Source organism: Acetobacter nitrogenifigens DSM 23921 = NBRC 105050, assembly GCF_000429165.1.
Classification (GTDB): Bacteria; Pseudomonadota; Alphaproteobacteria; order Acetobacterales; family Acetobacteraceae; genus Acetobacter; species Acetobacter nitrogenifigens.
The window spans coordinates 57,672-173,014 of the sequence record NZ_AUBI01000005.1; the positions used below are offsets into that span (position 1 = coordinate 57,672).

Annotated in this window: 97 protein-coding genes and 1 other RNA gene (2 of these 98 cut by a window edge); 51 read left to right on the forward strand and 47 right to left on the reverse strand. The window is 62.6% G+C overall.

Annotated elements, in window-relative coordinates:
• The 7 genes from G442_RS0108800 to G442_RS0108830 form a co-directional block, all read left to right on the forward strand.
• A protein-coding gene (locus G442_RS0108800) for a TonB-dependent receptor (protein WP_026397705.1) crosses the window boundary here: on the forward strand, positions 1–625 show its 3' end. 1,754 nt of this gene lie to the left of the window's left edge; only the last 625 of its 2,379 coding nucleotides appear in the window; its start codon lies off the left edge, out of view; the stop codon is at positions 623–625.
• A gap of 15 nt (positions 626–640) precedes the next feature.
• Positions 641–1,921, forward strand: coding sequence for an MFS transporter (locus G442_RS21515; protein ID WP_035376395.1), 1,281 nt, complete (start codon positions 641–643; stop codon positions 1,919–1,921).
• 79 nt (positions 1,922–2,000) lie between these two features.
• Entirely contained in the window at positions 2,001–3,539 is a 1,539-nt protein-coding gene (locus G442_RS0108810) for an aromatic amino acid lyase (RefSeq protein WP_026397706.1), read from the forward strand.
• Positions 3,532–4,896, forward strand: a complete 1,365-nt coding sequence (locus G442_RS0108815) for a dihydroorotase (RefSeq protein ID WP_026397707.1) — start codon at positions 3,532–3,534, stop codon at positions 4,894–4,896. The genes G442_RS0108810 and G442_RS0108815 overlap by 8 nt, the downstream gene beginning before the upstream one ends.
• Positions 4,893–6,146, forward strand: a complete 1,254-nt coding sequence (locus G442_RS0108820) for a Zn-dependent hydrolase (RefSeq protein ID WP_026397708.1) — start codon at positions 4,893–4,895, stop codon at positions 6,144–6,146. Before G442_RS0108815 ends, G442_RS0108820 begins: the two co-directional genes overlap by 4 nt.
• 26 nt (positions 6,147–6,172) lie before the next feature.
• Entirely contained in the window at positions 6,173–7,279 is a 1,107-nt protein-coding gene (locus tag G442_RS0108825; protein ID WP_026397709.1) for a DUF917 domain-containing protein, read from the forward strand.
• A gap of 3 nt (positions 7,280–7,282) precedes the next feature.
• On the forward strand, positions 7,283–8,929 hold the full coding sequence (locus G442_RS0108830; RefSeq protein ID WP_026397710.1) for a urocanate hydratase: 1,647 nt from the start codon (positions 7,283–7,285) through the stop codon (positions 8,927–8,929).
• 103 nt (positions 8,930–9,032) lie between these two features.
• Here G442_RS0108830 and G442_RS0108835 read toward each other — a convergent pair whose 3' ends face one another.
• The 3 genes from G442_RS0108835 to G442_RS0108845 all read right to left on the reverse strand — a co-directional run bounded on the left by G442_RS0108835 (position 9,033) and on the right by G442_RS0108845 (position 13,517).
• The gene (locus G442_RS0108835) at positions 9,033–10,505 is read right to left on the reverse strand and encodes a cytochrome-c peroxidase (protein ID WP_307188546.1); all 1,473 of its coding nucleotides are present in this window, start codon (positions 10,503–10,505) and stop codon (positions 9,033–9,035) included.
• Complete coding sequence (locus G442_RS21520) at positions 10,408–12,159, reverse strand: phospholipase C (protein WP_084440462.1); 1,752 nt, start codon at positions 12,157–12,159, stop codon at positions 10,408–10,410. The genes G442_RS0108835 and G442_RS21520 overlap by 98 nt, the downstream gene beginning before the upstream one ends.
• Before the next feature lie 944 nt (positions 12,160–13,103).
• Positions 13,104–13,517 carry a lytic transglycosylase domain-containing protein gene (locus tag G442_RS0108845; RefSeq protein ID WP_026397712.1) on the reverse strand — a complete coding sequence of 138 codons (414 nt, stop codon included), beginning with the start codon at positions 13,515–13,517 and terminating at the stop codon, positions 13,104–13,106.
• A gap of 146 nt (positions 13,518–13,663) precedes the next feature.
• On the opposite strand from G442_RS0108845, the gene gspG reads away from it, so the two are divergent.
• Positions 13,664–14,104, forward strand: a complete 441-nt coding sequence (gene gspG, locus G442_RS0108850) for a type II secretion system major pseudopilin GspG (RefSeq protein WP_026397713.1) — start codon at positions 13,664–13,666, stop codon at positions 14,102–14,104.
• A 7-nt stretch (positions 14,105–14,111) separates the two neighbouring features.
• Here gspG and G442_RS0108855 read toward each other — a convergent pair whose 3' ends face one another.
• The 5 genes from G442_RS0108855 to G442_RS25030 form a co-directional block, all read right to left on the reverse strand.
• Complete coding sequence (locus G442_RS0108855; protein ID WP_051292127.1) at positions 14,112–14,930, reverse strand: type II secretion system protein GspK; 819 nt, start codon at positions 14,928–14,930, stop codon at positions 14,112–14,114.
• On the reverse strand, positions 14,923–17,244 hold the full coding sequence (gene gspD, locus G442_RS0108860) for a type II secretion system secretin GspD (RefSeq protein WP_051292128.1): 2,322 nt from the start codon (positions 17,242–17,244) through the stop codon (positions 14,923–14,925). The genes G442_RS0108855 and gspD overlap by 8 nt, the downstream gene beginning before the upstream one ends.
• A 40-nt stretch (positions 17,245–17,284) precedes the next feature.
• Positions 17,285–17,920 carry a type II secretion system protein GspM gene (gspM, locus tag G442_RS21525; protein WP_051292129.1) on the reverse strand — a complete coding sequence of 212 codons (636 nt, stop codon included), beginning with the start codon at positions 17,918–17,920 and terminating at the stop codon, positions 17,285–17,287.
• 7 nt (positions 17,921–17,927) lie between these two features.
• Positions 17,928–18,899: a PilN domain-containing protein gene (locus G442_RS0108870; RefSeq protein WP_146882198.1), complete on the reverse strand. Its 972-nt coding sequence runs from the start codon at positions 18,897–18,899 to the stop codon at positions 17,928–17,930.
• A gap of 345 nt (positions 18,900–19,244) precedes the next feature.
• A complete protein-coding gene (locus G442_RS25030) occupies positions 19,245–20,024 on the reverse strand; it encodes a prepilin peptidase (RefSeq protein WP_035376396.1) in 780 nt (259 codons plus the stop codon).
• A gap of 53 nt (positions 20,025–20,077) precedes the next feature.
• Between G442_RS25030 and G442_RS21530 the strand changes: the two genes are divergently transcribed.
• The 5 genes from G442_RS21530 to G442_RS0108900 are packed head-to-tail and all read left to right on the forward strand — an operon-like array spanning position 20,078 to position 24,517.
• Positions 20,078–21,775 (forward strand): GspE/PulE family protein, encoded by a 1,698-nt coding sequence (locus G442_RS21530; RefSeq protein ID WP_035376397.1) that lies wholly within the window; start codon positions 20,078–20,080, stop codon positions 21,773–21,775.
• Positions 21,772–23,031, forward strand: coding sequence for a type II secretion system F family protein (locus tag G442_RS0108885; protein WP_051292130.1), 1,260 nt, complete (start codon positions 21,772–21,774; stop codon positions 23,029–23,031). The genes G442_RS21530 and G442_RS0108885 overlap by 4 nt, the downstream gene beginning before the upstream one ends.
• The gene (locus G442_RS23925; protein WP_051292131.1) at positions 23,015–23,494 is read left to right on the forward strand and encodes a prepilin-type N-terminal cleavage/methylation domain-containing protein; all 480 of its coding nucleotides are present in this window, start codon (positions 23,015–23,017) and stop codon (positions 23,492–23,494) included. Before G442_RS0108885 ends, G442_RS23925 begins: the two co-directional genes overlap by 17 nt.
• Positions 23,484–23,903 (forward strand): type IV pilus modification PilV family protein, encoded by a 420-nt coding sequence (locus tag G442_RS0108895; protein WP_026397719.1) that lies wholly within the window; start codon positions 23,484–23,486, stop codon positions 23,901–23,903. The genes G442_RS23925 and G442_RS0108895 overlap by 11 nt, the downstream gene beginning before the upstream one ends.
• A complete protein-coding gene (locus G442_RS0108900; protein ID WP_051292132.1) occupies positions 23,900–24,517 on the forward strand; it encodes a prepilin-type N-terminal cleavage/methylation domain-containing protein in 618 nt (205 codons plus the stop codon). Before G442_RS0108895 ends, G442_RS0108900 begins: the two co-directional genes overlap by 4 nt.
• Positions 24,518–24,606: 89 nt before the next feature.
• On the opposite strand, the gene G442_RS26665 is transcribed toward G442_RS0108900, so the two are convergent.
• The gene (locus tag G442_RS26665) at positions 24,607–24,741 is read right to left on the reverse strand and encodes a hypothetical protein (RefSeq protein WP_456303702.1); all 135 of its coding nucleotides are present in this window, start codon (positions 24,739–24,741) and stop codon (positions 24,607–24,609) included.
• 109 nt (positions 24,742–24,850) lie between these two features.
• Here G442_RS26665 and G442_RS0108915 point away from each other — a divergent pair, with 109 nt between their 5' ends.
• A complete protein-coding gene (locus tag G442_RS0108915; protein ID WP_146882204.1) occupies positions 24,851–25,588 on the forward strand; it encodes a hypothetical protein in 738 nt (245 codons plus the stop codon).
• A gap of 255 nt (positions 25,589–25,843) precedes the next feature.
• Positions 25,844–26,410 carry a GNAT family N-acetyltransferase gene (locus G442_RS0108920; protein WP_146882206.1) on the forward strand — a complete coding sequence of 189 codons (567 nt, stop codon included), beginning with the start codon at positions 25,844–25,846 and terminating at the stop codon, positions 26,408–26,410.
• Positions 26,411–26,571: 161 nt separating this feature from the next.
• Here the strand turns inward: G442_RS0108920 and G442_RS0108925 are convergent, their stop codons facing one another.
• The 11 genes from G442_RS0108925 to G442_RS0108975 all read right to left on the reverse strand — a co-directional run bounded on the left by G442_RS0108925 (position 26,572) and on the right by G442_RS0108975 (position 36,847).
• Positions 26,572–27,210, reverse strand: coding sequence for a nucleotidyltransferase family protein (locus G442_RS0108925; RefSeq protein WP_211229133.1), 639 nt, complete (start codon positions 27,208–27,210; stop codon positions 26,572–26,574).
• Between the two features lie 248 nt (positions 27,211–27,458).
• Positions 27,459–28,316 (reverse strand): class I SAM-dependent methyltransferase, encoded by an 858-nt coding sequence (locus G442_RS0108930; RefSeq protein WP_246789382.1) that lies wholly within the window; start codon positions 28,314–28,316, stop codon positions 27,459–27,461.
• Positions 28,317–28,371: 55 nt separating this feature from the next.
• Positions 28,372–29,409, reverse strand: a complete 1,038-nt coding sequence (locus tag G442_RS0108935; RefSeq protein ID WP_026397726.1) for a CorA family divalent cation transporter — start codon at positions 29,407–29,409, stop codon at positions 28,372–28,374.
• Positions 29,410–29,575: 166 nt separating this feature from the next.
• Positions 29,576–30,910 carry an ATP-binding protein gene (locus G442_RS0108940; RefSeq protein WP_026397727.1) on the reverse strand — a complete coding sequence of 445 codons (1,335 nt, stop codon included), beginning with the start codon at positions 30,908–30,910 and terminating at the stop codon, positions 29,576–29,578.
• Positions 30,911–30,941: 31 nt separating this feature from the next.
• Positions 30,942–31,724, reverse strand: a complete 783-nt coding sequence (locus tag G442_RS0108945) for a response regulator (RefSeq protein ID WP_026397728.1) — start codon at positions 31,722–31,724, stop codon at positions 30,942–30,944.
• Between the two features lie 358 nt (positions 31,725–32,082).
• The gene (locus G442_RS0108950) at positions 32,083–32,412 is read right to left on the reverse strand and encodes a DMT family transporter (protein ID WP_026397729.1); all 330 of its coding nucleotides are present in this window, start codon (positions 32,410–32,412) and stop codon (positions 32,083–32,085) included.
• A 53-nt stretch (positions 32,413–32,465) separates the two neighbouring features.
• A complete protein-coding gene (mnmA, locus tag G442_RS0108955) occupies positions 32,466–33,560 on the reverse strand; it encodes a tRNA 2-thiouridine(34) synthase MnmA (RefSeq protein ID WP_026397730.1) in 1,095 nt (364 codons plus the stop codon).
• Positions 33,561–33,664: 104 nt separating this feature from the next.
• Positions 33,665–33,979, reverse strand: a complete 315-nt coding sequence (locus tag G442_RS0108960; protein WP_026397731.1) for a ferredoxin family 2Fe-2S iron-sulfur cluster binding protein — start codon at positions 33,977–33,979, stop codon at positions 33,665–33,667.
• A gap of 13 nt (positions 33,980–33,992) precedes the next feature.
• Entirely contained in the window at positions 33,993–35,111 is a 1,119-nt protein-coding gene (locus G442_RS0108965; protein ID WP_246789394.1) for a cysteine desulfurase family protein, read from the reverse strand.
• A gap of 228 nt (positions 35,112–35,339) precedes the next feature.
• Positions 35,340–36,137, reverse strand: coding sequence for a class I SAM-dependent methyltransferase (locus G442_RS0108970; protein WP_026397733.1), 798 nt, complete (start codon positions 36,135–36,137; stop codon positions 35,340–35,342).
• 257 nt (positions 36,138–36,394) lie between these two features.
• The gene (locus G442_RS0108975) at positions 36,395–36,847 is read right to left on the reverse strand and encodes an Rrf2 family transcriptional regulator (protein WP_026397734.1); all 453 of its coding nucleotides are present in this window, start codon (positions 36,845–36,847) and stop codon (positions 36,395–36,397) included.
• Between the two features lie 83 nt (positions 36,848–36,930).
• On the opposite strand from G442_RS0108975, the gene hmpA reads away from it, so the two are divergent.
• On the forward strand, positions 36,931–38,130 hold the full coding sequence (gene hmpA, locus G442_RS0108980) for an NO-inducible flavohemoprotein (RefSeq protein ID WP_026397735.1): 1,200 nt from the start codon (positions 36,931–36,933) through the stop codon (positions 38,128–38,130).
• A gap of 16 nt (positions 38,131–38,146) precedes the next feature.
• Here hmpA and G442_RS0108985 read toward each other — a convergent pair whose 3' ends face one another.
• On the reverse strand, positions 38,147–39,238 hold the full coding sequence (locus tag G442_RS0108985; protein WP_246789383.1) for an alpha/beta hydrolase: 1,092 nt from the start codon (positions 39,236–39,238) through the stop codon (positions 38,147–38,149).
• Between the two features lie 98 nt (positions 39,239–39,336).
• Between G442_RS0108985 and rnpB the strand changes: the two genes are divergently transcribed.
• The 19 genes from rnpB (at position 39,337) to bamD (ending at position 63,268) form a co-directional block, all read left to right on the forward strand.
• An RNA gene (gene rnpB, locus G442_RS23940) (RNase P RNA component class A) lies at positions 39,337–39,736 on the forward strand.
• Positions 39,737–40,674: 938 nt separating this feature from the next.
• The gene (mraZ, locus tag G442_RS0108995) at positions 40,675–41,148 is read left to right on the forward strand and encodes a division/cell wall cluster transcriptional repressor MraZ (protein WP_026397738.1); all 474 of its coding nucleotides are present in this window, start codon (positions 40,675–40,677) and stop codon (positions 41,146–41,148) included.
• 5 nt (positions 41,149–41,153) lie between these two features.
• Entirely contained in the window at positions 41,154–42,221 is a 1,068-nt protein-coding gene (gene rsmH, locus G442_RS21540) for a 16S rRNA (cytosine(1402)-N(4))-methyltransferase RsmH (RefSeq protein ID WP_246789395.1), read from the forward strand.
• Positions 42,218–43,204, forward strand: coding sequence for a cell division protein FtsL (ftsL, locus tag G442_RS0109005; RefSeq protein ID WP_026397739.1), 987 nt, complete (start codon positions 42,218–42,220; stop codon positions 43,202–43,204). The genes rsmH and ftsL overlap by 4 nt, the downstream gene beginning before the upstream one ends.
• A 160-nt stretch (positions 43,205–43,364) precedes the next feature.
• The gene (locus G442_RS21545; RefSeq protein WP_371863395.1) at positions 43,365–45,527 is read left to right on the forward strand and encodes a peptidoglycan D,D-transpeptidase FtsI family protein; all 2,163 of its coding nucleotides are present in this window, start codon (positions 43,365–43,367) and stop codon (positions 45,525–45,527) included.
• Position 45,528: 1 nt separating this feature from the next.
• Positions 45,529–46,992: a UDP-N-acetylmuramoyl-L-alanyl-D-glutamate--2,6-diaminopimelate ligase gene (locus tag G442_RS0109015; RefSeq protein WP_026397740.1), complete on the forward strand. Its 1,464-nt coding sequence runs from the start codon at positions 45,529–45,531 to the stop codon at positions 46,990–46,992.
• Entirely contained in the window at positions 46,989–48,404 is a 1,416-nt protein-coding gene (locus G442_RS0109020; RefSeq protein WP_026397741.1) for a UDP-N-acetylmuramoyl-tripeptide--D-alanyl-D-alanine ligase, read from the forward strand. The genes G442_RS0109015 and G442_RS0109020 overlap by 4 nt, the downstream gene beginning before the upstream one ends.
• Complete coding sequence (gene mraY / locus G442_RS0109025) at positions 48,404–49,495, forward strand: phospho-N-acetylmuramoyl-pentapeptide-transferase (RefSeq protein ID WP_026397742.1); 1,092 nt, start codon at positions 48,404–48,406, stop codon at positions 49,493–49,495. Before G442_RS0109020 ends, mraY begins: the two co-directional genes overlap by 1 nt.
• A 13-nt stretch (positions 49,496–49,508) precedes the next feature.
• Positions 49,509–50,918, forward strand: coding sequence for a UDP-N-acetylmuramoyl-L-alanine--D-glutamate ligase (gene murD, locus G442_RS0109030; RefSeq protein ID WP_026397743.1), 1,410 nt, complete (start codon positions 49,509–49,511; stop codon positions 50,916–50,918).
• A complete protein-coding gene (locus G442_RS0109035) occupies positions 50,915–52,081 on the forward strand; it encodes an FtsW/RodA/SpoVE family cell cycle protein (RefSeq protein ID WP_026397744.1) in 1,167 nt (388 codons plus the stop codon). Before murD ends, G442_RS0109035 begins: the two co-directional genes overlap by 4 nt.
• Positions 52,078–53,334, forward strand: a complete 1,257-nt coding sequence (gene murG, locus G442_RS21550) for an undecaprenyldiphospho-muramoylpentapeptide beta-N-acetylglucosaminyltransferase (protein WP_146882210.1) — start codon at positions 52,078–52,080, stop codon at positions 53,332–53,334. Before G442_RS0109035 ends, murG begins: the two co-directional genes overlap by 4 nt.
• On the forward strand, positions 53,331–54,764 hold the full coding sequence (murC, locus tag G442_RS0109045; RefSeq protein ID WP_026397745.1) for a UDP-N-acetylmuramate--L-alanine ligase: 1,434 nt from the start codon (positions 53,331–53,333) through the stop codon (positions 54,762–54,764). Before murG ends, murC begins: the two co-directional genes overlap by 4 nt.
• Positions 54,765–54,847: 83 nt before the next feature.
• Positions 54,848–55,759 carry a UDP-N-acetylmuramate dehydrogenase gene (gene murB, locus G442_RS0109050; RefSeq protein ID WP_035376428.1) on the forward strand — a complete coding sequence of 304 codons (912 nt, stop codon included), beginning with the start codon at positions 54,848–54,850 and terminating at the stop codon, positions 55,757–55,759.
• Positions 55,756–56,736, forward strand: a complete 981-nt coding sequence (locus G442_RS0109055; protein WP_026397747.1) for a D-alanine--D-alanine ligase — start codon at positions 55,756–55,758, stop codon at positions 56,734–56,736. The genes murB and G442_RS0109055 overlap by 4 nt, the downstream gene beginning before the upstream one ends.
• Positions 56,733–57,749 (forward strand): cell division protein FtsQ/DivIB, encoded by a 1,017-nt coding sequence (locus G442_RS21555; protein WP_146882212.1) that lies wholly within the window; start codon positions 56,733–56,735, stop codon positions 57,747–57,749. Before G442_RS0109055 ends, G442_RS21555 begins: the two co-directional genes overlap by 4 nt.
• The gene (gene ftsA / locus G442_RS0109065; protein ID WP_026397748.1) at positions 57,746–59,134 is read left to right on the forward strand and encodes a cell division protein FtsA; all 1,389 of its coding nucleotides are present in this window, start codon (positions 57,746–57,748) and stop codon (positions 59,132–59,134) included. Before G442_RS21555 ends, ftsA begins: the two co-directional genes overlap by 4 nt.
• Before the next feature lie 97 nt (positions 59,135–59,231).
• A complete protein-coding gene (gene ftsZ, locus G442_RS21560) occupies positions 59,232–60,755 on the forward strand; it encodes a cell division protein FtsZ (RefSeq protein ID WP_035376400.1) in 1,524 nt (507 codons plus the stop codon).
• Positions 60,756–61,025: 270 nt separating this feature from the next.
• Positions 61,026–62,063, forward strand: coding sequence for a UDP-3-O-acyl-N-acetylglucosamine deacetylase (gene lpxC, locus G442_RS21565; protein ID WP_084440466.1), 1,038 nt, complete (start codon positions 61,026–61,028; stop codon positions 62,061–62,063).
• Between the two features lie 179 nt (positions 62,064–62,242).
• Positions 62,243–63,268, forward strand: coding sequence for an outer membrane protein assembly factor BamD (gene bamD, locus G442_RS21570; RefSeq protein WP_084440467.1), 1,026 nt, complete (start codon positions 62,243–62,245; stop codon positions 63,266–63,268).
• A 179-nt stretch (positions 63,269–63,447) separates the two neighbouring features.
• Here the strand turns inward: bamD and G442_RS0109095 are convergent, their stop codons facing one another.
• Positions 63,448–63,639, reverse strand: coding sequence for a hypothetical protein (locus tag G442_RS0109095; protein WP_026397750.1), 192 nt, complete (start codon positions 63,637–63,639; stop codon positions 63,448–63,450).
• Here G442_RS0109095 and recN point away from each other — a divergent pair.
• From recN to G442_RS0109115, 4 genes are all read left to right on the forward strand, one after another.
• Positions 63,638–65,368: a DNA repair protein RecN gene (gene recN, locus G442_RS0109100; protein WP_026397751.1), complete on the forward strand. Its 1,731-nt coding sequence runs from the start codon at positions 63,638–63,640 to the stop codon at positions 65,366–65,368. The two genes, G442_RS0109095 and recN, sit on opposite strands and share 2 nt — an antisense overlap.
• Before the next feature lie 37 nt (positions 65,369–65,405).
• Positions 65,406–67,496 (forward strand): NAD-dependent DNA ligase LigA, encoded by a 2,091-nt coding sequence (gene ligA / locus G442_RS0109105; RefSeq protein WP_035376401.1) that lies wholly within the window; start codon positions 65,406–65,408, stop codon positions 67,494–67,496.
• A gap of 231 nt (positions 67,497–67,727) precedes the next feature.
• On the forward strand, positions 67,728–70,403 hold the full coding sequence (gene ppdK, locus G442_RS0109110) for a pyruvate, phosphate dikinase (RefSeq protein WP_026397753.1): 2,676 nt from the start codon (positions 67,728–67,730) through the stop codon (positions 70,401–70,403).
• Positions 70,404–70,588: 185 nt separating this feature from the next.
• Complete coding sequence (locus G442_RS0109115) at positions 70,589–71,440, forward strand: pyruvate, water dikinase regulatory protein (RefSeq protein WP_026397754.1); 852 nt, start codon at positions 70,589–70,591, stop codon at positions 71,438–71,440.
• Between the two features lie 401 nt (positions 71,441–71,841).
• On the opposite strand, the gene G442_RS23930 is transcribed toward G442_RS0109115, so the two are convergent.
• The 15 genes from G442_RS23930 to G442_RS0109195 all read right to left on the reverse strand — a co-directional run bounded on the left by G442_RS23930 (position 71,842) and on the right by G442_RS0109195 (position 91,535).
• A complete protein-coding gene (locus tag G442_RS23930) occupies positions 71,842–72,303 on the reverse strand; it encodes a hypothetical protein (protein WP_051292135.1) in 462 nt (153 codons plus the stop codon).
• Positions 72,304–72,450: 147 nt separating this feature from the next.
• Positions 72,451–72,891, reverse strand: a complete 441-nt coding sequence (locus G442_RS0109125) for a hypothetical protein (RefSeq protein ID WP_026397755.1) — start codon at positions 72,889–72,891, stop codon at positions 72,451–72,453.
• A 394-nt stretch (positions 72,892–73,285) separates the two neighbouring features.
• Positions 73,286–74,614, reverse strand: coding sequence for a glutamate--tRNA ligase (gene gltX / locus G442_RS0109130; protein ID WP_026397756.1), 1,329 nt, complete (start codon positions 74,612–74,614; stop codon positions 73,286–73,288).
• 352 nt (positions 74,615–74,966) lie between these two features.
• The gene (locus tag G442_RS25745; protein WP_035376402.1) at positions 74,967–75,215 is read right to left on the reverse strand and encodes a hypothetical protein; all 249 of its coding nucleotides are present in this window, start codon (positions 75,213–75,215) and stop codon (positions 74,967–74,969) included.
• Between the two features lie 126 nt (positions 75,216–75,341).
• Positions 75,342–75,968, reverse strand: a complete 627-nt coding sequence (locus G442_RS0109145) for a LolA family protein (RefSeq protein ID WP_026397758.1) — start codon at positions 75,966–75,968, stop codon at positions 75,342–75,344.
• A gap of 4 nt (positions 75,969–75,972) precedes the next feature.
• Positions 75,973–77,151: a pyridoxal phosphate-dependent aminotransferase gene (locus G442_RS0109150; protein WP_161628346.1), complete on the reverse strand. Its 1,179-nt coding sequence runs from the start codon at positions 77,149–77,151 to the stop codon at positions 75,973–75,975.
• A 150-nt stretch (positions 77,152–77,301) separates the two neighbouring features.
• A complete protein-coding gene (mbfA, locus tag G442_RS0109155) occupies positions 77,302–78,261 on the reverse strand; it encodes an iron exporter MbfA (protein WP_026397760.1) in 960 nt (319 codons plus the stop codon).
• A gap of 612 nt (positions 78,262–78,873) precedes the next feature.
• Positions 78,874–80,292 carry an NAD(P)H-dependent flavin oxidoreductase gene (locus G442_RS0109160; protein ID WP_026397761.1) on the reverse strand — a complete coding sequence of 473 codons (1,419 nt, stop codon included), beginning with the start codon at positions 80,290–80,292 and terminating at the stop codon, positions 78,874–78,876.
• Positions 80,293–80,427: 135 nt separating this feature from the next.
• Positions 80,428–82,575, reverse strand: coding sequence for a polyribonucleotide nucleotidyltransferase (pnp, locus tag G442_RS0109165; protein ID WP_026397762.1), 2,148 nt, complete (start codon positions 82,573–82,575; stop codon positions 80,428–80,430).
• 364 nt (positions 82,576–82,939) lie between these two features.
• Positions 82,940–83,209, reverse strand: coding sequence for a 30S ribosomal protein S15 (gene rpsO, locus G442_RS0109170; RefSeq protein ID WP_026397763.1), 270 nt, complete (start codon positions 83,207–83,209; stop codon positions 82,940–82,942).
• Positions 83,210–83,229: 20 nt separating this feature from the next.
• Entirely contained in the window at positions 83,230–84,153 is a 924-nt protein-coding gene (gene truB, locus G442_RS0109175) for a tRNA pseudouridine(55) synthase TruB (RefSeq protein ID WP_026397764.1), read from the reverse strand.
• 133 nt (positions 84,154–84,286) lie between these two features.
• On the reverse strand, positions 84,287–85,474 hold the full coding sequence (locus G442_RS0109180; protein ID WP_246789384.1) for a lytic transglycosylase domain-containing protein: 1,188 nt from the start codon (positions 85,472–85,474) through the stop codon (positions 84,287–84,289).
• Between the two features lie 126 nt (positions 85,475–85,600).
• The gene (locus G442_RS0109185; RefSeq protein ID WP_026397766.1) at positions 85,601–87,184 is read right to left on the reverse strand and encodes an efflux transporter outer membrane subunit; all 1,584 of its coding nucleotides are present in this window, start codon (positions 87,182–87,184) and stop codon (positions 85,601–85,603) included.
• Positions 87,181–88,365 carry an efflux RND transporter periplasmic adaptor subunit gene (locus tag G442_RS0109190; protein WP_371863396.1) on the reverse strand — a complete coding sequence of 395 codons (1,185 nt, stop codon included), beginning with the start codon at positions 88,363–88,365 and terminating at the stop codon, positions 87,181–87,183. The genes G442_RS0109185 and G442_RS0109190 overlap by 4 nt, the downstream gene beginning before the upstream one ends.
• Positions 88,362–91,535, reverse strand: coding sequence for an efflux RND transporter permease subunit (locus G442_RS0109195; RefSeq protein ID WP_026397768.1), 3,174 nt, complete (start codon positions 91,533–91,535; stop codon positions 88,362–88,364). The genes G442_RS0109190 and G442_RS0109195 overlap by 4 nt, the downstream gene beginning before the upstream one ends.
• 328 nt (positions 91,536–91,863) lie before the next feature.
• On the opposite strand from G442_RS0109195, the gene G442_RS0109200 reads away from it, so the two are divergent.
• The 5 genes from G442_RS0109200 to G442_RS0109220 are packed head-to-tail and all read left to right on the forward strand — an operon-like array spanning position 91,864 to position 96,196.
• On the forward strand, positions 91,864–93,051 hold the full coding sequence (locus G442_RS0109200) for an ABC transporter permease (RefSeq protein ID WP_051292137.1): 1,188 nt from the start codon (positions 91,864–91,866) through the stop codon (positions 93,049–93,051).
• The gene (locus G442_RS21585; RefSeq protein WP_084440468.1) at positions 93,048–93,905 is read left to right on the forward strand and encodes an ABC transporter ATP-binding protein; all 858 of its coding nucleotides are present in this window, start codon (positions 93,048–93,050) and stop codon (positions 93,903–93,905) included. Before G442_RS0109200 ends, G442_RS21585 begins: the two co-directional genes overlap by 4 nt.
• On the forward strand, positions 93,898–94,884 hold the full coding sequence (locus G442_RS0109210) for an MlaD family protein (protein ID WP_035376404.1): 987 nt from the start codon (positions 93,898–93,900) through the stop codon (positions 94,882–94,884). The genes G442_RS21585 and G442_RS0109210 overlap by 8 nt, the downstream gene beginning before the upstream one ends.
• Positions 94,881–95,528 (forward strand): PqiC family protein, encoded by a 648-nt coding sequence (locus G442_RS0109215; RefSeq protein ID WP_051292138.1) that lies wholly within the window; start codon positions 94,881–94,883, stop codon positions 95,526–95,528. Before G442_RS0109210 ends, G442_RS0109215 begins: the two co-directional genes overlap by 4 nt.
• Positions 95,529–95,539: 11 nt before the next feature.
• A complete protein-coding gene (locus tag G442_RS0109220; RefSeq protein ID WP_026397772.1) occupies positions 95,540–96,196 on the forward strand; it encodes an SOS response-associated peptidase in 657 nt (218 codons plus the stop codon).
• 113 nt (positions 96,197–96,309) lie between these two features.
• On the opposite strand, the gene G442_RS0109225 is transcribed toward G442_RS0109220, so the two are convergent.
• Both G442_RS0109225 and G442_RS0109230 read right to left on the reverse strand, forming a co-directional pair.
• Complete coding sequence (locus G442_RS0109225) at positions 96,310–97,641, reverse strand: NAD(P)/FAD-dependent oxidoreductase (RefSeq protein WP_246789385.1); 1,332 nt, start codon at positions 97,639–97,641, stop codon at positions 96,310–96,312.
• Positions 97,642–97,726: 85 nt separating this feature from the next.
• Positions 97,727–99,160, reverse strand: a complete 1,434-nt coding sequence (locus G442_RS0109230) for an aldehyde dehydrogenase family protein (RefSeq protein WP_026397774.1) — start codon at positions 99,158–99,160, stop codon at positions 97,727–97,729.
• A 318-nt stretch (positions 99,161–99,478) separates the two neighbouring features.
• On the opposite strand from G442_RS0109230, the gene G442_RS25750 reads away from it, so the two are divergent.
• On the forward strand, positions 99,479–100,444 hold the full coding sequence (locus G442_RS25750) for a hypothetical protein (RefSeq protein WP_146882216.1): 966 nt from the start codon (positions 99,479–99,481) through the stop codon (positions 100,442–100,444).
• A gap of 275 nt (positions 100,445–100,719) precedes the next feature.
• Positions 100,720–101,001 (forward strand): hypothetical protein, encoded by a 282-nt coding sequence (locus G442_RS0109240; RefSeq protein WP_026397776.1) that lies wholly within the window; start codon positions 100,720–100,722, stop codon positions 100,999–101,001.
• A gap of 118 nt (positions 101,002–101,119) precedes the next feature.
• Here the strand turns inward: G442_RS0109240 and G442_RS0109245 are convergent, their stop codons facing one another.
• The 7 genes from G442_RS0109245 to G442_RS0109275 form a co-directional block, all read right to left on the reverse strand.
• Positions 101,120–102,811, reverse strand: coding sequence for an ArnT family glycosyltransferase (locus tag G442_RS0109245; RefSeq protein WP_051292139.1), 1,692 nt, complete (start codon positions 102,809–102,811; stop codon positions 101,120–101,122).
• The gene (locus G442_RS0109250) at positions 102,805–103,578 is read right to left on the reverse strand and encodes a glycosyltransferase family 2 protein (protein WP_051292140.1); all 774 of its coding nucleotides are present in this window, start codon (positions 103,576–103,578) and stop codon (positions 102,805–102,807) included. Before G442_RS0109250 ends, G442_RS0109245 begins: the two co-directional genes overlap by 7 nt.
• Positions 103,579–103,592: 14 nt before the next feature.
• On the reverse strand, positions 103,593–104,087 hold the full coding sequence (locus G442_RS0109255; protein ID WP_026397779.1) for a F0F1 ATP synthase subunit B family protein: 495 nt from the start codon (positions 104,085–104,087) through the stop codon (positions 103,593–103,595).
• A gap of 61 nt (positions 104,088–104,148) precedes the next feature.
• Positions 104,149–104,748: a F0F1 ATP synthase subunit B family protein gene (locus G442_RS0109260; protein ID WP_026397780.1), complete on the reverse strand. Its 600-nt coding sequence runs from the start codon at positions 104,746–104,748 to the stop codon at positions 104,149–104,151.
• A gap of 16 nt (positions 104,749–104,764) precedes the next feature.
• Positions 104,765–104,989, reverse strand: a complete 225-nt coding sequence (locus G442_RS0109265; RefSeq protein WP_026397781.1) for an ATP synthase subunit C family protein — start codon at positions 104,987–104,989, stop codon at positions 104,765–104,767.
• Between the two features lie 51 nt (positions 104,990–105,040).
• The gene (locus G442_RS0109270) at positions 105,041–105,790 is read right to left on the reverse strand and encodes a F0F1 ATP synthase subunit A (RefSeq protein ID WP_026397782.1); all 750 of its coding nucleotides are present in this window, start codon (positions 105,788–105,790) and stop codon (positions 105,041–105,043) included.
• Between the two features lie 28 nt (positions 105,791–105,818).
• A complete protein-coding gene (locus G442_RS0109275; RefSeq protein ID WP_026397783.1) occupies positions 105,819–106,118 on the reverse strand; it encodes an AtpZ/AtpI family protein in 300 nt (99 codons plus the stop codon).
• A gap of 320 nt (positions 106,119–106,438) precedes the next feature.
• Here G442_RS0109275 and G442_RS21590 point away from each other — a divergent pair, with 320 nt between their 5' ends.
• Positions 106,439–108,388, forward strand: coding sequence for a Hint domain-containing protein (locus tag G442_RS21590; protein ID WP_051292141.1), 1,950 nt, complete (start codon positions 106,439–106,441; stop codon positions 108,386–108,388).
• Positions 108,389–108,493: 105 nt separating this feature from the next.
• Complete coding sequence (locus G442_RS21595) at positions 108,494–110,449, forward strand: glycosyltransferase (protein ID WP_051292142.1); 1,956 nt, start codon at positions 108,494–108,496, stop codon at positions 110,447–110,449.
• 112 nt (positions 110,450–110,561) lie between these two features.
• Here G442_RS21595 and G442_RS0109290 read toward each other — a convergent pair whose 3' ends face one another.
• Positions 110,562–111,479, reverse strand: coding sequence for a LysR family transcriptional regulator (locus tag G442_RS0109290; protein WP_026397784.1), 918 nt, complete (start codon positions 111,477–111,479; stop codon positions 110,562–110,564).
• Between the two features lie 114 nt (positions 111,480–111,593).
• On the opposite strand from G442_RS0109290, the gene G442_RS0109295 reads away from it, so the two are divergent.
• The 3 genes in view from G442_RS0109295 to G442_RS21605 are tightly spaced (at most 21 nt apart) and all read left to right on the forward strand, a layout consistent with a single transcriptional unit that may run on beyond the window.
• On the forward strand, positions 111,594–112,904 hold the full coding sequence (locus tag G442_RS0109295) for an aspartate aminotransferase family protein (RefSeq protein WP_026397785.1): 1,311 nt from the start codon (positions 111,594–111,596) through the stop codon (positions 112,902–112,904).
• A 21-nt stretch (positions 112,905–112,925) separates the two neighbouring features.
• A complete protein-coding gene (locus G442_RS21600; RefSeq protein ID WP_146882218.1) occupies positions 112,926–114,131 on the forward strand; it encodes an MFS transporter in 1,206 nt (401 codons plus the stop codon).
• Positions 114,128–115,343, forward strand: the 5' portion of a protein-coding gene (locus tag G442_RS21605; protein ID WP_035376405.1) for a M20/M25/M40 family metallo-hydrolase. It continues 233 nt past the right edge of the window; the window shows 1,216 of its 1,449 coding nt (coding positions 1–1,216); it begins with the start codon at positions 114,128–114,130; its stop codon lies off the right edge, out of view. The genes G442_RS21600 and G442_RS21605 overlap by 4 nt, the downstream gene beginning before the upstream one ends.

Below are 115,343 nucleotides of genomic sequence, written 5' to 3' on the forward strand. Positions count from 1 at the left end.
AGGCGGTTACCGCTACACCTCCCCGATTGTCAGCGCTCTCGCCTCCCTCTATCGCATCAATTTTTCCAACCGGTTGCAGTTGATCACCAACAATTCGGGTATCAACCCGATCACCGCAGTGCAGAACGTCGGCGGCGTGACGACCAACGGCGCGGAAGCGAGCGTGACCGTCCGGCCTTTGGAAGGCCTTTCAATCTATAACTCCTTCTCCTATGCGCACTCGACGTATGACCAGAACGTCGCGACGTCCTCCGGCGTCGAGCCGACACGTGGCAAACTGGTCCCGAACTATCCGCAGTTCATGTATAAAGCGAACGTCACCTACCGCATCGGCGGTTTCGATACGCATGTCGACGGAATCTACATGTCGCATCGGCAACTGACCTATACCAACGACCTGCATGCTCCAGGATATTTCCTGATGAATTTCGGAGCGCGATACAATTTTGGAAATGCAGGGCCTCTGAAGGGCATTACGGCGGCGTTCAATATCTACAACCTGACGAACAAGACTTACATCGCGACGACGAACGAACTGGGAAACAACTTCACGAATACCGGCTACAATTATTTCCTGATGGGCGCGCCACGGCAGTTCTTCGGCACGATCAGCGCAAGTTTCTGACCGCGAGGCGTCGTCATGACAACGGTGCAGCCACGGGCGAAAAAAATGGCGATCGTGGCCGCCTGCGTCGGCAATCTTCTCGAATGGTATGACTTCTCGGTCTACGCGCTCTTTGCACCCTATATCGCGAAAGCGTTGCTGCCGCCGTCCGACCCACTGTCCCTTCTGGCCCAGAGCCTGCTGGTGTTCGGACTGGGCGCCGTCGCCCGCCCACTGGGGGCGTTGCTGCTCGGACATTATGCCGACGCGCGTGGGCGCGGTCCGACGTTGATGCTGACATGCGCGCTGATGGGCGTCGGCACAGCTTGCATCCTGTTCGACCCGCCTTACGCGATCGCCGGGCGCGCCTCGATCATCGTTCTGTGCGTCGGGCGTCTATTGCAAGGAATTTCAGCAGGCGGCGAAATCGGAGGAGCTGCGGCATTCCTTGTCGAAGGGGCCGCCGGTGGACGAGCAGGGTTCGCCGCCTCCTTCCTGCAGGCGACCATGGGGCTGTCGAATATGCTCGGCGCTCTCGTGGCCGCATGCGTCACGGCGTTTCTGAGCGACGCACAGATCGCCGCGTGGGGATGGCGCGCGCCATTTGCTATCGGTCTTGCAATTATCCCTCTTGGCGTCATCATGCGTCGCAACGCGTCCTCGCCGGTCCGACAAATGGCGGCACGCGAAACGCTCGCCATCGGCGTTTTGGCGAAGCGCCACAAGGGCTCGGTTTTCGCCGCGCTTGGGCTATCCCTGTTATGGGGCGCGGCGCCCTATGCCCTGATCATATACCTTCCTCTCTACGTTCAGCGTTTTTTTGGCGTCGCGCCCCACGCCAGCTACGTGGCCTACCTCTTTGGCAATATCGCGCTGGTGGCTGGTTCACTTACGGCGGGAAAGCTTGCTGACCGGTTCGGCGCACGGCGCGTCATGCTCGCGTCCGCTTTCCTGCTTTTGATCCTCCCCGCCCCCATCTTGTCCGTATTGAGCGTCAGCCACGGCGTCACCACCATGATCGCAGTCGCCGGTTTATTGTGTTTTCTGGTTTCCCAATTCGTCGGCGCAGCGCCTTTGGGAATCGCAGGACTGTTCCCGAAATCAGTGCGCGCAAGCGGCATCGCATTGTCGTATAATATTGCAGTTTCTCTATTCGGCGGCTTCGCCCCGGCGATTTTGACCGCTCTCGGAAATGTCTGGCGTGGCGTCCCCAGCGCCGCGCTCTATGTGTCGATCGCGGCGCTTCCGGCGTTGACCGCCCTGCTCTCGCCCGCGTTCTCACGACCGCCTTATGAACCGGACGGTCCGGAGGTATAGCACACGCACCAAAAAGCATAAGGGAGTAATCTCCTGATGATGAAACACTTCTATCCACGCCAGCGAAAGAAAGGCCGCCGTGACCGCGATCACCCTGACCGGAACAACATTGCCGCTGAGCGACCTGATCGCAGTCGCTGACGGCGCCTATGTAAAGCTCGGCGGAGATGGCGTAGCGCGTCTTCTCGCCGGCCAACGCTCGCTTGAACGCGCTCTCGACAGAGGCGACGGCATCTACGGCACGACCAGCATGGTCGGCGCCTTCAAGGACAGCCGGGTGTCGGGTGACGAGCGCCCCAAATATGCGCTGCGGCTTCTACGTTCCCACTTACTCGGCACCGGCCCGCATATGCCGCGCCGTGTGGTCAGGACGGCCATGACGGCCCGACTGAATGGCTTGCTGACCGGTCATACTGGCGCCAGCGTGCATCTCGCCCACGCGCTCGCGGCGCTTTTGAACGCAGGGATCACCCCGGTCGTGCCTGAATATGGCTCAATCGGTTGCGCCGACGTCGGGTTGATGAGCCATATCGGCGCCACCCTCCTTGGTGAAGGAGACGCCTACGGTCCCGACCATGAGCAGCCAGAATCTGCCGCCGCGCTGCTCACCCGGTTCAGTCTCGCGCCGATCGATCCGGGGCCAAAGGACGTGATGACGGTTCTTTCCAGCAATGCGCTGGGCGTGGCCGGAGTGGCGATCGCCGTCGCGGACCTCCGCGCGCGGCTGCCTCTGTTGCTGTCAGTTTTTACCCTTAGCGCCGCGGGGTTTGGCGCCTTCGGAGCGCCGTGGGAGACGGCGCGTCTCACCGGAACAGAAACGGAAACGCGCGTGGCGCGTTTTCTGCAAGACCTGTGCGGCGAAAGTGACTGGACGCCTCGCCGAAATCTTCAGGATCCGCTGAGTTTCCGTTGCATGCCACAAATCGGCGGCGGGCTGCTCTGCGCGCTGGACCGCGCCGAAGAAACGCTCGCGCATAACCTGTCGCACGCTGACGACAATCCGATACTTCTCGATGGCCGGGCCATGACGTCCGGGGCCTCGCTCCCGCTCGCGCTGGCCCTCGACGCGCAGTCGCTTGTCCTTGCGCTTTGCCATTACGTTCGGGGCGCGCTCGGGCGCATTCTCGCCCTCTGTCGCGAGGATCTGTCCGGCCTGCCGCGCAACCTGACCCTCGAACCCGGACGGCAGGTCGCGTTTGGAGCCGCAACCAAACTTGCCGCAGATCTGACGACCTCTATCCTGCGGGAATCCACGCCGACGTCGCTGTACCAGATTCCAGTAGCCAACGGGTTCGAGGACGAAGCCAGTTACCTGCCGTCAGTCGCGCGCGCGCTGACAACGCAGATTTCCTTGCTCGCCCCGTTACTCGCGCTTGAGGCCATGGCTGCGCGGCAGGCGATCCATCTGTCGAACGCCCGTCCCAGTGGATCGCCCGGAGCGCTTCTCCACGCCCTGAAGCAGGAGACGCCTCTTCTCGACGACAGCGGTCCCGTGTCCGACGCCCTGCGATCGACCGAAACGGTTCTGGATCGCTTCGCCAAAGCGTACGCCGAAGCCCCGCCAGACGCATTTCGCTTTCCTCCTCCAGCAGTCAGGGAATCCTCAACCGATGCATGACCTGCTTCTCAAAGGCGCAGTCGTCACCACGCGAACCGTGTCGCCAGACGCCTGGATTGTGATCGACGACGGCCGCATCAGTCAGATTGGACACGGAGCGGGGCCCGCCGCGCGTGAGGTTCAGGATTATGGGGACGCGCTGATCCTGCCCGGCGCAATCGACCCGCAGGTCCACTCGCGCTCCCAGAAAGGGCAAGAGGATTTCATCTGGAGCACCCGCGCCGCTGCCGCAGGCGGCGTCACGACAATCGCCGACATGCCTTATGACGACGGCTTTCTGGTCAGCACAGCCGAAAATCTCCGGCAAAAAGCGCGCGAGGCCGGGGACCAGGCGCGCATCGATTTCGCCCTGTGGGGCACCATCGCCCCGGATGACGGTCCCAGCCACATCCCAGCCATGGCGGAAGCAGGCGCCTGCGGCTTCAAGTTTTCAACGTTCGGCACAGACCCCGTGCGTTTCCCCAGAATTCCGCCGGACCTGCTGGCTTCATGCTTCGAAGCCGTCACCAAAACCGGCCTTATCGCCGGGGTTCATAATGAAGACGACGAGATGGTCCGCTCTCGCATAGCCGCTGTCACGCGTACGGGCGTCACCGACTGGCGCGCGCACGGCATGTCGCGTCCGCCGCTGGCAGAAACGCTGGCCATGGCGCAGATCTATGAGACAGCGGCAGCGACCGGATGTTCGGCGCATGTCGTGCATTGCTCCGTCGCGCGCGGCTACGCCCTGTGTGAAGCCTATCGCCAGCAAGGGTTCGATACGACCGTCGAAGCCTGCATACATTATCTCATCCTCGACGAAGAACATGACGTCGCACGCCTGGGCGGCCGAGCGAAGATCAATCCGCCCATCCGCCCACGCGCGGAAGTTGAGGGCCTGTGGGCTCACCTCGCCGCCGGAAACGTCACCGTCGTCTCCACTGACCACGTTTCCTGGTCCCTGAGCAGAAAATCCGATCCGGAGATGTTGAAAAATGCCTCCGGCGCGCCGGGGCTGGAAGCGCTTTATCCCCTTCTCCTCACAGAACTCGCGCGGCGCGGCCTGTCGCTGTCGCATGCCGCCCGATTGCTGGCGGAAAATCCCGCACGACTGTTTCGTATCAGCGCACAAAAAGGCGGCCTCGCACCAGGACGCGACGCTGACATCACAATCGCAAGAAGAGAGAAGTGGATCTACGACGCGACGCAAAGCCGCCATTCCATCGCCGGATGGAGCGCCTACGATGGCCGCGCGCTCGACTGGCGCATCGCCGCAACATGGTTGCGAGGAAAGCTGGTTTTCGATGGACAGGATGTTCTTGCGGAGCCGGGAACAGGACGGTTCGTCTGCCCTCCTTCATCGGGAACACCCTCATGAGCATCGCCGGGTTTGTTCAAGGTAGCCGATTGTGGGCTGACATCGAAACACTTGCGGCTATCACCGATCCCGATCGTCCCTATACACGTCGCTCTTTCTCCGAACGCTTCATGCTGGGGCGCAATTGGCTCGTCGAGCGGTTCCGGGACGCAGGCCTTGAAACGCGCATCGACGAAAGCGGCAATCTGATCGGACGGAGAGCCGGATCCAACGGCGCAGTCGGCGTTCTCATGAGCGGATCGCATTCCGACACCGTGCCGGACGGCGGCCGCTTCGATGGCGTGCTTGGCGTTCTCGCTGCCCTGGAGTGCGCGCGCGCGTTCACCGACGCTGGCGTATCGTTGCGTCACCATCTTGAGATTGTCGATTTCCTTGCCGAAGAACCCAGCGACTTCGGGATTTCCTGTATCGGAAGTCGAGGAATGACCGGTGCGCTCACCCGGGAGCATCTCGCGCTGCGCGCTCCATGGGATGAAAACCTGAGCGACGCCATAACCAGGATGGGCGGCGATCCCGCACGGCTCACCGAGCCACGACGTTCCGATATCCGCGCCTTTTTCGAGTTGCACATCGAGCAGGGCGTCGTTCTTGAACAGGAGCGCCTCCAGATCGGAGTTGTCGAAGCCATCGCCGGAGTAACGCGACTGGAAATCATGTTCTCCGGACGAGCGGACCATGCCGGAACGACGCCGATGGATCGACGGCAGGACGCCGCCGTCGCGGCCGCGCATGTTGTCAGCTTCGTCCATTCCGAGGCCCGCGCGCGCGCTGCTTCCGGCGCAGGCCATGTCACCGCAACCTGCGGAGTGATCGACATTTCTCCCAACGCCTCCAACGTCATTCCGCGTACGGCGCGGGTGATTGTCGATATTCGCGTCTCTGAGCGTCACGTCGCCGAAGCGCTCGTCTCGGCAATTCAGGCGACCTGCCGCGACGCCGCCTCAATCAGCGGAACAACGCTGGCGCGTTTCACCATCCAGTCGGATACGTCGCCTACGCGCTGCGCGCCGGAATTGACCGGCATTATAGAAAACGTCGTCAGAGAAAACGACCTCTCTCAACGCCGCATGGTTTCCGGGGCAGGGCACGACGCCGCGTTTCTCGCGCGGCTGGCGCCGTCCGCGATGATCTTCACGCCATGTCGAGACGGACGCAGTCATGACCCCGACGAGTGGTGCGCGCCGGAAGACGCTTTACGCGGCGCGCGCGTCCTCGTTGACGCGTTACTTGCGCGCGACCGCCTGAACTGAAGCTCTGACAAGGAAAGGAGCGCCCTATGGGCCGGATACTGGTTGAAAAAGACGTCGAGGCCGCAATCGCTGGCGGCTCAGTCTTCGCATGCGGCGGCGGGGGCTGGGTTGAACATGGCCGCATGCTCGGAACTGCAGCGGTCAACGCAGGGCAGCCAGAACTGGTCGAGGCCGACGAGATTCCCGACGAAGCATTCATTGCCACCGCAGCCGCGATCGGAGCGCCCGCCAGCACGACGGAATGGCAGATGCTGGGCGTCGATTATGTCAACGCCGTGCGTCTGGTCGAGAAAGAACTGGGCCAACCAATCTACGGACTGATGATCGGACAGAACGGCAAGTCCAGCACTCTCAACGCATGGTTGCCCGGCGCCATTCTCGGCACAAAGGTCATCGACGCCGTTGGGGACATGCGCGCCCACCCCACAGGCGACATGGGCTCCATTGGCATGGCCGGATCGCCGGAAACCATGATTCAGGCTGTCGTCGGCGGCAACCGCGCGAACAACGCATATCTGGAAGTCGTCGCAAAAGGCGCTACGGCGCGTATCTCTCCCATTCTGCGCACGGCTTCGGATATGTCCGGCGGCTTCATCGCATCGTGCCGCAATCCACTGCGCGCCAGCTATGTAAAACGTCACGCCGCATGGGGCGGGATTTCCCGCGCACTGGCGCTCGGAGAGGCCATTCTCGACGCTGCCTCCAAAGGAGGCTCGGCCATTCTCGACACTATCGTGCGACAACTGGACGGAGCTATCATCGCGCAGGGAAAAACATCAAAGAAATCGGTTGTCTACACACCGGAAGCCTTTGACGTCGGCACGATTACTGTCGGTGCGGGAGATCACGCCGTTACGCTTCATGTCATGAATGAATATATGGCGGTGAACGACGCCGCAGGACAACGCATCGCCTCGTTCCCCGATATCATCACAACGCTCTCTCCATCAGGATATCCTCTCAGCGTTGGGGAGATTTCCGAGGGCGACGAAATCCTTGTTCTTCATGTGGAAAAGACAAAATTTCCACTCTCGTCAAGCGTTCTGGACCCTGCAGTCTACCCTCCCGTGGAACGCGCGCTCGGCATCGATCTGGCCAGTTACGCTATTGGCCTTCCTGAAAACCGGAGCTGATTCATGACCATGAAAGAGTTTGGCGTCACATCTGGCGGTAATTTGCGCTGCCGCGGCTGGCGGCAAGAGGGCCTTCTGCGTCTTCTGGAAAACGTTCTTTCGGTTGGCGAAGATCCCGCAAACCTTGTGGTCTACGCAGCGCTGGGAAAGGCCGCTCGCGATTGGCCCTCTCACGATGCAATCGTCCATGCGTTGACGACGATGCACGATGACGAAACGTTGATCGTGCAATCGGGAAAGCCAATCGGCGTCGTAAAAACGCATGAACGTGCGCCGATCGTCATCATGGCGAACTGCAATATCGTGGGACAGTGGGCGAAAGCCGATGAATTCTACCGACTGGAGCAAGACGGGCTGATCTGCTGGGGCGGTCTGACAGCCGGAGACTGGCAGTATATAGGCTCTCAAGGCGTCATTCAGGGCACTTACGAAATATTCCGTCGTATCGCCGAACAACATTTCAACGGCGACCTGACCGGTCGGCTGATCTTGACCTCTGGTCTGGGCGGTATGGGCGGCGCGCAACCGTTGGCCGGACGGCTAGCCGGAGCGATAATTCTTTGCGTAGAAGTCGATGAATCGCGCATAAAGCGCCGAATTGAAAGCGGCTATCTTCAGGATCAGGCGACAGACCTGGACGACGCCCTCCGTCTGGCGGAGCAGGCTCGCGCCGCCGGAGAGGCCCGTTCTATCGGGCTCTGCGGCAACGCCGCGGATATTTTCCCCGAATTACTTCATCGTGGCGTGGCCCCCGATATCGTGACCGACCAGACGTCTGCTCATGACCTCATATACGGATATATTCCTCGCGGCCTTTCTATCGACGAAGCCCGGGCCATGCGTCAGAGCGATCCCGGCGGTTTGTCAAAACTGTCTCTGGCCTCGATCGCGCGGCATGTGCAAGCGATGCTCGATTTTCGCGAGAAAGGTTCGGTAGTATTCGATAACGGCAATCTTATCCGAACGCAGGCGCAAACTGCGGGTGTGAGCAGCGCATTCGATATCCCCATTTTCACAGAAGCCTACCTCCGTCCTCTTTTTGCTCGCGGAATCGGTCCTTTTCGCTGGATCGCGCTCTCCAACGACAAAAACGATCTCAGTCGAATTGACGATTATCTGTTGAAGACATTTTCTGACAATCCATCTGTGGTGAACTGGATTACCCTTGCTCGCCAGCACGTCCCGGTGGAAGGAATGCCCGCGCGGATCGCGTGGCTCGGGCATGGAGATCGCACCAAAGTCGCACTGGCCGTAAACCGCATGGTACGTGAGGGAGTTCTCTCAGGCCCTGTCGCCTTCACCCGCGATCATCTGGACGCCGGAGCCATGGCGCATCCCAATATCATGACCGAAAACATGAAGGATGGCTCCGACGCCATTGCGGACTGGCCGCTGCTCAATGCGATGCTGGCGTGCTCTTCACAGGCCGATCTCGTCGCCATCCACTCTGGCGGAGGTGGATATGCCGGCTACATGACCAGTGCAGGCGTCACAACTATTGCAGACGGCTCATCGGAAGCGGATGAAAGATTGAGTCTGACCCTGACCAATGACACAAGCCTTGGCGTGATGCGTTACGCAGACGCCGGATATTCGGAATCATTCAACGAGATTCAAAAATCGAACATCCCCTATATAAATCTTCGTTGAATCGCACTTTATATACTGCTGGCGGTCGAATTTTCAGAGTTCAAAAACGCCAGCGCGCGGGATATTTCCTGAACCTCATCTTCCGCGCCAATGAGCAACGCTGCTACGGAGCGGCGTGGCCCATCGTGGCCTCGCGATCCGTCAGGGTCTTGAGAAACGCTATGATCTCTGAACGTTCATCTTCGGAGATTCTAGGCTGATCCCCTAGCTTACGATCAAGTGGGGCATCTGTCGTATCCAGATTCGCTTGATATTGCGGAGGCAGATCGTCGTAAGCCCGCACGTTGCCCGATGAATCGCGACTATAAAATCTCTTGGGGTCGATATCGCGCAAAGCGTAAAATTCGAGAACCTTGTCCAGTGAATGGAAAACGCCGTTATGAAAAAAAGCTTTCCGCGTCGCCGAATTGCGAAGAGTTGGGGTCGCGAACATACCGCAATAAGCTGCAAGCTCGTTTCTCCCTGCGCTCCTGGCATCACAAACGCCAAGATCATAATAAGATGCGTCACGGTTCTTCAAAATATCTGAATTTCTCGGTGCGCCCAGAGCCTCATATTGATGATCGGTGAACAGCGGCGGCAAACCGTTCGCTTGAGGCGTATCGACATGACAGGCGGCGCAATTTCCTTTCTCCGGATCATTGAACAGCAAATACCCACGGCGCTCCAGAGCGGTGAACTTGGCGCGTCCCTCAAGCCAGGAGTCAAATTTGCTGGAATACGGATGGAAATCCTTTTCCTCGACCTGATATCGGGACAGCGCGAACATTGCCTCATCAAGCAGAAAATCCGGTGACTTTTCTCCTGAGACCCCCGCCATTTGTTTGAGCGCAGCTGTATAAGGGGCGTGATTAAGACGATTGAGCACTTTCTCACGCGTCGACGCCATTTCAACCGGATCGTAAAGAGGTCCAGTCGCCTGCTGCTGAAAAGTGTCTGCGCGCCCATCCCAGAACAACCCGCCCTGCGGCACAAGGTTGGCAGCCGAAGCCGCCGTGTTCGCTGCGCTCTTCGGTCCATGAGACGTTGTAGCCGACGCCGCCTGTATTTGCGGCGCGGTTTCCGCGAGAGGATCGTCAGGGCCGATGCTGAACGCTGGCTGGCGCTCCAGATACATCAGAGATGGAACAGCGCGGCGTCCCTGGCTCTTCATATCTGTCCCGCCAAGAAACACCGCGGCCACGCCCGACGGTCCATAATGATTCGCTGGATCATGGCAGGAGGCGCAGGACAGACGTCCAGATCCTGACAGGGCGGTGTCGTAAAACATCGCCCTGCCAATTTGCGCCATCGCAGACAATGGCCGGGAGTGCGGCCTATGCAACGCAACCGGGCACGGATTGGAGCCGTCAGAGCGGGGCTGACACGCCCCCCCCGCCTGAGCATGCGCCCCGGCGATGAAAAACGCCGTCAGGGCGGCGACGCAGTTCCACAGGAACCGCGTCTGTTTCGAGCAATCTCTCATTCCAGCCGAAAACTTACTGGAACTGCGGACCGAAAGGAGATTCGTCACCGCCGTGACCAAACCAGTGATGGTTGTGGTCGCCGTCGTCGTCATGACCGGAACGAAGCCCATCGTGGCGAATGTCGCCGGTTTCCGGATCCAGCAGCAAGGTGGCTTTCTGCGGTGGCCGGGTGAAGTCGAACATGTCATCCAGCTTGCCAGCCGTCGCATCAAAGGAGCCGCCGCCAAGACGTGCGCCCCCCAGCCAGTTGTCCTCGATGAAGCGGACCACAGAGCTTTGCGTCACCAGGTTATGAGCGACATAGTTGATCTTCGCCCACGGTGAAATCACCATCAGCGGAGTGCGTGTTCCAGGGCCGCAGCGCCCATTCACCGTCTTGCCCAGCACGCCCTCAGGAGCGTCTCCAGTTCCGCATGCGCCGTCGCCATTCAACTGGTCAGCCGAAGCTGCATAGGAGGAATGGGTCGGCTTGACGAAAGCGTGGTCATACCAGCCGTCAGAGTCGTCATACCCCACGATGATAGCCGTATCCCGCCACTCGGGGCGCTTCTGGATGAAGTTCACGAGCTTGACGATGCCCGCCTGTTCATCGAGCGGATCGGAGTAACCAGCGTGGCCGTCCTGATATGCAGGCATTTTGATAAACGAGACGGAGGGGAAGTTCTCCTTTTTTACGGCCTTGTAGAAGTCTTCAAGATCGTACTCGTGATTGGCGGGCTCTTTTTCCGAGCTGCCGGGGATGTAGGAATATCCGATCGTGCGATCTGACTTCGGCCGCGCATGGGTCGGATTCGACGTGCTGACGTAATACTGGAACCAGTTATGGTGCGGGATGTAGTCGGCGACACTCTCGGAAACAACTGATGAATAAGTCTGCCGTTTGCATCCGGTGGTGCCGTCGCTGTTCGTAGACCCCAGATCGAAGCCGCCCATGAAGCCGCCCCACGTGACGCCGCGATCATTCAGCAGATCGCCGATATTTTTGCTGGTCATCTGAACCTGATTCGTCGCAGACGAACAGGTGTCGTAAGCGGGGTCGATGTCGTTGACCATTGTCCAGCCGCCCTGCCCGTCGGCGACATAGGACGACGACTTGGCTTTTGTGCTGGGGCTTTGCGTTGTGGCGACAATTTTCATGCCGTTGGTTTGACCAGAGACGACTTCCAGCGCGCCAGGCGTCGAAGGACCGTATGTATCGGTGTAGGCGTTGTCGCTCATCGCGAAGCGCTGCGCATAATGCCACAAGGCCGTGACGGTGTTGCCGTCATAGTACCCCATGACCTGCCCCTTTGTGCCGAACGCTCCGACGCCTCCGGAAGTGCCCGAGCCGGTGTAAAGCGGAAACAGGTCAGCCTTTCCTGCGTCGTAGGCCATCTGCTCAGCCGTATACGCGTGATTTTGATCGGCTGTGCTGGCCTGCGACCTGTCCAGACGGAACGGCAACGCGGCGCCAGTCCCGTTTGCGGAGTTCGTGTTCGGGTTCTGCAGAAGCAGATCGTTGTTGCGCAGGTTGTTCACGCCGGGAGTTCCGGGAGCCGCTTTGAAGGACGGCTCGCCCGAAGCGTTCGTCGCGTAGGGGTACGTGGCGAAATAGTGATCGAAGGAAACGTTCTCCTGATAGATCACGACGATGTGCTTGATAGGCGTACGGGTATGCGCGAACGATTCCGGGGAGGGGCGACCCCACTGACCAGACCAGTCATCATGCGCCAGCGTAATTTGCGGCGTGAAGATCGAGAGTGACAACAGGGCGGATAGCGTCATCCGCGCGTGTTTTACGAACACAGTTCGCAACCTTTCATGATGGGGGAACCAGAGCGATCAACGCGTGAACAAGACGCATCATCGCTGGTCCCGAAAGATGACCCGGGAGTGGGGGACTCCTGATTCCGACGTGTCGCGGTCGACATTGAGCTTCTATCGATATCGCTCGCGTATTGAAGGCATCGGAGCCTGAGGCGTGAATAGGACGAGATAAAAAAATACTGTGTGATGATTCTGTTAAAATTCTACACAATTCGTTTATTTGACAATGGCTCTTAAATTGAAACACTCACGAAATAAGATATGACATTTTTATGATGATTTCGATACGTTCTATCTCATCTTTGCCCAATCCATTAAGGGAGCACACTGAATAGTTTGCAGAGTGCGACGCAGCAGATGTTAACGACACAAACCTTCTATTTCGCCGTTACGTCGCCAAGCTGTTAGGTGGCCCCCCTTTTCTGCAACGCGAAAATCTGTGCGCAAACATTCGGGCCCGGCGCCCGCCCGGCGTTCGCTCAAAAAAGTTCTCTGTGTAAAGTGTCGGATAACGCAGAAAAAATACTAACATCGCACGACACTCTGATTGCGCATGCGCCCGTCATGTGCTGGCCGATCAATTCCGCAACCGGGGACCAAGCAAGGACACAACCTTCAACAATTTGTAAATTATACTAACATAATCTATAATTGCCGCACTCCTTCCGATCGATCTACATGCAGACTACCTGGTCTCCGATCTAAACGGAGGTGACGCCTTCTCGTATGCCCGCGCCATGGCTCAGCATATGACATGGATCACAATGGACAGGTCATGGACGCCCCCCCCCCTCGCCTCTTCCTTATATACATATCGAAAAGAAAGAAGAGTTTTCACGGATCGTGTCCGCCATATCGCGACCTGTCGGCGCGCACGCGTCCACCAACCTTATGCAGGCGCGCTACTGCGCCGGCGGCGTTGGAAAAAGCCTTCGGGCCTGCTCCAGTATCTTTTTTTGGTAATCCTCGTTCAAGCCGTGCGTGTGCGAATGATAATCTCCGATGGCCTGCATAAGGTCGCCATGCGTCTCATCGAGGTATGTGCGTAGCACAACTGCCGACGCCGCCACGTTGAAACATCCGTCGGAAACCAGACGCGCCGCAGTCTGGACCGCAGGCATATGTGTTATTTTCGAAATCACTGAGACCCATCTGGTGTTTATCTGCATCAGGCCAAGATCGGACGATCCATCGGCGTTCCGGTGAACGACGCCATTCGCTCCACGCTCAACCTCCCATATCGTCGGGAAAACCCTGGGCGGGATGTCATAACGGATTGCTGCGGCGAGCACGCAGGCGAGCAGAGGCGCGGGCATGGGAAGTTCTTATAGAGGCATATTCTGTCGAATCGAAGGGCGCACATCATATTTCATAGTTCTTTAACAATTCTGCCCTGTCCCGCTACGGTTCGGTCGGTTTACTAACGTATCGGAATCGATACCGCGAAAGTTCTTTTACAGAAATGTCAAACCTCCCCGATCACCGGAACGAAGACGACGCCGGCTTCACGCTGCTGGAAATTCTCGTCGTGCTCGCTATCCTCGGCCTTCTCGTCGGGTTGGTCGCGCCTGCCGCGCTCCGGCAGTTGGGCGGGGCGCGCGTGTCCGTCGCGAAGCAATCAATCGCGCGAATTGGCTCTGTTCTCGACATGTACAAGCTGGATAATGGCGCCTACCCGACAACCGAAGACGGGCTGGACGCGCTCATTCATCGACCGTCGGCCGCCGAAAACTGGAACGGCCCCTACCTCAAGGACGCGACCGCGCCCCTCGACCCATGGCGGCATCCCTATACCTATCGTTCGCCGTCCGATCGAGAGAATCACGATTACGATCTTTGCTCTGCGGGCCCCTCCGGAAGCGCTCGAGACAGCGCTGGACGTGAAGAAATTTGCAATCCCTGATGCGCTTTCAATGTATGTCGTCCGTTTCCCAACGCATGACGCGCCAGGGAACGGGTCGCGCATCGGGCAGAAGCACGACCTCCGCATGACGGAGCATCGCGCCGTCGCCATATGAGACTTTCGCGTCGACGACGACCAGCGCCTCTTCGTCCTCAACATTCTCCGTCTGAACAGCCTGCCCCGGAATGACCAACCCTGCCTTGACGAGCGCCGCCCGGACGACGGGATCGCGCGTGAGGGACGATGTCGGCTGCATTTGCGCAAACGACATATGGGGGGCGAGCGCCTGCGCCAGTTCGCGCGTCATCCCCGGCACCGCAGCAAGATCGTCGAAAGTATGAAACGGCGCGCCAAGTGGAACGCAGCGACTTCCTTCCCCTCCCTGCGGCAATGGCGCCTGGTCCTGCAAATCCGGATTTTTCCAGGCAAAGATCGCATTTGCGAGCATTGTCGCCTTGTCCGGCGGTGCGCCGCTCGCCACCAGCAAAGCCTGCATCAACGTCACACTGACAGCATTCGGATTGATCTTATTGCGCTCGATGACGCTGCGGACCTGCACGGGACTTTTCTCATCGCCGGACGTTTTCCAGACGCCGTCAGCGCCACTTGCGCCTGTTGCGACCGAAAACAGTTCCGTCGTGATGGCGGCGTCCGCCATGGTCTCCAGTCTCGCTCGCTGAAGCGTCACTTCGCCAAGGCGTAACGCGGAACGGCCTGTCGAAAGAGTCTGGCTCACCAGCAATGCGAGAAAGCCAAGCATCCACAGGACCAGCAGCAGCGCAAACCCGCCCTCGTCGCCACGGCGGGTATCGCGGCGATCAGTCATTGAGGCCAATGCTATGCAGCACGCGGTGCTGCGGGTTATCGGACCCTGTCATCGGCATGACGTTCAGGTCGTGCGGCAACACAGCCGCACGAGGAAGCTGCTCCCGCAGATCCGCAGTCAGGGCGTATGCGTCTGTCTGATTGTGAATGACGTGCGGCGTGATCAGGACAAGAAGCTCCGTCCGTTCGCGGGTATTAGTCTGAGTTCCACCCAAAAGCCCAAGAATGGGCACGTCTTTTAGCCAAGGGATTCCTTGATTCCCTTTGTTCGATTTGTCCGAAATCAATCCAGCCAGTCCGACAGTTTGCCCATCCGAAATAACCACTCGCGATGTAACCATACGCTGGGAGAACGTAGGACTGTTGATCGTGCCGCTACCCGACGACGTCGTCGTAGACGCCACAGAACTGACCTGCTGTGAAATGTCGAGCGTGACCACTCCGCCATTGCTGACATGCGGGGTCACCTGCAGAATAACACCGGTCGGCTGGTAGCTGATGGAGTTCGTGATCGTCGAATTGGACGTCAGGACCCCGGTCGTGCTCCCGGTCAGATAGGGAACTTCATCGCCAACCATCAATGACGCCTGCTGGTTGTCCACAACCATCAGTTCAGGCGACGACAGGACGCGCACGGACGTCACCTCCTGCAACGCGTTGATGACGAACGGCGCTCCCCCTGCCCCATGGCCACCGATCACAAAGCCCGGGAAACTGCTCGACAATTCCGATGTCGCAAGATTACCCGAAGTCAGCGTCTGCGTGGCCGTGCTCAGGATGCCGTTGATGCCGCCGGATTTGAAAAAAAATTGAGTTCCGTATTGCAAGGTGTCGTTGAGAGTCACTTCGGCCACCGTTGCGTCCACCCTGACCTGCAACGGCATTATGTCCACCTTGCGCAACATGGACGAAACCGTCTCCGTCTCGCTCGCGGTGCCATAGACAAGGACGGCGTTGTTCTGCAGATCGGGAATTATCCGGATTTCGCTGTCGGCCGAACGGGTATCCGAAGAATTGCCAAGGCCGCCCAGAAGGGGATTGTTCGAAATGCTGTCCGATCCTTGTCCATTCTGGCCGCTGGCGTCCGATCCGCTGCTCCCCAGCGTCTGCCCCATACCCGTAGAGCCCGATGATCCGCCCAATAGCGAACTCGATTGAGCGCCGCTGGAAGCGCTCGACGAACCCAGACCGAGACCCGTTCCCCCGGATTGAACCGATGACATGAACTGGTTGCTGTTGTTGGCGTTCAGCTTGGACGAAGGCGTCGCCGTCACGTGATTGGGAGTGAACGCCTGCTGGAGGATATAGGCGATATCGTTCGCCCGCCCGTTCTGAAGGTAATAGACGTTCCATCTTCGCACCGTGCGACGGCGTTCCGCTTCGATAACGGAAAATACGCGTCGCGCGTTTTCGATCAACGACGACTGGGCGGCGATCACCATGACGGCCTCAATGCGCGGCATCGGCACGACCCGCAGCCTCTCCGCCATCGACTGGCCTTTCTTGCTGGACAAGGCTGTTTCCAGCGCAGTCGCCAACTCCTGCGCGTCGCCGCTCGTGGCAGGAAAAAGCGCGTAGGACTGTCCCGACAGCACATCCGTATCGAAAGCATGAACCAGTTCGACCAGCGTCGCGCGGGACGCTGGATCGCCCGTCACCACCACGGCGTTTCCTGACGGCGCGGCGACGATATGTCCGCCATTATGCAATATCGGTTGCACCGCTTTGGCCAACGCGTCCGCCGAGGTATATCGCAGCGAGACAACCGTTTCGCCGTCGTTCTGCTCCCCGCCAGGCGTTCCTGCGGCGGTGACGCGATAGACACCGTTCTCAAACACCAAAGCCGCTCCCGCCCCGGAAAGCGCAGCGCGAAGCACCGGCAGAAGCTGATCCTGCCGCACAGGCGTAGTGGTCTTGAGCGTGATCGACCCATGTACGCTGGAATCGACCAGATAATTGACATGCAAAAGCTGCCCAAGCACCTGATCGACGACGGCGCGGATATCAGTGTCGGCGAAATTGAGCGTAATATCCCCTGCACTGTCGCCCCCGACGCCACCGTTCGTCCGCCCGTCCGCGCGGCCATAGCTGACCATGCCCGTGCGGACGGGCGGTTGCGCACCAACGGCCCCGTCGATCCGCGGCGTTGCCCCGTTGTTGGCGCGCGGCGCCGGCAGCGCTCCCGGATGAGGCGCTTGATCGACGCATCCCGCCAGCAATGCTATCGAAAACAGACATGGCCACCGCGCCCCTGAACGACGACGAGGCCCGACCGGCATTTCGAGGGCGACGTGAAGAGAAATCGAATCGTTCAAGAGATCTCACCGAGCATATTCAGGAAATAAAAACAGGCAGTCATGGGCGCGCCTCGGTGCGGACGGCGGCAGGGCTGCGCAAGGCGATCACAGTCACGGACGCGTCGATCATGCGTCCATGACTGGCTTCGTCAGCCAACCGGGAACTGCCCGCCGATTGAATCTGCAGATCTTCCACAAGCAGCGCCGGAGAATCCGTGCTGCTCACAGTATCGAGAAATCGCACCAATGCAGGCCACGAGCCGGTCAGCGACGCCCTGACCGCCAGACGCTCAAAAACGCCCCGTCGAACCAAAGGCAACGGCTCCTGACTGCTCAACTGTATCTGCGCTGCTTGCCCTGCGGCTTCCACAAGTTCCTGCAGGCGCGCTTGCGCGGTCGCATCGGAATCCTCTCCGAGCAAAACGCCGCCTCTGCTTCCTTCCTCCGCCGCCCGGATCGCTTCCTCGTGCAAGCGCGGAATGGAAGCGACCAGCGCCCTCGTCCTGAAGAGAATATCCTGCTTGCCTTCGACGTGATCTTTCAGGTCGTCGTACAGTCCGGTCACGCCTGAGGCCAGAAGCCAAAGCAGCGTCAACGTGACTGCCGCCAATCCTATGGCGGTCAGCTTTCCGGCGCGGCCAACCGGCAGGCGCGCGGCAGGGAGCGAAGATGACGATGAAAGAGGAGACGCCATGTTCCGATCAGTTCGGCGCAGTCGCGGTGATCGTAAAAGCATCCGTATTCGTATCGGCCGAATGCGTCACCGGCCCTGAAAACGCTGCGTCCACGAACCCGGCCCGGTGCTCAAGCAAACCGATAAGCTGCGGCGCTTCGCGCGTCTGGCCCTGGGCCGTCACATGACGGTCACGCACGGTCAAGGCGGTCAGAAACGTGTCGTCCGGCAACGTCTCTGTCAGAGCCTTCAAAACGCCCATAGTGTCGCCAACGTTTTTTCGCTCATGCGTCACTGCGGATTGACCTGCGGTATAGAAGCTGATTTCACGTCGCAAGGCCTCGGCCCGCATCCGTTCCGGCGCAAGAGCCGCGATCGCGCCATCAACGCGCGCCATGACCACCGCCTGCGTGACGAACGGCGCGGCCAGAAGCGCGCCGCACAAGACTGGCGCACCGATCCGCAACGCCAGACGGGGTCGCGCAGCGGGGCGCTCCAGTGGAATTTCCACAGATTCGCCACGCTCATCGCGCCCCACGAGGCCGACCGGAATCAAACCGCGTTCCCCGAGCTGCAGAAGAGCCTTCTCAAAGACAAATTTGGGAGCATATACTATCAAAAACATGGTCCCCGCACCTGAGGCGACGACCTCCTTCGGACAAGCGACCCACGCCGTCTCTGCAGCGTCAAACGGGGTCAGTCGATCGAATTCATAAGTCAGAAAACCAGCGGCATCCGATACTGCGGCCGCAGGGACCAGCGCCAGCCGCGACAGAGCGCCGCCTTCCGGCAATGCGAGCCTTACCTCTCCCCTCCGCCAACCCCTGCTGAGTTTTCCGGCTTTCCGCGCCCCAAAGGCGACGATCTCGTCCAGAACGCTCTCTTCCAGGCGCCCGTCTCGTCCTATTGAGACGATTACGCCTCTCTGACCCCTACCACGCCACGACGGAGGAAGACACTCGCGCAACTGCCCCCCCCACCATTCAACGAACCCTTTCAAGCCGCTTCTTCCGATGGAGGACGCGCTACTCATCATTGAGAGAACTGACCTCAACCTTTCTCGAGCGACCGAAGAACGCGCAGGGTGTGCCGACAACATTCTCCCCGGCTGCTTCCGGGGACAACGACGCCGCTGGATACCACCGCCCCGCAATCATCGAACAGGCATGATATATGATATATTTATGACACATTAACGAAGAGTCTGGTCCCATGTCAGACGCTCTTCTAAATCACTCCACACATGCGCTCCCTGACCCACCGCCTCAACATCTCCAAAACAGGCGGATCGCCTGCCGTCGTCGCTCGGCAAATCGGCGAACGCTTCCTCACGCCGTCACGACCGTCAGAGCGCCAGTCTCACAATCCAGATGGCCGCGGCAAGCGAGGGGCCGAAGGGCAGCATCATCGTCGCGCTTACGCGCCCCCCACGAAAGATTCCTCCCAGCGCGGCGAGAAGTCCGAAACACGATGCGAGCAGAAGAACGAGCGACAGGTGGCTGCACCCTACCCACGCTCCACCCACCCCCAACAACTTCGCGTCACCCCCTCCCAGGCCGATACGGCCGCGCAACCGCCGATACGCCACACCCAGCAAAAGCAGCCCCGCCCACCCGAGCGCCGCCGCCAAAGCACGATCACCCGCCGCATCGACGTCGCCGGAAAGAACCGCTTCGAGCAAACCGACGATCAACAAAGGCAATGTCAGAACGTCTGGCAACCTGAAGCAAATGACGTCGATCCAGGCCAGCGCCAACAGCACCCACCCCAAAACGCAATCGAACCAAAACGTGACAGGATCCATGGACCAAAGCCCAAGAGGGTCCGCCCTGTGCAGCGCCGCGTATCCAGCCAGCGCCGACAAGGGAGGAAGAAAAGCAGCCAGTTCTACATAAAGATGTTGCGGATCGACGTTGGCGCCACAATGGCGACAACGCCCCTTCTGGACAAGCCACGACAGGATCGGCGCCAAATCACGCGCGCCAAGCTTCGTCTGGCACGTTTCACAATGGGAACGACTGACCGCGAACGGTTCGCCACGTGGAATGCGCCGAATCAGCACGCCAAGAAAACTTCCTATGAACGGCGCGATGAGAAACGGAATACAAAGAGCTGGATCAGGCATGACGCGTCGGACACTGCGCCCACAGTTTTCATACGACAAGAGCCAATTGTTTGATGAGCACGCTCGCGTCATCAGGTGACCAGCGCCTTGCCGACGCGCTGCTCTCCACAGGCGCAAGCGACATCCGCGCGCTGGACCGCGCCAGAAGTGTCGCGGCCGATAGCGGACAGCTGCTGCACGCCGTGCTGCTGCAACTCGGCCTCGTCAGCGAAGGCGGACTGGCCTCGGCGTACGCCTCCATTTTAGAGCGGGCCATAATCGGTCCGACTGAGCTGGAACAGATCGACGAGCCGCTGTTTTCCGACCGACTCAGCAGCCGTTTCTTGAAACAGGCTCGTGCGCTACCGATTAATCAACACGAACGCACCCTGCGCCTCGTCATGGCAAATCCTTTCGACGACTACAGCGCCGCCGCGATCCGTCTTGCCACCGGGTGCGAGGTCATACGCGACGTTGCGACGGGGGCAGATCTGGAAGCAGCGCTCAACCGCCTTTATCCGGAAGACGATGAGAGTGAAGACACAGACGGATCGCACACGAATCACGACCCCGCCGAGGAAGACGCCGATCGCCTGAAAGACCTCGCCAGCGAGGCGCCCATCATCAGACTTGTAAACCAGATCATCTTCCGCGCTGTCGAGACGCGGGCTTCGGATATCCATATCGAACCGTTCGAGGATCGTCTCGTCGTGCGATACCGTTATGACGGCGTGCTGCATGAAGTGGACAACCAGCCGCCGCGCACCACTGCCGCGCTGATTTCTCGCATCAAGATCATGGCGAAGCTGGACATCGCCGAACGGCGCCTGCCGCAGGATGGGCGAATCAAGCTCGCCGTTCGCGGGCACGAGGTCGATTTCCGTGTCTCCACCGTGCCGTGCCTGCACGGAGAAATCGCGGTGTTGCGCGTGCTCGACCGCACCACCGTCAGCTTCGACTACGCCCGCCTTGGCCTCGCCCCGGAAATCGTCGCCTCGTTTCGCGACGCGCTGGAATTGCCCAACGGCATCGTGCTGGTGACAGGCCCGACCGGCAGCGGCAAGACCACGACGCTTTACACGGGCCTTTCCGGAATCAACGCGGTCGATCGTAACGTGGTGACAATCGAGGATCCGATCGAATACCAACTCGCCGGAATCAACCAGATTCAGGTGAGACCGGTCATCGGCCTGAACTTCGCCAGTCTTCTGCGCGCGATCCTTCGTCAGGATCCCGACGTGATCATGGTCGGCGAAATCCGCGACATTGAAACCGCGCAAATCGCCGTGCAGGCGGCGCTGACGGGGCATCTGGTGCTCTCGACGCTGCACACGAACTCCGCAGCCGCCGCCATCACCCGACTGCGCGACATGGGACTGGAGGATTACCTGCTGACCGCCGTCCTGCGCGGCATCCTGGCGCAACGGCTGGTGCGGCGCCTGTGTCAGACCTGCCGCCATCCAGAGATCGCCTCTCCCGAACTGGCCCGCCGCTTCGCACTGGACGCCACGCACCAGCACACGCTGTGGCGCGCCGTCGGCTGCCCTGAATGCCGTCATACCGGATATCGTGGACGAAGCGCCATCGCGGAATTCCTTCGCCCCTCCCCTGCCGTCACACGCCTGATCCTCTCCGGCGCCGATCACGAACAGATCGAGAGCGCCGCAGTTTCGGAAGGGATGGTCACGATGTTTCAGGCCGGGCTTCGTGCGGCCCTGGCAGGGGAGACCACGATCGAGGAAGTCAGCCGCATCGTCGGTGGCGGCGAGTGAGCGAAGCCGCGCCCGCCGTCAACGGGTCCTCACGCTGGACCTACCGCGCGCTGGGTTCGGATGGCGGCGTCACGACCGGAGAAATTGTCGCGAGCACCGAACAGCAGGCTCTGACTCTGCTGAAGCGGCGAAAGCTCACGCCGCTGCTGGTCGCGCCAGCGTCGCGCGGCGGCGCGTTGCGATCGGGGCTGGGCGGATGGCTGGCCCGACGGCGCGACCCGGTACTGCGTCCAAAAGCGTTGACCGAGTTCACACGGCAACTTGCGACCATGCTCTCCGCTGGCCTCGATCTTGACCGGGGGCTGCGTTTCCTTGCCGAAACGTCGCCACAGCCACAGGCCGCCCGCGCCATCGGCCTGATCCGCGACAAGGTCCGCGACGGCGGCTCCTTCGCCGAAGCCCTTGAAGCGTCGCCGCGCAGTTTTTCACGCCTGTATGTGGGGTTGGTGAAAGCCGGAGAAGCGGGCGGCGCTTTAAAAGATTCTCTCCTGCGCCTCGCCGATCTTCTCGAACGCGAACGCAAGATGACCGCGACGATCCAATCGGCCATGATCTACCCAACGGTCCTGATGATTGCGTCGGTATTCTCCGTGGTCCTCCTTCTCACCCATGTCCTGCCGCAGTTCACGCCCCTGTTCGCCGAAAACGGCGCGGCGCTTCCAACCCCGACAAAAATCGTCATCGCGTCGGGCGATTTTCTCAGCGCGTGGGGCGTTTACATGCTCGCCGGACTGGTCGGCGCAATCGTCGCCATGCGCGCCGCCCTGCAACGTCCCGACATTCGCCTGGCCGTCGACCGCGCATTGCTGCGGGTTCCGATATTTGGAACCCTGATCCGCGAAATCATGGCGGCGCGCCTGACCCGCACGCTGGGAGCCCTGATGCGAAACGGGGTGCCGCTGGTCGGCGCCCTGCGCATAACAGAAGGCGTGATCGGCAACCGTGTCGGCGCGGCCGTGATCGCCGACGCCACCCGCGCAGTGCGTGAAGGCGGCAGCCTGGCGGCGGCGCTGGAGCGCGGCCGGGTTTATCCCGTCGCCATGACGCATTTTCTTCATGTCGGCGAAGAGACCGCGCAACTCGCCGCGATCTGCCTCAAGGCCGCCGACATTCATGAAGAGGCGAGCCGCGTCACCATCCAGCGCCTTCTTGCAATTCTGGTGCCCGCAATCACCATCGTCATGGGCGTCCTTGTCGCAGGGATCGTCTCGGCGCTGCTGCTCGCCATGTTGAGCCTCAATGACCTTGCGCAGTGAAATCGCCCAGTCGCGACTGCCGTCCCCAGACAGCGGCTTCACCCTGCTGGAGGTCATGGTGGTTCTTGTCATCGCCGGATTGCTGCTTGGCGTGGCTGTCGAACGCGGTCCATTCCACAGCGACACCGTCACATTCGGCGCGGCGAAAACGCAGGCCCTGTCCATTCTCCAGAACGCAAGGGGCGCCGCCATGACCAGCGGTCAGCCCACCGTCGTCGCGTTCGACGCAAGCCGCCGCGAATTCGTGACGCGCACGGGTAGGCGCGAACGGATCGATCGCCTGACCGGCCCTGTCACCATGACCATTCCAACTTCGGAAGGGAGCGCTGCAGCGCAAGGCGAGATGCTGTTCGACGCGAACGGCGCGACATCCGGCGCCCCGTTTTTGCTCACCCTCGGGCAAAGAGCCGTTCTGTTCACGACAAGCCCCGCGACCGGACGGGTTCTTGTCCATGCGCCGTGATCCTTCAACCTTCAGGCGGTCGCGGCCTGACGCGGGCTTCACGCTTCTGGAAGTCGTCGTGGCGCTTATGATCGCCAGCATGGCGCTGGCCGTGATGTTCGGCGCCATGGAGACGGGCCTTTCCGGGAGCAAGCAGGCCGACATGAGCCTGCGCGCAGTGTCCGTCGCCCGCTCGCAACTCGACGCCATGCTTGCGTCACCGCGACTGCATCCGGGCACGAATGATTACGTCGTCAATGGCGATTACAGGACATTTGTCGAAATTCGCCAGATATCGACCGGCGGCGGCCACTCTGACGAAGAAAAACTCGGTCTCTACACGGTGGATGTGACGGTCGACTGGGGAGCACTCCACCACTCCGTCAAGCTTTCCGGACGGGCGGTGCGCCCGGCGACGGCGACAGAATGACGAAAGACCGCACACACGCCCAAGGTTCGGGCGACGCCGGATTCACCTTGCTCGAAATCATCGTCGTCACACTTGTCTTCGCACTTCTTTCGACCGCGTTATGGCAAGGAAGCGCCACAGGGGTTCGCGGGTGGGCGCTTGAACAAAGAACATTCGAGAACATGAACGAACTTCAGGGTATGGAAGATACGCTACGGCGCATCGTGAGCCGTGCGGAACTGTCAGATCCAGGGCTCCCACCGGCTTTCACAGGCGCAAACGATCGACTCAGCCTGATCTCATGGCTTCCGCAACAGAACGGATACGCACACGAAATCGAAGCTGGCGTCGGCGTGGACGCCGAGCATCGCCTAGTGTTGCGCTGGCGTCTCTACCGCCGCGCGCGCTGCGGAACGGCGGAGCAAACCTTTCACGAAGAAATTCTGGCGCGAAACATCCAGTCGATCACGATGTCCTATTACGGACGAAAGGACACTTATCACGGCTGGCGGAGCGACTGGTCTCGCCCGGATCTTCCATTACTTATCCGGATTCATATCGCACCGATGGCGACCGGCGCTCAATGGCCAGACATATTGATCCGCCCGAATCTGGCGACCGCCGAGTCTTCATAAGGCATTTAAAATACATGCATTTACAAATTTTTTTAGCGCAAGATAATGTAGAGCTTTCGTTGTTTCTTCATTATCTTCCTGACAGAAATTTAACTAGATATTCCACGAACAGAAAGACGCAACGTCGCTTCAAGGCCGGACGCGGCTTGAGCCATCATGCCTTCACGGGCGGGGAGCGCGCTTTCGTTCGCCATCCGCACAGGACGTGCCTGATTCAACAGCATGGCAGAACGGAAGGGTCCAAAATGTCGCAACCTGTTTGGGGGCGCCTGCCGCCGCACCATACAGACCAATATCGGCATGGGCGTCGGCTGAGCCGCGATCCTGATCGGCATGAACCTGCTGGGCGCGCAGAGTGATGATGGCGACGTCGCTGCACAATGTCTCGACCCTGGCTGGACTGGCGAACGCGGGTCGGTTGCTGCATTTCGACGAAAACAGCCCGAACAAGGAAACGAAAACCAGATGAATGTTCCATGGTTAATCGTCGTTCTCGCCGCAGCCCAGCTTTCCGTCGCCTGCGCGCGAGCCGAGGCGCCCGATCATCGCCCTCCGCCCGCACACGGCCCGGGCCACGTGGCAAGTAGCGCCCCGCTCCGTTCTGCAGATGGACAAACCTCGTCGGAAACACCCGAGTCAGGCCTCAATGCGGATGATGCTTCAACGGAAGCGACGGACGCTGGCTCGTCGGAGGAGCCCCTCAGCGCCGTCGCTTTGCTGGATCGCCCTCTGTTCGAACCCGATCGGCGACCGAAAGGCGACGCCGCGCAGGCACGTGGCGCCTTGAGATTGACCGGCATTGTCGGACGGGACGGACGCTGGACCGCCATCTTTCATGACGGCCCGGCAGACTCGCGCAGCAAGCCACGGGTCGTTGGGCAAACGATCAATAACTGGACCGTCACAGCAATCACCGGAAAAGACGTGACACTGCATCGTGATTCAGAAACGACATCGCTCGCGCCTACATTTCTGTCCTCAGGGGCCGCTCCGACTGATGAGAAGAAAGCCAATATCCACGCCGTCAAAATTCTCAAGGCCAGGAAGACAGATCCCCACCTCGCCTGGTGATTGACGCTACAGTCCGCTCCTTATCAGGAATGATAGCGAAATGTCGTGCGACGCGAAGACATCAGAACAGTTTCCTGAAACCACATTTCTTGATCAGTAATAGATATATATTAGAGAAAGAATGACATCCAACAGAAGTCCGGCCACCCGGACGGGTCGCCGCCATAGCGAAAATCGCCCGCAGTCCGAACACGGACGCGGGCGCACCTTATTCTGGTCGTCAAGGTGGCAGATGGATCAGGCGGTCGCATATTCTTGCTCTACAGTCTCACGACGCCCATAGTCCCCACCATGCTGCCCGAATATTTTCATTCCACTGACCATGTTCTTCGCCCTTTATCCTTGGACGATGCGGAGAAAATATTTCATGGGTACGCGCAGGATCCTGAAGTGTCGCGGTATACGATCTGGCTTCCACACAAACACCTGTCAGAGACGAAGGAATTTGTTGCCGCCTGCGTTTCCGCGCCGCCCCAATCCGGCAGAACATATTCAATCTGCGATACCAAAGAAACCAGTTTTCGTGGCTTGCTTTCCATACGCCAGATCAACCCGTTTCACGTAGAGTTCGGATATGTATTGGCGCGGCCATGGTGGGGGCGCGGCGTCATGACTGATGTCTTGAAAACGGCCGTAACATTAATGCTGTCCCAGACCGATTGCTTCAGAGTTAGCGGCATCTGTGACGTGGCGAACGTGGGGTCTGCCCGCGTCATGGAAAAAGCTGGATTGACCCGCGAAGGCGTCCTCCGCCGTTACATCGTCCATCCCAATGTCAGCTCTTCTCCACGTGACTGCTTCATCTATGCTGCTGTTAAGTAGTTATAAGAAAACAATACATCACGCGCTGCTGCGTAACGCGCCCCGACAACAACCTCAGACGATGGAAAAGTTAAAATTCGAAGTCACAACCAAATAGAGCATGCCGCTCACTATTCTTCGCGGTGAGAAAAAACAGCCGTTATAGATGAATCCGCCACAACTTATCCCGGACCACCGATCGTTTGGGATTCGTCCCACGGAACAATGTGTAAATTCGGCCAATGGGAAAGCCACCGCGACACCTTGGCTTCATAAATCTGCGCTGTGATCTGCCGTTTATTCGCTCGGACTATGCCACCAAACATATCTGTCAAACCAAATGGCGCATAAATCTCCACGCCACCCTCTGCCGGGCGAACTCCCACTGCCGTCGCCGTTGTCGGAAACGTGTCAATCGCGTCCCTGACGGAGCGATATGGCGCAATTGGGTAACCGAACTTCTCCTCATACCAGACATGAACCCTCGCCTCGTTCTTCACATCGACCCAGAGAGGAAGGTCAGAAAGAACGCGACGAACGCGTTCAGAGTTTCGTTGTTCGCTCTGTGCAGAAAGATCGGTCGAATCGAAATACACAAGGTCCAGATCTGAAACACCATGCTCAAGAGGAAGCCGGAATTTCTCGTTCCACACCGTTTGAGCGAGACATCCCGCCACCAGCCAACAGTCTTTGAGGTCAATATCCGACCACGCGCGCAGAACCGAGCGAAGCGACGGGTTCATAAAAATCAGGCGATCAAGGCGAACGCTACAAGTTCTCTCCATATGAACTCCATCTTGATCGTAGAATACGAGACCCAAGCCCTTGAACTGTCCTGGCCTTCATGAGTTCAATATGCGAATCTGTCTCTACACCCCAGGAAAACTGAAAAACATAAACCTCAGGGACCAAGGAAAACTCCAGAAAAACAATGCACCTCTCAAACAACTCCTTTTCGCTTTCACAGCATAAGGCGTTTCGAAGATCACTCAGACCGCAAGTCCGCTCTCAACATATAGCTGCATTGCCGCCAACCCACTTCAAACGACAAAAACAGACGCCCGACCCCCTACCCGCCGACCTTCTGAAACTTCAGGACAAAATTATCCGCTTCCCCAATCGCCTCATATTTCGCGCGATCCGTGTCGCCCAGAACGAGCGTCGGCGGTAGCGTCCACACGCCTTTCGGCCAGTCGGCGGTATCGCGCGGATTGGCGTCGATTTCCGACGAGGCCACCAACCTGAATCCCGCCGTCTCGATCAGCCTGATCGCATAATCCTGTCGGACGTAACCGTTTTTCGCTTGCGGATCCTGTTCTGTCGCAGTCGATCCCCTATGATCCTCGACGCAAAGATAACCGCCATTCTTTAGCGCACGACGAATGGCCGCCAGAATAAGCTGAGCGTCACCCGCATCCATCCAGTTATGCAGATTACGGAACGTCAGCACGAAATCGACGCTGCCCGGCGGCGCTATATCCGCGTCGTGCGCTCCCAGTTTCGTAATTTTCACCCGATCGTAAACACCAGGCTCGGCGTCAAGCATTGCTTTGAAGCGCGATGTCAGCGCGAACTCCGCCTCGACCTCATCCCCCGCCGGGTTGCCCATCGCCAGATAATACGCGCCTTTATCATGCAGTAACGGGGCCAGAATCTGCGTCCAGTACCCACCACCGGGCCATATTTCAACAACGGATGAGTCGGGCTTTATCCCGAAAAAGCTCAACTCATCAGCCGGATGCCTCGTAGCGTCTCGTGCTAGAAATTTCGGACTCCGCGTCGGCGCATGCACAGCAGCTTCGATCGCCGCCGCAGGGCCAGACGAAAGTCCTTTCATCGTCACAGTCGCGCTATACGCCAGTGGGGTCGATACGGCGAACGCCGCAATGGCATTAACAAAAAGCGCTCTGAGAGAATGGTCTTTCATAACGATGCCTCCTCTGTGCGCAACGTCGTCATCGTTTCGCCGCCGAACGAAAGAATCAGAGCAGACGCGTTACTTTCAGAACCAACCAGGTACCGAGCATGATCATGAAGCAGATGCCGCCCGCAATCACGGTGTCCCAGGCCCCGCCGCTCAGGAACATTCCCCCTGTGTTCATCCCGAAAAAGCCGGTCACGAACGTCGCAGGGAGCATCAAGGTCGTCCCGACCGAGACGATATAAAGGCGGCGGTTGGTTTCTTCCGCCTGATTGGATGTCAGCTCGTCCTGGAGCGACCGCGCCCGGTCCTGCAAGGCAAGAAGATCGTCCAGGGCTCCATGGATTTGCCGCTGCGACCGATCACGCAGATCGTCCTCAGCCCACTCCGGAAGTTCCAACTCTTCGTCATGAAAGATACGGTTGACCGGCGCGATGACGCGACGCAGCTCGGTCGAACGACGGCGCACCTGCCCAAGCATGCCGCTCATACGACCAAGATCGGTGTCCCGGTCGAGCAGCAACAGCACATCCTCGGCGCGATCAAGCTGATCGTCCAGGCGCGCCAGATCCCGCCGCGCCGTGTCCGCGAACTCCAGCAACGCGCGATCAACAAGCCGCGCCGGGTTCGGCGGCACCTGCCGACGCTGCAACTCCCGATACACGACGCCTAGCGCTGGAATGGGGTGCCGACGCGTGGTGATCAGCAGATCCGGCAGCGCTGCGAACCGCCAGATGCACACGTCGCGCTCATCGTCCGACATGGCGTCGTCAAACGCGGGCAACGCGCCAAACACCAGATCGTCCTCGGACTCCAGACGAGCGCCCCGATCCGTGCTGGTCAGCGCCTGCCGCGCATCCTCAGGCAGGCAGGGAATATTATCCACCTGCGCCCGCGACATGCTGTGCACGATGTCGAAATGCAGCCAGACCCAACCCGGGCGCTCCAGTGGAACGCCCTCAAGACGCCGCGTGATCTCGTCCGGAGCCAGCTTCTCCGGCCTTTCACCGGGATTGCACAGGATCGCCCAGACAAGGCCTTCGTTCATCATGGCGCCAGCGTCCGTCGGGACGAGGGAAAGCGACCGGGTTTCACTCATCGATCCCACCTCCTCTTTCCGGTTGGCGTCCATATGACAGATCACCCGGCACGGGCGCATCGGCGTTCAGTCGGGTAGGCGCGCTGCGGCGTCCGCACGGCTCGCGGTTCGACCTTTCGCACAGCCTTTCCGCACTGACAATGCGCCTTGGGCGCGCAGCTTCAGCTCATCCGGCGCGCAACGACACGCGCGCGCGCAATCCACCTGCCGGGCGGTTTTCGAGCAGGAACGTCCCCGCCGCGCGCTCGACTTCCCGTTTAACGATGGCGAGACCGAGCCCCAAACCGCCGGTTTTACGTGAACGCGATGATTCAACACGATAAAATGGCGTCGTAACCCGCTCTATCTCCGTGTCGGGAATTCCCGGTCCATCATCTTCGACATCTACGACGATCCAACCCGCAGTCTCCTGCACAGATATCGTAGCCGATCCCGCGTAATTCAACGCATTTTCGACCAGATTCGTGAACGCCCTCTTCATCGACAATTGCGGCAGTCGAACCGGCAGCCGGTCCGGTCCGTCATAGACGACATTATCCCCGCGATCCGCCGCATCGTCCGCAATGGTGCTCAGCATCGCCGCAAGATCCATCGAGCGCGGCTCTTCGCGCTTTTTCTCTCCGGCCAGATAGGCAAGCACTCCGCCCACCATCGCCTCCATCTCGACGATGTCCGCCTCAATCGCCTCCTGCGCTTCCTCGTCCGCCAGAAACCCGGCCCTCAGCTTCAGCCGCGCAAGTGGCGTGCGAAGATCGTGCGACACGGCGGCCAGCGCCTCCGTACGGTCATCGATAAGATGCGTGATTCGTTCCTGCATCGCATTGATAGCGTGCGCCAGCCGCCGCACTTCACGCGGCCCCCTCTCCGCAAGGGGCTCCCATTCGCCTGAACCAACCGTGTCAGCTACCGTCGCCAACGCCCGCAGCGGCAGGCTGAGCGTGTGCACGAGCATCGCAGCCGCCAGCAGCACGGCCAGCGAGACAATCGCCGCCGTGACGAGGCCACGCGTCACCAGATGCGTACGCAGGATGTCTGGAGCCGTGAAATGCACAAGGCTGCCGTCCGACAGCATGAGCATGCCATTGACGTCCGGATCTGAGCCCCGTCCCGGCTGAAGCCGCAGCCCATGCTGTCCGAGCATGGGATTGGCCGTGACTAACTGCTCATGAAGCGTACTGAACCGGGGCTGCTCGGGAACATCGTCGTCAGACTCCCTGGAGGGCCGCCAGTCTATATGCAGGTCGCCGTTCGACAGCATGGTCGCAAGAACCGGCCGCATGCTCGGACCCGTTCCCTCCAGCACACGTAAATCCGTGACCAGACGTTCGCCAATCAGCCCGAGCCGATCATCGTCCTCGATATAGATTTCAGCATGTTCATACAGGGTCCAACTGACGACAAACACCAGCCCAATCGACGCCAACAGCACGAACATCACACGGCCGACCAGTCCCCTCGGCCAAAGAAGAATACGCCGTTCCTTGGGCTGCGCTTCCGGCATGCCCCCCGAAAGCGCGGTCACGCTCGCCCTGTCACACGCGCTCAATCGGCGCAGTGAAGATGTAACCCTGACCCCGCACGGTGCGAATCAGACTCTCGGACTCACTGCCGAGCTTGCGGCGCAGGCGGCTCACCAGCACGTCGATGGAACGGTCCGACACGTCGCCCAGCCGCGTGCGCGACAGCTCCAGCAGACGATCGCGCCCGATCACCCGCTGCGGGTTGTCGAGAAAGCTCACCAGCAGATCGTGCTCGGCGCCCGAAATCTCAACCGTGGCGCCGTTGGGGTCGAACAACTCCCGGCGGCGCAGGTCAAGCGACCAGCCTGCGAAGTTGATCACCTCACGCCGGGGCCGTCCGGCGGCGGCCACCGGAGCCTGCTGGCCACGCCTCAGCACGGCACGCACGCGGGCGAGCAACTCCTTCTGGCCGAACGGCTTGGCTACGTAATCGTCCGCGCCCAGTTCCAGCCCGAGGACACGATCAAGCTCTTCCCCGCGCGCTGAGACGATGATGATCGGCATCGAGGTGAAGGTCTCGTCCTCAAGACCACCCTTCACGCCGCCCTGACGCAGATTACGGCACAGGTCGAGACCATTCATGCCGGGCATCATCACGTCGAGGATCAGCAGGTCCGCCGTCTCCGTCTCCAGCGCCTGCCACATGGCGCGCGCGTCCGGAACGGCCCGCACACGATAGCCATCCGCCTGAAGCGCGCGTGTGAGCAAGGTCCGCATTCCTGGGTCGTCCTCGACAACCAGAATCCTTACCGGAAGGTCTTGCAGTTCGGCCTCGCGCACGGTCACGTCGGTCATCTGAGGGTATTCGTTCCGTTTGTTATGTCCCTGTGGACGCAGGGTATCGTCTTTGCTGGCGCCCGTCGAGAACGCGAAGCAATCCCGACGAAACGGTGATCAGGCCTCATCGCGCACCCGATTCATCCCTAACCCGGACCTAGCCAGGAAAATTACGGGCAAAGCCCCCGAACGGAAGATACGCCCCCTCGGAGACGCCACGGCGGCGCCGGAGCCTGCATTGGGACAGGAACGCGCACTCCCCCTACGCGTCAGACCACGCATGCTCGCGCGCACAAAAACCGTATCCTCACTGCACACGACCTACACCCGACAGATTTGCGGCAGCGCGTGGAGCGCAAAAACCTAAACGCCCCTTTCAGTGTCCAACAGTTTTTGAAAACATATTCATGACCAGAACACCCACCATAATCAGCGCGATGCCCGCAAGCGCCGGCGCGTCGAGTTTTTGCCCCTGCGTGACCCAGGCAATTGCGGCGATCAGCACGACGCCCACACCGGACCATATAGCGTAGGCGACGCCCGTCGGAATTTCACGCAGGGAAATGGAAAGAAAGTAAAAGGCCACGACATATCCGACAGCCATAATCGCCGTCGGTCCCGCGCGTGTAAAACCATCAGAGAGTTTAAGAAACGACGTCGCCGCAACTTCGGCCAGTATCGCCACGAAGAGAAAAAAATAGCTCATGGCGACGATGCTATGCGCCAGCACCGTGCACGGCAACGGCGATGACGGCAGCTTTAAGCCGCAGACTCCGCCGCCATGTCCCTGCAAATCACACCGCCGCCAAGCACGCGCGTGCCATCGTAAAACACGCACGCCTGCCCCGGCGTCGGCAGAGCCGGTTCGTCGAGGAACACGCGCGCGCCCGTCCCGTCACGCTGCACGGACGCCGCGCGTGGGGCCTCGCGCGCGCGCAACTGCACCATGCACCGCACAGACGAACCGCCATCTTTCGGTTCAGGGATCAGCCAGTTCACATCTCGCAACAGACATGTCGTCACGGCGGCCCCACGGCGCGGCGCCACCACGATACGGCGACGGGCGGGCTCGATGCCCACCACCATCTGCCGCTCGCCCTCAAGCTGCGCCGCAGGGCCCAGCCTCTTTGTCTGGCCATAAGTGTAGCGCGTCACACCTTCATGACGCCCCAGAACGTTACCCGCGCGATCGACGATCTCTCCCTCGCCACGCATGTCAGGACGCAATTTCTCGACAAGATCGGCGTAGGAGCCGTTCGGGACGAAGCAGAGATCCTGGCTGTCGGGCTTCTCCGCCACGGCCAGACCGAAGCGCTCGGCCTCCTCGCGCACAGCCCGCTTGTCCGGCATCTCCCCGAGCGGAAAGCGCAGATAATCGAGCTGGTCACGGGTCGTCGCGAAGAGAAACCAGCTCTGGTCGCGCTCCGCATCCATCGGACGATGCAGTTCCGGTCCGTTCGCGCCCTCGACGCGACGCACATAATGCCCCGTGGCCATGGCGTCGGCGCCGACATCCTTGGCCAGCCCCAGCAGATCCGTGAACTTCACGCCCTGATTGCACGAGACGCACGGCACCGGCGTCTCGCCCGCAGCATAAGAATTCGCGAAGGAGGAGATGACGCTGTCGTGAAACCGCTGTTCCGCGTCGATCACATAATGGGGGAAACCCAGCCGCTCCGCGACCTCGCGCGCGTCCTGAATGTCGCGCCCTGCGCAACACGCGCCTTTCTTGGCCGCGCCCCGCACGTCGTAAAGCTGAAGCGTCGCGCCGATCACGTCGTGGCCCTGCTCGACGAGGCGCGCAGCCACCACCGAGCTGTCGACCCCGCCTGACATTGCGACAAGCACGCGCATCGCCGTCAGCCCGCCGAAATGCGGGCGCGCGCAACCGCCGCGGCGGAGACCACGGCGAACGAGACCCAAGGGCAGGAGTGGCGGAACATCACGGCTTCAGCGTCTCACTTCTTGCCGGGCAGACGAACGACAAGACCGTCCAGAGCCTCGGTCATCACGATCTGGCACCCCAGACGGGATGTCTTCTCAAGCCCGAACGCCAGATCGAGCATGTCTTCCTCGTCCTCGGTCGGCTCGGCCAGCTTCGGCGCCCATGACGGGTCGACGATTACATGGCAGGTGGCGCAGGCCAGCGAGCCCTCGCAGGCGCCCTCAAGGTCGATGCCGTGCTTGTGCGCGATCTCGAGCACCGAAAGACCCAGAGGCGCGTCCACCTTACGCTCAACGCCGTCCGGTTCGAGAAAAATCATAATAGGCATTCGCTTGTCCCGCTCAGGCTGTCATGCGGGCGGCCTGCTGGCCGCGCACGCGCTGCGCCGCGCACGCCAGCACCTCGGCCGCGCGCGCGATATCGGCGGGTGACGTAAAGCGTCCGGGCGACAGACGCAAGCTTTCCGCGGCCTCCTCCACGGAAAGACCCATCGCAGTGAGGACATAAGACGGCTCGATGGCAGCCGATGAGCAGGCCGAGCCGACCGACATCGCCACCTCCGGCGCGCTGGCCATGATCGCCAACGCCGACGTTCCCAGGAAACGCAAACTGACGATGCCGGGAAGCCTCGCCTTCGCTCCGTTCACGGCGACCGGCGCCTGCCTCTCATGCAAAGCCTCGATCAAAGCATCGCGCAAGGCGGTCAGCCGCTCCGCCTCGTCGGCAAGGCTGGCTTCGGCGATCTCCGCCGCCTTGCCGAAACCCGCGACAAGAGCCGCCGGAAGCGTGCCGGAACGCATGCCCCGCTCCTGTCCGCCACCGGAAAACAGAGGCTCCAGACGTACACGCGGCTTCCTTCTTACATAGAGCGCGCCTACCCCCTTGGGGCCATAGAGCTTGTGGGCCGAGAGCGAAGCCATATCGATATCGAGAGCTCCCACGTCGATCGGAATCTTGCCCGCCGCCTGCGCCATGTCGCTGTGAAACAGCGCTCCGGACTCGCGCGCTATTTGCGCCAGCGCACCGATATCCTGCAAAACGCCGGTCTCATTATTCGCAGCCATCACGCTGACGAGCGCGGAGGGAGTCGCCAGCGCCTCGCGCAGCAAATCCGGATCCAGCACGCCGTCCCGGCCGACCGGCAGGATCACCGGATCGAACCCCTCCGCGGCAAGGTCCCGTACGCTCTCCAGAACGCATTTGTGTTCGGTCGCGACCGTAATCACGCGACGACGTCCATCGCCGTGGCGCAGCCGGTGTCGCGCCGCGCCTTTTATCGCAAGGTTGTTCGCCTCAGTCGCACCCGAGACGAAGACGATCTCGCGCGGATCCGCCCCTATCAGGGCCGCCACCTGCGCGCGCGCCGTCTCCACGGCGCCCGCCGCGCGGAGTCCAAAAATATGACTGGTGCTGTGCGGGTTGCCGAATTCCTCAACGAACAGCGGAGCCATGACCGCCATTACACGCGGATCGCACGGCGTCGTCGCTGCGTTGTCGAGGTAGATATCCCTCACATTCCCTCCCGCTTCACGTGCAAGCAGATCAGAGCCCCCGCCGCTTATCGAAGCGGCGCTTCAGGGATTACCGTCCGCGCTGGCACGGGCGCTCCACGTCTCAAGTCCAGAGAGACAGGAAATGGTCCCTCCATCGCCTTCGATCAAGGGCGGGCGAAAGGACCATCCCGACGGTCAGCGCGCCGGTTTGCGGAATTTCAGCACAACCTGATCCGTGCGGCCGCGTATCGACGGATCGAACACGGCGACCTGATGCGTATCGGCCGGATTGGCCAGCACTGAGCTCTGCGCCTCGAACACGAAGCCAGCCTGCGTCACCTGCTTGCGGATCAGGTCGGGATCAATCCGATGCAGGGTATGCGTCACATCAGCGCCGCTCCCCTTCTCCGCGACATGGTCGATGACCAGAAACACCCCGCCCGGACGCAGGGCATCGAACGCGGCCTTGTCGAACGCAAGACCGACCTCCGCGCCCTGACCATACACGTCGTGGTAATTGTCAGACGTCCAGACCATATCCAGCGGCTCCGGCGTCGTGAATGACGCGATCGGAGACACGATCACACTGACGTTCGAGAACGAAGGCTGCGCCGCAATCGCGCGCACGGCGTCGCCCGCCTGGGGTTTTTTCGCCAGAAGCTCAGCTGGAACAATCGCATAAACATGACCGGTCTTGCCGACAACGTTGCTGAACAGGCGCGTGAAATACCCACCACCTGGCAGCAGGTCCGCAACCTTCATCCCGGAAGAGACGCCCGCGAACGCAAGAAGCCCCGCTGGCTTGCGAGCACTGTCTCGCGCCTTGTCCTCAGCCGGACGGTCGGCATCCGCCACTGCTGCTGCGATGGCGGTCACGCGAGTCCTGCCGGTCGAACCTGCGGGCACACGGGCGCAGGCGTCGTGCACTGCTGCGGACATAAGAAGGGAAACAGCGAACGCGATCGATCGACCGCTCGATAGACCTGGCTTCATGGTGAAACTCCATATATCGACGACGATGGTGTCCGGACGGATCAGGCTCTCGTGTCAGCCCACGTTCGTGTCTGGACGGGTGCGTCCGGAAAGATCGCCCATCGAAACAGCGTTACATTACCCCGCCACACCCGGTCCGACAAATCGCCGCAGCGCTGCGCAATATTCAACGACGGAACGGACTCAACCTGGCGCGCGCGTCCTGCCGGACGTTTCAAAGTTATGACGGCAACGCCACCGGGCAGCGGCATCTGGCGTCAGTGATCACCCCCTCCCGCAGGACGATCACCCAGACGCGCCCTCTCGAAAGGCGAGATGATGTCGGCGAGAGTGTAACGCTCCAGAACTGTCGTGAACGCCGACAGCGCTTCCCCGAGAACGCCGCGCAACCGACACGCAGGCATCAGCGCGCACGCCGCAGGGTCTTCGGCGTTCATGCAGCCGAGCAGCGCCAGATCGTCTTCCGTGTACCGCACCACATCGCCGATCACGATATCGGACGCCGAACGCCCGAGACGCAGACCGCCCCCCCGCCCGCGAACTGTCTCAATAAACCCGCCCTGACCAAGCCGGTGCACGACCTTCACCAGATGATTTTCCGAGATCCCGTACGCGTCGGCGATTTCGCGTATCGAGGCGAGGCGCGTCGTGTTGCACCCCAGAAAAATCAACACGCGCAGCGCATAGTCCGTGTGGAGGGTCAGCTTCATGGCCATAAGGTATCCGTCGTTGACATCTTTTCCAAGACCGCCGATAAAGGTGTGCAATATATACACCTTATAGGAATCGCCGCATGCCAACCGCACTGGACGACGCCACGCGCGCCATAATCCGCGCCACCGTCCCCGCGCTCGACGCACATGGCCTCGCCATCACAACCGAAATGTATCGACGCCTGTTGGCCACCCCGGAAATACGGGACCTGTTCAATCAGTCGCACCAGAAAGACGGCGAACAACCGCGAGCGCTTGCGCTGGCCGTGCTCGCATACGCGCGAAACATCGACAGACTCGACGCGTTGGGCGGAATGGTCGAACGCATCGCTGAGAAACACGTCGGCCTGAATATCCTTCCCGAGCACTACCCGTTCGTGGCCGACGCCCTGCTCGGCGCGATCGGCCATGTTCTGGGAGAGGCGGCGACGCCCGAGATTCTCGAAGCCTGGGGCAAGGCTTACTGGTTCCTCGCAGATATTCTGACGGGTCGCGAAGCGCAGATCTATCGGGCGCACGAAACGGCGCCGGGCGGGTGGCGCGGATGGCGCCCCTTCGTCGTCAGGAAACGCACCGACGAAACTGCTGCGATCACGTCGTTTGAGCTGACGCCACAGGACGGGGGACCAATTGCGCGCCACAGAGCCGGACAATATCTCAGCTTCAATCTGAATTTGCCCGATCACGGCCCGCAACGCAGGAACTACAGCATCTCATCAGCGCCCGGAGCAGATCACTATCGCATCACCGTCCGGCGCGCGCCCGGCGGCGTAGTGTCGCAGTGGCTCCATGACTCGGTTCAGGGGGGCGCCACTCTGCTGGCCTCCAACCCGGCCGGAGATTTCACGTTGCCTGACAATCCGTCTGGCTCATTCATATTCCTGACGGCAGGCGTCGGCGCCACGCCTGTAATCTCGATGCTACAGGAACTGGCTACGCTCCCGACAGCGAAGGTGCGATACGCCCACTCGGCGCATTCGGCTGCGGACGATCTGTTTGTAGAGGAAATTCGCCACCGGGCAGCGAAAGGCGCGCTGACCGCCGACCTGTTTTACACGCGCGCCGCCGCGCCGCCCTCCAGGGGCGTCACAACGCACGAAAGCCGCATCACGACAGACTGGCTGCGCGCCACTGTTGACCTCGACGCCACATATTATGTGTGCGGTCCAGAGAGCTTCGTGCGGGGCATGATCCAGACGCTGCGTGAGGTTGGGCTTCTGCCGACACGAATCCGTTACGAGTTCTTCGGTTCAGCCACGGACGCAGAACTGGTTCTTTAAAGAGAGACGCTCAGCATCAAGGCAGTGAGGCCGCGAAGGCCTTTCGCAACGCGCGGCCGCTGACATGCATGACCCGACGCGCCTTCCGCATGACCGGATAGAAATTCAAAAACCCGTGGATTGTGCCCGGAACACGGCGGCAGATCACAGCGACGCCCGCCGCACGCATATCCTCGGCATAACGTTCGCCCTCGTCACGCAGCGGGTCGAACTGCGCCGTAACGATCAGGGCTGGTGGCAGATCGCTCAGATCTTCCGCGAGGCCCGGCGAGAATTTTGGATCCGAGAGGTCGTCCACGCTGCGCGCGTACTGCTCGCCGTACCATTCCATCATTCGACGCGTGAGGAAATATCCGTCGGCGAACGCCCGCCGGGACGCGAAATCCTGCTCGCCATGTGTAATCGGGTAGAACAGCGCCTGCATGACGATGTCGCACTCTAGCCGCGACTTGCCGCCACCGCGTTCTATCTGCCGACGCTCATCGCGCGCACGCTGCGCCACGAACGCCGCCAGGCCGCCGCCGGCGCTGTCGCCGGCAACCGCGACACGCCCACCCCAACGCCACGCCTCACTCGTCAGCCAACGGAACGCCGCCCAGCAATCGTCGGGCGCCGCTGGAAATTTGTGTTCAGGCGCAAGGCGGTAATCGAATGAAAGAACAGCCGCGCCCGAAGCGCGCGCGAGGCGACAACATATCCCGTGGTGAGAATCGAGGCCGCAATGCACAAAACCGCCACCGTGCAGATACAGCACGACGCCCTGCACCCGCCCGTACGGGACGTAGAGTCTCGCCGGGCGAAGCTCCGTCGCGCCCGGAACCCGAACGTCGAGGACCCTGCGCACCTGTAATGAAGACAGGGCCTTGGGGAAGGACGGCCGATTCGCGGAACGGCGCAACTTAGCCAGCGCCTCTTCAGCGCTGTGCAATGTTCCGGGCGCTGATTTTCGCGACGACGTCGTGCGGGCGATCCAACGCAGAAACAGCCGGGACGAGACATCTGGCCTCACGTCGTCCGGCAGCGACAGCCACGCGACGAGTGATTCATCGCCGCTCGTCGCTGCATCGACAGGCGGCAGGGTGTGCGCCAGATGGGACATACCCAGCATCGTGCCCGTGCGCCCTCCGCTTGTCCATTGCCGGCGACGCGCTCAACCTCTTGAGAAGGCTTGACGGCGTGCGCCCATACGCGCAGGTTCCGCGCCAGCCAGACGGCCGGGCGATCGCTGTCGCATTTGCGGTGGAGGAAAGTCCGGGCTCCACGGGAGAACGGTGCCGGCTAACGGCCGGCGAGGGCGACCTCAGGGAAAGTGCCACAGAAAACAAACCGCCTTCCGGGCCTGGAGACAGGCTGGAGGTAAGGGTGAAACGGTGCGGTAAGAGCGCACCGCGCTTCCGGTAACGGCGGCGGCAGGGCAAACCCCACCGGGAGCAAGACCGAATAGGGGCGACAGGCGGGGCGGCGCGAGCCGTCGCCGCCGGAGGTTCTCCCGCCTCGTCGCCCGGGTTGGTCGCGTGAGGCGCGTCGCAAGACGCGTCCCAGAGGAATGATCGTCCCGATCCTTTCGAGGGTCGGACAGAACCCGGCTTACAGGCCGTCTGGCTCCTCGAAACGTTCAAATTCGCCGACGCGGCCGGGAAGAGGTTACTCATTTGTCGGGCAGAGTCATTGCGACTCTGCCGCAGCCTCCTTGCGTCACCCGCCGATGAACCGTCCCGCGCGCGCATTACGCTCTCCCCGAAACATCACGTGCGAATGACGCGCTCCAACTTTCCAGACGGTTTCTGCTGACGCGCCGCAGCCATAAAAAGCGCAGGCAACGGACGGAACGGCTCTCGACGGCCACCTGCTCATCGTTTTGAGAAAATGAAACGACTTCCAGAAATGACTTGGGGCAAGCGCAAACGATACATCAGAAAACCGGTCGGTCGATTACGCCACAAACGACCGCCCCTGATCAGAGAACACAACGGTTACTGAAATTGCGGCCAGCATGAAGCTGCCGAAACATCGCAAACCCAAACGGGCAACGAAAAAAACATGCAAAATCGTCGCCGCTCGCGGAACTTTTCCCGCCCAAGCTAAACATCTGCATTCTGATCTGGAATTTATAGTGTCGAACGCTACGTCGTTACTGTCCGAAGCCCGGACACGCACAAAAAAAACCGCTGACCAGACAGTGCGGGCGGCGCGGGCGGAATGAGACGCCATCGCATTAAAATGCCGCGTCAAAGGTTTATTTTTCAGAAATTAAGTAATTTTTCAGCGCGATACGCCCGCACCGCAACCGTATGAATCCATCACCCAGTCAAAAAATTAGAACAAAACAGGAACTAAAGTCAAGAACGTTTGTTCCTTGAGCGATCATTCTATTGCCACAATCTTAACGAGCGCATTGCGCATCAATATCTTCTTTTTCCCAGATTTCTGCGGTTTTTTATTACAGTTTCATTTGACGTCCCATAAAATCCCATGATATCCCATGAAATGGAGAACGAGCCCAAGTGAACCCAAACCAGCCTCGCAAGAAGGACCGCAAACCCGGTGAGCGTGTTTCTCGGCACACATCAGAATCGAATAGACGCCAAAGGGCGCGTCTCGATTCCTGCCGGATTCCGCACGGTTCTGCGCGCGCAGGCGGTTGAGGGCGAGGCGTTGATGGTGCTCCGCCCCTCCCATACCCAGCCTTGCATCGAGGCGTGGCCGTCCACCGCATTCGCGACGCTTGCGCAGCCTCTCGATCGTCTGGACATGTTTTCCGACGAGCACGACGATCTCGCTGCGGCGCTTTATGCCGACGCTTACCCGATCGACGCAGACCGTGAAGGACGCATCATTCTTCCGGATTTTCTGCGCGAGCACGCAGGACTTGGCGAAGCCGTGGCGTTCATGGGGCTTGGGCGCATCTTCCAGATATGGGAACCCGAAGCGGCCGAGCGGCGGCGTTCGGAAGCGCGTCTGCGCTCACGCCGGGTGACGTTGCCGGGTGGCGGGTCTGGCGGGAACGGGGGCGCATGAACGCCATGCCCGACACATCCCGCCTGACGCCCGCAGGAACATCCGTACCCGATCACGATCCGGGCCATATCCCCGTCATGCGCGCCGAAGTTCTCGAAGCGCTATCGCCTCGTGCAGGCGAGGTTTATGTCGACGGCACGTTCGGCGGAGGCGGTTACACAAACGCCGTGCTGGCGGCGGCCGATTGCCGCGTATGGGGCGTCGATCGCGACCCGGACGCGATCGCACGCGGCCGGGCGCTCTCGGCAATCTGGGGTAACGGCGAAGACGGGTCGCAGCGCCTGAGGCTGCTTCAAGGCGGATTCGGCGGCATGCGGGACATGCTCGCGGCGGAGGGGGTGACAGCCGTCGATGGCGTCATGCTCGATCTCGGCGTCTCCTCCTTCCAGATCGACGATCCGGAACGCGGGTTTTCCTTTCGCGCCGACGGCCCATTGGACATGCGTATGGAACGCGCCGGGCGCAGCGCCGCCGATCTGGTGAACTCAGCGTCGGAAGCCGAACTGGCCGATATTTTCCATCACTATGGCGAGGAGCGGCATGCGCGCCGCGTCGCGCGAACGATCGTCGCGGCGCGCACGGAAACGCCGTTCAGCACCACCGGGCAACTGGCCGCTGCGATCCGCTCCGCCGTGCCGGCTGATCGTTCAGGCATCGACCCCGCGACACGCTCGTTTCAGGGGCTGCGTATCGCCGTCAACGACGAGCTTGGAGAAATCGAACGCGCGCTTGTGCAGGCGCTCGACCTTCTGGCGCCCGGCGGCCGTCTGGTGGTCGTTTCGTTCCATTCGCTGGAAGACCGTCTGGTGAAGCGCGCGATGGCTGACGCCGCCGGGCGCAACGCCGGGGTCTCCCGTCACGATCCCCGCGCCTTTACCGGCGGTGCGGCGGAAGCCGGTTACGCTCTGCTTACCCGCAAACCTCTGCGCCCCGGCGACGAGGAATGCGTGCGCAATCCCCGCGCGCGCAGCGCCCGCCTGCGCGCTATCGCCCGCCTGCGCCCTTCCACTGCGTCGTCCGACGCCGCCCTCACACGCACGGCCGCGTCGGCCGCCGAAGGAACCGAACCATGATCAGGTATTTCACGCTGCTCTGCGCCGTCTCCGCAGGTCTGTCGGGGCTGTTCCTTTACAGCAAGAAACACCAGACCACGGTTCTGGATCAGCAGATTTCGTCGATCGTTTCAGATACGCAACACATCCGGCAGCAGACGGCGATGCTGCGCACGGAATGGGCGCTGCTCAACCAGCCCGATCGCCTCAGCCGTCTCGCCGCACGCTTCGAACCGTCGCTGCAACCGATGACGCCGCGCCAGTTCGTGCGCCTGAGCGACCTCGCGGGACATCTGCCCGCGCCCGGTTCCGTCCACGCACCCAACCCGCGCGACGCGATCGCTCCGGGCGTGATCGAGGCCCACGGCGAAGCGCTTGCCCTCGCCGACGCAAAAGCGCCCGTGGCGCAGCCGACCGAAACGAAAACGTCGGAGCCGAAGGCTTTGGCCAAAGTCGAAGCGCCCGCGCACACCGACGTCGCACAGGCGACTGCGCCCCATGCAGCAACTCAGGTTGCGGCGGCTCAGCCTCCTGCAGCGCCCCGCGCCCCGCGCCCCGCAACGATGCTCGCCAGCGTGGAGCGTCCGGCAATCGCGTCGACGCAGGTCGTCCAGTCGCGAAACGCCACGACGCTCGCCCTCGACACCGCTCCCGCCGTGCGTCACGCAGCGAAGAAACCGGCCACCGACGCACTCGACTCCGCACTCGGCGGCGCGGACGCACAGGGCGAACGCCGCACTGCGCATACGGTCCTCGCCAGCGCCACGGCGCCCCGTCACGTCGCGCCGCCTGAACCGGTTCACGTCGCCGCGCCGCGTCCGGCAGTTCAACTCGCAGCCTATCACCCGGCGCACCCCGCGCAGACGCAAACAGCCGCGTGGCGCCCGGTGGCGGCGCAGGCGGCCCCACGCTATATCGAGGCCCGCGCGAGCTACAGCGGCTCGCTCCTCGGCCATTCGGCGTTGGGTGGCGGCCTGCCGCCCCCGGTTCCGGTGGCCAACTGATCGCTTCGACCGCGACCTCCCAACAGGGGTAGCGGAAGAAGACGCGGCGGCGCGCGTGAGCGCCTCCGTCGCGGCGTACGTATCCGTCCCGGCCCGGCATCCCGGGTTTCGAGCGTCAAGGTGGGCGGCCTGAACTGAACCTAGGGGGCCGCAGCCGTCCATGTCGCGTCAGTCAACACCGCCCGATATGCAAGACCTCGCCGAAGGGCGGCTTCCGCGCGACGTCCACGTCACCAGCGCCGAACTACGGACCCGCGCCCATCTGGAACGCATGCACGTTCGGCTTCTCGGCGTGGCGGCAGGGTTTTGCGGCCTGTTCGGCATGGTGGCGCTGAAGCTCAGCTTCGCGACCGTGATCTCCCCGATGGCGCCGGAGCAGCGGCAGATCGCGCCGCAGGTTCCGGAAATTCCGAAAATCGATCCGAAAGGCTCCCTTGCTGGCGACCTCAGTCTGCCGCAGGTGCGCCGGGCCACGATCGTCGACCGCAACGGACAGACCCTCGCCATCTCCCTGCCCGTAGCGCAGGTCTACGCCAATCCGCAGGAGTTGATCGACGCGCAGGACGTCGCCGCCAAGCTCAAGAAGATACTGCCCAACCTCAACGTGGACGATACGGTCCGCCGCCTGTCGTCGAAGAAGCAGTTCGTTTACATCGCACGCGACATCGCGCCCGCGCAGGAACTGGCGATCAACGACCTCGGCATTCCCGGTATCTACTTCGAGGCTGGAGAACGGCGGCACTACCCCCTCGGCATCATCGCGGCGCAGGTCATGGGCGCGGTGGACATCGACGACCACGGCGTGGCGGGCGTCGAACGTTATTTCGACAAACGCCTGAATTCCGACCGCGCGCCGTTGCGCCTTTCGCTCGACGTTCGCGTGCAGGCCGTCGTGCGTGAGGAACTTGCAAAAGCCAAGGACGAATTCAGCGCGATCGGCGCCGCCGCCATCGTGATGGACGTGAACTCGGGCGAAGTCATCGCCATGGCGAGTCTTCCTGATTACGACGCCAACGATTTCGGCCACGCGCCGCCGGACTCGCGCTTCAACCGCGCCGTGACGGGCATGTACGAGCCAGGCTCAACCTTCAAGCTGCAGACAGCCGCGATGGCGCTGCAACTCGGCGTCGCGCATATCTGGGACCGTTTTTCCTCGATCCCCATCCATATCGGCCGCTTCACAATCTCCGATATGAAGTCCGACCACTTCTCTCCGTGGCTGTCCCTGACGGAAGTCATGGCATTTTCGTCCAATCCCGCAGCAGCACATATCGCGCTCGACGTTGGCGCAGCGCGACAGCAGGAATGGCTGCGCAACATGGGCTTCTTCGCGCCGGTGCCGATCGAACTGCCCGAAGCGGGGCGTCCGATCGTCCCCGCGATGCGCAACTGGGGAATCTCCACGGTCATGACCGTGGGCTTCGGACACGGCGTGGCGGAGCCGCCACTCGCCATCGTGCGCGGAACCGCCGCGACGGTGAACGGCGGCATTCTCGTAAAACCGACATTGCTGGATCGCGAAGCCGCCATCGACGCCGCATCCGCCAGTGACGCCGGGGATCAGTCCCCTCGCCTGACGCCCGCCGCCGCGCTTTCCGACGCAGGGTCCTCCGCCGAGAGCGCATCTTCTGGCGGCCTCGACGACGCGACCCTGCGCGGCCCTGTCGGCGGCGCTCCGGACGCCCTGGCTTCGCAGGGCGCGCCACCTGCAGACGATCGACCGGCGACGCCGGAAGGTCCTCGCGTGCTGTCCGAAGAGACGTCACACCTGCTTCGTCGCATCCTCCGTCTCGACGTCACCAAAGGCACCGGCAAGACCGCCGAATCTCCCGGCTATTTCGTCGGCGGCAAGACCGGCACGGCCGAAAAGATCGGCCCGCATGGCGGCTACCTCAAGCATGTGAACATCGCTGCGTTCACCAGCATCTTTCCAATGAACGCGCCGCGTTACGCAGTCTACGTCATGCTTGACAGCCCCAAGGCGACTGCCGCCACGCATGGCTGGACGACCGCCGCATGGAACGCCGCCCCAACCGTGTCGAAAATCATCTCCCGCGTCGGACCGATGTTGCAGATGTTCCCTGACACCGCGCACGCAGCGGAAATTGACGCGGCGCTGGCGATCCCGATGCAGCCTTCCGCCCCGCGCGGCTACCGTCCGCTCGGCCCTGGAAACGACCCAGGAGATCCGCGCAACGCCGCGGCGGAAGAACGCACACGCAAGAAACAGGTCGCAGAACATGGCGCGCCCGGACGCCCGCCCGTTCTTCCGATTTCGACGCAATCGACGCTCGCTCCGCCCTCCCCGACGCGGAGAGGCTGACATGCGTCTGTCCGCCCTTCTCGCTACGGTGGGACTGCAGCTTTCCGCAACCCATGACCCGGACATCACCGCGATCACGGCCGACAGCCGCGAGGCCGCGCCGGGCGTCCTGTTCGCAGCGCTACCGGGTGCGAAGACGGATGGTCGTCGTTTCATCCCTTCCGTCATCGCCGCCGGAGCCGCCGCGATTCTGGCGCCGGCGGACACGCCGGATATTGAGCAAGCGAACGTAGCGCTTGTAAAAAGCGCAGACGCACGCCGCACACTTTCTCTTCTCGCTGCCGCTTTCGTCGGACCGCAGCCGGACCATCAAGTCGCCGTCACCGGGACGAACGGCAAGACCAGCACTGTCGATTTCCTGCGCCAGCTCTGGATCGCGAGCGAGCGCTCCGCCGCCAGCCTCGGCACCCTCGGCCTGAAGGCGCCCGTCACGCTGCCGTTCGAGATTCCTTCGCTTACGACGCCGGACCCGGTCACGCTGGCGCGCGGCCTCGCCGCCCTTCGTACGTCGGGAGTGACGGACGTCGCCATGGAGGCCTCCTCCCACGGCCTCGATCAGCGTCGTCTCGACGGCGTGCGACTCTCGGCCGCCGGTTTTACGAACCTGACCCGCGACCACCTCGACTATCACGGCGACCTCGCCGCCTACCGCGCCGCCAAGCTCCGTCTGTTCGACACGCTCCTACCCGAAGGAGCTGTAGCCGCCGCCAACGCCGACATGGACGGCGAAACGCTCGACGCAATCCGCGACATCGCGAAGCGGCGCGGGCTGGTCCTGCGGCTTGTCGGCGAAAATGGTGACACGTTACGCCTGTTGAAGCAGGAATCCCTGCCTGAAGGGCAACGCCTCCGGGTTTCCGCCTTCGGCCGCGATCACGACATCATCCTGTCGCTACCTGGACGTTTTCAGGCTGACAACGTTCTGCTCGCCGCCACCCTGGCGGCGCGGGACGAGGCTGGCGTCGAAACTGCTCTTGCACACGCGCAGCAACTTCGCGGCGTGCGCGGACGAATGGAGCGCGCCGCCCTGCTTGGCAACGGCGCCGCAGTTTACGTCGATTACGCCCACACGCCCGACGCATTGGCGCGTGCCCTGACGAGCCTGCGTCCCCACGCGCGCGGGCGTCTGCTCGTCGCCTTTGGCGCGGGTGGCGACCGTGATCGCGGAAAACGTCCCTTGATGGCCCGTGAAGCAGCCGCCAACGCCGACGTCGTTATCGTTACCGACGACAACCCGAGAAGTGAAAACCCCGCCGACATCCGTCGCGACGTGCTGGCGGGCGCGCCCGACGCGTTCGAAATCGGCGACCGCGCAAAGGCCATCGCCGCCGGACTCGACATGCTCCGGCCCGGTGACGTGCTGCTCGTCGCCGGAAAGGGACATGAGCAGGGGCAGACCATCGGCGGCGTCGTGCATCCGTTCGACGACGTTAGCGTCATACGCGAACTGGCGGGCGCGGCATGAGCGCACTCTGGACCGCTCCGGAACTTGTCGAAGCGACGACGGGATCTTTCCCGGACGCCGACAAAGTTCGCGACATCGTCGTCACAGGCGTCTCCATAGACACACGAACACTGGTCCCCGGCGACCTGTTCATCGCTCTGGTCGGCGAAACGTCCGACGGACACCAGCATATTCGTGCGGCTCTTGAAAAAGGCGCATCGGCAGTCCTCGCGCATGGCGACGTAGCGGGTCTTGCCGATGACCCGCGCGTGCTGCGCGTCGCTGACACCATGACGGCGTTGTGGGATCTGGGCCGTCATGCGCGCGCGCGTTTCGTCGGCAAGGTCGCAGCCGTGACCGGCAGCGTCGGCAAGACGACGACGAAAGAAATGCTGCGCGTCGCCCTGTCCGCGCTCGGGCCGACGCACGCCGCCGTCGCATCCTACAACAATCACTGGGGCGTGCCGCTGACGCTCGCGCGCCTGCCGCGTGACGCCGCGTTCTGCGTGATCGAGATCGGGATGAACCATCCCGGCGAAATCGCTCCGCTGGCGGCCCTCGCCCGCCCGGATACGGCGGCGATCACCACCATCGGTTCTGCGCATGTCGGGCATATGGGCGGTCTGGACGCCATTGCGCGTGAGAAAGCCGCCCTCATCGCGGCGCTGCGCCCCGGCTCCATCGCCGTAGTCCCGGACGACGCGGCCGGACAGGACATCTTCGACGAAGTCGCCCGCGCGGCCGACGTCTCCCTGTGGCGCTCCGGCCTTCTGGAAAAAAGCGAAGCGCAGATCAGCAGCTTTACAACCACCTCTGTAAGCGGCTCTTTCATGGCCCATATCGCAGGCGTCGGGACGCCTGTAACGCTGCATGCCCCCGGATTGCATCTGGCGCGCAACGCCCTGACGGCGCTCGCGGTCGTGGCGACGCTCTTCGTCGACGACCGCGCCAAGACCCGGCAGGCTCTCTCCACGGTGGCGCAGGCTCTGGCGGCGTTCTCGCCCGGCGCGGGACGCGGCGCGCTTACTACCATCATGGCCGGCCGGGTCACTCTGCTTGACGAAAGCTATAACGCCTCCGTCCTCGCCATCCGCGCAGCCCTCGACGTGCTGGCGCTTGCGCCTGCCGATCGCCGCGTAGCCGTTCTGGGCGACATGCGCGAACTCGGCGCCTTCGCCAGCGCCGAACATCTGTCTCTCGTCGATCCGGTCATTGCCTGCGCAGACCTCGTTTTTTGTTGCGGACCTCATATGAAAGAACTTTTCGACGCCCTGCCGTCGTCTCTTCAGGGCGCATGGCGCGCGGACTCGGACACGCTCGCGCCGATCGTGCGCGCCGCCCTTCACAGCGGTGACGCCGTTCTGGTCAAAGGCAGCCTCGGCACCCGCATGCGCGTCATCGTCGAAACCCTGCGCGCGGCGGAGACCGTCTGATGCTCTATCTTCTGGTCTCCCATCACGCGCATGGGCACACAAATCTGCTCAACCTGTTCCGCTACATCACCTTTCGCTCCGGTGGCGCGTGCCTGACGGCGCTTGCTATCGCGTTGATGCTCGGCAACCCGGTCATTCGCGAACTTCGCCGGATCCAGCGTGAAGGACAACCGATCCGCGCCCTCGGCCCGGAGCGGCATATTCTGGAAAAGGCGGGCACACCCACCATGGGCGGCGTGCTGATCCTGATCGCGCTCTTCGCATCGACCCTGCTCTGGGCGGATCTGGAGGACGGGTTCGTCTGGGCCGTTCTGTTTGTTACGGCGGCTTTCGGCGCAATCGGGTTCGCTGACGACTATCTGAAGCTTTCCCGCCGCAATACGGACGGCGTGTCAAAACGCACGCGGCTGGGCTGCGAATTCGCAGCCTCGCTTGTCGCCGGGTGGTGGATGGAAAGCATGATGCCGCCGGACCTTGCGAACTACGTCGCCTTTCCGTTCGTGAAGGACCTGCTTCTGCCTTTGGGGTTCGCGTTCCCGATCTTCGCTATGATCACCATCGCCGGTTTCGGCAATGCCGTGAATTTCACTGACGGACTCGACGGGCTCGCAACCGTGCCCGTCGTCGTCGCGGCTTTCGTGTTCGCGCTGATCTCCTATCTGGTCGGCAACCATCTCTTCGCCGACTACCTGCAACTCCACGCCGTTCCCGGCACCGGCGAACTGGCGATTTTCTGCGCCGGACTCGTTGGCGCAGGCCTTGGTTTTCTCTGGTTCAACGCGCCTCCGGCAGCGGTGTTCATGGGCGACACCGGCTCCCTGTCGCTCGGCGGCGCGCTTGGCGCGGTGGCGGTGGCGGTCAAGCATGAACTGGTGCTCTGCATCGTCGGCGGCCTATTCGTGATCGAAACCCTGTCCGTCGTCATTCAGGTTTTCTGGTACAAGCGCACGAAGCGCCGCGTGTTCCTGATGGCGCCGCTGCACCATCACTTCGAAAAAAAGGGATGGCAGGAGCCCAAAATCGTCATCCGCTTCTGGATCGTCTCCATCGTTCTCGGCCTGTTCGGCCTCGCCACGTTGAAACTGCGGTGAGGACAGGACGCGCATGACGGAGTTTCCGACAGACATTTTCACCGGACGCCGCTTCGCGGTTCTTGGACTCGGACGCAATGGCGCCCCTGCGGCGCGCGCTCTGACGCGCATGGGCGCGACGGTGCAGGCGTGGGACGACGGCGAAAACGGCCGCGCTGCGCTGGCGGAAACTGAAACCGGGATGTCCGGCGAACTCGTTGTGGCGCCGTTCGAAACGCTCGCAGGCTTCGACGCTCTGGTGATGTCGCCCGGCATTCCGCATATTTTGCCCAAACCCCACCCGGTCGCGTTGCTGGCGCGGAACGCAGGCGTTCCCATCGTCTCCGACGCCGAACTGCTTTTTCAGGCCGTGCGCAAGGCTGGCTCCAAAGCGCGCTTCGCTGGCGTCACCGGGACGAACGGAAAATCGACGACAACCGCATTGCTCGCGCATCTTTTGCGCTCCTCCGGCGTTCCTGTCGCCGAAGGCGGGAATCTCGGCCCAGCCGCGCTTTCGCTCCCATTTTTGCCCGATTCCGGCGTGTATGTTCTGGAGATGTCCTCCTACATGTTGGAACGGCTTGTGGACTTGCATTTCGACGTAGCGTGCCTGCTGAACATCAGCCCCGACCACATCGACCGTCACGGCGACATGACCGGGTACGCCAACGCAAAATCGCATATTTTCGACCGCATGGGCGCACACGATCTTGCCGTCATCGGTATGAACGACCCCGTGCTGGATGACATCGCGTCCGACCTTCGCACGCGCGACGTTCCCGTTCGAACAATTTCGGCCACCGATAAACACGCGGACATTCACGCTGATGACGGCGGGATTGTTGATGAAAGCGGCCGGATCGCTACGCCGGGCGCGTCCCTTCCAGGCGCACACAATGCCGAAAACGCCTGCGCCGCTCTCACCATGGCGCTTCGTCTCGGCGCCCCTCGCGACGTTCTCGCCAAATCCATTGGAGATTTCGACGGTCTTGCCCACCGGCAGAAACTGATCGCCCACGCCGACGGCGTCGCGTTCGTCGACGACAGCAAGGCGACCAACGCCGACGCCTCCGCCCGCGCGCTTGCGTGTTACGATCGTATCGTCTGGATCGCCGGAGGCATCGCCAAGGCGGGCGGGATCGAAGATCTGGCGCCGTATTTCCCGCGTATCGCCGAGGCTTTTCTGATCGGACGCGACGCGCCAATGCTGGCGGAAACGCTGGCGCGCCATGGCGTGGCGCACAGGATCGTGGGCGATCTGGAGCACGCCGTCCCCGCCGCCTTCGCAGCAGCGAAGGCCAGCGGCGCCGAAGTCGTCCTGCTGTCGCCCGCCTGCGCCAGTTTCGATCAATTTTCCGGCTTTGAAGCGCGAGGTTTACATTTCATTGCGCTTTCGCGTGCTTTACTAATGAATCAAGGCAAATCGGGGCTCCCGGAACGATGAGCAGACTTTCACGCATCGACAATTCATCGATCGGCCGCTGGTGGCGCAGCGTCGATCGCATGACGCTCGCATGCGTCGGAACCCTCATCGGCTTCGGCTACATCCTGATGCTGGCGGCAAGTCCCGCCGTCGCGGTGCGCATTGGCGCCTCGCGCAACATGTTCATTTTCAAACAGGTCATGTTTCTGGCCATCGCGGGCCTGATCGTCGTCGGCGTGTCGATGCTGTCGCGTAAAGGCGTCATGCGCCTCGCCTTCATCGGATGCGTCGTCGCCATTGGCGCCACCGCCATGACCCTGGTCCACGGCATCGAGATCAAGGGAGCGCGCCGCTGGATCGCACTTCCCATGATGTCGGTGCAGCCCTCGGAATTTCTCAAACCCTGTTTCGCGGTCGTCACGGCGTGGCTTCTCGCCCAGAGACGCGTGCGCCGGTATTTCCCGGGAATGCTGCTCGCTTTTGCCGGGTACGGGGTCATTCTCGTCCTGCTGAAGTCGCAGCCTGATATCGGGATGCTCACCGTCATCACCACCGTGTTCATGGCGCAGCTTTTCGTCGACGGCCTCAACATCCTGCTGGTGGGCATCGGCTTTGGCGCGATGGGCGGCGCGGGAGTAGCGGCCTATTTCATTTTCCCGCACGTCCGTTCTCGCGTCGAACGCTTCCTCCACCCCAATGTCGGCGACCATTACCAGATCGACACCGCGCTCCGCGCTTTTGGCAACGGCGGCCTGATGGGACGCGGCCCCGGCGAAGGCCGCGTCAAGGATCTGCTGCCCGACGCGCATGCCGACTTCGTTTTCGCAGTCGCGGGCGAAGAATACGGCATGCTGATCTGCCTGTTCATCATCGCGGTGTTTGCGACAATCGTTATCAGAACGGTCCTTCGCCTGTTGCGTGAAGACGACCCGTTCCTGATCCTCGCGACATCCGGTCTGGTCACCGGGTTCGGCCTGCAAGCGTTCGTCAACATGGGCTCGACGCTGCATCTCATTCCCACGAAGGGCATGACACTGCCGTTCATATCTTATGGCGGCTCGTCCGCCATGTCCGTCGCACTGACAATTGGCATGATGCTCGCGCTCACGCGCCAACATGTCCGGCAAAGCCGCCTTGGCCGAACATTGGCGACCCCGACCGGCGCATGGAAGGCGGCGACATGAGCATGCGTGACGAAAACGGTCCGATCGTGATCGCCGCAGGCGGCACCGGCGGGCATTTCTTCCCGGCCGAGGCATTGGCGGAGGCTCTGGTGGCGCGCGGGCGCCGCGTCGTCCTGATGACCGACGCGCGCGCCGGCCGACGCACAACGGGCGTGTTCGCCAACGCTGAACAGTTCGTACTGCCCGGCGCCGGAGTGGCCGGGCGCGGCCCGGTGCGTGCGCTGCGCGGCGGGCTGGCCCTTCTGAAAGGCGCATGGGCGGCGCGCGGCGTCATGACCACGCTGCGTCCGTCTGCGGTCGTCGGCTTTGGCGGCTATCCCTCCGTTCCGCCGCTGCTCGGGGCACGACTGCTGGGGCGCACGAACCGCCCCGCCATCATCCTGCACGAAGGCAACGCCGTGCTTGGTCGCGCGAACGCCGTTCTGGCGCGCTTCGCCGACGCGGTTGCGACATCCTTCCCGAGCGTCGCCGGACTGCCCTCACGCGCGGCTGCCCACATGACCGGCATGCCCGTCCGCCCCGCCATCGCCGCGCTTGCTGGCGAGGCCTATCACGCACCCGACGAAACTATCCGGGTTCTGGTCTGGGGCGGTTCCCTCGGCGCACGGGTGTTCTCTGACATTGCGCCGTCCGCCCTCGCCGCCCTGCCGCTCTCGCTGCGCGCCCGCCTGCATGTGACACAGCAGGCGCGGGCGGAAGACGCCGAACGCGTTCGCGCCGCCTACGCCGCCGCTGGCATACCTGCGCGCGTGGAGTCGTTTTTCTCCGACGTCCCCGCCCTGCTGCGCGACGCGCATCTGGTGATCGGACGCGCAGGCGGGTCGTCCGTTGCGGAAATCGCCACCGCCGGACGCCCGTCGATCCTGGTTCCTCTTCCCGTCGCAGCAAGCGACGAGCAGACGGCCAACGCACGCTCGCTTGAAACGATCGGCGCGGCGCGGCTGATGCCGCAGCCTGTTTTTACAGTGGAATCCCTCGCAACGGCACTGCTTCCCCTGCTTGAAAGTCCGGAGACGCTGACAGCGCAGGCCGCCGCCGCCGCAACGCTGGCCCGGCCCGACGCCGCCGAAAGACTGGCCGACCTGGTGGAAGCGAGCTTGCATCAGGCGCCGCCGAGCGCCTATGCCCACCCCCACTCGTCCGGGCCGGACGGCGCTGGCGCGCAACCGCCGCCCGTCGGCTCCCCTGTGTCCGTCACGCTTTCCGGCGACGCAAGTCGCTCGCCCGCCCTGTCCATGGAGTCCCACGTATGAGAGCTCTTCCGCTGTCCATCGGCGTCATCCACTTCGTGGGCATCGGCGGGATCGGAATGTCCGGGATCGCCGAAGTGCTGCACCTACTGGGCTATAAGGTTCAGGGGTCGGACATGTCGGAAAACGCCAATGTCCGCCGCCTGCGCGCCGCAGGCGTCTCCGTGACCATCGGCCATGACGCCGCCAATCTCGGGCAGGCGCAGGTCGTGGTGATCTCAACCGCCGTGGGCCGTGACAATCCCGAAGTCGTAGCGGCTCGCAGCCGTCTGATACCGGTCGTACGCCGCGCGGAAATGCTGGCCGAGCTGATGCGTCTGCGCTGGTCGGTCGCCATCGGCGGAACCCACGGCAAGACGACGACGACCAGCCTGGTCGCCGCCGTACTGGAAGCAGCCAAACTCGACCCGACCGTGATCAACGGCGGCATCATCGAGGCCTATGGCACCAACACGCGCATGGGCAAAGGCGAGTGGATGGTGGTCGAGGCCGACGAGAGCGACGGGTCGTTCCTGCGCCTGCCTTCAGTCATTTCGGTCGTCACCAACATGGACCCGGAACATCTTGACCACTGGGGATCGGCCGAGGCCATGGAGGCCGCATACGACCAGTTCGTCTCCAACGTGCCGTTCTATGGCTTCGCGGTGCTGTGCATCGACCACCCGGCTGTGCAGCAGATGATCCCGCGCCTGTCGGATCACCGGATCGTCACCTACGGCTTCTCGCCGCAGGCCGACGTTCGCGCGGAGAAGCTGATCACCGACAAGCTGGGCGCCACGTTCGAGGTCCAGATCACTGACCGCACCCGTCGTCGTTCGCGTCGCGCAGGGCCTTTCCGCCTGCCGATGCTCGGCAGCCACAACGTCCAGAACGCGCTGGCTGCGATCGCCGTCGCCACCGAAATGGACATCGACGACGCCACCATCCGCTCCGGCCTCGCTTCCTTCCGTGGCGTGAAGCGTCGCTTCACCCGCACCGGCGAAACGGCGGGCGTGACGGTGATCGACGATTACGGGCACCACCCCGTCGAGATCGCCGCCGTACTGAAGGCGGCCCGACAGGCTGGCGCGCGCCGTGTCATCGCCGTCGTGCAGCCCCATCGCTACTCCCGCCTTCAGACGCTGTTCGGCGAGTTCTGCACCTGCATGAACGACGCCGATTCCGTGATCGTGGCCGATGTCTACGCCGCCGGTGAAGCGCCCATCGACGGCGTGAACCGCGACTTTCTGGTCGATGGCCTGCGCGAGCGCGGACATCGCTCCGTGGTGCCGCTGACCGACCCGGCGCACCTTGCAGAGATGATCAATGCCATGGCCAAGCCCGGCGACTACGTCGTGTGCCTGGGCGCGGGTTCCATCACCAACTGGGCGCAGACGCTGCCTTCCGAACTCGCCGCCCTGCAGAGCGGGCAGAAAGGCGGTTTCGCCGCATGACGGACACGCTCGCCCTGCGAAAAGCCCCGACGACCGAAGGCTCCCATGCCGCCGGAACGCTGGCGCACGCGCTCGGCGACGCGATGCGCGCGGCGCGCGGCAAGGTTTCGTTCGGACAGCCGCTCGCCCCCCGGAGCTGGTTCCGCGTCGGCGGCCCCGCTGACTGCCTGTTTCAGCCTGCGGATGGAGACGACCTCACATCGGCTCTGTCCCGCCTCTCCCCCGAACTGCCGGTGACGACGCTGGGGGCTTGCTCCAACGTCATTATCCGCGACGGCGGCCTGTCCGGCCTCGTCGTGCGGCTCGGCGGAGCCTTCGCCTCCATCGTCACAGAAAAAGACGGGCTGACGGTCGGCGGCGCTGCGCTGGACGTGACCGTCGCGGAGACGGCGGCTGAGGCCGGACTGGCGGGGCTGGAGTTCCTAGCCGGAATACCGGGTTCGATCGGCGGTGCCGTGCGCATGAACGCCGGCGCCTACGGATCGGACATCGCCGCCGTGCTCGACTGGGCGGAAATCGTCACGCGCAGCGGCGATCTCGTCCGGTTGCACGCTGGCGACCTGCGCTTCGGATATCGCCGCTCGGCCCTGACCGACGGTTCGGTCGTCGTCCGGGCGCGCCTGCGCGCCACAGCGGCCGACAGAAATGACATCGCCGCCCGCATCGCCAACGTGCGCGCGGCGCGGGAAAGCTCCCAGCCCGTGCGCGCACGGACCGGAGGTTCGACGTTCCGCAACCCGGACGCAGCGACTTCGCAACTGAAAGCCTGGCAACTGATCGACGCGGCCGGATGCCGCGGCCTGATGATCGGCGGCGCGCAGGTCAGCGAAAAACACTGCAATTTTCTGATCAACACAGGCGGCGCGACGGCCGCCGATCTGGAAACGCTGGGAGAAACCGTGCGCAGCCGCGTGATGGAGCAGTCCGGCGTGTCGCTGCACTGGGAAATCAAGCGCCTGGGAATTCCATCAACCGAGACAGGAGGCGCGGCATGAGCGCGATGCGACGGGTTACAGTGCTGCTCGGCGGCGCCTCCGCCGAGCGCGAGGTCAGCCTGTCTTCCGGCGGGGAAGTCATCAAGGCGCTGCGGGCTGTGGGGCACGAAGTCACGCCGCTCGACCCCGGTCACGACGTCATGGCGCTGGTCTCCGGGCTCCGCGAGCAACGGCCCGACGTGGTGTTCAACGCCCTGCACGGCCGCTTCGGCGAAGACGGCGCCATCCAGGGCGTGCTTGAGTGGATGGGGCTTCCCTATACCCATTCTGGCATTCGCGCCTCCTCCACAGCCATGGACAAGGCGGCCTCCCGCGCGCTGTTCATCGCCGCAGGCCTGCCCATGGCCAACGGCAAAACGGTGACGATCGCCGAGCTTGCGGAGGCTGATCCGCTGCCCGCGCCATACGTCGTCAAACCTCTGGACGAAGGGTCCTCGGTCGGCGTGTCCATCGTTCGCGAAGGCTCGAACCGCCGCGCCGAAATCGCAAGCGCGTGGCGCTATGGACCACTCGCACTGGTGGAATCCTATATCGCGGGCCGGGAAATCACTGTCGGCGTCCTCGACGACGGTGAGAACGAGCCGCAGGCTCTGACCGTCACGGACATCTTGCCGAACGTCGCCACCGGTCACGATTTCTACGATTACGACGCAAAATATGGCGACGGCGGAAGCCGCCATGTCCTGCCCGCCGCGATCCATCCCGACATCTTCCGCCGCGCCTGCGAAATCGCAATCGCTGCGCACAAGGTTCTGGGCTGTGCGGGCGCGTCACGCTCCGATTTTCGTTACGACGACACCGACTGCGGTCCCGACGAGCCGGGACGTCTTGCGCTGCTGGAAGTGAATACCCAGCCGGGCATGACCCCGACCTCGCTCCTGCCGGAGCAAGCGGCTTTTTGCGGAATTTCCTATGAGGAACTCTGCGATCGGCTGGTGCGCGAGGCGGAACGCCGCGCCGAAAGAAGCCGCCGTTGAGCCAGCGCCCGGTCTCACCCCAACCAAACGCCGGAAACGGCACGGGCGCGACCGGGCGTCGCTCGACACGCATGGATCGTCCATCGCGCATCGGGCTTCTTTTACGGCGTCACAAAGGCCTTTTGAAAACTCTCGGCCTGCTGGCCGTTGTCGGCGCGGGCGGCTTCGCATTCTTTTCGTTTCACGGCAACGACGCTCTGTTGACGCCGCTGAGGAGCAGGCTTGAGGCCGCTATTCCCCTGAAGGTGACGGCGATCCGGGTCGAAGGCCAAAACCTCACAAGTCTCGACTCTATCCGCACGGCTCTCGGTGTTTCGGTTGGCGACTCAATGCTGGGCTTTCATGTGACGGAAGCACGCCAACGCCTCGATGATCTGCCATTTGTCGATCACGCCAGCGTCGAACGGCACCTTTCCGGCCTGATCGTGGTTCGCCTTGTCGAACGCCCGCCGTTCGCCGTCTGGCAGAACAAGGGACGTTTCGTGTTGATCGACCGGAACGGCGAACCTGTTCCCGACAAGGGCATGACCGGCAAGGACGCCCAGGCGTTCATGAAACTCCCTCTGGTAGTGGGCGAAGGCGCGGCGCACGGCGCGGCGGAACTGCTCGACGCTCTTGCGAAAGCGCCAGACGTCAGCGCGCGCATGACGGCGGCGACTCTGGTTGGCGAACGCCGCTGGTCGATCAGCCTACGCGACGGCACGGTGGTGCAACTGCCTGAAGCTGAGGAAGAAGCCGCGCTCAACCGCCTCGAACGCCTGCAGAAACAGTTCGGACTGCTGGACCGCCCGGTTGAGGTGATTGACATGCGCTTGCCCGATCGCCTGACCATCCGCGAGCGTCAGGCTCCGCCAGCGCCCGACAGCACGCAGGGCGCTACGCCTGTCGACGGTCACGACGATGCGACGACGCCGCATTCCGGACAACAACCCGGCGCAGAAAACGGAACGACCGGCGGAAGCGGCGAACGCAGCGGACGCGCGAACACAACGGAAGAAGGGCTGCCGGCATGAACGACCTCGTCGAGACTCCCTCAACGTCAGGCGCATTGGCGCTCGTCGGCAAAGGTCCGGAACGTCGTCGTCCGGCGGGACGTGGAGAGAGCGACGATTCATCGCGCCCGCCTGGTCTGCCGCCCTCCGAAAGTCGTCCTCACGCGCGCGCATGGCGTCGTGAGGTGGTTGGCGTCCTCGATATCGGTTCGACCAAGATCACCTGTCTGATCGGCAAGGGCGAGCCTGACGGGACGTTGCGTGTGCTGGGATGCGGTTGGCTACGGTCGAACGGCGTCAAGAACGGCGCGGTCGTCGATCTCCGTGCGGCCGAATCCATCATCCGGCAAGTTGTCGGCAATGCGGAACGCGAATTCGGGCGTTCCATCGACAAAGTCGTCGTTAATCTGTCGTGCGGACAGCCGGAAAGCCGGTTGTTCAACGTACATTGGCCAGTTGGCGGGCGGGAAATCACTGACGCCGACATCCGGCGGATCGTGACCGAAGGACGAATGAAAGCGCAATCCGAAGGACGCGCGGTCATTCACACGCTGCCTCTGGATTTCGCGGTGGACGAGACCGATGGCGTGACCGATCCGCGTGGCCATCTGTGCGACCAGTTACGCGCGCGCCTGCACGTCATCGATTCCGCCTCCACCGCGCTGCGCACGCTGGACTCCCTGCTCGGCCGCGCCGAACTGAAACTCGACGCGCTCGTCTCCGCACCGCTCGCCTCCGGCCTCGCCGTCACGGACGCCGACCAGAGAATGATCGGCACCACGGTCGTCGACATGGGCGGCGGCACCACGTCTCTTGCAGTCTTCGCGGAAGGGCAACTGGTCCACACCGCACAGATCGGCGTCGGCGGGGAACACGTCACGCGCGACATCGCGCGCGGACTTGGCACGTCGTCCGACAACGCCGAGCGGCTGAAGACCATGCACGGTCACGCGGACCTGTCGGGAGACAGCGACGACGGCGTGTCGATCCGCATCGAGCGCGCGGGCGTCGACGCGCCCAGCTTCGAACTGATGCCGCGCGCCGCGCTGGGCGACATCATCCGTCCGCGAATCGAGGAAACCTTCGAACTGGTCCGCGACCGTCTCGACGGCGCGGGGCTTGGTCGACTCGCTGGGGGCCGGGTGGTACTGACGGGCGGCGCATCGCTGCTGGACGGCGTCGGCTCAGTGGCGGCCCGCGTGCTCAACCGGCCCGTGCGGCTCGGGAGGCCGATGAACGTCGTCGGACTGCCCGCGGAGTGCGCCGCAGCGACCTTCGCCACGACCGCAGGCCTCCTCGCCTGGGCGGCTTCGGTCGAACGCCCCTTCGGGGACATTGAGTTTACGGAAGAGCGTCCGGCCGGATTTATGAACCGTCTGGTATCGTTTATCCGCGATCGTGTCTGATATGTTCGCCTAGACACGCATTTTTTCGATTCACAGGCCGATTCGCGGGGTGTACCGTGACGGTCACGACGCCGCATCATCGTCCAAGGAAGCGTAAATGACCCTGAACCTGACCGTGCCGCCCCAGTCTCACTCCGACTTTACGCCGAAGATTACGGTCATCGGCGTGGGCGGCGGCGGAACGAACGCCGTGGACAACATGATCCTCGCCGATCTCAAGGGCGTGGAGTTTGTCGTCGCCAACACCGACGCGCAGCAGCTGATGCATTCGCGTGCGGATCGTCGCATTCAGCTTGGCCCGCATCTGACGCAGGGACTCGGCGCTGGCGCGAAGCCGGAAATCGGCCGCGCCGCGGCGGAGGAAGCCGGCGATGAACTCGCCCGCCACCTCGACGGCTCGCACATGGTGTTCGTGACGGCAGGCATGGGCGGCGGCACAGGCACAGGCGCCGCGCCGATCGTGGCGCGCATGGCGCGCGAACGCGGCATCCTGACGGTGGGCGTGGTGACGAAGCCGTTCAGCTTTGAGGGGCCGCGCCGCGCCAAGGCGGCGGACGAAGGAATCGCCGAGCTTCAGCAGTATGTCGATACGCTGATCGTCATCCCCAACCAGAACCTTTTCCGTCTGGCCAATGAACGCACGACCTACAAGGACGCGTTCAAGATGGCCGACAACGTCCTTTACATGGGCGTGCGCGGCGTCACGGACCTGATGATGGCCCCCGGCCTCGTCAACCTCGATTTCGCCGACATCCGTACCGTCATGGCCGAGATGGGCAAGGCGATGATGGGCACGGGCGAGGCCGAGGGCGACGACCGCGCGCGTCTCGCAGCCGAAGCCGCGATCTCCAACCCTCTTCTCGAAGACACGTCGATGGGCGGCGCGCGCGGCCTGCTGATCAACATCACGGGCGGCGAAGACATGACGCTGTTCGAAGTCGATCAGGCCGCCAACCGCATCCGTGAAGAAGTCGCGGAGGACGCGAACATCATCTTCGGTTCCGCTGTCGATGAGTCGCTGAACGGCAAGATCCGCGTTTCGGTCGTCGCTACTGGCATCGACATCCCGACGCAGCGTCCACGTCTGGCGGTTGATAACGTCGCCGCCGAGCAGCCTCCCGTCGCCGCGACCGGCACGGACGGCGCCTACGTTACACAGGCAGCCCCTACGGCTCCGGGTTTCGCGCATGGCGTGAACACGGCGCAGCAGCCTGTCGGTCGCGCGGCGACGCCGGCTTCCGGCGCTCACGCTTCGCCCATGACCGGCGAGGCCGCTCCGTTCGTTGCGCCGACCTACCCGTCAGCGCCGCGCCCGACGCCGAACTTCAATATGGAAGCCCCGGCCCGGCCGGCGTCGCCGCGCGCAGGCCTGTTCACCGACGCGACGCGCGGCCCGGCGCCGCAGGCGCGTGCGCCCGAGCCTCAGCAGGGCCGCAGCCTGTTCGGCATGGTCACCGGCGCTCTCCGCCGTCAGGCTGAACCCCGCGCCGACGCCGCGCCCGAAAGCGCAGCGCCGCAGATCAACCCGGTGCCGCACGCTCAGGCCGCTCCGACCGTGCGTCCTGCCCAGCCCGACGATACGGGACTGGATATCCCGGCCTTCATGCGCCGTCCTTCCTAAAAGCAGGCGAACATCGCCCATGCGCAATGGCGTTCGGGGCGCGCTTCACCGCGCACCCCTGACGGGGCCGTCGATATGTCGTCGGCCCCGTTTTGTTTCGCCTCTTGTGACTCCCTCTTCACGCGCGAAGAATTATCCACGCAAAATCAGAAACTTAGATCGTAATATGCCGCAATAATCCTTGAATGGAACCAACGCAGGCAAAACTCTATTTTTGTTTCAAACACTGCCCGAACACTTGGATAAATCCGGACGCGCCAGAGAGAAAAAATGGACAGCTTCAATCTAGAAGCCGATCTCGTGCCCGGGATCGCAGACGATGACAGATCGTTGCACAATACTGACAAGACAATAGTTGGCCTGTTGCCCGCATCATTCACACGCGGCGGCGCTGAGCGCGCGTCTGTGCAGCAGACCTTGCAAAAGAGCATTTCCTGCACCGGCGTCGGTCTTCACACCGGCCGCAAGATCACCCTGCGGCTGGAACCCGCCGAGGCCGGGTTCGGCATTGTCTTTCATCGCAGCGACCTCGACGCGTCTCCTGTTCCCGCGAGCTACGACGCAGTGATCGACACGCGACTCAGCACCGTCATCGGCGCGGCCGAGCAACCGGGCAACCGTATCGCCACGGTCGAGCATCTGATGGCGGCATTGCATGGATGCGGCATCGACAACGCATCCATATTCGTCGACGGACCGGAAATCCCGGTGCTCGACGGCTCGTCCGCCGACTTCGTGTTTCTGATCGATTGCGCTGGCGTCCGCGCTCAGGAGGCTCCCCGACGCGAGATCGAAATCTTGAAGACGGTGCGCGTCGACGAGGGCGACGCCTTCGCCCAGCTCTCGCCGGATGCGCCACAGCGCCTCTCGCTGGCGATGAGCATAGACTTCCCTGCCCGCGCGATCGGACGACAGGCATTGTCCCTGACCCTTGATCAATCCGGCTTTCGGCGTGAACTCGCCTTCTCGCGAACATTCACCAACCGTCAGGAAATAGAAGCGCTCCACGCGGTTGGCCTTGCTCGCGGCGGCTCCCTGAGCAACGCGATTGTCGTCGAAAACGAAGCGATTCTGAATCCGACAGGTCTCCGCGCGCCTGACGAATTCGTTCGTCACAAGATGCTGGACGCCGTCGGCGATCTCTACCTCGCCGGAGCGCGGCTGCACGGACGGTTCACTGGACACAAATCCGGGCACGGCCTCAACAACCGCCTGCTGCGCGCGCTCTTCGCCGATCCACGGGCCTGGCGCTGGGCGGGTTCCGGCCTGACCTATCGCCAGCCAGCGCCGCGTCGCGCCGCAGCCTGAAGGCCGGTAGCGGAAAATTCCTCAACTTCGGAAAGCGTCGCCTTCAGGCGCTCTCTCCGCCTTCGCGGAGCCCCGACGCCTATGCGCGTCGACAATCCGTGTTATAAGCGCAGCCGCAAATTGAGTTTTCCTGAGTGAGCAGATACGTGGCAAAACCGTCCTCGCGCATACCCAACAGAATGTCGACGAGGCTGGCCGGAGTTACCGCCTATGGCGGTTTGTCGTTACTCCTAGCAGGCTGCTCGCTGTTCAAGAACGAGCAGCAGAAGCCGCCGGAACTTGCGGCGCCCGACACCATGTATAACAACGGCGTCGACGCCCTCCGCACGCATCGTTACGGCCTCGCCGCCGCTGAATTCGAGGCGTTGCAGCAGAACTACCCCTACTCCGGCTACACGGCGAACTCCCAGTTGATGGAGGGTTACGCCTACTACCTGCAGGACAAATATCCCGAAGCCGCGCAGCAGCTCGACCGCTTCATCGAATTGCACCCGACATCGGCCGATTCCGCCTATGCGTTCTACCTGCTCGCCCTGTGTTATTATGAGCAGATCGCCGACGTGAAGCGCGATCAGCAACTGACGCTGGAAGCCATGGGTCGCCTCGAAGATGTCATCGCCCGCTTCCCGCAGTCAAAATACGCACGCGACGCACAGCTGAAAATCGATCTTTGCCGCGATCATCTCGCGGGTAAGGAAATGCTCGTCGGGCGGTATTATCAGCAGCAGCACAACTACGAAGGCGCTGTGAATCGCTACCAGCACGTCGTGCAGGATTACCAGACCACGAATCACGTGGCTGAAGCTCTCGAACGGCTTGTCGAGGTCTATCTCCGGCTTGGCCTGACCGATCAGGCGCGCCAGACAGGAGCCGTGCTCGCCTACAACTACCCGGGCAGCAAGTGGTATCGATACGCCTACAGCAACCTGAAGAGATATCGCCTGCTTGGCCCAAATATCCCGACACCCGGGACGACGGTCGGCGCGCAACCAAACACGAAAGCTGGCTCCACGGAGACCCCCGCCCAGTCGGCAGCGCGAGGCGTTGGCCGTGCGGAAGCGCCGCCGTCCCTGTCCACCGCGCCTGTCGGCGGCGTCTCCGCCCAGACGCTTCCCTCCGCCGACGGTATGACGCCCACCGGCACCGTGACGCCGCGCCGCCCGACCATCACGCGCGCGACGGTGCCGGGGACGTCCGCCCAATAACAGCGGCGGCGGTTTTTCCGGGTATGACCAGCCACAGGACATCTCGGTTACGTCTGTTCGCGGCTTGTCCGGCCCGCCGTCGCCGCTTTGACCGGAGGCGCTGTTCCAGATGCCGCGACCTCGGAACGCTCCATTTTGGCGCAGACGTCCCGACTCTCTGTTTGCAGCACGTTTTTATCTCATCTGACCGGCTGACCGGCGTACAGCTTACGCCTCGGCGCCGAGCAGCGGTCCTGAAACGTTTCAATATGATCGAACGGCCCCGCCCGGTCACAGCCCGTTTCGGCCCGATACCCCGTCGTCAGCTTCGATCCGGCGGGCAGACTTGAAAAAAGCGCCGCCGCCGTGGGAGGGAAACCAGCTTCCGCCATGTTGAGCTTTCTCTCCATTCGTGACGTCGTGTTGATCGAGGCTCTCGATCTTCCATTTCATCCCGGCCTGACCGCGCTCACGGGCGAAACAGGCGCAGGCAAATCGATCTTGCTGGACAGCCTCGGGCTTGCCCTGGGCGAGCGCGCCAACGCCGGACTTATTCGCGCAGGCGCTTCAGAAGCTCGGGTGACGGCCAGTTTTGAAGTCGCCATGGACCACAAGGTCTACACGCTCCTGACGGAACAGGGGCTGACCGCGGAACCCGGAGAGCCGATCGTGCTGCGCCGCACGGTCGCTGCGGATGGCCGCTCTCGCGCATGGGTCTGCGACCAGCCCATCGGCGTGGGGCTTCTCCGGACGATCGCCGGATCGCTGGCGGAAGTGCAGGGTCAGCACGAACAGATGGGCCTCGCCGATTCCGCTACCCATCGCGATCTCCTGGACGCCTTCGGCGTTCCGCCACGCCTGCGCGACGACGTGGCTCGCAAGTTCGCCGAATGGCGTAAGGCCCGGCAAGCGCTGGAGAGCGCGCAACGAGACATCGCGGAAGCAGCGCGGGAGGAGGAGTGGCTCCGCCATGCGGTCGATGAACTCGGAGCACTCGCTCCCCAGCCCGACGAGGAAGTGCAACTCGCCGCCCAGCGCCTCGCACTGCAACGTGGAGAACGACGGGCGGAAGCCGTGGCCGCCGCCCTCGCCGAACTGACGCCCCGGGATCGCCGCAACGCAGGGCCGGGGGCCGCTTTGCGCGCCGCCAGTCGCGCGTTGCAGAAGCTGCTCCCGCCCCCCGCCGCCGCAAGCGAAGCCGACAGCGCGGCGGAGGCTGAACCGCATCAGGCGCTGGCTCAGGAAGCCCTCGACGCGCTTGATGCCGCAGGGGCCGCGCTATCCGACGCGGAAGGGCTGTTAACGCGCCTCGTCGCGGACCAGGACGTACAACCCCGTCTGCTTGAAGAAACCGAGGAACGGCTGTTCGCCCTGCGCGCGGCCGCACGCAAGCACGAAACGACGGTGGCGGACCTGCCTGCGTACCTCGACAACCTGCGCGCCCGACTTCTTGCGCTGGAAACAGGCACGGCGCGGATCGAGGCGCTGGAAGCAGCTTTAACGGAGACCCGTCTGGCCTTCTCGACAGCAGGCGCGGCGTTGACCGAGGCTCGCACCCGCGCAGCCCGTAAACTCGAGACGGCTGTCGTTACAGAATTGAAGCCCCTGCGGCTGGAGCGGGCGCGTTTCGTCGTCGAATTGCAGCCGATGCCTCCCGAACAATGGAGCGCCGCAGGGCTGGAACAAGTCGTGTTCCTGCTCGCCGCGAACCCCGGTCAGCCGCCGGGACCGCTGGGAAAGGTGGCCTCGGGCGGCGAATTGTCGCGCCTGATGCTGGCGTTGCGCCTGGCGCTGGCTGGGCGTTCCTCTATCGGTGCGCTCGTGTTCGACGAGATCGATTCCGGCGTCGGCGGCGCGACCGCCGCTGCGATCGGCGAGCGGTTGCGCCGTCTGGCGCGGTCAATGCAGGTATTGGCGGTCACGCATTCGCCGCAGGTGGCGGCCAGCGCCGACCATCACATGAGAATAGGCAAAACAGTGAGCGCAGGTCGCACGCAGACCAGCGCCGCCCCCCTTCCGGAAGATGCGCGACAGGAAGAGATTGCGCGGATGCTGGCTGGCGACGTCGTCACGGACGCCGCGCGGGCCGCCGCCGCGAGCCTTCTGGACGCGAGAAACTGAGCGTGTGGGGCCAGAGAGTTATGAGGACCTGAAAGTTATGGCGGGATATGACGACACGCCGGTCGAAATTTTGGACGAAGCAGCCGCCGCAGAAGAACTGACGCGGCTTGCCGCGCTGATCACGCGCCTCAATCAGGCCTATCATGCCGACGACGCGCCGGAAGTCCCGGACGCCGAATTCGACGCGCTGCGCCGCCGCAACGAGGCGATCGAGACGCGCTTCCCGCATCTGATGCGCGTCGACAGCCCCACCCTTCGCGTCGGCGCGGCGCCGGACGGCGCATTCGGCAAACACCGGCACCTCGTCCCCATGCTGTCCCTGGACAACGTGTTCGACGAAGCGGAATTCGAAGCGTTCGTAACGAAGGCGGCCCGCTTCCTCGGGCTCGACGAAGCACGCACTGCGGCGCTCGCCTTCGTCGGGGAACCCAAGATCGACGGGCTCTCGATCAGCCTCACCTACGAAAAGGGACGCTTCGTGCGCGGCACGACGCGTGGCGACGGGACGGAGGGCGAAGACGTCACGGCGAATCTGAAAACGCTGCGCGACCTGCCGCTGCGTCTACGCGGGGCCGCGCCGGACCTGATCGAGATTCGCGGTGAGGTGTTCCTCGCCAAATCCGACTTCCTCGCCATCAACGCGGCGCAGGCGGAGGCCGGACAGAAAGAATTCGCCAACCCGCGCAATGCGGCGGCGGGCTCCCTGCGCCAGCTTGACCCGAAGATCACGGCGAAACGTCCATTGTCCCTGTTCGCCTACGCGGCGGGTTTTGCGTCAGCCCCGGTCGCGGCGTCGCACTGGGCGTATCTCGAACAGCTCAAGGAATGGGGCTTCACCGTCAATCCGCTGTCGGCGCGGCTGGCAGGCAAGGAAGAGGCTGAGCCGTTTTTCGAACGTACGGCGCGGGAGCGCGCCACGCTCGCTTACGACATCGACGGCGTGGTGTATAAGATCGACGATCTCTCATTGCAGGAGCGTCTGGGCTTCGCCGGGCGTGCGCCCCGCTGGGCCGTGGCGTGGAAATTTCCGGCCGAGCAGGCTGTGACGCGGTTGCTCGACATCGAAATTCAGGTCGGTCGCACCGGCGCCCTGACGCCGGTCGCGCGGCTGGAGGCCGTGAATGTCGGCGGCGTGCTGGTGACGAATGCGACGCTACATAACGCGGACGAAATCGCGCGCAAGGACGTGCGCATCGGCGATCTGGTGCAGCTTCAGCGCGCGGGCGACGTGATCCCGCAGATTCTTGGCGTCGTGCCGGAACCTGACCGCGCGCGTGGCGAGCCCTTCGTCATGCCCGACCATTGCCCGGTATGCGGCGCAACGGCGGAACGACCGCCAGGCGAAGTCGTACTTCGTTGCACGGGCGGCCTCACCTGTCCGGCGCAGGTCGTGGAACGACTGATTCATTTCGTTTCGCGTGGAGCGTTCGACATTGACGGTCTGGGCGACCGCAGCGTTCGAGAATTTCATGACGCAGGGCTGATCGCTGCCCCCGGCGATATCTTCCGCCTGCCCGCGCATGAGGCCGAAATCGCGAAGCGGGAAGGCTGGGGCGCGACCTCTGCGCGCAATCTGGTGAAAGCGATCGAAGCGCGACGAACGATCCCTCTCCCCCGCTTCATCTACGCCCTCGGCATCCGGCGTATCGGCGAAAGCAACGCCAAGCTGCTGGCGCGGCATTACGGCTCCTTCACGCGCTGGCGTGAGCAGATGCTCGCGGCGGCCGTCATCGGGTCGGAGGCGCGGCAGGAACTGGGAGAAATCACCGGCGTTGGCGCGACGATCGCCGAGGAGATCGTCGCGTTTTTCGCCGAACCCCATAACCGCGCGACCCTTGACGATCTGGCCATACAGTTGACGATCGAGGACGAGGTTCAGGAGACCGGCGGCCTTCTGGCTGGCAAGACAATCGTGTTTACGGGCTCTCTCCTCACCATGACCCGGCCGGAAGCCCGCGCGACGGCCGAGCGTCTGGGCGCCAAGGTGACCGACAGCGTGTCCAAAAGGACCGGCCTGGTCGTGCTCGGCGCCGACGCCGGGTCAAAGGCGAAAAAAGCCGCGGAACTGGGCGTCGAAACAGTCGATGAAGCAGGGTGGCGGACGCTTGCGGGCCTTCCTCCAGCCTGAGGAAACGCTCACGGCGAAAATGTGACGCCAATAAGGCGACTTACAACGAAATATATCCGTCCAAAAACGTGAGTTGCCGCAACGTCGCTTTCCCGGCATCATGCTTCACCGGGACCGAAACACGTTAGTCGACATAATATTAAATCCCAGCGACGCGTGTCTTCCTTTCAGTCCCTCCCCGGTCCGAGGGCTGTCGGGAGGCGCACGTCGCGTTCGGAGAGAGCGCTCGTCATGACGAAATGGGTATACAGCTTCGGCGGAGGCCTTAACGAGGGCGGCGCCGGGATGCGCAATCTGCTGGGTGGCAAAGGCGCCAACCTTGCAGAAATGGCGTCCATCGGGCTGCCCGTACCGCCGGGCTTCACGATTACCACTGAAGTCTGCTCAGCCTTTTACGAGAACGGCAACGCCTATCCGGACGATCTCGCCGGACAGGTCGCGACGGCGCTCCACCGCATCGAAACGGCGATGGGCCTGACCTTCGGCGACGCCAACGCGCCTCTGCTGGTTTCCGTGCGCTCCGGCGCCCGCGTTTCCATGCCTGGCATGATGGACACCGTCCTTAACCTCGGCCTGAATGACGAAACCGTCGAAGGTCTGGCGCGCTCCTCCGGCGACGCCCGTTTCGCGTGGGACAGCTACCGCCGCTTCATCCAGATGTATGGCTCGGTCGTGATGGGCGTCCCCCATCACCGCTTCGAAGATCTCCTGGAGCAGAGCAAGCGCACGCTCAACGTGGCCGACGACACCGCGATTTCCGCCGAAAGCTGGCGCGACGTGGTCGAGGGCTACAAGGAGATCGTGCTCCGCGAGACCGGCAAGCACTTCCCCACCGATCCGCAGGCCCAATTGTGGGGCGCCGTCAGCGCCGTCTTCGGGTCGTGGATGAATCCCCGTGCGCATACGTATCGCCGCCTTCATGACATTCCGGCCAACTGGGGCACGGCGGTCAACGTGCAGGCGATGGTCTTCGGCAACATGGGAGAAGACTGCGCAACCGGCGTCTGCTTCACGCGCGATCCCTCGACCGGCGAGAACATCTTCTACGGCGAATACCTTGTGAACGCGCAGGGCGAGGACGTCGTGGCCGGCATCCGCACCCCGCAGCCGATGTCAGCGCTCCGCGCCGCCGCCGAACAGCGGCCGATGGAAACCGTCCTGCCGGAAGCCTACGCCGAGCTTCTGCGCGTCCGCGATCTGCTGGAAAAGCACTATCGCGACATGCAGGACATCGAGTTCACCGTGCAGAGCAACACGCTCTACATGCTGCAGACCCGCACGGGCAAGCGCACAGCGGCGGCGGCTCTGAAGATCGCCATCGACATGGCGCGCGAAGGGCTGATCACGCAGGAAGAGGCGATCCAGCGCGTTCCGCCCGCGTCGCTCGACCAGCTTCTGCACCCGACGCTCGACCCGAACGCCGAACGCACGCAGCTCGCCCGTGGCCTGCCCGCCTCCCCCGGCGCGGCGGCTGGCGCCATCGTGTTCACGGCTGAGGAAGTCGAGGAACGCGCGGCGCAGGGTCAGGACGTCATTCTCGTCCGTATCGAAACCTCCCCCGAAGACGTGCACGGCATGCACGCGGCGCGCGGCGTTCTGACGACGCGTGGCGGCATGACCTCCCACGCCGCCGTCGTCGCTCGCGGCATGGGACGCGTCTGCGTCGCTGGCGCGGGCAGCATCCATGTCGACTACAAGGCCCAGACGCTGACCGCCGGCAGCCACGTGCTGAAGGCTGGCGACTGGATCACTCTCGATGGCGGCACGGGCGCCGTCTATGTCGGCAAGGTCGCGACGATTCCGCCGACCCTGTCTGGCGATTTCAGCACGCTGATGGGCTGGGCCGACGACGTTCGCCGCCTGCGCGTTCGCGCCAACGCCGAGACCCCGGACGATGCGGAGACCGCCCGCAAGTTCGGCGCCGAAGGCATTGGCCTGTGCCGCACGGAGCACATGTTCTTCGGTCCCGACCGCATCGGCCATGTCCGTCAGATGATCATGGCCGACGAACCGGAAGCCCGCGCCCGCGCCATTGACGCGCTGCTGCCGTTCCAGCGTGACGATTTCGCATCGCTCTTCCGCATCATGTCCGGCCTGCCGGTCACGATCCGTCTGCTCGATCCGCCGCTGCACGAGTTCCTGCCGCATGGCGAGACCGAACTGGTCGACATCGCCAGGGCGCTGGGCCAGAGCGTCGAAGCCCTGCGCGCCCGTCGCGCCGCGCTTTCGGAAGCCAACCCGATGCTCGGTCATCGCGGGTGCCGCCTCGGCATCTCCTACCCGGAGATCTACGCGATGCAGGTCCGCGCGATTATGGAGGCGGCGATCCTCGTCTCTCGTGAGACCGGAGAAGCCATCGTCCCTGAGATCATGATTCCGCTTGTCGGCATGAAGACCGAACTCGACCGCACCCGCAAGGCGGCGGAAGAGGTCGTCGCGGCCGTGTTCGCCGAACAGGGAACGACGCTGGAATATCTGATCGGCACCATGATCGAGCTGCCCCGGGCCGCCATCACCGCCGCCCAGATCGCCGAAGTCGCGGACTTCTTCTCGTTCGGCACCAACGATCTGACGCAGACCACCCTTGGCCTGTCTCGCGACGATGCTGGCTCGTTCCTGCCTTACTACGTCGATCATGGTCTCCTGCCGAAGGACCCGTTTGTGTCGATCGACCGCGAAGGCGTGGGCGGGCTGGTTCGTCTCGGCGCCGAGAGCGGCCGCTCCACCAAGCCGTCCCTCAAGCTTGGCGTCTGTGGCGAGCACGGCGGCGACCCTGACTCGATCGCGTTCTTTGAACAGGTCGGCCTGGACTACGTGTCGTGCTCCCCGTTCCGCGTGCCGGTCGCACGCCTTGCCGCCGCGCAGGCGGCGCTGCTGCGTCGCAAATCGGCGGAAGTGCCCGCCTGATCGGCGGAAGCAGACGCTTTTCGGAGAGGGCGGCGCGCAAGCGCCGCCCTTCTTCGTCAGGGGTTCGTGTTTTCGCTGATTGTTTTCGTCCAGTTCACAACAGGACGTTTCAGCCGATTTTTCCTGCCCGGCGCAAACCTCCGGGCATGACGGGCGTTCGTCCAGTCAACATTACTGATAGTCCCATGCCCCATAGACGCATCCTCCTCCACCTTGTCTCCGGCGCCACTGGTCAGACCCTCGATTCCATGCTTCGCGCCTGCGTAGCCCAGTTTCCTGAGCACGAGTTCGAGTTTCAGCACTGGAACCTGATTCGCACCCGCAACCAGTTGCGACGGGCTCTGACAGGCATCGCCAGCGCTCCCGGACCTGTGTTGTCCTCCCTGACCGAACCGGACCTGCAGCAGCACCTTGAAGAAGGTTGCGCGCGGCTGGGCGTGCGGTTGCTCGACGTGATGACGCAGGCGCTCACGTTGCTTCAGGACGTCACAGGCTCTCACGCCTCCGGACGTCCCGGCGGACAGTACGTGATGGACGACAATTACTATCGCCGGATCGACGCCATGCATTTCGTCGTCGAGCATGACGACGGGCAGCAGGCCCGCGAGTTGAAGGAAGCCGACGTCGTTCTGGTCGGCGTTTCGCGGTCTTCGAAGACCCCGACCTGCTTCTATCTGGCGAATCGCGGGATCAAGGCTGCGAATGTTCCTCTGGTCATGGAGCGCCCTCTGCCGGACGAATTGTTCTCTCTCGATATTCCTGTGATCGGCCTTACGATCGATCCGGATTCTCTGGTCGAGATCAGGCGCACCCGCGTGTCTTCAATGGTGCCGACCAAGTCGCGCATGGACATGGCGTTGAACGAATCGCGCTACGTCGATCCTGAAGAAGTGCGCGCCGAGCTTCTCTGGGCGCGGCGTCTCTGCGCCCGGCATGGATGGCCCGTGGTCGACGTCACGCGTCGGTCGGTCGAAGAAACCAGCGCCGCCATTCTGGACATTCTCGAGCATCCTGCGCCAGCCGGACTACCAGGCTGAAACCTCTCGAGGACGGCGCTTTTCTCAGAAACGCCGTCCTTTCCGGCGCCGACAAGAACCTGCGCGCCTTGAGGACGTCCGCCTGAATGGGGCCTCCCATCCGAGACCTTCCGATCAGGCAAAAGCGGCTGATCGGATAAAGATACCCGTCAAAACAACAGCCTGAGGCCTCATCCATGAACAGACGTGAGCTTACAATGTTCTAAACAGGACGGGACCAATCGCATCGACGCGAGATCACGCGTAATGGTGCGGCTGTCGGTCGTTTTCTTAGCAGAAACAGTAGCGCCCCGAGCGAGCCGCATGGATGCCCGCCATCCCGCCTACGAGCGTTTTGGAGACGTCGTCCCACGCCCCGCGACACAAACGCTGAGACGAAATAACGTGTGAGACCGCAGAGATTATTGAACGGCTATCCGGTAGGTACGCGAGAAGCTGCGACCTTCAGGCCCAGTCGTCGAGAGCGTCGTCAGGTCGGTTCCGTGATATCCAGGATTCGGTCGGTAGACCGCCGCGACGCCTGCATGTTTGCTCATGTTGCAGGCATAGCGTTGTCTGTCGGATGCGGGATAGGCGGAGTAGTAAGACCCCGGACGGATATCCACCGTCCCGTTGCCCGGACGACTATCCACGGTGATGACCGACGCCCCGGCGGACGAACAATCAGGCTGCAGAACCACCATCGTCTGCAGCGGCACTTCGCGCCCATCGACTGATGTGACGTCGATGATCCTGCCGGTTGACGCCACATACTGGTTGCTTGCCACAACCTGGAACGGTCCCGTGACGCCGCATCCGGCGGTCAGAAGACACGCAATCAGGACGCTCTTCGACGAAACTCGGAACGACGGTCTACGCTTCATGGATCGATCCTGACTGGTCACGCGGGAGACAGGATACTCCTTCGACCACGCACCTGAAAAGACGGCAAAGCAGGCGGCTCGCCGCCGATCACGCGGACGCCGGGCGAGCACAATCAACGTGCCGGGCGCGGGCCCACTTTTCGCCAGTTATACGGCGCTTCGCAACAGCCGCCAGACGGGTGTGTGAGACAGCACGATGATCGCCAGCCCCAGCCCTATCGCCGCTCGCCCGGCGACAAAGGTAATCGCCTCCCGCAGTTCCTGCCGCGCGGCCATCTCCACAAAGGGATCGGGCGGCAACTGTTCGATCGATGTCTTCCGCCCGCTCCGCCGGCGCTCGGCCTCTGACAAGGAGAATCCCGCCCGCTCAAACAGACCGGCACGGTAATGATCCAGCGCATCGACACGAAATCGGCCAGGCGAAAACATCTCAGGCCCACAACGCATTGTCGTCAGGAGCTTCATGCACAAGGGCGTAACGCCGAGATATCGCGCCGCTTCACGACGCGACAGCACCTGTCTGTTCGGGAACGCAAAGACTGTCGTTCCCGTCGGCTGCGCGTCCCCTGTCGACGTCGGCTCGATCATACGCGTAGCAGACTGTAGAAAGTCGCCCGGAGTCAATTTTCATGAGCGCTCACCTGCGTCACGCGTCCGTGCGTCGTGACGCAGATTGATAAAGAACCCGTTCCGGGCGGACGCAACAGAACGCAGTTTCGAGCATCATGACTGGAGGGCTGTAACGACTGGCGGCAGCAGCCGCCGCATCTCGCTCAAACCAACCCAGCCGCTTAAACAAATTTTTGAAAATACTTTGTATTTCAGGCCGGACAGTCAGGCCCGACCGCCGCCTCGGCAAAAGACGACGGACCACGCCCGGGCGCGACACATACTTGCGTCGACCAAACTGCGTCCGCCCATCCTCATGAGCGACGCAGCCCCGGCGCCAACCCGAACAGAAGAAAAGCGCCGCCTGCCCGCCTCAGCCCCCGACGGTCAGACGCGTGCGAACGCGATCGGCGCCGATCAGCGGCAACAGATCCCGCAATTCCGGACCGTGTTCCTCACCCGTCAAAGCCAGCCGCAAGGGACGGAACAGCGCCTTGCCCGAACGGCCTGTCGCCGCCTTGATTTCCGCGGTCCACGTCGCCCAGGTCTGAATGTCCCACGGCTCAGGCGGCAAAAGGTCAACAGTCTGAGCCAGGTAGGCCCGATCCTCGTCCTGCACCGGAGGCGTGATGTCCCCGTGAGTGACGTCCCACCAGTGACGCGCTTCCGAAAACAGTTCGATATTGCCGCGGATGGCGATCCAGAACGCCTCGGTAGCGCCTTCGGGCAGCCTGTTGCGCACTGCATCGAAGCCCGTCTGCGCCAGAACACGGCGGTTCAGCGCAAGCAACTGGCGCATGTCGAAGCGCGCCGCCGATTTCGAGATACGCGACAGGTCATAGGACGCAGCCAGCGCATCGAAATCCAGCGGCTCCGGATCGTCCGAACTGCCAAGACGCGCGAGGTAAGAGACCAGCGCAGAGGCCTCCACGCCATCCTGCCGCAACGTTTTCAGCGAAAGCGAGTCGAACCGCTTGGAGAGCTTGCCGCCGCCTTCGTCCAGCAGCAGCGGAAGATGCGCGAACCGGAAACGGTCAGCGCGCGCGCCCAACGCCTCGGCAATATCGATCTGCACGCCGGTATTGGTGATGTGGTCTTCACCGCGAATGATATGCGTGACCCCGGTTTCAAGATCGTCGACGACCGACGCCAGAGTGTAGAGGACAGTCCCGTCCGCACGCACCAGCACCGGATCGGAGATCGCGGTCAGCTTCACCGAACAAGACCCCATGACCATATCGGCCCAGGCGCGGATCTCGTCGGAAAGGCGAAAGCGCCAGTAAGGAACCTTGCCGTTCGCTTCGGCCTGCGCCCGCTGTTCGTGCGTCATCTTCAGCATGGCGCGGTCATAGATGGGCGGCTTGCGCTGGCGGATGCGCATCTCGCGCTTCGCGGCCAGCTCCTGTTCAGTCTCAAAGCAAGGATACAGGCGCCCCGAACGCTTCAACGTCGCGATCGCGGCCGCGTAACGGTCCAACCGCTCGGTTTGAGAGAAGGTTTCGCTCCACGCGATCCCCAGCCACGACAGGTCAGTGCGGATGGCCTCGGCATAGGTCTCTTTCGACCGCGCCGTGTCCGTGTCGTCGATGCGCAATTGAAACGCCGCCTTGTGACGGCGAGCGAACAGGGCGTTGGCGATTGCCTGACGGGCGTTGCCGACATGGAGCATGCCAGTGGGGCTGGGCGCGAAGCGTAATTTCATGGGTGGTTATATGCCGCCGACCGCGCCGAAACGCCAGAGCCGAGCGCGACCGTTCGACGAGGCGCGCCGATCGCGGCGGACTTCGCCTGTCGGCGTACGAGCGAGGGGCGCTTCGCAGAAAGCCTGCCCGGCGTGAACTGCCGACACTGGGGTGAATAAATCGCGGAGAACCGGGCCTTCCGCATGTGGCGGTCTCTGCGCGGCGTCTCGAAGCCGCATGTCAAGATTCGCCTGGGGGAAGCTTCCTCAGGCTTGCCCCTCATTCAGCCGCCATCCGCACGAAATACTGGATGAGCGCGACGGGGCCATGATCATGCGACAATACGCGACCGCCGTAACGCCCGAACCAGCCTCAGCGCCAGCGACCGCCCCCACGCCAACGCGGATCGCGCCAGCCTCGTCCACGCTCGTCATGCCAACCGCCGCGGTCGTGCCAACCGCGCCACGCGCCGCCGTTGTCATACCAGCCGCGATGGCCGCCATACGTCCCGTAATACCAGCCCTGATTCCAGCCCGTGGGGCGGTATCCGTAATCCCCGTAATAGCACCCGCCGAGCGCCAGCAGCGCAGCGACGGCAATGGCGTTTCCAAGACGTCGCATGAAGCCTCCTTGATTCATCGAATGTAACGCTGCGCGTTCGACAAGAGTTCGTTGCAGACCACCCTTGGCTGGAACGAAACAACGACCAGCCTCCCGGTGGGCTGAGATGAAGCCGCCGCCCCGCCCTTACTCCGCGTGGGGCAGTGCAAAAAGGGCATCGGGCGTCGCCACGCCGGGGACGATCTGAGACAACGACACTTGTGTCTGTCGCCCCTGCGCGTCCACGACGATCCAGGACCGCAAGGCGAGCGGCTTTTCGTCGAAGAACATGATCAGGGTCCCCTCCCCCGGCGTCGCCGTCCTGACGACCGACAGGCGCAGCAGGCCATTTTCGTGTGAGAACCCGGTCACGGTGACGTCTCCCGAGAGCACGATGTGCGCGCCCAGCAGAAGTCCGAGCGGCGTACGGTCTATCGGGATTTCAGTCGTCTGATCCAGTTGCTCGTCGCGAAAGACCACCTTTCCGTCATTCGCCACCAACAGCAGAGGGCTTGGCTTGTCGTAGGCGAACCTCATCCGCCCGGGCCGTGACAGCCATACAACGCCCGTCGTCCGTTGCCCGTCTGGCGCGATCTGTTCGAACCGCGCGCGCAACGTGGTGATCTGGTTCAGTGTTTCCTGAATACGGCCGATCCAGCCCCTGTCGGCGGGCGTCAGAGTCGCCTCGGCGCGCGCGGGAGCCAGGGCGGCGGACGACATCGCCAGCCCGGCCAGCAGAAGTAACGAACGGCGAGTAAAAATCCGGCGGCGCATAGGATTATCCCTGTCGTGAGAGGTAAGCGCCGATACGGTCGCACGCTTCGGAAAGAACGTTGGCTTCCGCCGCAAAACAAAGACGCAGGCACCCCTCGCCACGCGGCCCGAAAGCAACGCCCGGCGCAAGTCCGACACGCTCCTTGCGCAGCAGATCCAACGCGAGTGCAAAACTGTCGTCACAGCCTTCGACACGGAAAAATGCGTACATGGCGCCTTCTGGCCGGGGAACCTGCAACCTCGGAATGGCGCGAAGGCGCTCAACCACCAGATCCCGGTTGGCGCGATACCGTGCGCGCATCTCAGCCAGAAACGCCTCGCCATCACGAAGCGCCACCACGCCCGCGTGCTGGATGAAGGGGGCGACGCAGGAGATGCTGTACTCGCCAAGCATCGCGAGTGTCGGCAGCAACGTCGGCGGCGCCACGATCCAGCCCAGCCTCCAGCCGGTCATCGCCCAGTTCTTGGAAAAGGAATTGATCGAGACGACCCGATCCTCCGGCGTCGCGATATCCAGAAACGACGGTGCGCAGTCGCCAGAGAAAACGACACGCTCATAGACGTCGTCAGCAAGAATCCAGACGCCGAGACGACGGCAATGCGCCAGGATCGTCTCTTGCTCCGCACGGGTCAGCATCCAGCCGCTGGGATTTCCCGGCGCGTTCAACATGACCATCCGCGTCTCAGGCGTGATGGCGTCCAGCAACACGTCCATGTCGAGCCGCCAGACGTCCCCGTCGAGCGTCAGGTCCGGCGATACGACTTCCGCGCCGCGAACGGCTGGAATGCCGCTTAAGTTGGGCCAGTAAGGACCGGGCAGAACAACCCGATCGCCCGGAGAAAGGAGCGCGTCGCAGGCAAGCTGAATCGCATTGACGCCCGATGACGCGACAAATATCCGCTCCACCTCGATATCGCGGCCAAGACGCGCGTTGTAATCTGACAGCGCCTGTCGCAACGGCGGCACGCCAAAATTCGAAACATAGAATGTATGCCCGTCATCGAGCGCGGCAGTCGCCGCGTCGCGGATGAATTTCGGCGTGACCCTGTCCGGCTCCCCGAACCAGAGTTTGATGACGCCTTCAAGATCCGCGCCCTGTTCAGCGACTTTCTGAATCAGCGAGGGTCTTACGGCGCTCAGGCCAGGTCTGGGCGCAGCCAGATCCGCGAATTCAACAGACACCAGGCATCTACTCCCGTCGATCTCCGGAACGCCGTTCCGCGTCAGGCCGCCCCGACGCCCCCCGTTTCAGGCGAGATCAGGCCCGCCCGTCAAGGCTGTCGCCCCGAAAGAACCCGGAAATCGTGGCGGAACAATGAACGCGCCGGAGCCTCAGCCTGCGCTGCCGATCAGAACGCCGGTGATGAACACCAGCAGACCACCGAAAATGATTTGCACGATGGCCGAGCCAAACGGCGTTTCCTGATATTTCCAGCGTATCCACGCTATCGCAATCAACTCCACCACCACGACGCCCATGGCCACCGCCATGGCTGTCGCGAAACTATCGATCAGGAACGGCAGGGTGTGCCCTACGCCGCCAAGCGTCGTCATCGCGCCGCACACCAGCCCGCGTAACAGCGGCGCACCTCGCCCGGAGAGTTTTCCGTCGTCGGACAGCGCCTCCGCGAACCCCATGGATATGCCTGCGCCCAGAGACGCCGCCAGACCGACCAGAAAGGCGTTCCAGGGGGCGTGCGTCGCGAGGGCCGCCGCGAACACTGGCGCAAGCGTCGAGACAGAACCATCCATAAGCCCCACGAGACCGGGCTGAACGATCTGTAAAACGAAGCGCCGCCGGGCCTGCTGATCCTCGGCGTCGCGCTTCTCGAGGGGAAGACGCTGTTCCTCCATCTCCCGAGCCACGCCGACATGCGTATCCTCGGCCCGCGCCAGATCGCCCAGAAGACGGCGTGTCGCGGCGTCCGTCGTCCTCTGCGCGGCCTCACGATAAAATCTGGCCGCGTCGGCTTCGATCTCGCTCACGTAACCGCGAATCGTCTCTATGCCTCTGGTGCGAAGCTCCCACGCGGCCTTGCGGGGGATGTAGCCACGAATGTCCTGACGACGGATCAGCGGAATATGGGAGCCGAAACGTGCAGTGTACGCGTCGATCAGATCCCGCCGATGCTCGTCTTCTTCCGCCGACATCCCGCTAAAAACGCTGGCGCTGTCAGGGTAGTTCTCTGCAAGCGCATGGGCGAAGTCTGCATAGATGCGACTGTCCTCTTCCTCGTTCGAAATTGCGAGGGCAAGAATTTCCTGATCGGAGAGGTCTGAGAATTTGCGCATGCCACCCCTTTACTAAACAAGCGCACAGTTCGCAAAATTTATTACAATAACAAGAATGAAAAGCTTTCTTATTCTCATGCTCAATTTAGAGAATTTGCGCACGCCTTGTGGCGCCATGCCGCAACTCGACCATAACTCCGAGCATAATCAGGCCATCTTCTTCCGCGTCGATGCATGAATATGGCTCCGGCACGTGGGTTTGCGCGCATCTTCAATCCGGCAAGCGGCGCATTGGTCGGATAGCGTTTTAGCAGAGCATGCCTTTGTTGCGGGCTCTCTCGCGATACCCAATGCATCGAGGAAAGTCCTCACTCTACCTGCGAATTGAAGCATTTGACACAGATGCGCTCGCCGCATGCCGGGTAGCCGTCACGCGCTGAGAATTTGGTATTTTTTGGCTAGAGAACAAAATTTCGCCCAGCACAGATCGCTGCGTTAACGTCGGCAGGCAGAAAATTTTTGATTTTCAACGAAGAAAATCTACGCCCCGCTGCGCCAGATCATGTGACGACAGGTCATTTCTTCAGAGCCATTACAGGCTGAAAGAGGGCGAAGGCTGAGGGGGCGTCCGGCTCGCCGCGTTCCGCGGCGAGCTTTTCCGGTTTCCGTCGTTCAGCGACCCGTCATGATCCGCTCGACCAGCTGCTTGACCGTGGGGACGAAGCCGTTCGAGTAGAAAGGGTCTGTCCCGAAGCGCCATGCGCTGGTGCCGCCGAACATAAGGTTGTTGTCAGCCACCAGTTCCTGATCAGGACCATGCGCATGCGCGATGGTCTGGAGCGTTTTCTGGATGCAGAAGGAGCGCGGGTCGGCCTTGCGGCCGTTGCTGAACTCCGGCTCACGCTGGCTCCAGTTGGAAAACCGGCACTCCGAAAGACAACCCATGCAGTCGACCTGATCGGTGACGATTTCCCGGCCCCGCTCCGGCGTGACGAAGATCAGCGTTGAATCGGGCGTCCGCATGGCCTCGGTGAAGCCCTGAGCCTCCCAGGCGTGGATATGCTCCAGGTCTGTAGGCGTGACGAAGACCAGACGCTTGCGGGCGCCAACGCCATATGCGGCGACGTGCTCGCCAACCGGCTCCGGCGAAAACGCCACCTGCCGCTCCGACCGCTCACGCAGTTCCTGCAGGAAGCTGTTGTTCACGGCGGAAGAGTAGAAGCCTGTGGGCGAGAAGCGGTTGAGGAACACATCCCCTTCCTTCAGCGTCAGCAGACGCTGCTTCCAGGCTTCCGGAATGGGGCTTTCCTTGGTCAGCAGCGGCCGCGTGCCGAACTGGAAGATGATCGGCCCGAGTTCCGGGTTGTCGATCCAGTCCTGCCATTCTTCCAGCCACCAGACGCCGCCAGCCATGATGATTGGCGTATCGCCCAATCCGAACTCGCGCATCAGCTTTCGCAGAGCTACGACCCGCGGATACGGGTCTTCCGGGTTGAGAGGGTTTTCGGTGTTGGACAGACCGTTGTGACCACCCGCGCGCCACGGATCCTCGTAGACGACGCCGCCGAGCAAATGCGCCGTCTTGTTATACGCCCGCTTCCACAGCGCGCTGAACGCGCGTGCGGAGGAGACGATCGGGTAATAATGGACGCCGAAACGGGCCGCGATGTCGGACAGGCGATACGGCATGCCAGCGCCACATGTCAGGCCATGAATCAGCCCCTTCGCGCCCTCCAGAACGCCAGCGATAACACGCTCGGCGCCGCCCATTTCCCACAGGATGTTGGCGTGGACACGCCCTTTTCCGGACGACTGCTCATGCGCAATCTGCGCCTGGGCGATACCGCCGCGAATGGCGTAGTCAATCAGTTCCTCGTGCCGCTCGCGCCGTGTCCGGCCACGATAGATTTGCTGAACGGGCTGACCGTCCTCGTCGTAGCTGTCAGCGTTGACGAGCGAGACGGTTCCGACGCCGCCAGCCGCCGCCCAGCTTCCCGCTGAAAGGCCGGTCGACACGGAAACGCCTTTGCCGCCTTCCACCAGCGGCAAAACATCGACGCCTCCAACTCGAACCGCATTGATCGCCTTCATGGCCGCCCTGTCGTTATTCTTGCACAATTGAAGCTCGCGGCGTCTTTAACGCGCCTTCCGCCGCAACGCTATACGCAAGCGGGCGCTGCGACGCTTCGTCACAACGCCCGCCCTACACCGGAGACTGGACTCCGCTCAGTCTTCGCGGCGAGGCGCGCGCGCAGGCCGATCACCGACCTCTGCACTGATGTCGGCGCCCGTGGCCTGATCCACAACCCGCATGGACAGCTTTACTTTGCCACGATCGTCAAAACCGACGACCTTCACCTTCACGGCGTCGCCCTGCTTCACGACATCCGTCGTGCGCGCCACGCGGCCCTGCGCCAGTTCGGAGATATGAACCAGACCGTCTTTCGCGCCGAGGAAGTTCACAAAGGCGCCGAAATCGGCGGTCTTCACGACCTTGCCGTCGTAGATGCGACCGATTTCCGGCTCAGCGACAATGCCGTTGATGCGGTTGATCGCCTTCTGCGCCTGCTCGTCGGACATCGCCGCGATGGTGATCGTGCCGTCGTCGCCGATATCGACCTTCGCGCCGGAATATTCGACGATCTCGCGGATGACCTTGCCGCCGGAGCCGATCACGTCGCGGATCTTCTCTTTCGGCACGCTCATCGTGGTGATCTTCGGCGCCGTGGAGGACACGTCCGTCCGGCCTTCGGTCAGCGCCTTGGCCATTTCGCCAAGGATGTGCAGGCGGCCGCCGCGCGCCTGATCGAGCGCGATTTCCATGATCTCAGGCGTGATGGACGTGATCTTGATGTCCATCTGAAGAGCGGTCACGCCCTTCTCTGTGCCTGCGACCTTGAAATCCATGTCGCCGAGGTGATCCTCGTCGCCAAGGATATCCGACAGAACCGCGAAGCCCTCGTCTTCCTTGATCAGGCCCATGGCGATGCCCGCCACGGGACGCTTCAGCGGAACGCCCGCGTCCATCAGCGCCAGAGACGTGCCGCAGACGGTCGCCATCGAGGACGAGCCGTTGCTTTCCGTGATCTCGGAAACCACGCGCATCGTGTAGGGGAATTCGGTCTTCGTCGGCAGCAACGGGTGAACCGCACGCCAGGCCAGCTTGCCATGACCGATCTCACGACGGCCCGGCGAACCCGTGCGGCCGCACTCGCCCACCGAATACGGAGGGAAGTTGTAGTGCAGCATGAAGTTCGTGCGGTATTCGCCTTCGAGCGCGTCGATCACCTGCTCGTCCTGACCGGTGCCGAGGGTTGCGACGACAAGCGCCTGCGTCTCGCCACGGGTGAAGAGCGACGAACCATGAGCGCGCGGCAGGATGCCGACTTCCGACACGATCGGACGCACGGTCTTCAGGTCGCGGCCGTCAATGCGCAGGCCGGTGCTCAGCACCGAACCGCGCACGATGGAAGCCTCCAGATCCTTCAGCATCGGCTTCGCGGCGTCGGCGTTCAGATCGGCGGCGACGAGCTTCTCGATGACTGTCTTCTTCGCGGCGGCGATCTTCTCGTAGCGCGCCTGCTTGACCTTCTCCTTGTAGGCGGCGGTCAGCAGCTTGCGGCCAAGGGTGTCGACCTTCTTGCGAAGAGCGATGGCTTCCTTGGACGGCTCCGGCATGTCCCACGGAGCCTTCGCAGCGTGTTCCGCCAGAGAGATGATCGCGTCGATGACCGGCTGGAACGCCTGATGACCGAAGGTCACGGCGCCGAGCATCGTCGCTTCGGACAGTTCGTTCGCTTCGGATTCGACCATCAGCACGCCTTCCGACGTGCCTGCGACGACGAGATCAAGCTCGCTGCCCTTGGTCTCTTCGATCGTCGGGTTCAGGACGTATTCGCCGTCCACATAACCGACGCGGCAGGCCGCGACCGGGCCGAAGAAGGGGATCCCGGACAGCGTCAGGGCAGCCGAAGCGCCGATCAGCGCCGGGATCGCCGGATCGTTCTCCATATCGTGGGAGAGAACCGTCGTGATGATCTGGACCTCGTTAAGGAACCCTTCCGGGAACAGCGGACGGATCGGACGGTCGATCAGGCGCGAATTCAGCGTCTCGATCTCGCTGGGACGACCTTCGCGCTTGAAGAAGCCGCCAGGAATCTTGCCAGCCGCGTAGGCCTTTTCCTGATAATTGACGGTCAGCGGGAAGAAATCCTGCCCGGCCTTCACGCTCTTCGCGCCGACGGCGGTGCAGAGCACGATGGTGTCGCCGTAGGTGGCGACGACGGCGCCGTCAGCCTGACGCGCGATCTTGCCGGTTTCGAGGATAAGGGGCCGGCCGCCCCATTCGATTTCTTTGCGGAAATAATTGAACATGCTTTGTCAGGCCCTTCGGACTGTGACTGCCTCAGTCCCGGATCGTCCAGCGGCGCCAGCCTGCCTGAGGCTCGACCTGCGCCATGTTTGGTTTCCGGCTGTCGGGACAGCGTCTCGGACGGCATGGTGGCTGACGGAGAGGATTGTCAGAGCGCCATGTGGCCTGAAACGCCGCAGCATGCCGGGTAACCTTCAGACTACCGGGGTGAGGCGTATGTTGGCTCCGGCCCTGTCGCCGGATGATAAAAAACCGAGGAACCCGTCTTCGGGGCCTCGGCGCATAGCCATACAGGAATAGCCGGGCCGGGGAAACACAGAGCGCGCGGACATCGGCGGCGCTCTGCGATCCCGACCCGGCCAGCCGTCAGCGACGGAGGCCGAGGCGACCGATCAGCGTCTCGTAACGGCCCTGGCTCTTGCGCTTCAGGTAATCGAGAAGGCTGCGACGGTTGCCGACCATGACCAGCAAGCCACGGCGGGAGTGGAAGTCCTTCGCGTGCGTCTTCAGGTGCTCGGTCAGGTTGTTGATGCGCTCCGTCAGGATCGCGACCTGAACCTCAGGCGATCCCGTGTCGGTCGCGTTCGTGCGGTATTCTTCAATCAGCGCCGTGCGGCGCTCAGCCGTAATCGACATCATCGTCTCCAGAACAGAAGTTAAAGTAGGCGCACGGGCTGCAGCCATCCTTCTTCGAGGCGGCACAACCCAAGCACGCGCTCACCGTCCATCGCGCGCACGACTGCGTCGGGGCCAGTCTCAGGGATACGTCCCATGAGGTTCAGGAGCCCGAGCGCCTGTCCATGCAACAGAAGAGCCGCTTCGTCGGAGGTCAGGGCCAGCGCCGGGATGTCGGCCAGCGCGGTCGCGACCGGACGCAGCAGCTCCGGTGAGGCAGGCGCTTCTTCGGCGCTCGCGACGAGTTTGTCCAGAGAAATCGCATCAACCTCTGTGAACGGGCCAACCCGAAGGCGGCGCAGGGCTGCGATATGTCCTACGGTTCCGCACGCTAGGGCGACGTCTCGCGCAAGGGAGCGCATATAGACGCCTTTGCCGGATTCGACTTCGAATACGGCGTGATCCGCGTCGGGCCGGTCGATCAGTTCGAAACGATCGACGCGTGCGGGACGAGGAGGCAACTCCGGCGGACGACCGTCGCGGGCCATGTCGTAGGCGCGTTCCCCCGCAACTTTCAGAGCGGAGAAAACCGGGGGCACCTGCATGATGTCGCCGGTCAGGCCCTTCGTCGCCTCGCGGAGCTCGTCGTCAGTGGGGCGCACGTCGGACGTAGCCGTCACTTCGCCGTCGGCGTCGTCGCTATCGCGGGCTTCGCCAAGCCGGAGCGTGAAGTGATACCGCTTCGTGCCGTCCATGATGTACGGAACGGTTTTCGTCGCAGCCCCCAGCGCGATCGGCAGGAGTCCGGTCGCCAAGGGGTCGAGCGTGCCGCCATGCCCGACTTTCTGCGCGTTGAACGCACGTTTGACGATGGCGACAACCGCCGTCGAAGTCAGATCCGTCGGCTTGTCGATCACCAGCCAGCCGTCGAGCGGACGCCCTTTCCGGACCCGGTTGCGCGCCATATTCCTCACCCTCGCCGCTTCACCGCGCCTGTGCGCGGGGATATTCGAAAGGCGCGGGTCTAGCCGAGGCCGGGACGGGCGACAATGCTCTCCCACCGACTGATTCCTGCTCTCCGCCTTACGAAGAGCAGATTCAGGTCGAGACGGGAACCGTGAAACACGCCACTGAATGCGTGTGCAACACGCGACACGCCGCCGTGGCGTCCGACGCCGCGAACCCTGTCAGACGCGCACGATAGAGCGAGCGGGACGCCGACGGGGCCCTCGTCACAATCGAAGCCAGCCTGCCGGACGCCCCGCCGATAATAGCCTGCGCATGACGAAGCGCCTGACGCGCCTCGGAATCGGACGAGAACGCGCCAACCTGCACCGCCCATTGCCCGCCTGAATAGGCGACGACCGGAGCCGCAGGGAGATAATGAGGTTGCGCGACAGCGCGGGGTCGCGCCGACGACGGCTCAACATAGCTGGCGAGTTCAACCGGCAGAGCCTGCGTCGCCACGGGAGTCGGCGCAGGCATGGACGCTGAAGCGTAGGCGGGAGCGACGTAAGCGGGCTCCGCCGCCGGGACCGGATCCGGATGCGGCGTGTCGCGATCCATAAGACAGCCGCTCGGGTCATAGGCCGCGTCAGGGTTACGCAGGCAGCCGTCTGCAGTCCGGGAAAGATCCCCGACCGGCGTCGTCGGCGCAGGCGCCGTGACACGCGTGGGCGCAGCGCTGGCGACCTGAACCGGAGCCGAATAGGAATCCGGACCTGCTTCGGTCGGCGTGGCGTCGCCCAGATGGGGAGAGATCGAAGCCACGTAATTGACCGTTTCGTCCGGCAGAGACCCGCCGTTCTGCAGATATTGCTCAACGCGCCCCGGACCGGCGTTATAGGCGGCGAGAAAGCCGGGGGAGCCAAATCGGTCGTACATCTGCCGTATATAGGCGGCGCCAGCCAAAATATTGTCGTGAGGATCGAACGGGTCATCGCCCAGACCATTATTGGCCGCAAGGTCGGACCAGGTCGCGGGCATCAACTGCATCAGTCCCATGGCGCCCGCGCCGGACTGCGTCAGCTCCCCGTTCATGTATTGATGGCCGCCGGATTCCTGATTCATCACAGCCCGTATCCAGGCCTCGGGCACGGAGAATCGACTCGCGGCCTCCCGGATGTAAGGCCCCCAGGGGTCGCTGGACGGGCCGGGCGGAGTATAATTCCCCTGCCCCCACTGACTGGGCGAACCGCCCGGTCTGGAACTGCTACAGGCTGCGACGCCGAGCAGAATGGTCATCGCCGCGCAAGACAACGGCCTGCTCCAACGACGATCCATCATGCTTCCTTCCGTCAACCACCGACCGTTACGCGAACCGTCGGGACGGAGCTGCGGTCGATATGAGAAGAAAACGAGAATAAGGCGAGAATGCGGCCAATACGTTACCACACCTCGCCTTATGTCTCATCAGTGCGCCTGCGGTTGCGGGCCGATGGCGCCGCCGGTCACCAGATTTTCCGATCCCGTCGTGTCATGCGGCACGTCAATCCCGCCAGCGGGCTCCGGATGATCGACCTTGTCGTACTGCAAGATGTCGAACGTCATCGTCTGGTCAGGCGTCGGCAGCAGCTTGTCGCTCCATCCGCCGCCTACGGCGCGGATCAGGCCGACCGTCGCCTGCACGGACTGCATGTCCACCTGAACCTGCGATATGCGCGCATCCAGCGCCGCTTCCTGCGCCACGATGGCGTCAAGATATGGCGACAGCCCACCCTTGTAGAGGGTCATCGTCATGTCCTGCATCTGCATGGCGGTGTCGACCGCTTTCTTCAGGCGCTCATTTTCCTGGCGAAGAAGCACGGTTTTTGAAAGACCGTCCTGCACTTCGCGGAAGGCGGAGAGAACAGTGGAGCGATACTTGTCGCGCGTCTCTCGGTAGTCCGACCACGAGTGTTGCAGCTCAGCACGTCGCATACCGCCTTCGAACAACGGCAACGACGCCGACGCTCCATACGACCACATACTGTTGGCGAGATTCGCCAGCGTGAAGCCGTTGGCGTCGAAACCACCCAGCGCATTCAGGGAGATATGCGGATAGAACGCCGCGCGCGCCACGCCGATCTGGCGATTTGCGCCCGCCATCTCACGCTCGGCCGAAGCAATGTCCGGCCGGCGCTGCAGCAGTTCGGACGGCACGCCAACGGGCACGTTCACGATCGGAAAGCGGAAGTCCTGCAGCGGCGCGATGTGGAAAGCACTCGGGGCGACGTTCACCAGAATGGCGATCGCGTGCTCCGTCACCTGCCGTCGGGCCTGAAGATCCAGTTCCTGCGCCTGCGTCACGTAAAGACGGTTCTGCGCACGGGCGAGATCGAGACGGGGCGCCGCCTGATTGTCCAGCTGCGTCTTCGTCATATCCACGGCGCGCTGATAATATGCGATCGACTGCTTGTAGATCGCGTCCTGCGCGTCATAACCGCGCAGCGCGATATAGTCGCTCGCAAGCTCCGCTTCGGTGCTCAGGCGAGCGGCTGCAAAATCTGCGGCCTTGCCCTGCGCCGCCGCCTTGCTCATGCGTACGCGGTTGCGGATTTCGGACCAGAAGTCAGGCTCCCACGACGCAAGCCCGCTGTAATATTCATCGGTTTGCGTGATAGCGCCCTTGTAGCGGAACAGGCGATCCGCTGACTGCTTGTTGTCGGAAGCGCCGAAGGCGAGACCGAAATGCGGAAGCAGATCGGAGCGCGCATTCATCACCTGAGCGCGCGCCTGAATGAAGCGTTCGGCCGTCGCCTGCAGGTCGGCGTTCTGGCTGAGCGCCTGTTTTTCCAGTCCATTCAGCGTGGGATCGCCAAACAGCGTCCACCAGTCAGAAGGAAGCTGGGTGTCAGCCGGCGTCGCCACTGCGAAGGGCGCCTGCCCTCCCCAGCTTGCCGGCACGACAAATTTGGGGGCCTCGTATTTGGGCGCGAGATCGCATCCTGAAAGGCCCGACGCGAGCGCTAACAGGCAGCAGCCCGTCAGCGTCGACTTCAAAGCGGAAAAACTCATCCTTCGATCTCTTCAGAAGAGCCGTCATAACCCTTCATCGGCTGGACGACGTGAACTTCCTCACCGTCCAGAAGATCGGCGGGCGGATTCTTGATGATGCGATCGGTGGGCTGGATGCCGCTGATCACTTCGGTCGTCGTGTCGGCCATGCGTCCGACTTCGATATTACGAAAATGCACCTTGTTGTTCGCGTCCACAACGACGACTTGCATGCCCTTTTCCTGGAACACGAGCGTCGACGTCGGCACTTCGAACACGCCGCCTTCAGCCGGCGCCGTCAGCTTCACGGATGCGAAGGTGCCGGGCCACAGCTTGTGGTCGTCGTTGTCGAGGGTGAATTCGGTGACGGCCGTGCGCGTGTTCGGGTCATATCCACGCGCTATGGTCAGGAAGTTCGCCTTGAACACCTGATGCGGGAACTGCGGCACCGTCATGTCCGCCGTCATGCCCGGCTTCAGGACATAGGAGAACACTTCAGGCACCGATACGAACAGACGCATCTTGTGCATGTCCGCGACTGTGAACATCTGGCTGGCGTCGCCGTTCGAGCCATGCTCGCCGCCGCCGCTGCTGACGTAATCGCCCACGTTAATGTCACGCGACGTCACTACGCCGTCGAACGGCGCCACGATCGTCTTGAATTTCTCAAGAGCGTCGAAGCGCGCGACGTTGTGTTGCGCCGCTTCCATTTCAGCACGGCTTGACTTCAGGTTCGCGTCAGCGACCGAAACGGACTGCCCGGAGACAGCCTGCGATTTCGCCATATTGTGCCAGCGATCGGCGCTGACGGTCGCCAGATTGAACTTCGCCTCTGCAGCCTGGAAGTCAGCTTTCGCCTGTGCGTACTGGGCGTCAAGGCTTGGCGCGTTGATCTCGGCCAGCACATCGCCAGCCTTAACCTCTGCGCCGTAATCCTTATACCACATCTTCACGTAACCGGAGGCCTGCGGATACAGCGGGGCCTGATACCAGGCGTCGAGCGTGCCCGGTATCGTAAGAGAGACGGTCTTTGGGCCGGGGGCCGGATTAACGACCTGAACGTCGGGAACGGCGTTCTTCTCTGTTTCGGCGCGAAGTTCCGTGACCGCATGGAAACGGTCGAAAACCTGCCAGCCTACATAGAGTGCGAAGACGCAACCTCCGGCCAGAAAGACAGAGCGAGTGGTGGAGGAAGCCATCATACGGACTCCTTGAGACGGGTGCGACGGTTATAGACAATTGCGTAAACACAGGGAACGAACAGCAGGGTCGAGATCGTCGCCACGATCAGCCCTCCGATGACCGCTTTTCCAAGCGGTGCGTTCTGGGAGTTGCTGATCGACATCGGGATCATGCCCACGATCATGGCCAGCGCGGTCATGATGACCGGACGGATACGACCGAACCCGGCTTCAACGGCGGCTTTTAGCGGTTCGCCATGCAGCTCCAGCCTTTCACGGGCGTAGGACACGACCAGGATCGAATTCGCCGTCGCCGTTCCCATGCACATGATCGCGCCGGTCAGGGCAGGCACCGACAGGTGCGTGTGCGTCAGGAACAGGCTCCAAGCGATGCCAGCCAGCGCGCCAGGAAGAGCCGAGATGATGATGAACGGATCAACCCAGGACTGAAAGTTTACCACGATAAGCAGATAGATCAGCGCAATGGACACCACGAGGCCGCCTACGAGCTGAACATATGCGCTGCGCATCGTGGTCGCCTGACCTTCGACATCAACCGCGCCGCCTTTGGGCACATCCTTCGCCGTGTCGGCGACAACCTGCTTCACGCCGCCTAGAACGGTGCCAAGGTCGGTCGCCTCCGCGGACACATAGATGTCGAAGGCCGCCATCGAGTTGTAGTGCGAGACTTCGCCCGGCGTGCCCATCGCCTTGATCTGGCTCATGGCGCCCAGCAGCTGCATGTTCTTGCCGCTCGGGTCGTCATCGCCCTTGTCGACCGGGATCGTCAGCAGATCGTTCAGGTGCGTCAGCTGATCCTGCGACACATATGTGTTCACAAGGAAGGTCACGCCCCATTCCGGGTCATACCAATACATCGGATCAACCACCGAACTTCCGGACAGCGTCATCAGCTCGTTGTCAGCCAGGTTACCCGCGGTGACGCCAGTCGAAAGACCAAAGCTGCGATCGCCCTGCACGAACAACGTCGGGGTGGACATTGTCTGCTGCAGCGAGACGTCGACTGCGCCCGGCACCTTCTTGAGACGGCTGACCAGATCCAGTGCGTATTTATAGCTGTCCTGCAGATGCGGACCGGACACCTTGATGTCGATAGGAGCCGGGGATCCGAAGTTCAGGATTTTCGCGGTCAGATCAGCAGGCTGGAACGTGAATTCCGTGCCCGGGAAGCTGGCGCGCAGCCCTTTACGCAGAGTGGTCCGGTAGTCCCATACGGGCGATTCCTCGTTCGTCAGCGTGATCGTCAGATCGCAGTCCTGCGTTCCAACGGTCGGGGTCGGAATGAAGGCCTGGTTATGCGGACCTTCCGGAAGACCGCAGTTGCTGACGACGTCATCAACTTTCCCCGGCAGCAGCTGGTGAATACGATCGGACACCAGCGTAGCGATACGCCCGGCGACTTCGATACGCGTTCCCAGAGGCGCGCGCATGTGCATCTGCAACTCACCGGATTTGATCTCCGGGAAGAAGTCACGGCCAGCGATGGCGTAAAGGCTGAGCGACAGGATCGATACGCCAAGGAACACGCCGACGAAGGCTCCGCGCCGCGCCACCAGACGCTCCAGAAGAGCGCCATACGCGTTACGGAATTTCGTGAAACGATGCTCAAAGCCCTTCTGGAAACGCGTGAAGGCGTTGTGACCATGAGGAAGAGCTTCATGCTCTTCTCCATGCGCGCCCGGATGGACGTGCCCGGCGAGCAGGAACTTCGCCATCGTCGGGACCAGCGTTCGCGACAGAATGAACGACGCGATCATCGCGAAGATGATGGCTTCGGCCATCGGCATGAACAGCCAACCGGCGACGCCGTCGAGCTCGAAGAGCGGCAACCACACGATACAGATACAGGTCGTGGACACGAAGGTCGGGATGACGATCTGGTTTGCGGCGTCGATGATCGCGGTTTCGAGGTCCTTGCCCATTTCGAGATGGGTGTCGATGTTTTCGATCATGACGGTCGCGTCGTCGACGAGAATGCCGACGGCGAGCGCCAGACCGCCAAGCGTCATGACGTTGATGGTCTGCCCCGCCCAGCCCAGCGAAATGATCGAGCACAGGATGGCGAGCGGGATGGAAGTCGCGATGATGACCGTCGAGCGCCAGGACCCGAGGAACAGCAGCACCACGAGACCGGTCAGGGCCGCGGCGGTCACCATCTCTCTCAACACGTCCTGAATGGAGTCCTTCACGAACCCTGACGCGTCGCTGAGCACGCTGATTTTCACTGAGGCGGGCAACGTCGCCTGAATACGAGGAAGGAGCTTCTTCACGCCTGCGACCACGTCAAGGGTCGAAGCCTCGCCGCTCTTCATGACGACCATGATGACGGCCTGCTTGCCCTTGACCAGCACGGAGTTGGTCTGCGGATGGCCGCCGCGATACACTTCACCGACGTCGTGGATGAAGATGAATTTGTTGCCTTCGCGCTTGACCGGAATATCGCCGATTTCATCGGTCGATCGAGGCGCCGCGTTCGTCTGCACCATCCAGTCGGTCGGCCCAATCTTCTGGTCGCCGGCAGGACGCACCACGTTCTGAGTGTCCAGAACGTTCTGGACGTCCATGGCCGACAGATGATGGGCCTGCAGTTGCTTCTGGTTCAGCGACACCATGACGAAGCTGTCCATACCGCCGTAAGGATGCGGCACGATCGCTCCCGGCACTGTCACCAGCAGCGTACGCACGCGAATCTGGGCCAGCTTAAAGAGATCAGACGGCGTCATGGTGTCAGACGTCATCTCCAGCGAAATGACCGGCACGGACGACGCTTCGAGCTTCATGATCATCGGCGCAGGGATATGCGTTGGCAACTGCATGAGCACCGTTTGCGAGATCGCGGTGACGTCCGCTTCCGCCGAACCAATATCGGTGCCCGGCTGGAAGAAGATCTTGACGATGCCGCGTCCGTAGTAGGAATCGGACTCCATGTGGTCGATGCCTTCGACCGTGGACGTCACGCCCTGCTCGTAGTTGTACATCACACGCCCGGCGAACTCTTCAGGCAGCAACCCGCCATAAGTCCACACAACAGCGATCGCGGGTATCTTGATGTTCGGGAAGACGTCTGTCGGCGTTTTCAGGGCCGACATGACGCCAAACATCAAGATGACTATCGACAAGACGACGAACGTATACGGTCGTCGTAAGGCGGTAACGACAATGGCATTCATGAAACTGACTGACCTCGTTCTGGACGCTCGGCGCGACTGTTTTTCCGCAGCGGCACGACGCTAAAGCGCTGAGTCCGTGATCTGGACAGTTGACGACGCACGCCCCGCCTATACGACGTGACTGTACGCGGCCCTATCCAGACAAACTTTGACATATATGCCGATCACAGACCTGTCATATAAATAGCTGTTTAGAATCATGGCGCGCTTTCCCTGCGTCACGCAACTGATCGCTCGAGTGCCTTCGCGCCCCGTTTTGTATGCCGCCCCGGGACGCTCCCCGCGCTATGGCCAAGCTTCAGGGTTTGCCCTAACGTCGCCCCCGACGATGACCAGCGATCCGAGCCACATCCCCGCCTTTGTCGGCGACAAGCAGGATGAGCGCCCGACTTGGGCGGTCGAACAGAGCGGCGCCGACGCCGTTCTTGTCGTCCGCGGACACTGGACAATCGACGATGGCGCTGTGCTGGCGCTCCCGGATCGAGCGCTGCCCTTCGCGTCTGTAACCGCAGGGCGAGACGCTCCTGCACTGCATGTGGATGTTCGCGATCTCGGCCAGTGGGACTCATCGCTCGTCTCTTTCTTATGGACAACGAAGCAGGCGGCCGCGAAAAGCGGGCTGACGTTCGACACATCCTCCCTGCCCGTCGAGGTTGCGCGCCTTTTCGCTCTCCTCCCCGCAGCGCCGACGGAACCCGCCCCGCCATCGTCGAAGCGGCCGAATATCTTCGTCGTCACGGGCGGCGCTGCGCTCGGGATGGTGGATGAGGTTGGGGCCGTTGTGGAGCTTGGAGCCCAGACAGCGCAGGGGTCTTTACGGGCTTTGGCCGGGCATGGCGGCATGCGGTTTCGCGATCTCATGGCGAATATTTTCGACGCCGGCCCATCAGCCCTGATCATCGTTAGCGTCGTTAATTTTCTGATTGGCGCGATTCTGGCCTTCGTCGGCGCTGTACAGTTGAGAAAGTTCGCTGCCGACGCCTACGTCGCCAATCTGGTTGGGATCGCCTGCGTCCGCGAGCTTTCGGCCGTGATGACGGCGATCATCATGGCTGGCCGCACCGGCGGCGCCTATGCCGCCCGCATATCGACCATGCTGGGCAACGAGGAGATCGACGCCCTTCGGGTGTTCGGCATCCCGATCTCGTCTTACATCCTGTTGCCTTCGGTCCTTTCGCTCATGCTGATGATGCCGCTTCTTTATCTATATGGATGCCTTGTCTCGATGATCGGCGGATATGTCGTTTGCGCCGGGATGCTCCCCGACGTCACGGGGACCGGCTACATTCATCAGATGCTCGGCGCGGTGAATGTCCAGCAGTTCGAATTCGGCTTCGCCAAATCCATCGTCTTCGCCGTCCTGATCGGACTTACGTCCTGCCGGATCGGCCTCAAGGCCGGGCGCAGCGCCGCCGATGTTGGCTCGGCGGCGACGTCCGCAGTGGTGACCGGCATTGTCGGCGTTATCGCGCTGGACGCTATTTTCGCCGTTATTGCGGACGTCATCGGCATATGACCATTCACGTCGCCTCTGAAGCGTCGACCCACAGCGGCGTCCAACGTAAGGCGGGGAGCGAAACGCTTCTCTCGTTGCGTGATCTGACGATCGGTTACGGTTCAAAAGTCATCCAGAAAAACATCTCCATGGATGTGAAACGCGGCTCGATCTTCGCGATCATGGGCGGCTCTGGATGCGGCAAAAGCACCGTCCTGCGCACGATGATCGGACTGCTCCGTCCCCTTGCAGGCCGATATACGGTCGACGGCGACGACTACTGGTCCGGCCCTGACAGCCATCGCACCGCGCTCAACCGACGTTTCGGCGTTCTGTTCCAGAGCGGCGCCCTGTGGAGTTCGATGACCGTCGGCGAGAATATCTCGCTGCCGCTGGAGATGTTCACGAGGCTCGACAAGGATATGATCCGTCGTCTGGTGGAGTTGAAACTGGGGCTGGTCGGCATGTCGCACGCCATCGATCTTTACCCTTCTGAAATCTCCGGCGGCATGGCCAAGCGCGCCGGGTTGGCCCGCGCGATGGCTCTCGACCCTGACGTGCTGTTTTTCGACGAACCCTCGGCGGGCCTCGATCCGATCACCTCGGCGCGTCTGGACGATCTTATTCTGACATTACGCGACGGGTTGGGCGCGACCATCGTGATCGTCAGCCACGAGCTGTCGAGCCTTTTCACGATCGCGGATGACGGGATTTTCCTCGACGCACAGACAAAAATCCCGATAGCTCATGGCGCGCCAAGGGATTTGCGCGATCACTGTCAGGACCCGCAGGTGCACGCCTTCATGCACCGGGAAAACTCCGCCGATCCCACGCCTCCCCCGGCCGTCAGGAAGGACACGAACACCCATGGCTAAAGACGCAGGAATCGCGCGGCAGACAGTCGTCGGCGCATTCGTGATAGGCGGCGTGGCTCTGGGGCTTGCCGCACTTGTTCTGTTCGGAAACATGCGACTGTTTTCGACAAACAAGCGCGCAGTCGTCGTGTTTCAGGACTCCGTAAGCGGGCTTTCCGTGGGAGCGCCGGTCACGTTTCGCGGCGTGCGGGTGGGTGCGGTCGAAAGCATAAAACTTCAGTACGATCAGGCCGGGCGCGTCGCTTACATTCCAGTAGTGGTCACGCTGGACCCGAAGCAGATCCATGTGATGGACACGTCGCACGCTGGCGGCGAGCCGCTTCAGCTCAAGGACGTTATCGCGCACGGCCTGCGCGCGGAGCAGAACGTCCAGAGCTTCGTCACAGGGTCATCGAACATCAACCTCGATTTCTATCCGGGTTCTCCTGAGCAACTGCACCCCAATGTCTCGAACCTTCCGGAAATACCGACGCATCTCTCGGCCATACAGAAAATCAAGGAGACCATCGGCGATCTTCCGCTGAAAGAACTGGCCACAAACACTAATGCGGCGGTTATCTCCATTCGCGATCTGGCGGAGAAGCTCGACACCGATATTCCTCCGCTTGTCACCGGCCTGAGACAAACTTCCGACCAGTCCCAGAAGACGCTCGACGCCGCAACGCAGGCCATTACCGATCTGCGCGACCATCTCGACGTTACGCTCGCCAACGTCGATCACCTGCTCCGTTCGTCCGACGCCGAAATCCAACAACGGGGCGCCGATCTGCATACGACGCTGGCCAGCGCGACACGCGCGACCGATCAGGCGCGAGCGACGCTGGAGAGCGTGCATGGCATGCTCGCGCCGCGTGGCGCAGAGCGCGACAACGTTGACGCAGCACTGCGCGACATCGCCGCCGCCGCCGCTTCGCTGCGCGGCTTTGCAAGCGATGTCGAACGCAACCCGCAACTTCTGCTGATGGGACGCCGCCAATGACCGCCTTGTCACCACGCTCCGTTCTTCGTGGCGCCACGCTTCCCGGCAAAAGATTCTTCAAAAATCGTGCGTTTTTTGGAAACACACTCTGTGCGGCGGCGCTTTGCGCGGCGTTGCAGGGGTGCGCGTCGGCGCCTCTGCGGCTATACACGCTCGACGCACCCGCCATCCCGTCCGGAACTTCAACAAACGCCAGCGCCGCCGTTGTGGGAATATCCCGCATCCGGCTTCCGGATTATCTCGACACGCAGAATATCATCACGCGTGACGGCCAGTTTGTAAGAACCAGCCCCAACGGCCGCTGGGCTGAGCGTCTTTCGAATGGATTAACCGATCTTCTCGCCGCCAAAATTCGGCAGGCCAGACCGGACCTCATCGTAACCGAAACGCCACTGACAAGCGCGCCGACTTCACGGCTTATGCTGGACATCACACGCTTCGACGTCTCCGCCTCCGGCGTCGCGACTCTCGACGCGCATTGGGCGATTATCGGCGCGAAAGGCGACACTCCCGCCTTCACCGGACAGACAAGCCTGACAGCCAACGGACCAATATCAAGCGACGCCGACGTCGTTGCGTTGATGAACAGACTTTCGGCTCAGGTTTTCGACAAAGTTATTCAGACTCTGACCACGATCCGCTGATCGCCAGGCCTATGTGCGGCCGTTACGCAAACACTCAACCGAAGGAAAATTTACAGGCCCTGTTCGGCGCCAGAGGATCGGCGCCAGAGTGGCTTCCGTCATGGAATGTAGCGCCGACACAGCCCGCCCCAGTCATCGCGATTGAAGCAGGCGGCGTGCGTCGTCTGACGCTGATGCGATGGGGGCTGGTTCCGTCATGGGCCACCGACATGACCTTGCAGCCTTTCAACGCACGCGCCGAAACCGTGGCGGAGAACGGCACGTTTCGCGCCGCCTTCCGCAGTAGGCGCTGCCTTGTGCCCGCCGACGCCTATTACGAGTGGGCGCGCGGAAAAGCGCCACGTCAGCCATGGGCTTTCGCCAGACTGGATGGCGCGGCTATGGCGCTCGCAGGCGTGTGGGATATGTGGGGCTGGGATGGCGACGTATTACGCAGTTTCGCAATTATTACGACGCCAGCAAATGATTTTGGCCACTCGATACATGAGCGCATGCCGGTGATCATCGAACCCCGTGATTACACCAAGTGGCTTACAGCGCCCGCTGAAACGGCCGCCTCGCTGATGACCGCGCCGGCGGAGGGGGCATTGATCCGCTGGCCCGTTTCGCGCCGGGTCAACAATACCCGACTGAACGACGCAACCTTGCTGGAACGGCTTCCGATCTGACAAGGCGGGGCTATCCGGGGCAGGACGCTTCTAGGAATAAAAAGATAAAAACTTCGACTATCGATCGGCGTCAACTGATGAGCATTGAGGCGACACGGTCCACCGCTTAAGGCTCACGCCCTGCCCCGTTCTGCGCGGCTGTCCTTCCACCGCCCGAACGCAACACGCGCCGCCACGCCCGCGGGCCAAAATCGATGCAAAGGAATCGGCGATATCGGGCGCGCTGGCAAAAGCATGTCATGCGCCGGAGTTCCGCCAATCCGGCGCGCGATCTCCCGCCCGAGCAGCGTCGCCATCGCAACGCCCCTGCCATTATAGCCAAGCGCTGCGGTGACCCCCGGCGCCGGTTCATGCCAGTGCGGATAATGATCTCGGGTCATGGCCAATCGACCGTTCCACCCATGTGTCCATTCGACGCCAACAAGATCCGGCCACATGCGAAGCGCTAGGTCCCGCAGAAATGGAAATTCGTCGGGACCGGAGAGCGGACGCGAAGCTGAACGTCCACCGACCAGCAACCGTCCCGCTTCATCGACGCGGTAGTAGATCGTCACGTCGCCGAGTTCGTACAACACCTCTCGCCGCGCAAGGATGGTCTGGGCCAGAACCTTCGGCAGTGATTCGGTCGCCACAATGGCGCTGAACAGGGGAATCACGCTTTCTGCAAGTTTCGGCCAGAGACTATCTGTATAACCGTTGGTGGCGAGCACGACATGCCCGGCGACGACTGCGCCTGCCGGTGTCTTCACGCGCCAGCGCCCGCCCGAGCGGGACAATCCGGTCGCGCGTGACCCGGAATAAATCGCAGCGCCTTCCCTGATGGCGGCGGTTGCGAGACCTCGTGCGTAGGCCAACGGATTAATCTGCCCGCCCCGGCGATCGATCATACCGGCGACGTATCGCGACGTCCCCGTAAGAGCCGCCATTTCAGCGGCGTTAAGCCACGCGACGTCACCGCCGCGTGCTCGACATTCGTCGGTCAACCGCTCCAGCCCCGGTAGCTGCGCCTGCCCGGTCGCAGCGCGGATCGTGCCGCCACGCGCAGGCGCACACGCGAGGCGATATCGTTCAATCAGAGCGAACACGAGATCCGGCGCATTCCATGCTGCGACCGCGAGCCTGCGACCGACCTCACGGCCAAAATCGCGCTCCACTTCCGAAGGCAGCGTCTTCAGACCCGGATTGACCTGACCGCCATTCCGCCCAGACGCTCCCCACCCTGGTTCGGCAGCATCCAGAACTGCGACGCGCCTGCCTGAAGCGGCGATATGCAACGCCGCCGACAGGCCCGTAATTCCGGCCCCGATCACCACTACGTCTACACGTGTTTCCCCGCTCAGCCTTTCGGTCGCGGGCGGGGCCTGTGTCGCGTCGACGTAAAGCGACGCGGGCATAAGCGGTTGTTGCGCGAATTGCAGGCTTCGTCCGGTTACCTGACGCGTCATGTTTGCCCGTTCATTTCCGTGCGCGAGAACAACGACGCAGCAACAGCTTCGATGCGCCAGACTTTAGGCTGTTCGGCAAACCCGCTTACGCCTCGGCGTACCCGAGGACCGCCTTGATCTCCAGAAAATCATGCAGGCCGTATTCGCTGTATTCACGCCCGTTGCCGGACTGTTTGTATCCGCCGAAGGGCGCGCTCGCCCGCCACGGTGCTCCATTGATGTTGACGTTGCCCGCCCGCAGAAGACGAGAGATTCGACGAGCCTCCGTCAGATTCTCGCCCGCCTGGATATACGCGGCGAGCCCATACGGCGTGTCATTGGCGATCCTGACGGCTTCTTCGACGCTGTCGTAACCGATGATCGAAAGCACCGGCCCAAAGATCTCTTCCCGGGAAATGGTCATGTCTGGCGTAACGCGGCCGAAGACTGTCGGCCGCACGTAATACCCCTTCGTCAGGCCTTCCGGTCGGCCGACGCCGCCCGCGACAAGCGCTGCGCCCTCATCGACGCCAGCCTGAATCAGCGCCTGAATCTTGCCGAACTGCACATCACTGACCACGGGGCCGAGCATGGTGTCCGGGGCGTCCGGGGCGCCGACCACGATGGCGTCAGCGGCCTCCTTCGCCGCAGCCATCGCCTCGTCCATTTTTTCTACCGGGACAAGCAGACGCGTCGGAGCGTTACAGGACTGCCCCGAGTTGCCGAAGCATCTCTGCACGCCCTTCCGCACCGCGTCCTTGAGATCGGCGTCAGGCAGAACGATGTTGGGCGATTTACCTCCCAGTTCCTGGTGGACGCGTTTGACGGTCTTCGCTGCAGCTTCGGCAACTGCGATTCCGGCGCGCGTCGAGCCCGTGAAGGAGACGATGCCCACATCAGGATGAGTGGAAAGCGCGGCGCCGACGCCCGGCCCGTCGCCGTTGACCATGTTATACACGCCGGGCGGCAATCCCGCCTCGTCGACGATCTCGCTGAACAGCAGCGCACTGAGCGGAGCCACTTCGCTGGGCTTCAGAACCACCGTGCAGCCTGCAGCCAGAGCGGGCGCGACCTTGCAAGTGATCTGGTTCATCGGCCAGTTCCATGGGGTGATCAGGCCCGCAACGCCGACCGGTTCGTGCGTGATGAGCATGTCGCCTTCCACACGATCGAACTCGTAAGCGCGCAGCACGCGGATCATTTCGCTCAGATGAGCCGCGCCGATCCCGGCCTGATCCGATTTCGCCATTGGCAGCGGTGCGCCCATCTCGGTCGAGATCGCGACCGCCATTTCGTCGATGCGGCGCAGGTACACCGCAAGGATTCGCTCGAGCGCGTCGAGTCGCTCCTTTTTCGACGATTGCGACCACGTATCGAAAGCGCGTGCGGCGGCCTTGACCGCGCGATCAACGTCAGCCGCGCCACCGATAGAAATGGTGGCGCAGACCTCTTCTGTCGCCGGATTTATGACGTCGAGCGTCCGGGGCTCGACCGGGTCCACCCACACGCCGTCGATATAAAACTGCTGCGCGTGCGCCATCCGTAAAGCCCCCTGTGTTCTCGAAACAGTGCGCCCATGGGGCCGCAGGACCAGTCACAGGTCAAGCCGTGAAAGGCGCGTTGGCGCGCCGCAGGACGAGGCCATCAGAACGCGACGGGGGCACCTTGTCCCAAAAACAAGAATTTCATGGAACCGAACGGCGTTCAGAGACATGTATGCCTTGTGGGCGCGGCGCCGATGCGCAGCGTCCTTAGTTGGTTCCTCGCACACTGCGGCGACCCGCACGCTGATCGCCGCGGAAGCCGCCGATTGTCCTCGCGCCCTGCTTCACACATGACATCGATGGAGTTCGTTCCGGTGAGATTTTTCCGCCCGCCTGCTCTGCTTGCCCTGCCCTTTCTCGCCGCGAGCGTGCTTCCGATTGCAGCCCGCGCCGACGACAGCGCTGCGGTGCAGGGGATGCTCGACGCCTGTTACGCTGGCTCCGGCCCCTGCGTGATCGACCTGCAGGGAGCGACGAAGACGCTCGCCACCACGCTCAAGGTAGATCCCGAACTGGTGACGATCCGTGACGCGATCTTTCAATGCACGATGACGAGCGGAACGTGCCTCTACGTGTCGGAGGACGGCTATGTCGGAAAGGGACGCGGCGGCGCACATCGCCTGGAGGGCGTGGCTCTGATCGGCAACAAATCAGCCGACGGCGTCACGATGAATTACACGGACTCCCAAAACTATAACATCGACGCGGGCATGTCGTTGTTCAACGTAAGGATCGTCGGCTTCAATCACGGGATCACGCTCGGGAACAACGTCTGGGGCGTGGACATGGTCAACGTGATCATCGGCGAAGGCAATATCGGCATCTACGCCGAACCCGGCACGCATAACTCAGGCGAACGCTCCGCGTTTGTCGGCGGCACGATCTACAACAACGCCGTTGCGGGCGTGGACGAGGAGGCGTCATGCGAGATTGACTTCCAGGGCGTCAGCTTCGATTTCAATGCGCAGCAGATGATCCTTGCCGGCCCAACTTCGTTCACCGGACATATCGAAAACCGCGATACTGGCGCGACCGAAATCGTTTTGAAGGCGCTGGAGGGCGTTCCTCCCGGTTCGATCTACATGAGCGCCGGTTCGACGATTACGGTTGACCAATGGGACGCCTCTGCGCCGAAACAGGCCTGCTACGTGCAGACTAGTCTTTCGGGCAACAATGTCGTGGTTCCCGCAACGCTCTGGGGATTTGGCGGCAAGCAGGGGGCGGTGTGCGGTCCCGGCACAGTCGTGACCTGGAATGGCGGACCGCCGAATTTTCGGTGACGTTATCCTGCCGTTTCGACAATCCGCCCGGAAGCGACGTCCGCGCCCGAACAGTTCCCGCAAGGTGCGGCGCATCCATGCCTCCGAGAAATTTCCCGAAGCTTGAGCGTTTAAGGTGAGCAACAGGCAACGGGTCGAGATTTATTAATAGCCATGTTTTAGTTGTTCATTTTAACTATTTGGAAATTCTTACCCGTCATCCTGCACTGACGGTGGCGGCATTCGATTTGCTTGGGAAGAGCCGTCTTTTCCCTTAATTGAGGAAGGTGCAGGCGATGCGCGTGTTAGAGGCAGCCCGGCTGGTCATCACCGGCAAACTGGATCCGGAAGTCCTGTGGCAGATGACCACACCCGCCGAACGGGTCGCAATCGCCCTGCTCCTGGGACGTCCCGACCACCTGCCGCCGTCAGCCAACACGCCAATTTCGGCATGGAAAACCCTCGACGCCCGACACCGGGATCTGGTCCTCAGACGCGCTCCAGCGCGCGTTGCAAAACGCCTTCCCGGCTACGTCGCGACCAGTCGGTCCGGGCAGCCTGTGTCCGTGGCGCGGTAGAGGACCGGCTCACCCCGGATAACGGGATTGCTGCTGATCACTGTTATGACGGCTTCCTTATCCTCGGCCCCAAATTTAGTCGGTCAGAAGATGATCCAACCTCGCCGAACGCCTCGGCTCACGACGGATTTGCGCCGAACAGTCCGATATCAAGCCATTTGCCGGTGGAGTAATTGAACCCCCGGACACGGCCATATTCGATCGGCTTCACGCCGCTCGCCCCTATGCCCTCCTGAAACTGTGCTTCGTCTCGCCGCGAAACGAGCACCAGCCCGCATGAAGGGTTGCGCGCCAGCATCTCGCCTCCGGCGCGGGCGCTACGCAATTCCACCTTACCATGCATCAGGAAAACAAGACTGGGTTCCGAGAAGGAGCTGGAGACGACTTCAGTGTCCGGACATGGGCGATATTCATCGGTCAGTTCCGCAAGACGCGGGGCCAGCCATATCGTATCAAGATGAGGCGCGACGCCCAGAAAAATCCCGCAATAGACGACTGACGCGGCGCCAAGCGACGTGATGGCCCCGCGCCAGACTTTGCCGAGCACAGTCTGCCTGATCGCGACCACCAAAAGCGGCAGGCTTCCCCCTGCGGCGATCCAGGCGCTGAGAGGCGCGTGGCCTTCGAAAAACCACGACAGGGCGATCCCGGCAACGCTCAAAGCCACGCCAACCAGAAGCCAGACCACGCCGTAAATACCGAGCAGGGCTTGCGTCCACCGTCGCGCAGGCCACGCCCGCCAGTTGTCGGGCGCAGCATGCAGCGCCGCCGCAGTCAGGATCGCGATAGCCGGATAGGTCGGCATGACATAGTGTGGCAGCTTCGTGGCGATCAGTTCGAACACCAGCCAATGGGGGACGATCCAGCACAGGAGGAACCGAATGCGCCACGCCTTCCGCGACGCCCATATCACGGGAAGCGCAATGGCTGCGAACAGAGACCCGGGCCAGAAAGCCAGAGCGAAAACCGCCAGATGGAAACCGGGCGGCGCGCCGTGAGCTTCCTGCCCATGGCCGATTTTACCCAGAAAATTCCGCCCGACCGCGCGTTCGAAGAACTCGCCGTGACTGATCACATCAATGGCGACGCACCAGGGGACCACGACCGCGAGCATCGCGAGCCAGCCCCATGACGGCCGCAACCGCCGCCACACCGAAGCGTCACGCTCCAGCACCGCCATGGCCAGCGGGGTCGCCAGCCCGGGAATCAAGACCACCGGCCCCTTCAGCATCAGCCCGCACCCGAGCGCCAGCCAGTAAGCCAACGCCGTCCACAGTGGAGTCTGTCGGTCCCGGGAGCGATCCATCAGCGCACGGAGCACCATTGTCTGCACGATCAGCACGACCAGCAGCAATGTGCTGTCAATCGTCGCCATGCGGCCTTCGGCTTCGACGAGGACGGAGCCCGCCAGCAGCGCGCCGCCGAGCAGACCAACCGCCGGACCGAACATGATCGCCCCGATACGCGCCGTCAGCGCAACGGCCCCGGTCATCGCCAGCAGAGACGGCACGCGATAGGCCCAGACCTCCCGCTGTTTCAGAGTTCCCGAAAGCCAGACGGAGGCGGCTTCAAGCCAGTAAATACCCGCAGGCTGCAGATAGCGCGGCTGATCCTGAAAGCGGACGTCCACGAAGTTGCCGGTCTCCAGCATCTGCGCGGTCGCCTGCATATACCGTGGCTCGTCGCGGTCGAAGGGAGGGATGGTCGACCGACCGGGCAACAGCAGGACGAACGTGCAGAAAACCAACGCGACGATTTTCCCGACAGTCGATTTCGCTGCCGCATTTAATCGGAGAATCGGTTTCAACATTCCCGCACGGAAACAGGCAGACGAGTGCGGTTACGGAGCCAGATGACCCCGAGCAGGTCGCGCACGCCGACGACCGCCCGACCGAGATTGCTGTATTTCGACTGCCCGTGCAGGCGGGAGCGATGCCGCACCGGCACACAGACCAGCGAGACGCCATAAGATTGCAAGAGAGCGGGCAGAAAACGATGCAGCCCCTCGAACTGCGGTAGCGCCAGAAAATCGGAACGCAGAAAAAGCTTCATGGGCGCGCCGGTGTCTGGACACCCGTCGTTCAAAAGCCGCTTTCGCAGGCCGTTCGCGAAGCGGGTCGCCAGCTTGCGCCAGATCGTGTCGCTACGCCGGGGACGCACGCCAACCACGAGCGGCGGCCGTCCCTTTGCCGCGCCTGCCTCTGCATAAAGCGCCACGATAGCAGACGGGTCGTCCTGACCGTCTCCATCCATTGTCGCAATCCAACGCCCGCGCGCACTCCGGATTCCAGTGCGCAACGCGGAAGATTTACCGCAGCGGCGATCATGAGACAAAATACGAATATCGCCGAGGCCGTCGATCTTACGCGCGGCGACAATCGCTTCGATCGTGCCGTCGGTGCTTCCATCGTCAACGAAGATAATTTCGGACAGCGGGAAGTCGCGCCGCACGGTCGCGAGTTCCTGACACACCGCAGCGATGTTCTCGCGTTCGTTGAGAACCGCAATGACGACGCTCAACGCCGGAGATGCGTCTTCTGCTTCAGCGGACGGGCTTATGGCGCTGCCTTCGGCCAACGGAACAGGACCGCTCAGGCCGCCCGCGCCGACAACGCGGCCGGAAGATCCTGAATGGCCTTATCGATCAGAGCCTCAGCGGAATTCCCGCCCACAGCCCCCTGGATAACGTCGCGGGCGCCGTCGAAAGCAGCATCTACAGCCGCAGCGCGGACTTCGCTGATCGCAGCCCGCTCAGCCGCCTCGATTCGGTCGCGAGCCATGCGCTCGCGACGACGAAGAGATTCTTCGGCTTCCTGCCGGGTCTTCTCGGCAAGCTGCTCGGCATGCAGGCGGGACTGCTCGATCAGAGCGCGGGCTTCGATCATGGCCTGCTCGCGCTCACGCGTTGCGTCTTCGAGCATCTGCTCGGCTTCACGGCGCAGGCGCGCCGCCTCGTCGAGATCCGCCCGGATGCGATCCGCGCGACTGTCGAGAAGAGCGGCGAGAGGCGTCCAGACTTTCCGACCAAAAATTACGAAGAACAGAACGAACGAAACCGAGAACCAGAAACCAGCCTCGTGAAACAGATTGGACACTGGCGCTATCTCCTCGTCAGACGCAAAGCCGGGCCTGGACGCTAATCAGAAATCAGTGGGCTGTCTGGGCCGTGGCGCGTGCGACTGCGGCTTCCACGACAGCACGATCAGCGCGCGCGCCAATGAGACGCTCGACGAGCGATTCAGCGACATCGACGGCGATCGGACGGAGCGACTGAAGCGCACGCTCACGTTCAGCCACAACGCCCGCCTCGGCGCGAGCAATCTCGCCGTCGAGACGCTCAGTTATCTCGGCAAGCTTCGCGGCCGCAGACGCACGCTCGTGCTCCAGCACTGCGTCAAGATGAGCCTGGGCTTCCGCCGCAGCAGCTTTTTTGGTCTCGCGCAGTTCAAGCACCGCTTTATCGGCTTCCACCTTGGCTGCGCGCGCCTGATCGAGATCCCCGGCGATACGTTCGCTGCGGTTTTGCAGCACGGCGTCGACCTTGGGCAAGGCCCAGCCACGCAAGGCGAGGTAGAAGAAGAGGAAAACAACACCGCCCCACACCACCTGACCAGTGACGAGAGGGTTGCTGAAATCCAGCTGCGGCATGCCCGCAGCGTGCGCTTCCGGCGCCGCCGCCAGAAGAAGCGGGGCGCAGGACGCCCCTGCGAGAACGACGCGGCGGAAAGAAGTCACCGACAAGCGCACGCGACTTACTCCTGGTTCAGACGAACAGGATAAGGAAGGCGATGAGCAGGGCGAAGAGGGCGACCGCTTCTGTCAGAGCGAAGCCGAGCATGCCGAGACCGAACACGTGCGGACGCGAAGCCGGGTTACGGGCGATGCTGCTGACCAGCGTCGAGAAGATGTTGCCAAGGCCGATGCCGACGCCGGCAAGAGCGATAACGGCGATACCGGCGCCAATTTCACGGGCAGCAGCGATGTCCATGTCTGGTTCTTCCTTGTGTGACGAAAACGTTGAACGACGAGAATGGCCGCCTCAGTGAGCGACCGCCTCCCGCAGATAGATGCAGGTCAGGATGGCGAACACATACGCCTGGAGAACGCCGACCAGCAATTCCAACCCCATCAGCGCGACGTTGATCACGAGAGGGCCCACCGCAAGAACGTCGCCCACGAAGCCAAGTCCGGCCAGCATGATGACGAAGCTTGCGAAGATATCGAACATCACGTGACCGGCGACCATGTTGGCGAACAACCGAATGGACAGGCTCACGGGACGCGAAAGAAACGAGAGGATCTCGATCGGCACCAGCAGGGGCGCGAGAGCGACAGGGGCTCCGGCCGGCATGAAATGCGCGAAGAACTTCAACCCCTGCACCTTCAGCGACACGATGATCGCAACCAGAAACACCATCATCGCAAGCGCGAAGGTGACGGCGATATGGCTGGTGAAGGTAAACGAGAAGGGGAGAAGACCGAGATAATTACCGGCGAGAATGAAGAAGAAGAGGGCGAAGATAAACGGAAAGAACGCAACGCCTTCCGGCCCGATCGTATCGACCGCCAGATTACGAACGAATTCGTAGCAGATTTCCGCCGCAGCCTGAAAACGGCCCGGCACGACGGCCTTCGGCTTCATTCCGTAATAGAGGAACGCCAGAACCAGGCAGACAGCAATCGCCATGTAGATCGGCGACTGGCTGAGGCGCAGGGCCTGACCAAGGCCGCCGATAACCGGATGCAGCTCGAACTGACCGAGAACGTCTATGCTTGAACCGCCCGCCAAAACTCTTCTCCACGACCGCAAGGATCGATCAGGATTTTCCGAGATCGTCCGGCGGCTTCACCAGCCTCCAGACGTTCACCACGCCGGCAGCCCCACCGAGAAGCGCGAATACGACAAGGAACAGAGCGCGGAAATGGAGCCATCGGTCCAGCCCCCACCCGAGCAGCACACCCACCAGAAGCCCGCCGACCATTTCGGTCCCGGCTCTCGCAGCCATGGCCATCAGCGATTTATCCTCGCGGTCAGGCCCGGCTTCAACGACCGGCTTTCCATGGCGCGTTTCCGCAGCCCGGAGACGTTCTTCGAAGGAAGTCTTGTCCTCGTCCATTCGCACCTCAAGACCGGGTGCAGGCGCTTGCTAACGATATGGCAATGCGCTGTCAAGCAATCGGACATGCCTGAAACGCGACCCGAGCTTTCTGGCTCCGTTATTTTTTCAAAAGCCCATTCGCCGACGATGTCGCGGCGCCGTCGAACCTCCACGCCCGTCCGCAGAGGTGTGTCCGTTTTTGTTTTTTTATGACACAGCCGCATCAAAACAAGACACAGTGCCCCGTCACTGGCAGTCGGGCGGCGTGCGCGCCCGGCTACGCGCCAAATAAGCCGGAGCACGCTCATGATCAGACTTACCCGCATGGCGCCGTCGCAATGAGCGCGGCAAACGCCAATTCCGTCGTTTCCAGCGGCGCGAGCGTCGCGGTTGACAGCGACGCCTACCTCCTCTCCCCCATAGTGATGAACGGCGGCGCGTTAACCGTCGCCGGAGCCACAATCAGCGGCCATGTGTACGGAACGGAGACCGTGATCAGCGGCGGCATCGCAATCGGCTCGACCATCAACGGCGGCCAGGAGACTGTTTCCAGCGGCGGACGCTCTCTCGACGCTGTCATTCTGGCCGGCGCGCAGTCCGTCGACGGTGGGGTCGTCAGCGGCGCGACGGTGTTGGGCGCCGATTACTACTCCACCGTAGGATCAGACACTTACGGAAACGCGCTGCAAACCGTCGCCTCCGGAGGCGTCGCCATTGCGACCACTCTGTCGACCGGCGTCGCAACAAACGCACAGGGCCTTGTCGCCTATCACACGGCCGCCCAGATCGTCTGCGCCGGGGGCGTTGCTATCGACACTGTTTTAAATGGAGGCCTCTCCGCGCAGTTCCTGTTGATGAACACATGGTGGGTTACAGGACTTGCTACCGAAACAGTGCTTGCCGGCGGAACTGCGATTCGAACCGTCGCCAACGTCGGCGGTGCGATCGACGTGCATGCGGGCGGAACTGCATCGGACACGTCGTTGGGAGGTGGGTCGTTAGCGCTGGAGGCTGGCGCGACGTATGGAGGGACCGTCACTTTTCAGCCGGTCGCAGAGCCGCCGAACAGCGGACAAACGGGGCCTTACACGTCCGGATCGACGCTGACGGCCACAATTTCGCAAACCTCCGCCATGACGATCGTGGGCTTTAACGTCATCGGGTCTGTTTATTACGCCTATCAGGCGCTCAAGCCCCTCGCCGGGGACACAATCAACCGTATTATTGTCTCCGACCTTACTTTCGCAGGCCCATATGGCGAAATCGACCGGGGCGAGATCGGGCCGGACGGTACGCTTACGGTTATCGAAGGCGACGCGCGCGCGACGTTGCATCTGTCGGGCGCCTTCGGGTCCGAGTTTTATTTCCAAAGAGCCCCCGATGGCGGCACCGAAATTACCTACGGCGTCCCATGCTACTGCCCCGGGACACTGATCGCGACGCCCGATGGCGACAGACCGGTGGAGGGACTGGCCATTGGCGACCTCGTGCTCACGGCGTCGGGCGCGTTGAGGCCGATCCGCTGGATCGGACGCCGTTCTTATAACGGTCGCTTCGCTGCCGGAAACCCGGACATCATGCCGGTCGTCATTCGGGCTGACGCTCTGGGCGACGGCCTCCCCAGGCGTGATCTCACCGTGTCGCCGCTGCATGCCATGGCGGTGGAAGGCTGGCTCGTCCCCGCCCGCCTTCTGCTCAACGGCCGATCCATCGTCCAGCAAAGCCGCGTCGCTCGGGTGGATTACATTCATATCGAGCTGGAAACACACGACCTGCTGCTGGCTGAAGGCGTCCCGTCGGAAACCTTCATCGACGACGGCAGCCGCGCCATGTTTCACAACGCCGTCGAATTCGCGCAGCTTTATCCTTCTACAAGAAACGAAGTAGCGGATGCGCGATTCTGTCTGCCGCGTATCGAGGACGGGCCCGCGCTTGAAGCCATTCGCGCCCGGCTGAGCCTGATAGCCGCGAAGCAAACCGACCGCCGGGCAGTGGCCGGATATGTCGATGTAGCGGCGGATGGCGTGATCGCCGGATGGGCGCGGTCACAGCTCCTGCCCGGAACGCCGGTGGAACTGGTCGTGCGCCGGGGGAGCGTCGAAGTGGGCCGCGTCGCCGCAAACCGTAGACGCGCCGATCTGGACGCCCTGCCTCGTTACTCTGGGGCCTATGGATTCGAATTCCGACCCGACGATGAGAGCGATATCGCGGGCCTGACCGTGCATGAGGCCCTGAGCGGCGTGCGGCTGCGCCTTTCCGGCGCCAGGGAGAGACGCGTCGCGGTGTGACGCTGCGGCGCGGCGGCTCCATTCGCCGCGCCGCAGCGGGACCTCATCAATCGCTGACGACGTGCAGTAGGGAAATATTCAGGATCTTCAGCGCCTGATCCCCGTATGTCTTCCGACGACGCGTCCTCCGGGATCTGTGGCTTCATCGACGATATCCGGTTCCAACCGAATCGGGGATGGCTGGTTACAGGCTGGGCCTTCGATCCCGCCAATCCAGAGAGGCGAGTCATCGTCGCTGCGCTCCGCTCCGGTCGTGAAGTCGCACGCGCCGAAGCGTCCATCGCGCGCCCAGACCTGCGGCGATCCGGCGTGGACGACGGACGCAGGGGCTTCGAACTGCTGGCGCCGCTTGACGAAGTACACGCTCCTGACACTGCGGTTCTGGACGTCCTCGCGTTGCCTGAACGGACGCCGCTGCCCCGCGCCGCCGCAGCGACGGCGGCGCGGGGGCGCGAGGTTCAGTTGCGGGCATCCGTGGACGTGGTCGGGCGCACACGCATTGCCGGATGGCTTCGCGATGAGGCGCGACCAGACCACCGTCTGAACGTAGCGATCCTGCTCGATGACGTGGTCCTGCGTAGCGCGGTCGCGAACGCTTTGCGGACCGACCTCCGGGATACGGGACTTGGGGACGGTCGTTACGGATTCGATTTCGTTCTATCGCCTCCCCTGCCCTCTGACACGGATCACGCGATTACCGTCCTGTGCGAGGAAACAGGGCAACCGTTGCCCGGCTCGCCATTTCATTTTCCAGCTTCGCACCGCTTCAATGCGGCGTTTCGCCAGCACGTCGCACAGACGCTGGCCGGCGTCGGCGCGCGGAATGTCCGATCGGACGCCCTGACGTTCCTGATAGATCAGATAGAAACGTTACGCCGCGAACAGGCGCGCGCCGATGCGCGGGAAGCCGAGTCCGTGGCGCACGAAAGGGCTCGGCGGCTAGGCGCAGACGCCGAAGAGACGCCGCCGCGCATCCTGTTTATTGACGACCGGGCGCCCGACACGCGCCGGGACGCCGGCTCCTGCGCGATGCTGTCGCATATGCAGGCGGCCCAAGCGCTGGGTCATGAGGTCAGTTTCATCGCTTCCGTCGTCGAGCTGGACGCCACCACCCGCCATAGATTGGAGGATGACGGCTTCACATGCTGGGCCGCCCCCACCTACCCGACGGTCGAATCTCTGCTTCGCGGGCAGGCTGGGGCCTTCAACGCGATTTATCTGCACCGGCTGTCCAATGCCTCCCGATATCTCGCGCTGGCGCGCCATTACATGCCCGGCGCTCGGATCGTATCGAGCGTCGCCGACCTGGCGCATCTTCGCCTGGAACGACAGGCGGCGGTGGAGGGAAGGCCGGAGTTGAGGACCGCCGCCGGGCAGGAGCGTGTGCGGGAACATATGGCCGCATGGGCGTCGCACGCGGTGATCACCCACTCAAGGATTGAGGCCGATATACTCGCGCGCGCCGTGCCGACCGCGAATGTCCATGTCGTGCCGTGGTCGACGCCTTTGACGCCCGAACCGCTGCCATTTCATGAGCGACGCAGCGTGGCGTTCGTGGCGCATTACGGTCATGCCCCCAACCTCGACGCCGCCAAATGGCTGGTCGACGAGATCCTGCCTCTCATCAGGGAAGCCTCCCCGGAGATCGAACTGCTGCTTGTGGGCAGCGCGATGCCGGATGCCGTTGTTCGCATGGACGACGCTCCCGGCGTGCGGGTTCTCGGACATGTAGCCGAACTCCCTGCCCTATTACGCAGCGTGCGTCTGACTGTAGCCCCTTTGCGTTTCGGCGCTGGAATCAAGGGAAAAGTCCTGGAAAGCTGGGCCGCAGGATTGCCGTGCGTCGCGACGCCGATAGCCCTGGAAGGCCTGCCGCTGCCTTCTCCGCTTGAGATCTGTCTGGCAAGGACGGCCAGAGAGTTCGCTGACGCGGTGGTCGGCCTGTATCACGACGCGCAACGTTCGACAGAAATCGGAGCCCGTGCGCGCGCGATCGTCGCGCAACAGTTCAATGCGGAGGCCGTTGAACAGGCGCTTAAACGCGCACTGGGACGATCATAGGGAGCGCCGTCAGGCTCAAGACACGCCTGCCTGATCGGTTTCCTGGCGCTCCGGGATGGACATGAACGAATACGGGCCGAGCAAGCTCCTTGATCTGCTGGTGGAACGCCCTTCAAACTCCGGGCAGCGTCGCACGGACATGCGCGGCGAAAGCGGCTACAGCCGGAGGCGCCTCCGAATGTTCCGGGTCCGGCGCCAGCACGATCCCAAGCACCGGCAGACGGGGAAGACCATGTTCGGGCGCTACCTCCTTCAAATCCGGCGGAATGGCGCTGCGGGTCAGCACCGCCGCCGCGTGTCCTGACCGAACGGTGGCCAGCAGCCCGGACAGGCTGATGCTGGCGTAGGCGATGCGATACGGCCAATCCAGCGTCGCGAGCGCCGCCAGCGCGCAGCCGTGATCGTGCGTATCCGGCGCGCCCAACGCCAGAGGAAGCGACGCGAACGGGTCCGGGACAAAATCCGGGCGGGCCACCCACACCAGCGGCTCCAGACGGATGCAGTCCGCAGGACGCAGCACCGTGTCGCGCGTCACGAGAGCGCCTCGCGAACGCGACGACGGCGCGGCTTCGTCTACAAGCACGGAGACCAGAGCGGAATCGAGCCTGCGTTCCGCCAGAGCCTGCAGAAGGGATGGCGTCGAAGCGCAGACGACCTCGATGAAGACGCCCGGATGTTGTTCCGTGAAGTCCCTGATCAGTTTTGGGAGGAACGACACTGCGTAATCATCGGGACAACCGAAGCGGAAACTTCCCGAGAAAACCTGTCCAGCCAGATCCGCCACGGCGCGATCATGGCTGCGTAAAATCTCGCGCGCATGGGCAAGCAATCTCTCGCCCTGCATGGTGAGGCTTACGCCCTTCTGGCTGCGATGAAACAGCGTCGCGCCCGCCACGTCCTCCAGACGCCGCACCTGCATGCTCAGGGCGGACTGCGTGCGTCCTATGCGCGGCGCTGCAAGACTGAGCGACCCGGCGTCGGCAATCGCCACGAAGGAGCGAAGCAGGTCGATATCGAGAGCCGCCGGCATCGTTCCTCCTTTGTATCAAAATATTTGATAGAGTCCTTCAAATCTATTCGCAACTCTCATCGAAAAACTCCTGCTACTGTTTTTGTATCAAAACAAATACGGCTGGAGCGTCCGATGTCGGCAAAACCTCACACATCCGGCGCGAAGGAATTCTGGAACGCCGCGCGCGATCACCTGATCCGTTACGGTAGCGAATTTACCCCACATATCATCGAGCGCGCGCAGGGCAGCTTCGTCTACGACTCCACGGGGCGGGCCATACTGGACTTCACATCGGGCCAGATGAGCGCCGTTCTGGGCCATTGCCACCCGGAGATCGCCGCGACCATCGCAGAGTCCGCCCGGACGCTCGACCATCTGTTCAGCGGAATGCTTTCCCGGCCGGTGGTCGGATTGGCGGAGGCCCTCGGGAGCCTCGTTCCCGGTCTGGAGCAGGCCCTGCTGCTCAGCACCGGCGCCGAATCCAACGAGGCCGCATTGCGACTTGCGAAGGTCGTGACAGGAAAATACGAGGTCGTCAGCTTCGCTCAATCCTGGCATGGCATGACCGGCGCCGCCGCGTCCGCAACCTATAGCGCGGGGCGGCGCGGCGCGGGTCCGGCTGCAGTCGGGTCCTTCGCCATTCCGGCGCCGTTTCCCTACCGCCCTCGCTTCGAAAAGAACGGCCAATACGACTGGCGCGCGGAGCTTGATTACGCCTTCGACCTGCTCGACCGGCAATCGACCGGCAATCTGGCGGCGTTCATAGCCGAGCCGATCCTCAGCAGCGGGGGCATTATCGACCTGCCTGAAGGCTACCTTCGCGCCTTGCAGGAAAAGTGCCGTCAACGGGAAATGCTGCTGATCCTCGACGAGGCGCAGACAGGCGTCGGACGCACCGGGACCATGTTCGCGTTCGAGCGGGACGGCGTGGTTCCCGACATTCTAACACTGTCAAAGACGCTGGGCGCCGGATTGCCGCTGGCCGCTGTGCTGACGTCGCGCGAAATCGAGGAACGCGCCCATGAGCGCGGCTTCCTGTTCTACACTACGCATGTGTCCGACCCGCTCCCCGCGGCCATCGGACTGAAAGTGCTGGAAATCGTGCAACGCGACGATCTGGCCGGTCAGGCGCGGCGCATGGGCGCCCGGCTCGCGAACGGTTTGCGCGCCCTTCAGGACCGCCATGATTGCGTCGGCGATGTGCGCGGACGCGGGTTGCTGCTTGGAATGGAGATCGTTCGCGACAGGGGCACCAAAGAACCGGACGACAAGCGAGGCGCAGCGATCACGAACGCATGTATGGAGCGGGGGCTGAGCATGAACGTGGTTCAGTTGCCCGGGATGGGCGGCGTGTTCCGCATTGCGCCGCCGCTGACTGTCAGCGAGGCCGAGATCGACCTTGGGCTGGAGATCCTCGACGCCGCCATAGGCGCCACGCGATGAGTGCGGTCGGGGACTGACGCGATGCGGGCGAAACTTGTCTTCATCGTCCTGTATCTGATCTGGCTCGTCTCCTATGTGGATCGCGCCGTCATCACTTACGCGGCGCCGGTGATCGCAACCGAGTTCGCCCTGAACCACCAGCAGATCGGCTGGACGCTGGGGGCGTTTTATCTCGGTTACGCGGTGATGCAGATCCCGGCGGGCTGGCTTGCCGACCGCTTCGGCGCGCGCGTCATGGTGCTGGCGGGCGTCGGCTTCTGGTCGTTCTTTACATTGCTGACCGGATTGTCTGGCGGATTTGCGGCGTTGCTCGCCGTGCGGCTGCTATTCGGGCTGGGCGAAGGGCTTTACCCCCCTGCCAGCGTGAAGATGATCCGAGAGAGCTTCACCCGCGAGAAGGCGCCGCTCGCAGCGTCCCTGCTGATGTCATCATCCTATCTCGGGCTGGTCTTCACGCCGCCACTGCTGCTGCCCCTGCTGGGCGTCGTGGGATGGCGAACCTGTTTCGAGATACTTGCCGGGCTCGGCGTCACAATGGCTGTGGTCTTCGCGCTGACGACGCGGCCGTCTACAGGTCAGGACGCCGCTCCGCAGGAAGAAAAACCAGAGGGCTGGTCGCAGATCATCCGGCGCAGGGACGTGTGGCGCCTGATGCTGGTCTGGTTCGTCGCAAGTCTCGTCAACAAGGGGCTGGACGGCTGGATGCCCACGTTCCTGCTGCGGGCCCATCATGTCGCCATCAAGAGCGCAGGCGCGCTTCTGGCGGCGCCGAATCTCGCCGCCACACTTGGCTCTTTGCTTGGCGGATGGATCGTCATGCGATTCTTCTCGCGGCGAGCCGACGCGTTGCTGTCACTCATCCTGCTCGGCGTCGCCCTGTCCCTGGCTGGCATGGCCACCGCAGGGTCCATCAACATTGTCATTCTCTTCGAATCTATAGCGTATTTTTTCAAGGGCATGATTCTGGCGGTGATAACGGCCATCGTCACGGTCAGGCTGCCCCGCACGCGGCTCGCGTCAGGTAACGGCTTCATCAATTTTGGCGGCCAGATGGCCGGATTCGTCGCTCTGCCCATGATGGGCGTCGTTCTGGACGCTACCGGCTCCTACGCCATGACGTTCGCATTGCTGATGGTCGCAGTGACATGCGGACTGGCGCTCAACCTTGGCTCCGGTCGCCTCGGCCTGTCGCCGGAAGACCAATCCGGCAGGATGAAGACAGCATGACCGAGATCGCCAGCGAACAATTCCTCGACGCCGCACTGGAAGCGGCCCGCACGGCGTTCGACGGCGGCGCGTTCGAGCGGCGGTTGGCCGATCTGGTGGCGCGCAGAAGTTCGTCGCAGGATGAAGACGCGCTGCCGGGGCTGCATGCCTACCTGACTGACGGGCTGTCTCCCTGGCTCGAAGAGATGGGCTTCTCGACAGAAATATTTCCGAACCCCGAGAGTGGGGCCGGTCCCATCATGGTGGCCGAGCGGATCGAACCTGACGCCCCGCTCACCGTGCTCAGCTATGCCCATGGCGACACCGTCGCCGGGCTTGACGCCCAATGGTCCATTCCGTCCGGTCCGTGGCGCCTGCATCGCGACGGCGACCGCTGGTATGGCCGCGGAACGGCGGACAACAAGGGACAGCACGCGATCAACCTTTTCGCGCTAGAGCAGGTGCTGAGGCATCGTTCCGCCGAGAAGGACGGCAGGCTCGGGTTCAGTGTCAAGCTGGTCGTGGAAACGGCAGAGGAACGTGGGTCCCAGGGGCTCGCGACGTTCGTCGCGCAGCACGCCGAACGTCTGAAGGCGGACGTCATGATCGCGAGCGACGGCCCGCGCGCCAGCCCCGAAACCCCGACCGTCGCCGCCGGGTCGCGAGGCAGCTTCACCTTCGACCTCGCCGTGCGGCTCAGAAAGGGCGGGGTTCATTCGGGGCATTGGGGCGGGGTCACGACAGATCCCGCGGTCATCCTCACCCACGCGCTGGCCAGCATCGTGGATCGCCGGGGCTGCATTCAGATCGACGACTGGCTCCCTCCTCTGACGCCCGGCGAGCGCAGTGGCGGCGGACTTGCGAAATGCCCCGTCGATCCGGGCGATGACGCGGCGACGGTGGTTGAGAATTGGGGAGAGCCCGGCCTGACGGTTCCGGAGAAGCGTTACGCGTGGAACGCCTTTATCGTGCTCGCCATGATCTGCGGGCGGCCGGAAGCGCCGATGAACGCCGTGGCGCCCAGCGCGCGCGCAACGTGCCAGATACGCTACGAGCCCGGGTCCGACCCCACGAAGTTCATGCCCGCATTGCGCAAGCATCTTGACGACGCCGGATTTGAAAACGTCGCGATAGAAAAGTCCGGGATCACCATGCCTGCAAGCGCGACAGAGACCGATCATCCGTGGATCGTGCGCGTCGCGACGATCATGGAGAAAACGCTTGGCCGCCATG

What these genes read in the sequence shown, in the direction of transcription:
- ligA (WP_035376401.1), top strand. Translation starts at nt 65,406, where the DNA reads ATGGCGGGATATGACGACACGCCGGTCGAAATTTTGGACGAAGCAGCC.
- G442_RS0109185 (WP_026397766.1), bottom strand. Translation starts at nt 87,184, where the DNA reads ATGAGTTTTTCCGCTTTGAAGTCGACGCTGACGGGCTGCTGCCTGTTA.
- bamD (WP_084440467.1), top strand. Translation starts at nt 62,243, where the DNA reads ATGTCGACGAGGCTGGCCGGAGTTACCGCCTATGGCGGTTTGTCGTTA.
- G442_RS23925 (WP_051292131.1), top strand. Translation starts at nt 23,015, where the DNA reads ATGACCTTGCGCAGTGAAATCGCCCAGTCGCGACTGCCGTCCCCAGAC.
- G442_RS0108915 (WP_146882204.1), top strand. Translation starts at nt 24,851, where the DNA reads ATGAACCTGCTGGGCGCGCAGAGTGATGATGGCGACGTCGCTGCACAA.
- G442_RS0108940 (WP_026397727.1), bottom strand. Translation starts at nt 30,910, where the DNA reads ATGCCGGAAGCGCAGCCCAAGGAACGGCGTATTCTTCTTTGGCCGAGG.
- G442_RS0108985 (WP_246789383.1), bottom strand. Translation starts at nt 39,238, where the DNA reads ATGCTGGGTATGTCCCATCTGGCGCACACCCTGCCGCCTGTCGATGCA.
- G442_RS21595 (WP_051292142.1), top strand. Translation starts at nt 108,494, where the DNA reads ATGTCTTCCGACGACGCGTCCTCCGGGATCTGTGGCTTCATCGACGAT.
- mbfA (WP_026397760.1), bottom strand. Translation starts at nt 78,261, where the DNA reads ATGCGCAAATTCTCAGACCTCTCCGATCAGGAAATTCTTGCCCTCGCA.
- truB (WP_026397764.1), bottom strand. Translation starts at nt 84,153, where the DNA reads ATGGCGCGCAACCGGGTCCGGAAAGGGCGTCCGCTCGACGGCTGGCTG.
- G442_RS0108970 (WP_026397733.1), bottom strand. Translation starts at nt 36,137, where the DNA reads ATGAAGCCAGGTCTATCGAGCGGTCGATCGATCGCGTTCGCTGTTTCC.
- G442_RS21530 (WP_035376397.1), top strand. Translation starts at nt 20,078, where the DNA reads ATGAGCACGCTCGCGTCATCAGGTGACCAGCGCCTTGCCGACGCGCTG.
- G442_RS0109145 (WP_026397758.1), bottom strand. Translation starts at nt 75,968, where the DNA reads ATGCGCCGCCGGATTTTTACTCGCCGTTCGTTACTTCTGCTGGCCGGG.
- murG (WP_146882210.1), top strand. Translation starts at nt 52,078, where the DNA reads ATGAGCATGCGTGACGAAAACGGTCCGATCGTGATCGCCGCAGGCGGC.
- G442_RS26665 (WP_456303702.1), bottom strand. Translation starts at nt 24,741, where the DNA reads ATGCTGTTGAATCAGGCACGTCCTGTGCGGATGGCGAACGAAAGCGCG.
- G442_RS0108855 (WP_051292127.1), bottom strand. Translation starts at nt 14,930, where the DNA reads ATGACTGATCGCCGCGATACCCGCCGTGGCGACGAGGGCGGGTTTGCG.
- G442_RS0108935 (WP_026397726.1), bottom strand. Translation starts at nt 29,409, where the DNA reads ATGAGTGAAACCCGGTCGCTTTCCCTCGTCCCGACGGACGCTGGCGCC.
- G442_RS0109275 (WP_026397783.1), bottom strand. Translation starts at nt 106,118, where the DNA reads ATGGACGAGGACAAGACTTCCTTCGAAGAACGTCTCCGGGCTGCGGAA.
- G442_RS0109295 (WP_026397785.1), top strand. Translation starts at nt 111,594, where the DNA reads ATGTCGGCAAAACCTCACACATCCGGCGCGAAGGAATTCTGGAACGCC.
- G442_RS25745 (WP_035376402.1), bottom strand. Translation starts at nt 75,215, where the DNA reads ATGCGACGTCTTGGAAACGCCATTGCCGTCGCTGCGCTGCTGGCGCTC.
- hmpA (WP_026397735.1), top strand. Translation starts at nt 36,931, where the DNA reads ATGCCAACCGCACTGGACGACGCCACGCGCGCCATAATCCGCGCCACC.
- mnmA (WP_026397730.1), bottom strand. Translation starts at nt 33,560, where the DNA reads ATGCGCGTGCTTGTCGCAATGTCAGGCGGGGTCGACAGCTCGGTGGTG.
- G442_RS21545 (WP_371863395.1), top strand. Translation starts at nt 43,365, where the DNA reads ATGTCGCGTCAGTCAACACCGCCCGATATGCAAGACCTCGCCGAAGGG.
- G442_RS0109035 (WP_026397744.1), top strand. Translation starts at nt 50,915, where the DNA reads ATGAGCAGACTTTCACGCATCGACAATTCATCGATCGGCCGCTGGTGG.
- ppdK (WP_026397753.1), top strand. Translation starts at nt 67,728, where the DNA reads ATGACGAAATGGGTATACAGCTTCGGCGGAGGCCTTAACGAGGGCGGC.
- G442_RS0108895 (WP_026397719.1), top strand. Translation starts at nt 23,484, where the DNA reads ATGCGCCGTGATCCTTCAACCTTCAGGCGGTCGCGGCCTGACGCGGGC.
- G442_RS0109160 (WP_026397761.1), bottom strand. Translation starts at nt 80,292, where the DNA reads ATGAAGGCGATCAATGCGGTTCGAGTTGGAGGCGTCGATGTTTTGCCG.
- G442_RS0108950 (WP_026397729.1), bottom strand. Translation starts at nt 32,412, where the DNA reads ATGAGCTATTTTTTTCTCTTCGTGGCGATACTGGCCGAAGTTGCGGCG.
- G442_RS0109200 (WP_051292137.1), top strand. Translation starts at nt 91,864, where the DNA reads ATGACCAGCGATCCGAGCCACATCCCCGCCTTTGTCGGCGACAAGCAG.
- G442_RS0109055 (WP_026397747.1), top strand. Translation starts at nt 55,756, where the DNA reads ATGAGCGCGATGCGACGGGTTACAGTGCTGCTCGGCGGCGCCTCCGCC.
- G442_RS0108815 (WP_026397707.1), top strand. Translation starts at nt 3,532, where the DNA reads ATGCATGACCTGCTTCTCAAAGGCGCAGTCGTCACCACGCGAACCGTG.
- rsmH (WP_246789395.1), top strand. Translation starts at nt 41,154, where the DNA reads ATGCCCGACACATCCCGCCTGACGCCCGCAGGAACATCCGTACCCGAT.
- G442_RS0108900 (WP_051292132.1), top strand. Translation starts at nt 23,900, where the DNA reads ATGACGAAAGACCGCACACACGCCCAAGGTTCGGGCGACGCCGGATTC.
- lpxC (WP_084440466.1), top strand. Translation starts at nt 61,026, where the DNA reads ATGGACAGCTTCAATCTAGAAGCCGATCTCGTGCCCGGGATCGCAGAC.
- G442_RS0108825 (WP_026397709.1), top strand. Translation starts at nt 6,173, where the DNA reads ATGGGCCGGATACTGGTTGAAAAAGACGTCGAGGCCGCAATCGCTGGC.
- G442_RS0109015 (WP_026397740.1), top strand. Translation starts at nt 45,529, where the DNA reads ATGCGTCTGTCCGCCCTTCTCGCTACGGTGGGACTGCAGCTTTCCGCA.
- G442_RS0108975 (WP_026397734.1), bottom strand. Translation starts at nt 36,847, where the DNA reads ATGAAGCTGACCCTCCACACGGACTATGCGCTGCGCGTGTTGATTTTT.
- ftsZ (WP_035376400.1), top strand. Translation starts at nt 59,232, where the DNA reads ATGACCCTGAACCTGACCGTGCCGCCCCAGTCTCACTCCGACTTTACG.
- G442_RS0108820 (WP_026397708.1), top strand. Translation starts at nt 4,893, where the DNA reads ATGAGCATCGCCGGGTTTGTTCAAGGTAGCCGATTGTGGGCTGACATC.
- gltX (WP_026397756.1), bottom strand. Translation starts at nt 74,614, where the DNA reads ATGAAATTACGCTTCGCGCCCAGCCCCACTGGCATGCTCCATGTCGGC.
- ftsL (WP_026397739.1), top strand. Translation starts at nt 42,218, where the DNA reads ATGATCAGGTATTTCACGCTGCTCTGCGCCGTCTCCGCAGGTCTGTCG.
- mraY (WP_026397742.1), top strand. Translation starts at nt 48,404, where the DNA reads ATGCTCTATCTTCTGGTCTCCCATCACGCGCATGGGCACACAAATCTG.
- G442_RS0108945 (WP_026397728.1), bottom strand. Translation starts at nt 31,724, where the DNA reads ATGACCGACGTGACCGTGCGCGAGGCCGAACTGCAAGACCTTCCGGTA.
- G442_RS0109290 (WP_026397784.1), bottom strand. Translation starts at nt 111,479, where the DNA reads ATGCCGGCGGCTCTCGATATCGACCTGCTTCGCTCCTTCGTGGCGATT.
- G442_RS0109245 (WP_051292139.1), bottom strand. Translation starts at nt 102,811, where the DNA reads ATGTTGAAACCGATTCTCCGATTAAATGCGGCAGCGAAATCGACTGTC.
- G442_RS0109095 (WP_026397750.1), bottom strand. Translation starts at nt 63,639, where the DNA reads ATGGCGGAAGCTGGTTTCCCTCCCACGGCGGCGGCGCTTTTTTCAAGT.
- rpsO (WP_026397763.1), bottom strand. Translation starts at nt 83,209, where the DNA reads ATGTCGATTACGGCTGAGCGCCGCACGGCGCTGATTGAAGAATACCGC.
- G442_RS0109265 (WP_026397781.1), bottom strand. Translation starts at nt 104,989, where the DNA reads ATGGACATCGCTGCTGCCCGTGAAATTGGCGCCGGTATCGCCGTTATC.
- G442_RS0109190 (WP_371863396.1), bottom strand. Translation starts at nt 88,365, where the DNA reads ATGATGGCTTCCTCCACCACTCGCTCTGTCTTTCTGGCCGGAGGTTGC.
- G442_RS0109210 (WP_035376404.1), top strand. Translation starts at nt 93,898, where the DNA reads ATGGCTAAAGACGCAGGAATCGCGCGGCAGACAGTCGTCGGCGCATTC.
- G442_RS0108930 (WP_246789382.1), bottom strand. Translation starts at nt 28,316, where the DNA reads ATGAAAGACCATTCTCTCAGAGCGCTTTTTGTTAATGCCATTGCGGCG.
- G442_RS0109215 (WP_051292138.1), top strand. Translation starts at nt 94,881, where the DNA reads ATGACCGCCTTGTCACCACGCTCCGTTCTTCGTGGCGCCACGCTTCCC.
- recN (WP_026397751.1), top strand. Translation starts at nt 63,638, where the DNA reads ATGTTGAGCTTTCTCTCCATTCGTGACGTCGTGTTGATCGAGGCTCTC.
- G442_RS0108830 (WP_026397710.1), top strand. Translation starts at nt 7,283, where the DNA reads ATGACCATGAAAGAGTTTGGCGTCACATCTGGCGGTAATTTGCGCTGC.
- G442_RS0109115 (WP_026397754.1), top strand. Translation starts at nt 70,589, where the DNA reads ATGCCCCATAGACGCATCCTCCTCCACCTTGTCTCCGGCGCCACTGGT.
- murC (WP_026397745.1), top strand. Translation starts at nt 53,331, where the DNA reads ATGAGAGCTCTTCCGCTGTCCATCGGCGTCATCCACTTCGTGGGCATC.
- pnp (WP_026397762.1), bottom strand. Translation starts at nt 82,575, where the DNA reads ATGTTCAATTATTTCCGCAAAGAAATCGAATGGGGCGGCCGGCCCCTT.
- G442_RS25030 (WP_035376396.1), bottom strand. Translation starts at nt 20,024, where the DNA reads ATGCCTGATCCAGCTCTTTGTATTCCGTTTCTCATCGCGCCGTTCATA.
- G442_RS0108845 (WP_026397712.1), bottom strand. Translation starts at nt 13,517, where the DNA reads ATGCCCGCGCCTCTGCTCGCCTGCGTGCTCGCCGCAGCAATCCGTTAT.
- gspM (WP_051292129.1), bottom strand. Translation starts at nt 17,920, where the DNA reads ATGGCGTCTCCTCTTTCATCGTCATCTTCGCTCCCTGCCGCGCGCCTG.
- G442_RS23930 (WP_051292135.1), bottom strand. Translation starts at nt 72,303, where the DNA reads ATGAAGCGTAGACCGTCGTTCCGAGTTTCGTCGAAGAGCGTCCTGATT.
- G442_RS0109240 (WP_026397776.1), top strand. Translation starts at nt 100,720, where the DNA reads ATGCGCGTGTTAGAGGCAGCCCGGCTGGTCATCACCGGCAAACTGGAT.
- G442_RS0108835 (WP_307188546.1), bottom strand. Translation starts at nt 10,505, where the DNA reads ATGGGCTTCGTTCCGGTCATGACGACGACGGCGACCACAACCATCACT.
- G442_RS21600 (WP_146882218.1), top strand. Translation starts at nt 112,926, where the DNA reads ATGCGGGCGAAACTTGTCTTCATCGTCCTGTATCTGATCTGGCTCGTC.
- G442_RS21520 (WP_084440462.1), bottom strand. Translation starts at nt 12,159, where the DNA reads ATGACGCTATCCGCCCTGTTGTCACTCTCGATCTTCACGCCGCAAATT.
- G442_RS0109180 (WP_246789384.1), bottom strand. Translation starts at nt 85,474, where the DNA reads ATGATGGATCGTCGTTGGAGCAGGCCGTTGTCTTGCGCGGCGATGACC.
- G442_RS0109195 (WP_026397768.1), bottom strand. Translation starts at nt 91,535, where the DNA reads ATGAATGCCATTGTCGTTACCGCCTTACGACGACCGTATACGTTCGTC.
- ftsA (WP_026397748.1), top strand. Translation starts at nt 57,746, where the DNA reads ATGAACGACCTCGTCGAGACTCCCTCAACGTCAGGCGCATTGGCGCTC.
- G442_RS0109225 (WP_246789385.1), bottom strand. Translation starts at nt 97,641, where the DNA reads ATGACGCGTCAGGTAACCGGACGAAGCCTGCAATTCGCGCAACAACCG.
- G442_RS21585 (WP_084440468.1), top strand. Translation starts at nt 93,048, where the DNA reads ATGACCATTCACGTCGCCTCTGAAGCGTCGACCCACAGCGGCGTCCAA.
- murD (WP_026397743.1), top strand. Translation starts at nt 49,509, where the DNA reads ATGACGGAGTTTCCGACAGACATTTTCACCGGACGCCGCTTCGCGGTT.
- gspG (WP_026397713.1), top strand. Translation starts at nt 13,664, where the DNA reads ATGTCAAACCTCCCCGATCACCGGAACGAAGACGACGCCGGCTTCACG.
- G442_RS0109125 (WP_026397755.1), bottom strand. Translation starts at nt 72,891, where the DNA reads ATGATCGAGCCGACGTCGACAGGGGACGCGCAGCCGACGGGAACGACA.
- G442_RS0109020 (WP_026397741.1), top strand. Translation starts at nt 46,989, where the DNA reads ATGAGCGCACTCTGGACCGCTCCGGAACTTGTCGAAGCGACGACGGGA.
- G442_RS0108960 (WP_026397731.1), bottom strand. Translation starts at nt 33,979, where the DNA reads ATGCCTATTATGATTTTTCTCGAACCGGACGGCGTTGAGCGTAAGGTG.
- G442_RS0109220 (WP_026397772.1), top strand. Translation starts at nt 95,540, where the DNA reads ATGTGCGGCCGTTACGCAAACACTCAACCGAAGGAAAATTTACAGGCC.
- G442_RS21515 (WP_035376395.1), top strand. Translation starts at nt 641, where the DNA reads ATGACAACGGTGCAGCCACGGGCGAAAAAAATGGCGATCGTGGCCGCC.
- murB (WP_035376428.1), top strand. Translation starts at nt 54,848, where the DNA reads ATGCGCGCGGCGCGCGGCAAGGTTTCGTTCGGACAGCCGCTCGCCCCC.
- G442_RS0109230 (WP_026397774.1), bottom strand. Translation starts at nt 99,160, where the DNA reads ATGGCGCACGCGCAGCAGTTTTATATCGACGGCGTGTGGGTGGACCCG.
- G442_RS0108965 (WP_246789394.1), bottom strand. Translation starts at nt 35,111, where the DNA reads ATGGCGGTCATGGCTCCGCTGTTCGTTGAGGAATTCGGCAACCCGCAC.
- G442_RS21590 (WP_051292141.1), top strand. Translation starts at nt 106,439, where the DNA reads ATGAGCGCGGCAAACGCCAATTCCGTCGTTTCCAGCGGCGCGAGCGTC.